124 protein-coding genes, 1 pseudogene, 1 riboswitch and 2 other annotated features (2 of these 128 cut by a window edge) are annotated in these 115,096 nt (G+C 43.3%); of the genes and pseudogenes, 37 read left to right on the forward strand and 88 right to left on the reverse strand.

Annotated elements, in window-relative coordinates:
- From ABXS78_RS16900 to ABXS78_RS16915, 4 genes are all read right to left on the reverse strand, one after another.
- Positions 1-622, reverse strand: partial view of a gluconate:H+ symporter gene (locus tag ABXS78_RS16900; RefSeq protein WP_366248200.1) — the 5' end (the start) only. The gene continues 725 nt to the left of window position 1, outside the view; the window shows 622 of its 1,347 coding nt (coding positions 1-622); its start codon is at positions 620-622; the stop codon falls past the left edge of the window.
- A 98-nt stretch (positions 623-720) separates the two neighbouring features.
- Positions 721-1,731: a 4-hydroxythreonine-4-phosphate dehydrogenase PdxA gene (gene pdxA / locus ABXS78_RS16905; protein ID WP_366248201.1), complete on the reverse strand. Its 1,011-nt coding sequence runs from the start codon at positions 1,729-1,731 to the stop codon at positions 721-723.
- Positions 1,732-1,744: 13 nt separating this feature from the next.
- A complete protein-coding gene (locus ABXS78_RS16910) occupies positions 1,745-3,031 on the reverse strand; it encodes a four-carbon acid sugar kinase family protein (protein WP_366248202.1) in 1,287 nt (428 codons plus the stop codon).
- Positions 3,031-3,798 carry a DeoR/GlpR family DNA-binding transcription regulator gene (locus tag ABXS78_RS16915; protein ID WP_366248203.1) on the reverse strand — a complete coding sequence of 256 codons (768 nt, stop codon included), beginning with the start codon at positions 3,796-3,798 and terminating at the stop codon, positions 3,031-3,033. The genes ABXS78_RS16910 and ABXS78_RS16915 overlap by 1 nt, the downstream gene beginning before the upstream one ends.
- Positions 3,799-4,339: 541 nt before the next feature.
- On the opposite strand from ABXS78_RS16915, the gene ABXS78_RS16920 reads away from it, so the two are divergent.
- Together ABXS78_RS16920 and ABXS78_RS16925 are read left to right on the forward strand one after the other, a co-directional pair.
- Positions 4,340-4,861 carry a sigma-70 family RNA polymerase sigma factor gene (locus tag ABXS78_RS16920; RefSeq protein ID WP_366249971.1) on the forward strand — a complete coding sequence of 174 codons (522 nt, stop codon included), beginning with the start codon at positions 4,340-4,342 and terminating at the stop codon, positions 4,859-4,861.
- 1 nt (position 4,862) lies between these two features.
- Positions 4,863-6,239 carry a DUF4179 domain-containing protein gene (locus tag ABXS78_RS16925; protein WP_366248205.1) on the forward strand — a complete coding sequence of 459 codons (1,377 nt, stop codon included), beginning with the start codon at positions 4,863-4,865 and terminating at the stop codon, positions 6,237-6,239.
- A 656-nt stretch (positions 6,240-6,895) separates the two neighbouring features.
- On the opposite strand, the gene ABXS78_RS16930 is transcribed toward ABXS78_RS16925, so the two are convergent.
- Entirely contained in the window at positions 6,896-8,227 is a 1,332-nt protein-coding gene (locus ABXS78_RS16930; protein ID WP_366248206.1) for a hemolysin family protein, read from the reverse strand.
- 433 nt (positions 8,228-8,660) lie between these two features.
- Between ABXS78_RS16930 and ABXS78_RS16935 the strand changes: the two genes are divergently transcribed.
- Positions 8,661-9,719, forward strand: a complete 1,059-nt coding sequence (locus tag ABXS78_RS16935; RefSeq protein ID WP_366248207.1) for a tartrate dehydrogenase — start codon at positions 8,661-8,663, stop codon at positions 9,717-9,719.
- Positions 9,720-9,981: 262 nt separating this feature from the next.
- Here the strand turns inward: ABXS78_RS16935 and ABXS78_RS16940 are convergent, their stop codons facing one another.
- Both ABXS78_RS16940 and ABXS78_RS16945 read right to left on the reverse strand, forming a co-directional pair.
- Positions 9,982-10,662, reverse strand: coding sequence for a response regulator transcription factor (locus ABXS78_RS16940; RefSeq protein WP_366248208.1), 681 nt, complete (start codon positions 10,660-10,662; stop codon positions 9,982-9,984).
- Positions 10,663-11,202: 540 nt separating this feature from the next.
- Positions 11,203-12,249 carry an NAD(P)/FAD-dependent oxidoreductase gene (locus tag ABXS78_RS16945; protein WP_366248209.1) on the reverse strand — a complete coding sequence of 349 codons (1,047 nt, stop codon included), beginning with the start codon at positions 12,247-12,249 and terminating at the stop codon, positions 11,203-11,205.
- A gap of 207 nt (positions 12,250-12,456) precedes the next feature.
- On the opposite strand from ABXS78_RS16945, the gene ABXS78_RS16950 reads away from it, so the two are divergent.
- From ABXS78_RS16950 to ABXS78_RS16960, 3 genes are read left to right on the forward strand one after another with little or no spacing between them, the layout of a single operon-like run.
- On the forward strand, positions 12,457-13,380 hold the full coding sequence (locus ABXS78_RS16950) for an iron-hydroxamate ABC transporter substrate-binding protein (RefSeq protein WP_366248210.1): 924 nt from the start codon (positions 12,457-12,459) through the stop codon (positions 13,378-13,380).
- Between the two features lie 41 nt (positions 13,381-13,421).
- Positions 13,422-14,417: an iron ABC transporter permease gene (locus ABXS78_RS16955; protein ID WP_366248211.1), complete on the forward strand. Its 996-nt coding sequence runs from the start codon at positions 13,422-13,424 to the stop codon at positions 14,415-14,417.
- Entirely contained in the window at positions 14,414-15,418 is a 1,005-nt protein-coding gene (locus ABXS78_RS16960; RefSeq protein WP_366248212.1) for an iron ABC transporter permease, read from the forward strand. The genes ABXS78_RS16955 and ABXS78_RS16960 overlap by 4 nt, the downstream gene beginning before the upstream one ends.
- A 29-nt stretch (positions 15,419-15,447) precedes the next feature.
- Here ABXS78_RS16960 and ABXS78_RS16965 read toward each other — a convergent pair whose 3' ends face one another.
- The 3 genes from ABXS78_RS16965 to ABXS78_RS16975 are packed head-to-tail and all read right to left on the reverse strand — an operon-like array spanning position 15,448 to position 16,667.
- The gene (locus tag ABXS78_RS16965) at positions 15,448-15,798 is read right to left on the reverse strand and encodes a multidrug efflux SMR transporter (RefSeq protein WP_366248213.1); all 351 of its coding nucleotides are present in this window, start codon (positions 15,796-15,798) and stop codon (positions 15,448-15,450) included.
- A 13-nt stretch (positions 15,799-15,811) separates the two neighbouring features.
- Positions 15,812-16,132: a multidrug efflux SMR transporter gene (locus tag ABXS78_RS16970; RefSeq protein ID WP_366249972.1), complete on the reverse strand. Its 321-nt coding sequence runs from the start codon at positions 16,130-16,132 to the stop codon at positions 15,812-15,814.
- Positions 16,128-16,667, reverse strand: a complete 540-nt coding sequence (locus ABXS78_RS16975; RefSeq protein WP_366248214.1) for a TetR/AcrR family transcriptional regulator — start codon at positions 16,665-16,667, stop codon at positions 16,128-16,130. The genes ABXS78_RS16970 and ABXS78_RS16975 overlap by 5 nt, the downstream gene beginning before the upstream one ends.
- A gap of 286 nt (positions 16,668-16,953) precedes the next feature.
- Between ABXS78_RS16975 and ABXS78_RS16980 the strand changes: the two genes are divergently transcribed.
- From ABXS78_RS16980 to licT, 3 genes are all read left to right on the forward strand, one after another.
- Complete coding sequence (locus tag ABXS78_RS16980; RefSeq protein ID WP_366248215.1) at positions 16,954-17,157, forward strand: spore coat protein; 204 nt, start codon at positions 16,954-16,956, stop codon at positions 17,155-17,157.
- Between the two features lie 13 nt (positions 17,158-17,170).
- Positions 17,171-17,620, forward strand: a complete 450-nt coding sequence (locus tag ABXS78_RS16985; protein WP_366248216.1) for a spore coat protein — start codon at positions 17,171-17,173, stop codon at positions 17,618-17,620.
- A gap of 158 nt (positions 17,621-17,778) precedes the next feature.
- Positions 17,779-18,624 (forward strand): BglG family transcription antiterminator LicT, encoded by an 846-nt coding sequence (gene licT, locus ABXS78_RS16990; RefSeq protein ID WP_366248217.1) that lies wholly within the window; start codon positions 17,779-17,781, stop codon positions 18,622-18,624.
- Positions 18,625-18,659: 35 nt separating this feature from the next.
- Here the strand turns inward: licT and ABXS78_RS16995 are convergent, their stop codons facing one another.
- The 4 genes from ABXS78_RS16995 to ABXS78_RS17010 form a co-directional block, all read right to left on the reverse strand.
- Positions 18,660-19,697, reverse strand: coding sequence for a ribonucleotide-diphosphate reductase subunit beta (locus ABXS78_RS16995; protein WP_038562910.1), 1,038 nt, complete (start codon positions 19,695-19,697; stop codon positions 18,660-18,662).
- Positions 19,685-20,134: a flavodoxin gene (locus ABXS78_RS17000; RefSeq protein WP_366249973.1), complete on the reverse strand. Its 450-nt coding sequence runs from the start codon at positions 20,132-20,134 to the stop codon at positions 19,685-19,687. The genes ABXS78_RS16995 and ABXS78_RS17000 overlap by 13 nt, the downstream gene beginning before the upstream one ends.
- Before the next feature lie 325 nt (positions 20,135-20,459).
- The gene (locus ABXS78_RS17005) at positions 20,460-21,728 is read right to left on the reverse strand and encodes a DUF5068 domain-containing protein (RefSeq protein WP_366248218.1); all 1,269 of its coding nucleotides are present in this window, start codon (positions 21,726-21,728) and stop codon (positions 20,460-20,462) included.
- 352 nt (positions 21,729-22,080) lie between these two features.
- On the reverse strand, positions 22,081-22,509 hold the full coding sequence (locus ABXS78_RS17010) for an NUDIX hydrolase (protein WP_366248219.1): 429 nt from the start codon (positions 22,507-22,509) through the stop codon (positions 22,081-22,083).
- 119 nt (positions 22,510-22,628) lie between these two features.
- Here ABXS78_RS17010 and ABXS78_RS17015 point away from each other — a divergent pair, with 119 nt between their 5' ends.
- Positions 22,629-23,837 carry an MFS transporter gene (locus tag ABXS78_RS17015; protein ID WP_366248220.1) on the forward strand — a complete coding sequence of 403 codons (1,209 nt, stop codon included), beginning with the start codon at positions 22,629-22,631 and terminating at the stop codon, positions 23,835-23,837.
- Between the two features lie 27 nt (positions 23,838-23,864).
- Positions 23,865-24,311 carry a helix-turn-helix domain-containing protein gene (locus tag ABXS78_RS17020; RefSeq protein WP_366248221.1) on the forward strand — a complete coding sequence of 149 codons (447 nt, stop codon included), beginning with the start codon at positions 23,865-23,867 and terminating at the stop codon, positions 24,309-24,311.
- Between the two features lie 153 nt (positions 24,312-24,464).
- Here ABXS78_RS17020 and kdpDN read toward each other — a convergent pair whose 3' ends face one another.
- Genes kdpDN through kdpF form a run of 5 tightly spaced genes read right to left on the reverse strand, consistent with a single transcriptional unit; the run spans position 24,465 to position 29,989 of the window.
- On the reverse strand, positions 24,465-25,589 hold the full coding sequence (gene kdpDN / locus ABXS78_RS17025; protein WP_366248222.1) for a KdpD-like non-kinase potassium sensor: 1,125 nt from the start codon (positions 25,587-25,589) through the stop codon (positions 24,465-24,467).
- Entirely contained in the window at positions 25,586-26,158 is a 573-nt protein-coding gene (gene kdpC, locus ABXS78_RS17030; RefSeq protein WP_366248223.1) for a potassium-transporting ATPase subunit KdpC, read from the reverse strand. The genes kdpDN and kdpC overlap by 4 nt, the downstream gene beginning before the upstream one ends.
- A 13-nt stretch (positions 26,159-26,171) precedes the next feature.
- Entirely contained in the window at positions 26,172-28,226 is a 2,055-nt protein-coding gene (kdpB, locus tag ABXS78_RS17035; RefSeq protein WP_366248224.1) for a potassium-transporting ATPase subunit KdpB, read from the reverse strand.
- 14 nt (positions 28,227-28,240) lie between these two features.
- Positions 28,241-29,890, reverse strand: coding sequence for a potassium-transporting ATPase subunit KdpA (kdpA, locus tag ABXS78_RS17040; RefSeq protein WP_366248225.1), 1,650 nt, complete (start codon positions 29,888-29,890; stop codon positions 28,241-28,243).
- A gap of 15 nt (positions 29,891-29,905) precedes the next feature.
- On the reverse strand, positions 29,906-29,989 hold the full coding sequence (kdpF, locus tag ABXS78_RS17045; protein ID WP_141234116.1) for a K(+)-transporting ATPase subunit F: 84 nt from the start codon (positions 29,987-29,989) through the stop codon (positions 29,906-29,908).
- A gap of 226 nt (positions 29,990-30,215) precedes the next feature.
- Positions 30,216-30,360, reverse strand: a riboswitch (cyclic di-AMP (ydaO/yuaA leader).
- Between the two features lie 354 nt (positions 30,361-30,714).
- On the opposite strand from kdpF, the gene ABXS78_RS17050 reads away from it, so the two are divergent.
- Entirely contained in the window at positions 30,715-31,047 is a 333-nt protein-coding gene (locus ABXS78_RS17050) for a PadR family transcriptional regulator (RefSeq protein WP_366248226.1), read from the forward strand.
- A 1-nt stretch (position 31,048) separates the two neighbouring features.
- Positions 31,049-31,387: a DUF1048 domain-containing protein gene (locus tag ABXS78_RS17055; RefSeq protein ID WP_366248227.1), complete on the forward strand. Its 339-nt coding sequence runs from the start codon at positions 31,049-31,051 to the stop codon at positions 31,385-31,387.
- A 589-nt stretch (positions 31,388-31,976) separates the two neighbouring features.
- On the opposite strand, the gene ABXS78_RS17060 is transcribed toward ABXS78_RS17055, so the two are convergent.
- Complete coding sequence (locus tag ABXS78_RS17060; RefSeq protein WP_366248228.1) at positions 31,977-32,819, reverse strand: SDR family NAD(P)-dependent oxidoreductase; 843 nt, start codon at positions 32,817-32,819, stop codon at positions 31,977-31,979.
- Between the two features lie 133 nt (positions 32,820-32,952).
- Here ABXS78_RS17060 and ABXS78_RS17065 point away from each other — a divergent pair, with 133 nt between their 5' ends.
- Positions 32,953-33,318: a MerR family transcriptional regulator gene (locus ABXS78_RS17065; protein WP_095221816.1), complete on the forward strand. Its 366-nt coding sequence runs from the start codon at positions 32,953-32,955 to the stop codon at positions 33,316-33,318.
- A 90-nt stretch (positions 33,319-33,408) separates the two neighbouring features.
- Positions 33,409-34,458: a hypothetical protein gene (locus ABXS78_RS17070; protein WP_366248229.1), complete on the forward strand. Its 1,050-nt coding sequence runs from the start codon at positions 33,409-33,411 to the stop codon at positions 34,456-34,458.
- Positions 34,459-34,590: 132 nt separating this feature from the next.
- Here ABXS78_RS17070 and ABXS78_RS17075 read toward each other — a convergent pair whose 3' ends face one another.
- Together ABXS78_RS17075 and ABXS78_RS17080 are read right to left on the reverse strand one after the other, a co-directional pair.
- On the reverse strand, positions 34,591-34,815 hold the full coding sequence (locus tag ABXS78_RS17075) for a hypothetical protein (RefSeq protein WP_366248230.1): 225 nt from the start codon (positions 34,813-34,815) through the stop codon (positions 34,591-34,593).
- A gap of 56 nt (positions 34,816-34,871) precedes the next feature.
- Complete coding sequence (locus ABXS78_RS17080; RefSeq protein WP_366248231.1) at positions 34,872-35,531, reverse strand: bifunctional 4-hydroxy-2-oxoglutarate aldolase/2-dehydro-3-deoxy-phosphogluconate aldolase; 660 nt, start codon at positions 35,529-35,531, stop codon at positions 34,872-34,874.
- A 97-nt stretch (positions 35,532-35,628) separates the two neighbouring features.
- Here ABXS78_RS17080 and ABXS78_RS17085 point away from each other — a divergent pair, with 97 nt between their 5' ends.
- The gene (locus ABXS78_RS17085) at positions 35,629-36,390 is read left to right on the forward strand and encodes an IclR family transcriptional regulator (protein WP_366248232.1); all 762 of its coding nucleotides are present in this window, start codon (positions 35,629-35,631) and stop codon (positions 36,388-36,390) included.
- A 35-nt stretch (positions 36,391-36,425) separates the two neighbouring features.
- Here ABXS78_RS17085 and ABXS78_RS17090 read toward each other — a convergent pair whose 3' ends face one another.
- From ABXS78_RS17090 to kduI, 4 genes are all read right to left on the reverse strand, one after another.
- Positions 36,426-37,376 (reverse strand): sugar kinase, encoded by a 951-nt coding sequence (locus tag ABXS78_RS17090; protein ID WP_366248233.1) that lies wholly within the window; start codon positions 37,374-37,376, stop codon positions 36,426-36,428.
- Between the two features lie 57 nt (positions 37,377-37,433).
- Positions 37,434-38,444, reverse strand: a complete 1,011-nt coding sequence (gene kdgT / locus ABXS78_RS17095) for a 2-keto-3-deoxygluconate transporter (RefSeq protein WP_366248234.1) — start codon at positions 38,442-38,444, stop codon at positions 37,434-37,436.
- Positions 38,445-38,658: 214 nt separating this feature from the next.
- Positions 38,659-39,435 (reverse strand): 2-dehydro-3-deoxy-D-gluconate 5-dehydrogenase KduD, encoded by a 777-nt coding sequence (kduD, locus tag ABXS78_RS17100; RefSeq protein ID WP_366248235.1) that lies wholly within the window; start codon positions 39,433-39,435, stop codon positions 38,659-38,661.
- Positions 39,436-39,447: 12 nt separating this feature from the next.
- Entirely contained in the window at positions 39,448-40,278 is an 831-nt protein-coding gene (gene kduI, locus ABXS78_RS17105) for a 5-dehydro-4-deoxy-D-glucuronate isomerase (protein WP_366248236.1), read from the reverse strand.
- Between the two features lie 316 nt (positions 40,279-40,594).
- On the opposite strand from kduI, the gene ABXS78_RS17110 reads away from it, so the two are divergent.
- The 3 genes from ABXS78_RS17110 to ABXS78_RS17120 all read left to right on the forward strand — a co-directional run bounded on the left by ABXS78_RS17110 (position 40,595) and on the right by ABXS78_RS17120 (position 44,333).
- Positions 40,595-42,259 (forward strand): sensor histidine kinase, encoded by a 1,665-nt coding sequence (locus ABXS78_RS17110; RefSeq protein WP_366248237.1) that lies wholly within the window; start codon positions 40,595-40,597, stop codon positions 42,257-42,259.
- Positions 42,256-42,993: a LytTR family DNA-binding domain-containing protein gene (locus ABXS78_RS17115; protein ID WP_366248238.1), complete on the forward strand. Its 738-nt coding sequence runs from the start codon at positions 42,256-42,258 to the stop codon at positions 42,991-42,993. Before ABXS78_RS17110 ends, ABXS78_RS17115 begins: the two co-directional genes overlap by 4 nt.
- Before the next feature lie 110 nt (positions 42,994-43,103).
- Positions 43,104-44,333 carry an OFA family MFS transporter gene (locus ABXS78_RS17120; protein ID WP_366248239.1) on the forward strand — a complete coding sequence of 410 codons (1,230 nt, stop codon included), beginning with the start codon at positions 43,104-43,106 and terminating at the stop codon, positions 44,331-44,333.
- A gap of 35 nt (positions 44,334-44,368) precedes the next feature.
- On the opposite strand, the gene ABXS78_RS17125 is transcribed toward ABXS78_RS17120, so the two are convergent.
- Complete coding sequence (locus ABXS78_RS17125; RefSeq protein WP_366248240.1) at positions 44,369-44,920, reverse strand: GNAT family protein; 552 nt, start codon at positions 44,918-44,920, stop codon at positions 44,369-44,371.
- Positions 44,921-44,978: 58 nt separating this feature from the next.
- Positions 44,979-46,175 (reverse strand): AGE family epimerase/isomerase, encoded by a 1,197-nt coding sequence (locus ABXS78_RS17130; RefSeq protein WP_366248241.1) that lies wholly within the window; start codon positions 46,173-46,175, stop codon positions 44,979-44,981.
- Positions 46,176-46,430: 255 nt separating this feature from the next.
- On the opposite strand from ABXS78_RS17130, the gene ABXS78_RS17135 reads away from it, so the two are divergent.
- Complete coding sequence (locus tag ABXS78_RS17135; protein WP_366248242.1) at positions 46,431-47,597, forward strand: cation:proton antiporter; 1,167 nt, start codon at positions 46,431-46,433, stop codon at positions 47,595-47,597.
- 22 nt (positions 47,598-47,619) lie between these two features.
- Here ABXS78_RS17135 and ABXS78_RS17140 read toward each other — a convergent pair whose 3' ends face one another.
- The 10 genes from ABXS78_RS17140 to ABXS78_RS17185 all read right to left on the reverse strand — a co-directional run bounded on the left by ABXS78_RS17140 (position 47,620) and on the right by ABXS78_RS17185 (position 54,264).
- Positions 47,620-47,952 (reverse strand): CHY zinc finger protein, encoded by a 333-nt coding sequence (locus ABXS78_RS17140; RefSeq protein WP_366248243.1) that lies wholly within the window; start codon positions 47,950-47,952, stop codon positions 47,620-47,622.
- Position 47,953: 1 nt separating this feature from the next.
- Entirely contained in the window at positions 47,954-48,481 is a 528-nt protein-coding gene (gene lepB, locus ABXS78_RS17145) for a signal peptidase I (RefSeq protein WP_366248244.1), read from the reverse strand.
- A 112-nt stretch (positions 48,482-48,593) separates the two neighbouring features.
- Positions 48,594-49,079, reverse strand: coding sequence for a YbaK/EbsC family protein (locus tag ABXS78_RS17150; protein WP_366248246.1), 486 nt, complete (start codon positions 49,077-49,079; stop codon positions 48,594-48,596).
- Between the two features lie 75 nt (positions 49,080-49,154).
- The gene (locus tag ABXS78_RS17155) at positions 49,155-49,733 is read right to left on the reverse strand and encodes an AAA family ATPase (protein ID WP_366248247.1); all 579 of its coding nucleotides are present in this window, start codon (positions 49,731-49,733) and stop codon (positions 49,155-49,157) included.
- The gene (locus ABXS78_RS17160) at positions 49,730-50,083 is read right to left on the reverse strand and encodes a VOC family protein (RefSeq protein WP_366248248.1); all 354 of its coding nucleotides are present in this window, start codon (positions 50,081-50,083) and stop codon (positions 49,730-49,732) included. Before ABXS78_RS17160 ends, ABXS78_RS17155 begins: the two co-directional genes overlap by 4 nt.
- A gap of 95 nt (positions 50,084-50,178) precedes the next feature.
- Positions 50,179-50,757: a hypothetical protein gene (locus tag ABXS78_RS17165; protein WP_366248249.1), complete on the reverse strand. Its 579-nt coding sequence runs from the start codon at positions 50,755-50,757 to the stop codon at positions 50,179-50,181.
- A 1-nt stretch (position 50,758) separates the two neighbouring features.
- The gene (locus ABXS78_RS17170; RefSeq protein ID WP_366248250.1) at positions 50,759-51,646 is read right to left on the reverse strand and encodes an AraC family transcriptional regulator; all 888 of its coding nucleotides are present in this window, start codon (positions 51,644-51,646) and stop codon (positions 50,759-50,761) included.
- 239 nt (positions 51,647-51,885) lie between these two features.
- A complete protein-coding gene (locus ABXS78_RS17175; RefSeq protein ID WP_366248252.1) occupies positions 51,886-52,470 on the reverse strand; it encodes a TIGR00730 family Rossman fold protein in 585 nt (194 codons plus the stop codon).
- 12 nt (positions 52,471-52,482) lie between these two features.
- Complete coding sequence (locus ABXS78_RS17180) at positions 52,483-53,568, reverse strand: DNA alkylation repair protein (protein ID WP_366248253.1); 1,086 nt, start codon at positions 53,566-53,568, stop codon at positions 52,483-52,485.
- 69 nt (positions 53,569-53,637) lie between these two features.
- The gene (locus tag ABXS78_RS17185) at positions 53,638-54,264 is read right to left on the reverse strand and encodes a LysE family translocator (protein WP_366248254.1); all 627 of its coding nucleotides are present in this window, start codon (positions 54,262-54,264) and stop codon (positions 53,638-53,640) included.
- Between the two features lie 74 nt (positions 54,265-54,338).
- Here ABXS78_RS17185 and ABXS78_RS17190 point away from each other — a divergent pair, with 74 nt between their 5' ends.
- Positions 54,339-54,848, forward strand: a complete 510-nt coding sequence (locus tag ABXS78_RS17190; RefSeq protein ID WP_366248255.1) for a GNAT family N-acetyltransferase — start codon at positions 54,339-54,341, stop codon at positions 54,846-54,848.
- Positions 54,849-54,921: 73 nt separating this feature from the next.
- Positions 54,922-55,380 (forward strand): YrvL family regulatory protein, encoded by a 459-nt coding sequence (locus tag ABXS78_RS17195; protein WP_366249974.1) that lies wholly within the window; start codon positions 54,922-54,924, stop codon positions 55,378-55,380.
- A 22-nt stretch (positions 55,381-55,402) separates the two neighbouring features.
- Here ABXS78_RS17195 and ABXS78_RS17200 read toward each other — a convergent pair whose 3' ends face one another.
- The 9 genes and pseudogenes from ABXS78_RS17200 to ABXS78_RS17240 all read right to left on the reverse strand — a co-directional run bounded on the left by ABXS78_RS17200 (position 55,403) and on the right by ABXS78_RS17240 (position 62,104).
- Positions 55,403-55,522 carry a YjcZ family sporulation protein gene (locus ABXS78_RS17200; RefSeq protein ID WP_084160736.1) on the reverse strand — a complete coding sequence of 40 codons (120 nt, stop codon included), beginning with the start codon at positions 55,520-55,522 and terminating at the stop codon, positions 55,403-55,405.
- A gap of 183 nt (positions 55,523-55,705) precedes the next feature.
- Positions 55,706-55,885, reverse strand: a pseudogene (locus ABXS78_RS17205) (glucose starvation-inducible protein B); the annotation flags it as partial.
- Between the two features lie 235 nt (positions 55,886-56,120).
- Positions 56,121-58,394, reverse strand: coding sequence for a DUF5689 domain-containing protein (locus ABXS78_RS17210; protein ID WP_366248257.1), 2,274 nt, complete (start codon positions 58,392-58,394; stop codon positions 56,121-56,123).
- Between the two features lie 193 nt (positions 58,395-58,587).
- Entirely contained in the window at positions 58,588-59,997 is a 1,410-nt protein-coding gene (locus ABXS78_RS17215) for a DUF1565 domain-containing protein (RefSeq protein ID WP_366248258.1), read from the reverse strand.
- 112 nt (positions 59,998-60,109) lie between these two features.
- Positions 60,110-60,505 (reverse strand): thiol-disulfide oxidoreductase DCC family protein, encoded by a 396-nt coding sequence (locus ABXS78_RS17220; protein ID WP_366248259.1) that lies wholly within the window; start codon positions 60,503-60,505, stop codon positions 60,110-60,112.
- A 16-nt stretch (positions 60,506-60,521) separates the two neighbouring features.
- Positions 60,522-60,884, reverse strand: coding sequence for a hypothetical protein (locus ABXS78_RS17225; protein ID WP_366248260.1), 363 nt, complete (start codon positions 60,882-60,884; stop codon positions 60,522-60,524).
- A 12-nt stretch (positions 60,885-60,896) separates the two neighbouring features.
- Complete coding sequence (locus tag ABXS78_RS17230; RefSeq protein WP_366248261.1) at positions 60,897-61,289, reverse strand: hypothetical protein; 393 nt, start codon at positions 61,287-61,289, stop codon at positions 60,897-60,899.
- Positions 61,286-61,855 (reverse strand): AAA family ATPase, encoded by a 570-nt coding sequence (locus tag ABXS78_RS17235; protein WP_366248262.1) that lies wholly within the window; start codon positions 61,853-61,855, stop codon positions 61,286-61,288. The genes ABXS78_RS17230 and ABXS78_RS17235 overlap by 4 nt, the downstream gene beginning before the upstream one ends.
- 114 nt (positions 61,856-61,969) lie before the next feature.
- Complete coding sequence (locus ABXS78_RS17240) at positions 61,970-62,104, reverse strand: hypothetical protein (RefSeq protein ID WP_286160680.1); 135 nt, start codon at positions 62,102-62,104, stop codon at positions 61,970-61,972.
- A gap of 167 nt (positions 62,105-62,271) precedes the next feature.
- Between ABXS78_RS17240 and ABXS78_RS17245 the strand changes: the two genes are divergently transcribed.
- On the forward strand, positions 62,272-63,204 hold the full coding sequence (locus ABXS78_RS17245) for an LCP family protein (protein ID WP_366248263.1): 933 nt from the start codon (positions 62,272-62,274) through the stop codon (positions 63,202-63,204).
- Between the two features lie 33 nt (positions 63,205-63,237).
- Here ABXS78_RS17245 and ABXS78_RS17250 read toward each other — a convergent pair whose 3' ends face one another.
- Positions 63,238-63,930 (reverse strand): YoaK family protein, encoded by a 693-nt coding sequence (locus tag ABXS78_RS17250; RefSeq protein WP_366248264.1) that lies wholly within the window; start codon positions 63,928-63,930, stop codon positions 63,238-63,240.
- 55 nt (positions 63,931-63,985) lie between these two features.
- Here ABXS78_RS17250 and ABXS78_RS17255 point away from each other — a divergent pair, with 55 nt between their 5' ends.
- Genes ABXS78_RS17255 through ABXS78_RS17265 form a run of 3 tightly spaced genes read left to right on the forward strand, consistent with a single transcriptional unit; the run spans position 63,986 to position 66,082 of the window.
- Positions 63,986-64,585, forward strand: a complete 600-nt coding sequence (locus ABXS78_RS17255; RefSeq protein ID WP_366248265.1) for a helix-turn-helix domain-containing protein — start codon at positions 63,986-63,988, stop codon at positions 64,583-64,585.
- A 14-nt stretch (positions 64,586-64,599) separates the two neighbouring features.
- On the forward strand, positions 64,600-65,244 hold the full coding sequence (locus tag ABXS78_RS17260) for a DedA family protein (RefSeq protein ID WP_366248266.1): 645 nt from the start codon (positions 64,600-64,602) through the stop codon (positions 65,242-65,244).
- Positions 65,237-66,082: an undecaprenyl-diphosphate phosphatase gene (locus ABXS78_RS17265; RefSeq protein WP_366248267.1), complete on the forward strand. Its 846-nt coding sequence runs from the start codon at positions 65,237-65,239 to the stop codon at positions 66,080-66,082. The genes ABXS78_RS17260 and ABXS78_RS17265 overlap by 8 nt, the downstream gene beginning before the upstream one ends.
- 51 nt (positions 66,083-66,133) lie before the next feature.
- On the opposite strand, the gene ABXS78_RS17270 is transcribed toward ABXS78_RS17265, so the two are convergent.
- From ABXS78_RS17270 to ABXS78_RS17280, 3 genes are all read right to left on the reverse strand, one after another.
- Complete coding sequence (locus ABXS78_RS17270; RefSeq protein WP_366248268.1) at positions 66,134-67,402, reverse strand: ATP-binding protein; 1,269 nt, start codon at positions 67,400-67,402, stop codon at positions 66,134-66,136.
- Positions 67,403-67,481: 79 nt separating this feature from the next.
- Entirely contained in the window at positions 67,482-68,228 is a 747-nt protein-coding gene (locus ABXS78_RS17275) for an SDR family oxidoreductase (protein ID WP_366248269.1), read from the reverse strand.
- A 470-nt stretch (positions 68,229-68,698) separates the two neighbouring features.
- On the reverse strand, positions 68,699-69,649 hold the full coding sequence (locus ABXS78_RS17280; RefSeq protein ID WP_366249975.1) for an ABC transporter substrate-binding protein: 951 nt from the start codon (positions 69,647-69,649) through the stop codon (positions 68,699-68,701).
- A 136-nt stretch (positions 69,650-69,785) separates the two neighbouring features.
- On the opposite strand from ABXS78_RS17280, the gene ABXS78_RS17285 reads away from it, so the two are divergent.
- Positions 69,786-70,787, forward strand: coding sequence for an iron ABC transporter permease (locus ABXS78_RS17285; protein WP_366248270.1), 1,002 nt, complete (start codon positions 69,786-69,788; stop codon positions 70,785-70,787).
- Positions 70,784-71,791, forward strand: coding sequence for an iron ABC transporter permease (locus ABXS78_RS17290; protein WP_366248271.1), 1,008 nt, complete (start codon positions 70,784-70,786; stop codon positions 71,789-71,791). The genes ABXS78_RS17285 and ABXS78_RS17290 overlap by 4 nt, the downstream gene beginning before the upstream one ends.
- A gap of 96 nt (positions 71,792-71,887) precedes the next feature.
- Here ABXS78_RS17290 and ABXS78_RS17295 read toward each other — a convergent pair whose 3' ends face one another.
- Both ABXS78_RS17295 and ABXS78_RS17300 read right to left on the reverse strand, forming a co-directional pair.
- Positions 71,888-72,403 (reverse strand): GNAT family N-acetyltransferase, encoded by a 516-nt coding sequence (locus ABXS78_RS17295; RefSeq protein WP_366248272.1) that lies wholly within the window; start codon positions 72,401-72,403, stop codon positions 71,888-71,890.
- Between the two features lie 13 nt (positions 72,404-72,416).
- Positions 72,417-73,115, reverse strand: a complete 699-nt coding sequence (locus ABXS78_RS17300; RefSeq protein WP_366248273.1) for a nucleotidyltransferase domain-containing protein — start codon at positions 73,113-73,115, stop codon at positions 72,417-72,419.
- Between the two features lie 63 nt (positions 73,116-73,178).
- Positions 73,179-73,394, forward strand: a binding site (T-box leader).
- Between the two features lie 299 nt (positions 73,395-73,693).
- Here ABXS78_RS17300 and thrS point away from each other — a divergent pair.
- The gene (gene thrS, locus ABXS78_RS17305) at positions 73,694-74,887 is read left to right on the forward strand and encodes a threonine--tRNA ligase (protein ID WP_366248274.1); all 1,194 of its coding nucleotides are present in this window, start codon (positions 73,694-73,696) and stop codon (positions 74,885-74,887) included.
- Positions 74,888-74,917: 30 nt separating this feature from the next.
- On the opposite strand, the gene ABXS78_RS17310 is transcribed toward thrS, so the two are convergent.
- From ABXS78_RS17310 to ABXS78_RS17360, 11 genes are all read right to left on the reverse strand, one after another.
- Complete coding sequence (locus tag ABXS78_RS17310; protein WP_366248275.1) at positions 74,918-75,679, reverse strand: dipeptide/oligopeptide/nickel ABC transporter ATP-binding protein; 762 nt, start codon at positions 75,677-75,679, stop codon at positions 74,918-74,920.
- Positions 75,676-76,464, reverse strand: coding sequence for an ABC transporter ATP-binding protein (locus ABXS78_RS17315; protein WP_366248276.1), 789 nt, complete (start codon positions 76,462-76,464; stop codon positions 75,676-75,678). Before ABXS78_RS17315 ends, ABXS78_RS17310 begins: the two co-directional genes overlap by 4 nt.
- Positions 76,461-77,303 carry a nickel transporter permease gene (gene nikC / locus ABXS78_RS17320; RefSeq protein ID WP_366248277.1) on the reverse strand — a complete coding sequence of 281 codons (843 nt, stop codon included), beginning with the start codon at positions 77,301-77,303 and terminating at the stop codon, positions 76,461-76,463. The genes ABXS78_RS17315 and nikC overlap by 4 nt, the downstream gene beginning before the upstream one ends.
- On the reverse strand, positions 77,300-78,247 hold the full coding sequence (gene nikB, locus ABXS78_RS17325; protein ID WP_366248278.1) for a nickel ABC transporter permease: 948 nt from the start codon (positions 78,245-78,247) through the stop codon (positions 77,300-77,302). The genes nikC and nikB overlap by 4 nt, the downstream gene beginning before the upstream one ends.
- Positions 78,247-79,776, reverse strand: a complete 1,530-nt coding sequence (gene nikA, locus ABXS78_RS17330; RefSeq protein ID WP_366248280.1) for a nickel ABC transporter substrate-binding protein — start codon at positions 79,774-79,776, stop codon at positions 78,247-78,249. Before nikA ends, nikB begins: the two co-directional genes overlap by 1 nt.
- 123 nt (positions 79,777-79,899) lie before the next feature.
- Entirely contained in the window at positions 79,900-80,445 is a 546-nt protein-coding gene (locus tag ABXS78_RS17335) for a YdhK family protein (protein ID WP_366248281.1), read from the reverse strand.
- A 118-nt stretch (positions 80,446-80,563) separates the two neighbouring features.
- The gene (locus ABXS78_RS17340) at positions 80,564-82,471 is read right to left on the reverse strand and encodes an FtsX-like permease family protein (RefSeq protein ID WP_366248282.1); all 1,908 of its coding nucleotides are present in this window, start codon (positions 82,469-82,471) and stop codon (positions 80,564-80,566) included.
- 45 nt (positions 82,472-82,516) lie between these two features.
- On the reverse strand, positions 82,517-84,460 hold the full coding sequence (locus tag ABXS78_RS17345; RefSeq protein WP_366248283.1) for an ABC transporter permease: 1,944 nt from the start codon (positions 84,458-84,460) through the stop codon (positions 82,517-82,519).
- Positions 84,450-85,211 (reverse strand): ABC transporter ATP-binding protein, encoded by a 762-nt coding sequence (locus ABXS78_RS17350; protein WP_366248284.1) that lies wholly within the window; start codon positions 85,209-85,211, stop codon positions 84,450-84,452. The genes ABXS78_RS17345 and ABXS78_RS17350 overlap by 11 nt, the downstream gene beginning before the upstream one ends.
- Positions 85,212-85,316: 105 nt before the next feature.
- Positions 85,317-86,318 carry a sensor histidine kinase gene (locus ABXS78_RS17355; RefSeq protein ID WP_366248286.1) on the reverse strand — a complete coding sequence of 334 codons (1,002 nt, stop codon included), beginning with the start codon at positions 86,316-86,318 and terminating at the stop codon, positions 85,317-85,319.
- Positions 86,315-87,004 carry a response regulator transcription factor gene (locus tag ABXS78_RS17360; RefSeq protein ID WP_366248287.1) on the reverse strand — a complete coding sequence of 230 codons (690 nt, stop codon included), beginning with the start codon at positions 87,002-87,004 and terminating at the stop codon, positions 86,315-86,317. Before ABXS78_RS17360 ends, ABXS78_RS17355 begins: the two co-directional genes overlap by 4 nt.
- A 135-nt stretch (positions 87,005-87,139) precedes the next feature.
- Here ABXS78_RS17360 and ABXS78_RS17365 point away from each other — a divergent pair, with 135 nt between their 5' ends.
- Positions 87,140-87,655, forward strand: a complete 516-nt coding sequence (locus ABXS78_RS17365; protein ID WP_366248288.1) for a hypothetical protein — start codon at positions 87,140-87,142, stop codon at positions 87,653-87,655.
- 33 nt (positions 87,656-87,688) lie between these two features.
- On the opposite strand, the gene ABXS78_RS17370 is transcribed toward ABXS78_RS17365, so the two are convergent.
- From ABXS78_RS17370 to lacG, 4 genes are all read right to left on the reverse strand, one after another.
- Entirely contained in the window at positions 87,689-89,326 is a 1,638-nt protein-coding gene (locus tag ABXS78_RS17370; RefSeq protein ID WP_366248289.1) for a glycosyl hydrolase 53 family protein, read from the reverse strand.
- 16 nt (positions 89,327-89,342) lie between these two features.
- Positions 89,343-91,046 (reverse strand): PTS lactose transporter subunit IIBC, encoded by a 1,704-nt coding sequence (locus ABXS78_RS17375; protein ID WP_366248290.1) that lies wholly within the window; start codon positions 91,044-91,046, stop codon positions 89,343-89,345.
- Between the two features lie 15 nt (positions 91,047-91,061).
- Positions 91,062-91,376, reverse strand: coding sequence for a PTS lactose/cellobiose transporter subunit IIA (locus ABXS78_RS17380; RefSeq protein ID WP_038562755.1), 315 nt, complete (start codon positions 91,374-91,376; stop codon positions 91,062-91,064).
- Positions 91,377-91,451: 75 nt separating this feature from the next.
- Positions 91,452-92,852: a 6-phospho-beta-galactosidase gene (gene lacG, locus ABXS78_RS17385; protein WP_366248291.1), complete on the reverse strand. Its 1,401-nt coding sequence runs from the start codon at positions 92,850-92,852 to the stop codon at positions 91,452-91,454.
- Positions 92,853-93,078: 226 nt separating this feature from the next.
- On the opposite strand from lacG, the gene ABXS78_RS17390 reads away from it, so the two are divergent.
- Together ABXS78_RS17390 and ABXS78_RS17395 are read left to right on the forward strand one after the other, a co-directional pair.
- Entirely contained in the window at positions 93,079-93,852 is a 774-nt protein-coding gene (locus tag ABXS78_RS17390; protein ID WP_366248292.1) for a DeoR/GlpR family DNA-binding transcription regulator, read from the forward strand.
- Positions 93,853-93,854: 2 nt separating this feature from the next.
- Entirely contained in the window at positions 93,855-94,532 is a 678-nt protein-coding gene (locus ABXS78_RS17395; RefSeq protein ID WP_366248293.1) for an HAD family phosphatase, read from the forward strand.
- Between the two features lie 38 nt (positions 94,533-94,570).
- Here ABXS78_RS17395 and ABXS78_RS17400 read toward each other — a convergent pair whose 3' ends face one another.
- Positions 94,571-95,167 carry a flavin reductase family protein gene (locus tag ABXS78_RS17400; RefSeq protein ID WP_095221928.1) on the reverse strand — a complete coding sequence of 199 codons (597 nt, stop codon included), beginning with the start codon at positions 95,165-95,167 and terminating at the stop codon, positions 94,571-94,573.
- An 80-nt stretch (positions 95,168-95,247) separates the two neighbouring features.
- On the opposite strand from ABXS78_RS17400, the gene ABXS78_RS17405 reads away from it, so the two are divergent.
- On the forward strand, positions 95,248-95,979 hold the full coding sequence (locus ABXS78_RS17405; RefSeq protein WP_366248294.1) for a winged helix-turn-helix domain-containing protein: 732 nt from the start codon (positions 95,248-95,250) through the stop codon (positions 95,977-95,979).
- A gap of 146 nt (positions 95,980-96,125) precedes the next feature.
- Here the strand turns inward: ABXS78_RS17405 and ABXS78_RS17410 are convergent, their stop codons facing one another.
- Entirely contained in the window at positions 96,126-96,218 is a 93-nt protein-coding gene (locus ABXS78_RS17410; RefSeq protein WP_245609660.1) for a putative holin-like toxin, read from the reverse strand.
- A 251-nt stretch (positions 96,219-96,469) separates the two neighbouring features.
- On the opposite strand from ABXS78_RS17410, the gene ABXS78_RS17415 reads away from it, so the two are divergent.
- Together ABXS78_RS17415 and ABXS78_RS17420 are read left to right on the forward strand one after the other, a co-directional pair.
- The gene (locus tag ABXS78_RS17415) at positions 96,470-97,138 is read left to right on the forward strand and encodes a DUF975 family protein (protein WP_366248295.1); all 669 of its coding nucleotides are present in this window, start codon (positions 96,470-96,472) and stop codon (positions 97,136-97,138) included.
- A 21-nt stretch (positions 97,139-97,159) separates the two neighbouring features.
- Positions 97,160-97,753, forward strand: coding sequence for a C39 family peptidase (locus ABXS78_RS17420; RefSeq protein WP_366248296.1), 594 nt, complete (start codon positions 97,160-97,162; stop codon positions 97,751-97,753).
- 24 nt (positions 97,754-97,777) lie between these two features.
- Here the strand turns inward: ABXS78_RS17420 and pbp4b are convergent, their stop codons facing one another.
- The 5 genes from pbp4b to ABXS78_RS17445 form a co-directional block, all read right to left on the reverse strand.
- Positions 97,778-99,070 carry a penicillin binding protein PBP4B gene (gene pbp4b, locus ABXS78_RS17425; protein ID WP_366249976.1) on the reverse strand — a complete coding sequence of 431 codons (1,293 nt, stop codon included), beginning with the start codon at positions 99,068-99,070 and terminating at the stop codon, positions 97,778-97,780.
- Positions 99,071-99,229: 159 nt separating this feature from the next.
- Entirely contained in the window at positions 99,230-99,697 is a 468-nt protein-coding gene (locus ABXS78_RS17430; protein ID WP_366248297.1) for a hypothetical protein, read from the reverse strand.
- 1 nt (position 99,698) lies between these two features.
- Entirely contained in the window at positions 99,699-99,893 is a 195-nt protein-coding gene (locus ABXS78_RS17435; protein ID WP_366248298.1) for a helix-turn-helix transcriptional regulator, read from the reverse strand.
- Positions 99,894-99,994: 101 nt separating this feature from the next.
- Positions 99,995-100,744 carry a hypothetical protein gene (locus ABXS78_RS17440; RefSeq protein ID WP_366248300.1) on the reverse strand — a complete coding sequence of 250 codons (750 nt, stop codon included), beginning with the start codon at positions 100,742-100,744 and terminating at the stop codon, positions 99,995-99,997.
- On the reverse strand, positions 100,741-101,070 hold the full coding sequence (locus ABXS78_RS17445; RefSeq protein WP_366248301.1) for a PadR family transcriptional regulator: 330 nt from the start codon (positions 101,068-101,070) through the stop codon (positions 100,741-100,743). The genes ABXS78_RS17440 and ABXS78_RS17445 overlap by 4 nt, the downstream gene beginning before the upstream one ends.
- A 192-nt stretch (positions 101,071-101,262) precedes the next feature.
- Between ABXS78_RS17445 and ABXS78_RS17450 the strand changes: the two genes are divergently transcribed.
- Complete coding sequence (locus ABXS78_RS17450) at positions 101,263-101,913, forward strand: DUF975 family protein (protein ID WP_366248302.1); 651 nt, start codon at positions 101,263-101,265, stop codon at positions 101,911-101,913.
- 20 nt (positions 101,914-101,933) lie between these two features.
- On the opposite strand, the gene ABXS78_RS17455 is transcribed toward ABXS78_RS17450, so the two are convergent.
- The 9 genes from ABXS78_RS17455 to ABXS78_RS17495 all read right to left on the reverse strand — a co-directional run bounded on the left by ABXS78_RS17455 (position 101,934) and on the right by ABXS78_RS17495 (position 109,993).
- Positions 101,934-102,896 (reverse strand): Gfo/Idh/MocA family oxidoreductase, encoded by a 963-nt coding sequence (locus ABXS78_RS17455; RefSeq protein WP_366248303.1) that lies wholly within the window; start codon positions 102,894-102,896, stop codon positions 101,934-101,936.
- A gap of 85 nt (positions 102,897-102,981) precedes the next feature.
- Complete coding sequence (locus tag ABXS78_RS17460) at positions 102,982-103,635, reverse strand: DUF3298 and DUF4163 domain-containing protein (protein ID WP_366248304.1); 654 nt, start codon at positions 103,633-103,635, stop codon at positions 102,982-102,984.
- Between the two features lie 487 nt (positions 103,636-104,122).
- Positions 104,123-104,587, reverse strand: coding sequence for an ASCH domain-containing protein (locus tag ABXS78_RS17465; RefSeq protein WP_366248305.1), 465 nt, complete (start codon positions 104,585-104,587; stop codon positions 104,123-104,125).
- Between the two features lie 103 nt (positions 104,588-104,690).
- Positions 104,691-105,308, reverse strand: a complete 618-nt coding sequence (locus ABXS78_RS17470; RefSeq protein ID WP_366248306.1) for an ATP-binding cassette domain-containing protein — start codon at positions 105,306-105,308, stop codon at positions 104,691-104,693.
- Between the two features lie 2 nt (positions 105,309-105,310).
- Positions 105,311-107,461, reverse strand: coding sequence for a DUF1430 domain-containing protein (locus tag ABXS78_RS17475; RefSeq protein ID WP_366248307.1), 2,151 nt, complete (start codon positions 107,459-107,461; stop codon positions 105,311-105,313).
- A gap of 61 nt (positions 107,462-107,522) precedes the next feature.
- The gene (locus ABXS78_RS17480) at positions 107,523-107,936 is read right to left on the reverse strand and encodes a hypothetical protein (RefSeq protein WP_366248308.1); all 414 of its coding nucleotides are present in this window, start codon (positions 107,934-107,936) and stop codon (positions 107,523-107,525) included.
- Between the two features lie 195 nt (positions 107,937-108,131).
- A complete protein-coding gene (locus ABXS78_RS17485) occupies positions 108,132-108,920 on the reverse strand; it encodes a protein phosphatase 2C domain-containing protein (protein WP_366248309.1) in 789 nt (262 codons plus the stop codon).
- Complete coding sequence (locus tag ABXS78_RS17490; protein ID WP_366248310.1) at positions 108,907-109,365, reverse strand: HIT family protein; 459 nt, start codon at positions 109,363-109,365, stop codon at positions 108,907-108,909. The genes ABXS78_RS17485 and ABXS78_RS17490 overlap by 14 nt, the downstream gene beginning before the upstream one ends.
- 38 nt (positions 109,366-109,403) lie before the next feature.
- Positions 109,404-109,606: a binding site (T-box leader), on the reverse strand.
- Positions 109,607-109,993, reverse strand: coding sequence for a PH domain-containing protein (locus ABXS78_RS17495; protein WP_095221958.1), 387 nt, complete (start codon positions 109,991-109,993; stop codon positions 109,607-109,609). It lies immediately after the preceding feature.
- A gap of 333 nt (positions 109,994-110,326) precedes the next feature.
- Here ABXS78_RS17495 and ABXS78_RS17500 point away from each other — a divergent pair, with 333 nt between their 5' ends.
- Positions 110,327-110,998 carry a hypothetical protein gene (locus ABXS78_RS17500; RefSeq protein ID WP_366248311.1) on the forward strand — a complete coding sequence of 224 codons (672 nt, stop codon included), beginning with the start codon at positions 110,327-110,329 and terminating at the stop codon, positions 110,996-110,998.
- 42 nt (positions 110,999-111,040) lie between these two features.
- Here ABXS78_RS17500 and ABXS78_RS17505 read toward each other — a convergent pair whose 3' ends face one another.
- From ABXS78_RS17505 to proB, 4 genes are all read right to left on the reverse strand, one after another.
- On the reverse strand, positions 111,041-111,682 hold the full coding sequence (locus ABXS78_RS17505; RefSeq protein WP_366248313.1) for a FusB/FusC family EF-G-binding protein: 642 nt from the start codon (positions 111,680-111,682) through the stop codon (positions 111,041-111,043).
- A gap of 71 nt (positions 111,683-111,753) precedes the next feature.
- Complete coding sequence (locus ABXS78_RS17510; RefSeq protein WP_366248314.1) at positions 111,754-112,500, reverse strand: alpha/beta hydrolase-fold protein; 747 nt, start codon at positions 112,498-112,500, stop codon at positions 111,754-111,756.
- A gap of 247 nt (positions 112,501-112,747) precedes the next feature.
- Complete coding sequence (locus ABXS78_RS17515) at positions 112,748-114,010, reverse strand: glutamate-5-semialdehyde dehydrogenase (RefSeq protein ID WP_366248315.1); 1,263 nt, start codon at positions 114,008-114,010, stop codon at positions 112,748-112,750.
- A 16-nt stretch (positions 114,011-114,026) separates the two neighbouring features.
- Positions 114,027-115,096, reverse strand: the 3' portion of a protein-coding gene (proB, locus tag ABXS78_RS17520; RefSeq protein WP_366248316.1) for a glutamate 5-kinase. The gene runs 70 nt beyond the window's last position; the window shows 1,070 of its 1,140 coding nt (coding positions 71-1,140); the start codon falls outside the window, past its right edge — the gene reads right to left on this strand; the stop codon is at positions 114,027-114,029.

Below are 115,096 nucleotides of genomic sequence, written 5' to 3' on the forward strand. Positions count from 1 at the left end.
CACGTGTCCAAGCAGTTGGAACGATTTTTTTAGCAAGCTTCGGATACAGGATACCCGCAAGGATAACCGTAGGAATTGCAACAATGATACCATAAATCAACATAAGTCCAATATTTGCACCATATTCGGCTGCTACTGCAGTCGGACCTGGGTGCGGCGGCAGGAATGCGTGTGTTGCAAGTGCCGCTGTTACCATCGGCAAACCAAGATGCACGATCGATACTTTCAATTCTTTTGCGATCGAGAAGATGATCGGAATAAGCAAAACGATTGTTACTTCAAGGAACAATGCAATACCAACGATGAATGAAGCAAATAGAACAGCCCACTGAATACGTTTTTCGCCGAATTTATCAATAAGCGTAGTCGCAATTCGGTTGGCACCGCCAGCGTCTGCAATCAAACGTCCTAGCATAGCACCCATACCGAATATCAGCGCTATATGACCGAGTGTGCCGCCTAAACCGCTTTCAATTGAGCCAACTACTTCTGACATCGGCATTCCTAGCAGCAATGCGACGATAAAGGAAACAATGATCAAGGAAACGAATGTGTTCAGTTTAAGTCCCATAATCATGATAAGCAATAATAGTACACCTAAAGCTATGATCAGTAATGGCATGATGATTTCCCCCAAATCTCTTTGTAAGTGTTTACATTGTTGTCCGTCAGAAAGGAAGGACTTCTACATCCTTCCAATCTTCCGGTATGTTGTTTTGCTTAAAGCGTCGTACGAGTAAAGTTTGGTGCATATTGCGCTGCAACTTTGATACATTCTTCCATGCTGATACTTTCCGCAATGTTCTTGCCCGCAATATCAAATGCTGTACCGTGGTCGACGGATGTACGCAAGAACGGCAGGCCATTCGTGATGGAAACAGTACGGTGGAAGTCTGTCATCTTCGCTGCGATATGACCTTGGTCATGATACAAGGAAAGAACTGCATCATATTTGCCGTTTAGTGCTTGGAAGAAGACAGAGTCAGCAGGAACAGGTCCGACTGCATCGATACCATCTTTAACAGCAAGCTCGATACCTGGTTTGATTTGTTCTACTTCCTCCCAGCCGAACAAGCCGCCTTCACCGCTATGCGGGTTCAAGCCTGCCACTGCAAAGCGGCGATTTTCCACACCTAGACGCTGAAGTGCTTTGTCACAGCGAATCAAGTAATCTTGTACTCTTTCTTTTGTCATCTGTGCAATAGCATCTTTTAAAGAAAGGTGACGTGTAAGGAAGAAGATACGCATACCGTTTACTTCGAACATTGTTAGCGGATCATCAGAACCTGCTAGGTCCTCCAGCATTTCTGTATGTCCGATGTAAGGAACTTTCGCTGCTTTCAAGGACTCTTTGTTGATTGGAGTTGTCGCAAGTGCTTGCACTTGACCATCCATCGCAAGCTCAACAGATTTCTTGATATATTCGAAAGCGCCTTGGCCCCCCTGAGCCGAAACTTGGCCGTATTCTAGTGCTTCGATATCAATGTTGTCCAGATTGATTACGTCGACTGTACCCAACTCGTATTTTCCTTCTGTCGGGGAAGATACTTCGTTTACTTCCAGGTTCGCCTCAACGATTTCAATCGCTTTTTTGATGACTGCTGTATCACCAATCACAAGTGGTTTACATACATCGTATATTTCCTGCTTTGTTAGTGACTTCATTGTAATCTCCGGCCCGATACCTGCTGGATCTCCCATTGGAATTGCGATAATTGCTCTTTCTGTCATTGTTTATTCCTCCTTAAAATTTAGCTTCCAAATATTTCACGCTTGTATAAATTGCTTTCGTTCCACCTGCCGTGCCGCCTTTAGTTACGATTGGAATACCATCCAGGTATCCTCCCATAAACTTTCCATAAGCGATTAGCGGCAGAATCTCATCCAACAGCTGAATTCCTTCTGCTCTGCTTATCGAGCATAGTGAAGCGGTTACATCTCCTCCGCTAGAGAAACAGCCTCCGATTTCAAACTCACTCTCCTGGACAACTACCCGTGTTATCTTGCCGAGACCGTCTGCGATACGTTTCGCTAACGCATCCTGACTCACGCCCTGCTGTGCTCCGAGCGTTTTCAAATCAAGGATCTCAGCACCTGGTGCATCAGTCGTGATCAACAGAATATCCTGCTTCTCCATCTCCTGCTTTGCCAGAGCAATTACACGATCTACCTCTTCATCCCAGACACCATCCACTGTCGCCAGCTTTTTGGAATCCACATAAATTGGTCGGAGATTCGTCTTATCCTTCAGGTATTGCAGCTGTTTCGAGCTATTCGAAGTAACACTTCCAACTGTGACAATAATTTTCTTATCCTTCATTCGCTTCCGGCTGAATGCTCGAGCGAATGCTGCTGTCAGCGGACCAGGATCAGCCGGCACCATTTGATAGGATTCAAGCTCTGCCATAGCTCCTGCTACCGCATCAATGTCTTCATTCGTGATGACATCCGGAACAATGACTCTGGCACCCGCGTCGATTGCTTCCTGCATCTTGTTCTCGATCGCTTGCTTACCTGCAAGGATTGTCTCAAGTCCGATGCTTGCTACTGTAAATTTACTCTGTTTTTCTACCAGTTTAGGGACATGTGATTCCGTTACTGGTTTAACTGGATCCTTACCTACATCTGACAATTGAACAGGTACACCGTGAACGAGCAAGTACCCGCCAGAAACAATTCTTCCAGAATCCGGGTAAGCCGGTACGACAACAGCGACTGCCTGTGTTCCCAGTTCATCGAGCAGTGTATCCAGCTCAACGCCGATATTACCGCGCACTGTACTGTCAATCCGCTTGCAGACGATATCCGTTTCCCACTTCTTCAGGTTGTCCGCAACCGTTTTCACACGACGGTGTGCGACCTCCTCTTTCACATACCGGCTATCGGTATCGACAATCACACCGTTAATCTGGTCTGAGGAAGGGAGATGGTCGTAGAAGACCATCGTCGCAACGTTATATCCAAGCTTCGTCAGCTTAACACCAGTTCCATTTCCACCAGTTAGATCATCTGCAATAACACCAATCTTCATCAGGCTTCCTCCTCTGCTGCTACGACCTCCAAAAGCTCCGGTAATTCTCTCGGATGATAAGCCTTTATACCGCTATCCGAAATGACACCGGATAATACTTCCAAGTCACAAACTTTCGCCAGCGCCTTCTGATCAAGCTTGCTCGAATCTGCAACCAGCCAAGTCGCCTGAGCTGATTCGACCATCAGTTTCTTAATGGAAGCCTTCTCAAAAGTAGGCGCCGTCACACCAACTTGCAGGTGAACTGCATGGGCACCTAGGAAAAACAGATCTACATGCAGGTTACGCAAAGTCTGCTCTGTGAGCGGACCGAATAGCGCCCCGATATTATTCTGCATCTCTCCGCCAGTCAGAATCACTTTGACCTCACTGTCCATCAGCTCAGCCGCAATCTTGATATCATTCGTTACGACAGTCAAATTCTGCTTCTGCTTTAGCAGCTTTGCGATTTCAAGTGTCGTTGTTCCTGAATCAAGGAGGATTGTAAAGTGTTCCTGTACAAGCTCAACAGCCCGTTTGGCAATCTGACGTTTTTCATCAGCATGCTTACCTTCTTTTGTCTGGAATGACGACTCCATCACCAGCGGCTTATTAAGGATAGCACCGCCCAGCGTCCGGATGATCTGCTCCTGTTCCTCCAAATAGTTCAAATCTCTTCGGATTGTCATAGCAGATACATTCAACTCTGCTGCCAATGCATCGATATCTATCTTTTCATTCTTATTTAATTGTTCTAAAATCACATTTCTACGTTCATTTGGCTGCATTTTGTATCACCTTTGTTAATCATGAACATCTTATGTGTTCATGATATGCTTATTTATGTTAAAAGTCAACATTACTTTGTTATTTATTTTCAATATTGTTATCGTTAGTGTTAATCATTAACATATTATTAATTCCTGTAAAACTGCAGAGTAAATTGTAAAGTAATAACTATACCACTCTTACAGCTCTTTTCTTCTGCTGCACCTTTCAATACAAAAAACAATTCATCTATTAAGGATGAGTATGTATAGATATTTGGACGATGAGGATTTGTATTCATATAGAAGATATGTAATCACTATGGTTTGGACATCTGCAGAGAAAGTCGATTTAAAGAAGACACACAACTTTCTGGACTGTAAGGCAAAGATAAATCAGATGACAATCAAAACGGCCTGTTTATCCCAGGGAACCGGCGCGCTCTTATATCTTATTATTTTAAAAAAACAATAAAAAAGTGAACATATTAATACGCTGTATTCTCTAATTAGTGTGAAAGGAGGTAAGGTAGTGAAAACAGCAGTTTTTAAAGAAATACAAATGGAGAGAAAAATGGACTTAGCACTTTTAGCAAAAAATGGTGATAAAGAAGCATTTTCATCACTGATCCAAGAAAACAAGCGGAATTTATATCGTGTGGCAAAAGGGATATTACACCATGAAGCCGATGTCGAAGACGCCATTCAGATGACTATCTTAAAGGCTTATGAAAATATAGGCAAATTAAGAGTGGCCGATTACTTCAAAACCTGGATCATTCGAATACTTATTAACGAATGTAAGAGTATGTTAAGGAAAAGATATAGAACGGTTTATTTAGATAATACCAGTCAGGAAATAGCTTCTTTTGAAGATACGTATGAAAATCTTGAATTACAAGAAGCTCTCTATTCTCTGAAAGAAAAACTACGGATTGTTACCGTACTCTTTTATTATGAAGATCTATCAACAAAAGAAATTGCTAAATTATTATCTATACCTGAAGGAACTGTTCGCTCCAGATTATCAAAAGCAAGGACACTCTTACAAAAAAAATTAAATGAATATAGAAAGGAGCAGTAATATGACAAACAAATTTGACGAAAGTTTCAAAGATAAGATAAAGGAAAATCATAATACTATACCAGAACGTCTCCAAGCTAAAATTGACGATACTTTGGCAATCTTACCTGATAAAAATCTCCGCAGAAAAAGAAAGAAGACAGCTATTACATGGTCAGTTGCTGCTGCTATTCTTGCCATTTCCTTGATGAGTGTTCAATTGAATCCATCATTGGCAAGCAGTATAGGAGTTCCTAATATACTTATAGATAAGCTTTCATTAGGTGATGCGGAGAAAGTATCCAATGAAGCTAACGTTATACAAGAAAGTAATGGGGTGAAAATATCCATTACTAATGCAATATTTGATGGCTATTACCTATTGGTTTCCTATCATGCTGAAAGTGATCAGCCTTTCTCTGAAACACCTAGCCTCTTCCCTGAAGAGGCGAAAATTACTTATGATGGTTTTGAATCAACCATTTCTCCTTCAAATGAAGTAGGTGAGTTTTTAGATAAAAACAAGAAAGCTTATGATGGCATAGTGATTTTCCCGCTAAACAAAGAGGCATTCACTGTTAGTGATACAGATGAAGCAAAGTTAGACCCTGATATCTTAGTAAAAGGAAACCAGATTGATATCTCAGAATTACCGAAAAAATTTAAATTAGATATGAAAGCAACAGCTCTAGGCTTTAAAGAGGACAAAAAGCTGAAAGGAGAATGGCAGTTTTCCCTTCAAGTGGACACGAAGAAAGCAGCTAATAATAGCAAGACAGTGGAAGTAAATAAAGATCTGCCTGCATTAGGTACAGATGTAAAGGTAGAGAAAATAGTAATAACCCCTATCAGAATTCACTTGCAAGGTGTACAGCACGAAAACGCCGGCATTATTGATTTTCTGATTGAAGACAACGATGGAGAAGCAAAGCATTGGCTGAATGGATCAGTCGGAGTCGGTGAAAATGGTTCTGAAAGAATGTTAGGCAGCTTTGAAAACCTTAATCCTCTAATGAAGACTTTAAAAGTTGTACCGTATAAACTAGATATGAGTGTCGAATTGACAGCAGAAAATTCTACTCTATTCCAGCCAAATGGAGAAACGAAACTCCCCATAAGTAAAGATGAGTATATTACCATTTCAAACGTAGAGGTGAAAGATGGTAAAACATATATTTCCTATCACGCTGATGTTCCAGTAAATGAATATTTGCCTTTTGTCATTAAAGATAAAAACGGAGCAGATCATATACGGATTTTAGATGAAAGTATTGGTTCTCGGGCCAATACAGATGCAGTAGTAGTACTAGAAGGAAACCTTTTAGATGAAGATTATACTATCTATAGTCCAAATACGTATTACTTTGATGAAGCATTTACGGTAGATCTGAATCAATAGCGGATAAAGCTGAGGGAGACAGACTCAAGCTAGATGAAATACAAATAAAAAAACATATTAGGCTGTCATACTACCCGATTATTTTGGTATATGATAGCCTAAAAGTGAATTTACCATTTGTTAGAGGAGTTCATCATTGCTACTTTACTAGGCAATCTATTTATCGTAGAAGTTTTATTAAACAATTTCGGACTTACAACATTTTTGCTTTCGTACATCCAGCCATCTTCTTTATAAGTGCACTGCTGCTTTTCCTGCCGATTTACAGCTTGTTGAAACTTATCGAGATCGGACTGTTCTTAATGCTCGGGAAGGTTACACTCGGTGCTTTACGCTGGCATCTGCAGCTTCTATTCCGCTGCCAGGTTCAGGCCTTCTAGATAATCGGACACTTGAGTGTCTTCAAACTGTTTTTTGGAGGAACCAAAGTCAGCTAAGATCCATTTGCTCCTTCTCCTCCTGCTCCGATTACAAATGAATGGTTCTCGTTTATGGGAAACTATTACGACTCCTTTCTTACCGGGACAACCTGGCTACTATGGACGCCACTTCTAGCTATCATTGTGACAATCATCTCTTTTCGATTACTGATCAATGGATTGCAAAAGTATTTTCAGCAGCAAAAAACGCCGCCCCTTCATTAGGGCGGCGTTTTTTCAATTGGAAATGCTTTCTTCCAGCTGTTCGACCTGGGTTTGCTTGCGCATTTCCACTTCAACGATCTGATGGTTCAGTGTCTCCGTTATCTCCCACTCATATCCATGAGCTTCTATGACGCGATGCTCCTCGATACTTCTAAGATTGGTGAGCATCCAGCCGCCGATTGTATCGACTTCTGCCTCGTTAATGAAACGAATGTTAAATTGCTCTTCGATTTCCTCGAGCAGGACACGGCCATTCAAACGGTACTTATTTTCAGATACCTCTTGGATGTCCGGTTTTTCATTTTCATCGAATTCGTCACGTATTTCCCCGACGATTTCTTCAAGCATATCCTCCATCGTCACGATACCAGCAGTTCCGCCGTACTCATCGACTACTAGCGCGATATGAACACGTTTCTTCTGCATGGTCAGCAGTGTATCATTCAGACTTGTTCCTTCATGCACCGTCGGGATTGGGTGAATGAAAGCATCTAATTTCTTGTCTTCTTTCGAGGTGAAATCAGTCAGCATTTCTTTGACGTTTACAAAACCATAAATCCGGTCTTTATCACCGTCTTCTGTGACTGGATAACGTGTATACTGATGCTCCACCATTATTCCCTGGATTTCTTGGCGTGTCATTGTATCAGAAATCGCGACAACCTGTGTCCTCGGAACAAGGATATCCTTGACGACGCGATCGTTGAATGTGAAGATGTTTTCCATATAATCCAGCTCAGTTTTGTTGATTTCACCGCTCTGGAAGCTTTGTGCCATAATAATCTTCAGTTCCTCTTCGGAGTGGGCCTGTTCATGCGCAACCTGCTTAACACCGAACATGCGCAGGAATACGCGTGCAGATCCATTCAGTGTGTAGATAAAAGGTGCCATCAGCTTACCGAACCAGTACAGCGGACGCGCCAGAATGAGCGTCATCTTCTCTGTATATTGGATTGCTAATGTTTTCGGAGCCAGCTCACCGATAACGACGTGCAGGAAAGTCACGACCGCAAAGGCGATAGCAAATGAAAGAATTGTAGAAAGAGATTCTGAAAAACCGAAGTAATCGAATACTGGGTGTAATATCTTCTCTACAGTCGGTTCACCTAATGCACCAAGTACCAATGCAGTAACAGTGATTCCAAGCTGACAAGCAGATAAGTAGTAATCGAGATTATGGACTAGCTTCTTGACGACTAAGGCGTTCTTGTTTCCTTCTTCGATGAGCTGCTCGACTCGTGACATACGTACCTTTACGACCGAGAACTCGGCACCGACGAAGAATGCCGTCAGAATGATGAACAAGGCTACTAAAGCTAGATTAAGTACTAATAATGGGTCCAAATTTTCCCCCTAAACAGGGGTTCACCTCCGTATGATGTTGTTTTTCTATATTGGTGTCTTTTTCCGCAGCGGCAATATATTCAGCACCTTCACCTTCCCAAGGGAATCGCCTCCTTTCAATTTTGAAAAAAAAGCCCCCATCTCGTTACCGGGATGGAGGCCTTTTTCTCCGCTCTTGTATACTAACTTATCGAAATTATAAGGTATATATGCTGTATTTTCAAATAAATCACCGTGAATTATTTTCGAATTTTATTTCACTCAGCTATAATAATAGTAACCGCTATCATTATAGAAGGACTGGATATCCTTTACGAAAAGCTGATCCATGTAAAAGCTGCACTCCTTTGGATTACTTTATCTCTGTCTCATAAAGTAAATATCATGAAGAAAAGCGGGAAACTATCATAGAAGCCAAACAAGGAGGGGACGTATGAAGAAATTAAAGATAGCAAGCTTACCAGGAGATGGAGTAGGAAAAGAAGTAGTTCCAGCAGCGCAGACAGTTTTGAAAGCGATTTCCGAAGTGCATGGCGGTCTGCAGTTCGAATTCGACGAGTATCCGTGGAGCTGCGAATATTATCTGGAGCACAATCAAATGATGCCAGACGATGCATTGGATCGCCTGCAGGATGCAGATGCTATTTTTCTCGGTGCTGTTGGGAACCAGGAGCTAGTTCCAGATCATATTTCCTTGTGGGGTATGCTGATCAAGATACGGCGAGAATTTGAACAGGTCATCAATATCCGGCCTGCCAAACTATTGAAGGGTATTACCTCACCACTTACCAACCCGAAGGACTTCGATTTATTAGTTGTACGGGAGAATAGTGAAGGCGAATACAGCGAAGTGGGCGGCCGGATTTTTCGTGGTGTAGACGAAGTGGCAATTCAAAATGCGATTTTCTCAAGACGTGGCACAGAAAGAGCGATGCGCTATGCTTTTGAGCTTGCCGCAAAGCGCCGTAAGCATGTAACTAGTGCAACAAAGTCAAATGGAATTGTGCATTCTATGCCATTTTGGGATGAAGTCTTTCAAACTGTGAAAAGTGATTATCCGGATATCAGTACAGAAAGTCAGCACATTGACGCCCTCGCTGCCTTCTTTGTCACGCAGCCGCAGCGCTTCGATGTTATTGTTGCAAGCAATCTATTTGGTGATGTTCTTACCGATATCGGCGCCGCCATCATGGGAAGCATTGGTATTGCTCCTGCTGCCAATATCAATGTGAATGGTAAGTATCCTTCTATGTTCGAGCCCGTCCATGGTTCTGCTCCGGACATCGTCGGTAAAGGCATCGCCAATCCGATCGGACAAATTTGGACAGCGAAGCTAATGCTAGATCATTTTGGTGAAGAAGAGCTCGGCATTAATCTGCTGGATATCATTGAGGATGTGACAGCAGCTGGCATTCTGACGCCTGATTTGGGCGGGAAGTATGGTACGGCGGATGTAACTGAAGCCATTATAGAAAGGGTAAATAAACTATGACAACTAATTAAAAAAATATCGTTTGCGCTGTCAGTTTTCCAAACGCTTAGCAGGGAACAGCTTATGCCATCGCCGTGCTGTTCTCGTAGGAGAAGCTTCACTTTGCACAAAAAAGTTGTTGGTATTTTCGAGTCTCCGTGTTCTGCCTATGCTAGTGCAAATAATATTAAAAACAAAACCCGAAAGAAGCAAATTTTTAATGACGATTTGCCTCGTTCGGGTTTTTATCTAAGCTGAAATACGTTTGTCCCAGCCTCTTTATTCAGCTCATTACTTTCAGTTTGTTATCATCTTTTTCAATCATTAAGCGCCCTAGAAAATAGTATACGTCGATTCGGGAGTATAAACCTATTTTCTTATATAATTTGCTCACATAATCCCGTATCGTTTTGGCGCTCAGCTTCAGCGCATCAGCCATTTCCTTGTTCCTGTATCCTTTATAAATAAGGTAGACAAGATCTGATTCCCTGGCAGTCAGGTGAATTGCCTGTTCCTTCAATCGCTGCAATAGTTCCTTCTTCTCTTCTGAAATAAATTCTTCTAATAGTAATTTTGCTAGTTTACCTGAAAGAATCATTTCCTCTTTGAAGATATTGCGCATGCTCTCAACAAAAAAGCTAGGATCTGATTCGTATAAAAGGAAGCCATCCACTCCAATGTGAATTCCTCTCAACAGAATATTTTTATCACTTTCAGGCAGAATGAATATTATTTTTAGAGCAGGATATTTTTGCTTGAGCCACTCAATCGTTATGAACCCTCCTAAACCTAGGATGAAGGTATTGACCAGAAGAATATCAGGAGTACTTTCTTGGATTGCATTCACTATACCCACCTTATCGCTGAAATTCCCTACTACCTTCATATTCGGTTCTGAACTCAAAATTGCTTGAATTCCTGCACCAAAAATTCCATTATTGTCAAACATCAATATATTTAGCACGTTGGACAACCTTTCGTGTGATAGATTCTGCTCCTCTATTCATTGTAAAGAAACACCCTATACAAAATCTGTACATCATGTGTATAGCAGGGGCATTTTGCCGATTCCAACGAAATTTAAAAGAGAGTACAGAACTTTCATTCTGTACTCCTTTTATGTGCGCCTATCTTCTAACTAAAAAAAACCAAACATGTACCCTGTACGCACTGTTTGGGCTTTCTAGCTGCAATGTATAGACGTGCTGTCCTGCTATTACTTTTCATTTTCAAATTTGTTTATAAACGACTAATTCTGACGCGCGCTCATCATAAGATATCTAGTTAATACAGCTTAGAAGATGCCATATTTCTTCTCCTTCTCTAGGAAACTGATACTGAAAAAACTAGTTAGGACAAACCCAGAGCAGATTTACAGAAAATATAGATTAGCGTAAAGGAATGTATAATAAAGGTAGAATCACTCTTGGATCTGTTCCATTTCTCAAACTTCAGTGTATTAATATTAAATTCCCCACACAAAAAAAGAGCGCAATATGCGCTCTTATACCAATTTTCTTGCCAGCTCACGATTACGCTGCTTGAACAATACATTATGAGAGGAAACCATCCCCCAGCTGTCAGCAGCAGGCTCGATATACTGTTTCGCTTTATTGACAGCATTCGCTGCATCATGGAAGCAGCCGGCAATCAAGGTGACCTTGCCATCATGCTTCAGGATATCTCCTGCAGCAAACAGACCAGGTACAGAGGATTCCCCGCTCGGCGTTCCAGCGATATAGTAATTATCCAATAGCTCAATATCCACTTCACTGTTTTGAATCAAATCCATATCCCGTTCGTAGCCGTGATTGACAATTACCTCATCAATTGGCAAGAAAGTAGTTTCGTTCGTTTCATGATTCGTCAATTCCACGCGTTCAATATGCTGCTGGTTCGGACATGCCACGAGCTTCGTGATTGATGTACAAAGGAAACACTTGGCGCCACTGCACATCAAACGCTCAACTGATGCTTCATGACCCTTCAGTGCCTCATTACGATATGTAACGTATACCTTTTTCGCAATCGGCTCCAGCTCATTTGCCCAATCGACAGCAGAGTTTCCGCCGCCGGAGATGATGACAGTCTTATCCTTGAATCGCTGCATGTCTTTCACTGTATAATTAAGATTTGCTACCTCGAATCTCTCACAGCCTTCGATCGATAGCTTTTGCGGATTAAGTATACCGCCGCCGACTGCTACGATGATTGTTTTCGAATAGTGAACTGTACCACTTGCCGCATGGAGCTCAAAGATACCGTCATCGTTTCGTTTGATACTTATTACCTTCTCGTTCAATACCACTTCCGGATCGAAGGTGAGCGCCTGCTCGGTCAGCTGGTCAATTAGCTTGCCTGCCGGAAGCGGCGGTAATCCGCCCACGTCCCAAATCATCTTTTCCGGATAAACATGCAGTTTACCGCCCAAATAGGGCTGAAACTCGATGATTTTCGTCTTCATTTGCCGTAATCCACTATAGAAAGCGGAATATAATCCCGCTGGACCTCCACCAATGATGGTAACATCATACAGCAATTCTTCCTGCACACTGATTCCTCCTTTAATCCGATAGTGATAATCATTCTCATTCAAATATAACGGAATAAATTCTCAAAATCAATGTTGACATCTAAATTTTCTGCCTTTATTATGTAATCAAGCGAGATTGATAATCATTCTCATCGTATAACCCTGGTGCCCTGTCCCCCTAACAGGGCACTCCCCCCATAAAAAATATGAGGAGTGACATACATAATGAAAAAGTTATTCCCGGTCTTATTTATCTTAGTGCTTGTATTAGCTGCTTGCGGCAGCAATAATTCTTCTAGTTCTGGTGAGAAAGCGACCTCATCCGGTAATGGGAACGACACATTCACATACGAATCGGAAGATGGCCCAGTAGAGGTACCCGCTCATCCGAAACGCGTCGTGGTCCTTTCCTCTTACGTTGGTGATTTAATCGATTTAGATGTGCCAATTGTCGGAGCAGATGCCTGGTCGATGCAGAATCCACGCTTTAAAGATGCCTTGAAGGATGCTGAAGAAGTGACAGAGGATGATTTGGAGAAAATCATCGAGCTCAAACCGGACTTAATTATTGGGTTAACCAGTTTAAAAAATCTAGATAAACTAAAAGAGATTGCCCCTACAGTGACTTTTACTTACGGTAAATTGAATTATCTTGATCAGCATGTGGAAATCGGTAAACTGGTCAATAAAGAAGATGAAGCACAGTCTTGGGTCGATGACTTTACAAAACGCGCAGCGGAAGCTGGTGAACAGATTAAGGAGAAAATCGGACCTGATGCAACAGTCTCTGTTGTCGAGAACTTTGATAAACAGCTCTACGTATATGGTGATAACTGGGGCCGCGGAACAGAAGTACTTTACCAGGCAATGGGCTTGAATATGCCGGAAAAAGTAAAAGAGGACGCATTGGAGGCCGGTTACTTCGCTTTATCAACGGAAGTATTACCGGATTACATGGGCGACTACGTGATCTTCAGTAAATTCGATGATACCGATACATCTGTCGAGGATTCGGAGACTTTCCAGAACACTACTGCTGCGAAAAACAATCATGTATACGAAGTCGATGGAAATGCCTTCTACTTTAACGATTCCAATACACTGGATTACCAGTTAGACTTTATTAAAGAGAGCTTCCTAGGGAAATAGGAAGCTCTTTCCCTTATCTTACATAGAAAGATGCGTGCCTGATGAAGAACATACCATTTACTCTGAAACTTATAGTTGGAATCATGCTTTCCCTTACAGCATTCGCTGTGGCTTTATCATTCGGGGCTGCTGATATATCCTTCCGGGATGTGTGGGGTGCAATATTCACCAGTCAACATAATGCAGACATATTAATAATCCGTGAAAATCGTCTGCCGCGGGAAGTCGGAGCTTTCTTTGTCGGAGCTGCTTTAGCTGTGGCGGGTGCCATCATGCAGGGTATGACACGTAATCCGCTGGCAGATCCGGGACTGCTCGGTTTAACAGCTGGAGCCAATGCCGCGCTGGCAGCTGCTATGGCGTTCATCCCCCAAGCAAATTATATTGTTATTATTATTGCCTGCTTCATCGGAGCAGCTGTCGGTGCCGGACTAGTATTCGGGATTGGATCGCTTCGTCTTGGCGGTCTTTCCCCAGTGAAGGTCGTCTTGGCTGGGGCTGCTGTATCCGCCTTGTTATATGCGATATCCGAAGCAATCGGTTTAAGCTTCAAGCTGTCCAAACAAGTTTCCGCTTGGACAGCCGGCGGTCTAGTCGGTGTTAACTGGACGCAGTTACAGCTCGTTATTCCAATCATACTGGCAGGAATCATCTTGTCGTTATTTCTTTCGCATCAGCTAACACTGCTCAGCTTAAGTGATGAAGTAGCTGTTGGCCTTGGTCAGAAAACTTTTGCAATCAAAGCATTATTATTCCTTGTAACTATCCTTTTGGCAGGAGCATCAGTTGCATTGGTCGGTAACATGACATTCATCGGTCTGATGATTCCTCATATTGTCCGTTTTTTTGCGGGTACGGATTATCGTTATATACTGCCGTTATCCTTTTTTGCCGGAGGAACTTTCATGCTGCTCGCTGATACAGCTGCCCGGACGATCAATGCACCATATGAAACACCGCTTGTGGCCATCGTGGCTGCGCTCGGTTTGCCATTCTTCTTATTCATCGTCCACCGGGGAGGTCGCGCTTACTCATGAAAACAGCAAAGAAAAGCAAACAGGCTATCCTGATGATTTCTCTGGCTGCGTTGATCCTTGTTACAATCGTCATCGGAATGGGGCTTGGTCCTGCCTCGCTATCTTATAATCGATTACTGCCGACATTATTTGGCAATGGGACTTTTCCTGAATCATTCGTTCTGTTTGATATCCGGCTTCCTCGTATTACAGTTACACTACTAGCTGGAATGGCATTGGCCCTGTCTGGTACAATCCTCCAAGGAATCACGAGAAATGATCTGACAGATCCTGGAATCATCGGTATTAATTCCGGTGCCGGATTGGGTATTGCGGTATTTTTCCTATTCATGCCGATCGATGCAGGAAGCTTTGCATATGCCTTGCCGCTTGTAGGATTTGGTAGTGCACTTGTGACAGCCATGCTGATTTATCTTTTTTCCTACAGCAAACAGCACGGCCTCCAGCCGGTCCGGCTTGTATTAGTCGGTGTCGGTTTTTCCATGGCTTTATCCGGTATGATGATCGTCCTGATATCTTCTGCTGACAGGGAAAAGGTAGATTTCATCGCAAAATGGCTCGCGGGAAATATCTGGGGCACGGACTGGCCATTCGTCCTTGCCCTGCTGCCGTGGATCCTTATCATTCTGCCGCTTACGCTTTACATGGCAAATCGGCTCAATGTGCTGGCTCTGAGTGAAGAAGTCGGAGTTGGGATAGGTGTTCAGCTGAATCGCGATCGTATCATTCTTATGATTGCAGCGGTAGCAATTGCTGCGGCAGCTGTGTCGGTTGCTGGTGGCATCAGTTTTGTTGGTCTGATGGCACCGCATATCGCACGAGCGCTTGTTGGTGCCAGACATCAGTACGTGCTCCCTGTCGCTTCCTTGATCGGCGGCTGGCTCTTGCTGCTGGCAGATACGATTGGACGGAATATAGCGACGGTGGATGGGCTGCCCGCTGGTATTGTTGTCGCCTTTATAGGCGCACCCTATTTCCTTTATCTTCTGCTGAAAAAATAAGAGGTACTGCAAACGCAGTACCTCTTTTCTTATTGGACTGAAGCCTCTTTCTCTTTTGATTCCTTATGCTGCGTGTTCAATAACACCAAGCCGACAATCACTAATGCCAAGCCGACAAACTTCATCCAGGAAGCCGATTCTCCAAATACTGTGATACCGATCATAGCTGTAAGAGCCGTTCCAGCTCCAGACCAAGTCGCGTAAGCAGTAGATAGTGACATGGACTTCAGTGTGAAAGATAAGAATAGAAATGCACCTAGATATCCGATTACGACGATAATCGACGGAAGCAAGACAGAAAACCCATCCGATACTTTCAGCATGGATGAAGCGATTGTTTCCAATATAATTGCTGCAGCAAGAAATAGACCTGCTTTCATTTAGCATCTTCCTTTACTTGGATAAATTCATCAATACAAGACCAACTAGCAGTATGGCGATGCCTAGTGCACCTTTTTTGTTAATCTTCTCTTTGAAAAGCAATACACCGATCACAACAGTCAAAATGGTACCAACACCACTCCATGTCGCATAAACAACCCCCAGCGGGAGGGACTGCAATGTGATGGATAATGCGTAGAAGCTGATTCCATATCCCACGACAATACCAATCACTGGCAGCAGACGTTTGAATCCATCTGAGAATTTCAGCATTGTAGAACTGAAAACTTCAAATAGGATGGAAACAGCCAAAAATAAATAAGACATGTTAATCCCCCTTTTCTTTATCTATACGTGCCAGCAATTTGTATAATAAGTCAGCAGCAAAAGAGGATGTACTTGTTGTACCTGCCATCTCATTGAACCAAAGCCCATCACAAACATAGCGGATTACAGCAGCTTCTTCCCACTCCAATCCATCTTGATCAAATTGCTGCTGCCATCTCGCATAGCCTTCTTTCCAGATTTCCATGACTTCCGGATGGTCACTGAAAATAGATATAAGTGCACTGCTGCGATGTGTGCCTCCTTTTTCGATATCTTCAATTGTCGCTAATGCATATGCCCTTGCATACGCACCTCTGCCGTTTGACTGTTCATTTAAATAGCGAGCAATAGCTTCTTCAAACTCCCTGATTGCTGCTACATTAAGCTCCTGAAATAATGCTTCCTTTGTACGGTAATGATAAAGCAAGCCGCCCTTGCTTATATCTGCACGATTGGCTATTTTCTCGAGTGTGACATTGCTGACGCCCTCTTCCAAGATGAGCTCCGCCGCAGCATTCAGGATTTTATCTTGTGTTTTCACTCCATCACTCCTAACCGTCCAGACGGTACAGTTAAAAAATAACATTCCCATTGGCATTTCGCAATACAAAAGATTATTATGCAGCTGTCTCTCCAATAAAACCACTCCTAAACCTATTAACGGCACCTGTCCATTTTTCTATAAACAAGACGTTTATCTATTAAAAATAGGGACATCTATTCCATTTATAAAATAAATAGGTTTTTCACAACCGTAATTTACCCACTACAATATTGTCTTTTCTCATAATCTACACTATACGAAAAAACAAAAAGGAGGCTAGCTCATGGATGAGCATTTCAAAAAAAGATTCACTGAGATTGCTAGAAGCAATCCTAAAGGATCTGTTATGGATTTAATGCTATCAAGCGTTCTAGCTAAACATGGGGTATCAGACAATGCTTTACGGAACATTTCTCCAGAAAGACGTCGTCAAATCAAAAAGATTACCAATGAGCTTCAGGCAGAACTAAAACGAATACTAGATTAAGGAGGTGATATAGATGAGTAACGTTTGGCATCCAGATAGAAACCAAAAATGGAGCGCTCTTGATCCAAGAACAGCAGGTAACTTTTCAGACCCAGAATTGAATCAATCAGGCAGACAAAAATCCGAAACAGAGCAATATTCCAAAGAAAGTATCTATGTTATCGATTCCGCAGATATAGAGGTAACAACAACTGACACACAAGCCGCGCTTACAATACAAGCAGCTCTTCAAGCAGCTATCGCTGTTGTGCTGCAACTCTCTATTGCTGATAGCAGCAAAGCTGATGAAATTGCACAGGAGCTTTTCCAAAAAGCTACTATTAAACAGAAAAATGTTCAGAAGACCTTTGTTAAGAATTCCCGCAATGTCAGAGTGACAACTACCGATACTGACTTAGCTGTAAACGTTCAATTGCTGCTTCAAGTTCTATTGGCTCTATTGGTGAGAATAGATATCCTATAAAATCATAGGAGCCGGGCTTTCATGCCCGGCTTCTTTCTATTAGATTAACCCTCACCTATTCGTCATAGGATATACAGATAATTCGCATTGTAATCGTTATCAATTTCCTATACTATAGACCTAGATAGTTTATCCTTTCTAAGGAATAGGTGATCCTGATGCAGATCAAGCAAGTGTTGAATAATAACGTCATCACCGTCTTGGACGAGCAGGAACATGAGCTTGTCATCATGGGACGGGGTATTGCCTTTGGCCGTAAAGCGGGCGATATAGTGGACGAATCCAAGATAGAAAAGACTTTCAAACTCGATGATAAGGAAATGAATAAGCGACTGATGGAACTCTTAAGTGAGATTCCCCTTTCTTTCGTCGAAGTGTCCGAAGAGATCATCCGATATGCCAAGCAAAACACCAGTAAAAAAATACATGACAATATCTATGTTAGTCTGACTGATCATATCTACTATGCAGTAGAAAGGTTCCAGCAAGGTATCGATATAAAGAATGCACTGCTTTGGGAAACAAAACGGTTTTATCCGGATGAATACCGGATAGGACAGCATGCCCTTTCAATCATTGCGGAGAAGGTCGGCATCATTCTGCCGGAGGATGAAGCAGGTTTTATTGCCCTGCATATCGTCAATGCCCAAATGAACGAAGATATGCCAGTGATGATTAACATTACGAAGTTCATACAGGATGTCCTTCATATTGTAAAATTTCATTTTGGCATAGAATATGACGAAGAATCCTTGGCTTACTATCGATTCGTTACCCATCTTAAATTCTTCGCTCAGCGGATTTTGAACCATCGTAAACAAAAAGAAGAAGACAATAATCTTTTTGATATGGTAAAGACAAATTACAGTAAAGCTTTTGCATGTGCGCAGAAGGTGCAGTCCTATATCCAGAAGATGTACCAGGAGCAGCTTACGAATGAAGACTTGCTTTACCTGACAATCCATATTCACCGGATTGTACAGAAAAAAGAGGAACACAGCTAGAGCCAGCCTTTACCCGGCTGGCTCTTTTGCTGTTCTTATAGATCATCGAAACCGTTCAGATCACTCGTTTTCGTGTACTGACGGGATTTTTGTTCGAAGAAGTCAGATTTTGTTCCATTGAAGTTATCCGTGTAAGCACGGATCCATTTCATCGGGTTCTTTTCGTAGCCTTCGTAAATTTCGCTTAGTCCTAGCATACGAAGCATTTTATTTGCACGATATTTTACGTAGCCTTCCATATCATCCAAGTTGATACCATCGATACCATCCAATACATAACGGCTCCATCGTGTTTCTTGCTCAACAGAATGGCGGAATTGATCATATACCCATTCAATGAACTCATCATTATTGTATTCTGGATTCTCCGCTAATGTAGCGCGGAACAACTCACTGATAAAACGACCATGATGCAGTTCATCACGGTTGATATAGGAAATCATCGTGGATGTTCCGACCATTTTCTGGTTACGCGCTAAGTTATAGAAGAAGGCAAATCCGCTGTAGAAGAATAACCCTTCCAAAAGCGTAGAGTACACCATTGCTTTAAGCACTGTCTCAATCGTTGGGTTTTGTGCGAATTCGTTGTAAACAGCAGCTATTCTTTCGTTCCGTTCGAGCAAAACTTTGTCCGTACGCCCTTCGTTAAAGGAAGCTATTTGGTTATCATAATTTGTTACAGACGCAAGTACATACGTATAGCTATGGTTATGCTCACTTTCCTGGTCAGCAATTGTCGCTAAAATCGATTTGACGCTTGGGTCTGTCGAATAAGCAGCTATTTTGGAGGCGATATCTGTTTGCGGACCATCCAATGTAGCCAGCAAACCGATAATTTTCAGGAATGCTGTACGCTCCTGATCTGATAGATTTGCAAATTGCTTCGTATCTGCCACCATATTCACTTCATTGGCAGTCCAGAACAAACCGCGGATTGTTTTGCGCAGTTCATAAAAATGCGGGTATGCAACGTTATCCCAATGCAGGATTCCGCTTGCATCTCCGTTAAATAATGCAGTAGATTTATTTGGATTCGTCGGCTCCAGAACGGTAGCCTTCATCAATTTAGACATTCCAATACTCCTCTCGTCCATTCCAATACTTCTTCTTCCTGGGATCCTCTTGGCGATTGCTCTATTTTGAGCGGAGCAAGCGGCGAATGATAGAATTTCGCCAGCTTATCAGCTGCCATGCAAAACATATCATCACCGCCAAACTGCGTATCACCAGTGCCAAACACGAACACATTCTCAGGCTTATATCCGACATCCGCCACAAAATCCTTCACATCGAATGGGGTATCACCTGATCCCCATGTATACGTACCAATAAGCATCGCATCATAATCTGGCACATGCGGAAACGGCTCATTGCCAGTCACGCAATAAAGCGTCACGTCCTGCTGCTTATGTGTCAGCTCTTGTGCGATCAGCTCGGCAACTTCCTTTGTATTTCCGCTGACGGAAGCATATGCGATGAGCAAGGTTTTTGTTTGGCGGGATTTGGGCATCGTTGCTGATCCTCTTTCAGAAAGTCCCATCGTATCAGTCCAATCTGTCCATAATTCTATCATATTCCGGGCCGCTTCGATACTGTAAGCTATTCCCTTAGCCATAGAAAGAAAACTATATATAGATTTTATCATTTAATATTAACATACATATAGTGCCTACTCTAATATAATTTGTGAACATATTATTTACAGGCAAATCTAGTATTGGTTTAAAAGTAGCTCTAATCGTTATATCCCAAGCATCAAAAAAAAACCGACTGGCAAGTGCCAGTCGATTTTTCACACAATTTCAAGCGGCTATTACTACGAATAAAAGCAGAATTTATTTAAGTTTGAATTCAGCTTTCTTTCCTTTGGAAATGTCCTCTGAATTTTCATCATACAAAGGTCCAAGCTCGATATCGAATGCTTTATCTTTCCATATCTTGTCGTACTGCTCCTTATCAAGTACATATACCTGTAGCAATTCACCTGATTCACCCGCTGCAATGCTTTGCTGGTACTCATAAGGGGATAGCATACGTTCACTCATTTGGTACTGTGACCCATCGTTTACATAAAGATTGGATGCGATGTTATCCAACCCGATATTATCTGATCCTTTGTTATCAACATTGAATTTAACAGTCAACAGGACAACACCATTTTGGAAATTCTCAAAGCGAGGTGCTTCGTATTCATTTGGTGTAAAATCAGTGAATTGGTAGCCATCCAATGTAATGGTAGAATCACCAAGCTCCTGACTCTGCCCGATGCCTTCCTTCTCCTCGATCATTGTTTTTTCACCCATGTTATCCACCGAAATTCCATCCTGATAAAAAGCTGCATTTGCTTCTGTTTGTTTTGCGCCTTCTTCACTCAAATTAACAGTGAATTGACCTTTGGTTCCAAGAGTTGTACTTAAATCATCCGGATCAGTCGTTGGTGCAGGAACTTCTATAGTAGCAGATCCGGATTCCATTGCTGCTTTAAGTTCAGTTTCACCCATTGGATAAGCATAAGTACCGGTTATGGTTTCTCCTGCTTTAATCTCGTATTTGTTATCAGGATTTAGCTTTGTCGCTAGTTGACCTTCTTCCGGGATAATATCTTTGTAGTTATTATAATCTTTAACGGCACCTGTAAAACTCATATACATAAATGGTGTATAGTGGAGATCTTTGTCTGTGTCATTCTTAACTGTATATTGAGCAAGAATGACGCCTCCGTTTGTTTCATCATTGAAAGGAATACTATAGTCTGTATGGAAGTCCTTTAAACCAACTAGGGAGTAAGAATCAAGGGAGACTGTCACACCTTCCATTTCATGTGTTTGTGGCTCGGTAGCTTCAAAAAAGACAGTTGTTTCCTCTGCATCTGTAGTCGTTTTCATATAATCAATTAGTTCGGCGAAATCGGCAGAGCCGGAATCAGCTTCTCCTTTATCTGCAGCTGCAGCTGTATCCTCTGCTTTTACTTCATCTTCTTGGCTAGCTGCTTCAGATGCAGCTGGTTTTTCTTCTGTGCTGGCTTTTTTACTGTCACTTCCGCAACCACTAATTATAATTACAGAAAGTATCGCGCCAAAGAGCAGCATTAATTTCTTATTCAAGTTTTCATCCTCCATTCAGAACTTATGATAATAAGCGTAACATGTTCTAGAATCTGGCAATATCGGCATTTAGTAGTAAATTTTGCCTTATAACTCCCTCCATTTCCAGAACACCTTATATATTGCAGTATAAAGTACCTAAATCGCTCTATAATGCCTCATATCAGTGTTTTTTTAACCCAGCACATTGATAAACTACATTCTTTTGAAAAAAAAGAAGACCGTGTATACGATCTCCTTTTCCATTATTAAATACAAAAGCTAAACCAACTTCCTCCAAACTATACGTCCTATCCCGCTGCATTCATTACCTGTCATCCATATTGCAATTGAATTATCCTAGTACCTCTTCCTAAGTCGGAACAATAACCCCTTCATCCACATAAGGAACACCGTTACCAAGTAAGCTCTCAATTCCCCCAGGATGGTATGTCATCACTTCATCCACTTCGGCATAAGACTTCCACACAGCTTCGGCTATTTTTTCTGTATCCTGAATCTGAATTTCTCCACCAATCTGTCTAGCTTTAAACGTCACAAAGGTAGCATGTTCATTGATAGCTTGTAATTTTGCCTCATTCACTGCAAGGATAGTTGTTACTTCTACATCCAAGCCTGTTTCTTCCTTTGCTTCCCGTACTGCAGCTTCGGCAAGTGATTCGCCTAATTCGACTAAGCCGCCTGGTAATGTCCAACTGCCATTCTTTTTGTTATGTACCATAAGAATTTGCTGTGTCTCTTCATTATGAATCAATGCGTAAGCTACTCGTACTTCTTTCATTTTCATACCTCCTCTGTTCTCTGTCTCCAGTGTATACCAAATAGACATTTCCCTGTTGACAACAATAAAAGAAACTCATATAGTTTAGTTTAGTTAACTTAATTTATGAGGTGCTTACGATGAAGGCTTTATTTAAAAACAAACAATTCAGCTGTCTTCTTACATCTGAACTCTTCACGGTTTTGAGTTTCTCCATGTATATGATTACTGTGTCCTGGTATGTTGTTGATGTACTGCATCATCCTCAGTACCTCGGCCTTGTAATGGCGGCCGCTTCAATACCGCGTATGATCACGATGATAATTGGCGGTGTGCTTGCCGACCGCGTTCAGAAATCAAAAATTTTATTCAGTACTCAATTGCTAAAGGGAGTTTTACTAGGTATCCTGCTTTGGAGTGTAATAGATGATTCCTTAACTTTAGCTCTGCTCCTGATTGTGTCCTTTTTCATCGGCTGTTTGGATGGTTTTTTCTTCCCTGCTCTCTCGTCTTTAATCCCGAGCATTGTTTCCCAGAAAGAACTGCAGCCGGCCAATACACTTATTCATAGTTCCCAAGAACTGCTTTATTTAATTGGTCCAGTTGCTGCTGGCGCTATATTGCATTATTACAATTTCAGTGCTACCTTTGCTGTCAGTATTGCAGCCACTGTAATAGGTGCATGTTTTGTCTATCCGTCCTTTATTAAGGATGCAAAGCCGGATAAAAACAAAGAAAAAACTTCTTTTATTACAGAATTTAAAGAAGGCTATCGTTACCTGCGATCCTCTTCTATCTATGTATCTGCAATCAGCATCATAATCATTGTGAATTTCTTTGTTTTTGGGCCAATGTTTCTCAGCTTACCTATTTTGGCTGAAGAACTCGGCGGCAGTGCCTTGGATCTTAGCTTTTTAGAGGCTGGTTTCTCTGTCGGCTCTCTTGCAGCGACTATCTTCCTGCTTTTCTTCACACTAAAAAAGAATCGCGGAAGACTGATTCTTTTATTCCTGATTGCCACTGTTTTAGCTCTTGCCGTCTTCAGTCAAATCCCAAGTTTATATTTGCTGATTCCGGTTGCAGCAATGATTGGATTTTTCGGTTTTATCACGTACATTCCGACAGATGTCATCATTCAGGAGAAAACAGATCCTGCCATGATGGGAAGGGTCATGAGTATCGTGTTCTTGGCCTCCACAGCATTCGATCCTATCTCTCAAACCCTTTTCAGCTCCTTAATGAGCGTCGGTTTCTCTGCACGTATTTTGCTTGCTGCATTCGCCGGTACTGGATTACTTATGGCAGCCCTGCTATTTGCAAAAGCTAAAAAATGGCGTAATATGCAATAAAGAAGCTGTTTGGAAGGAACGATGCACATGAGCCGTTCGTATAAGGAAATCATCCGAAGAATGAATGAAGCGTATGAGGAGTTTGGTATTCTTATCTCTCAGGAAACAAAGAAACTTGATGAGCTGGATTTAACAGTTCAGCAGGAATATATGCTGTCTTATATCGAGAGAAGAGATAAACAAACTACAGCCAATGATATTGCAGCAGATTTCGGCATCTCCAAAAGCGCTGTCAGCCAAGTGCTTTCAAAATTGGAGAAAAGGGATATGATTACAAAGCAAGCCAATCCCACAAATAAGCGGGAATTCTTTTTGGCTCTCGGCAACAAAGGCCGGGAGTATATGGATAGTCTCAAGCAGTTAGACGAACTACTTATAGATAAATATTATTCCAAGATTGACATTGATGAATTGCATCAAATGACAGAAACCATGGTGCGAATCAATAACGTCATAAGGGAACAGAAAAAATAGAGGTGCCTGCTGGCACCTCTTTTTATTAGCTTAGACGGATAATGGTAAGAGATGCTCCTGTAGAATCGCCGCCATTCAGCACGGCTGTGCCCGCTCCAATCTCTAAAACGAAACCCAAGAAAGCATAGAAAAGATACTGCTTCTCTATGCTTTCTAACGAATAGGCTGCTGGTCGGCAACAATATGAATATCAATATTGCAGGTCTGTCGCATGATCGTATTAACTATAGATCCTTTCCAAACTTCTTCCCAGCGCGTACGTGCGGACTGTCCTAATAGTATTTGAGTAATAAAATATTTTTTAGCTTCCAAGACAATCGCATTTGCTGCTCGCTTACTGGAAGTATGCAGGAGGAAATGCGCATCAAATGTTGAGCAAAGCTGCCTGATATAATCCACCTTCTCTTTTTCAGCTACCGCATCCCGGGTTACATGCAGAATAAAAAGTTCTGCATTCAAACGATTCGCCATTCGATATCCGCGGCGTATCAGCCTTTCTGCGGTATCGACATGCTGTACGCAAATAAGTATCTTTTCATGTACACCCAGAGGCCCCCGGTAATCTGCTCCGTTTTGACGTTCCAGTTTCTCATCCACCTCATCCGCAATTTCCCGAAGAGCTAGTTCACGCAAAGCAGCAAGGTTGGTTAGCTGAAAATAATTCTGCAAGCTCTTTTGAATTCGATGGGCGGGATAGATTTTCCCTTCCCGCAACCGCTTCTGCAAGGTTTCAGGTGTTGCATCAATTAACTGAATTTCGTCTGCCTGCTGTACGAACAAGTCTGGCACACGTTCATTTACCCGCACTCCTGTTATCGTCTGGACAATGTCATGCACACTTTCAAGATGCTGTATATTGACGGCAGCAAGTACATCAATGCCTGCATCCAACAGTTCCATAACATCCTGATATCTCTTGGCGTGCTTGGAGCCAGGAATATTCGTATGCGCCAATTCATCCACTAAAACAACTTTTGGAGCACGCTGTAGAATTCCTTCTACATTAAGTTCAAAAAACGGGCGGTCTTTATAATGAATTTCCAACAAGGGAACTTGTTCCAGATCTCCTAACTGGGCATTTGTTTCCGGCCTTCCATGCGTTTCAATAACACCAATAACAACAGCTATACCTTCCTTTTTCATCTGCTGGGCATCTGTCAGCATCTTATAGGTTTTACCGACGCCCGGAGCAGCACCGATATATAACTTCAGACGGCCTCTCCCTTGTACAGATGCGTCTGCTAAAAATGCAGCCGCTTTATCATTTGTTTCCATCATTTCAATGCCTGCAAATCCATATTCAACTGCAGTACATTTACAGCGGGTGCACCGAGCAGCTCTTCTGCCCGTGATGTGCGGTGCTGTTCAATCAACTTGTATAGCTCCTCTTCATGAATACCGCTCGCTTCAGCTATTCTCGGCACCTGAAATTCTGCTGCTTCTACCGAGATATGCGGATCCAAGCCAGAACCGGAATTCGTCACTAAATCCAGCGGTACAGGACCGCCGTCTGGATTAGCCGTTTGCTGATCATTTATCGTTTCTTCTGTCCGGGAAATCAATTCTGGATTAGAAGGAGCATAGTTCGGTGTTCCGGATCCTGCGGCATCATTATCTATACTCGACACCCTTCCCTGGAATAGTGCAGGGTCAGTAAACGTTTGCCCAATCAGCTCCGAACCAATCACGGTGCCGTTCTCATCTTCTACCAAGCTGCCATCAGCATGATAAGGGAAGAATAGCTGTCCGATTCCCGTTACAGCCAAAGGGTAAAGTACACTGCACAAAACCAGGCATACTAATGCAAGCCGCAGTACAGGAACGATATTGGATACATGTTTATTCATATTCATTTGCCTCCTATAGAAACAGACTTAACAGCATATCAATAGCTTTTATTCCTATAAACGGGACGACAACACCGCCAAGTCCATATACGAATATATTTTTTCTCAGCAGCTTATCCGCAGAAACAGGCTTATACGCCACACCTTTTACCGCCAGCGGTACTAGCGCAGGGATGATCAAACCATTGAATAAAAGTGCAGATAGAATTGCTGTTGTCGGCGACTCCAGCTGCATGATATTCAAGACATTCATCTCCGGTATGCCGAGCATGAACAGAGCCGGAATGATTGCAAAGTACTTAGCTACATCATTGGCAATACTGAAAGTAGTAAGTGCCCCTCTCGTCATCAGCAGCTGTTTTCCGATAGCAACAACCTCAATTATTTTTGTCGGATCAGAATCCAGATCGATCATATTCGCCGCTTCCTTCGCAGCTGTCGTTCCGCTATTCATCGCAAGCCCGACATCAGCTTGAGCTAGTGCAGGTGCGTCATTCGTACCATCTCCGGTCATTGCAACAAGTTTACCTTGTGCCTGTTCTCGTTTGATTACCTCGATCTTATCCTCCGGCGTGCTTTCTGCGATAAAATCATCAACTCCAGCTTCTTTCGCAATGGTCGCTGCGGTAAGCGGATTGTCTCCGGTACACATAATTGTCTTGATTCCCATCTTCCGCAGCTCATCGAAGCGTTCCCTCATTCCTGGTTTCACGGTATCTTTTAGATAAATCAACCCGAGAAGCTCCGTATCTACCGCCACCGCTAAAGGGGTACCTCCCATTTTCGCGATATGATCAGATTTTTCCTGTAAACCCACCGGAACCTTACCGCCACGTTCCAGCACCCAATCTTTGACTGCCCCTACCGCACCTTTTCGATAGCTGCCGCCGTCAGCCAAGTCCATGCCGCTCATTCTTGTTTGTGCTTGGAAAGGCACGAATACTGCTTCTTCCCATTTCTTTTGATCCATTGCAATGCCCTGTTCTTCGGCCAAACTGAGCACTGATCGGCCTTCCGGTGTTTCATCTTTCCAGGATGTGATGACTGCTGCTTGCATCAAAGCATTTCTTGATACAGATTCTACAGGTATGAAATCAGCGGCCATGCGATTTCCGAAAGTTATCGTACCGGTCTTATCCAAAATGATTGTATCAATATCACCTGCTGCTTCCACAGCTCGGCCAGACATCGCCAAAACATTGAATCGTGTCACCCGGTCCATACCCGCAATTCCGATTGCACTCAGCAAACCGCCAATCGTAGTCGGGATAAGGCAGACAAGCAGCGCAACAAGCATGCCTGTATCAATTGAGAAGCCAATATAGTTTGTAAAAAAAGGCAATGTGATGACGACGAGCATGAAAATGATCGTTAAGCTAATCAACACCGTGTTTAAAGCTATTTCATTAGGTGTCTTCTTACGGTCTGCTCCTTCTACAAGCGCAATCATCCGATCCAGGAAGCTTTCTCCTGGCTGACTGGTGATTTCAATCGTAAGCTCATCACTGACGACAGTTGTACCGCCTGTGACGGAGCTGAAATCTCCTCCAGCTTCCTTTAGAACCGGAGCTGACTCCCCGGTAATTGCCGATTCATCAACACTTGCCATACCAGCAATAATCGTACCGTCTCCAGGGATGACCTCTCCTTCCTTAACGAGTACAACATCGCCTTTTCGAAGATCAGCCGATGAGATGATTTCCTCTTTTCCTCGGAGGATACGCCTGGCAGCCGTATCCTGTTTTGTTTGTTTCAGCGTATTCGCTTGCGCCTTCCCTCTTCCTTCGGCCACCGCTTCCGCTATATTCGCGAACAGCACTGTCATCAGCAGAATCACTGAAACGCTCCAGTAAAAACCGCTGCCCATTGTCTGGGAAGGGGCGCCAGGAAAAACCGCGAGTAATAACGTAACTATAAATCCAAGTTCAACAATGAAAAGGATAGGATTCCGAACCATATAAGTCGGATGCAGCTTCACTACAGCATCCACACAAGCTTCCTTCAAGATTTTCTTTGAAAATAAACGATTGGAGGGAATCTCTTCTTTCCCTGCAGTATGTGCTAGCATAACAAGTCACTCTCCTATAAAGTTACGTATTCTGCAATCGGACCAAGAACCAGTACAGGCAGGAAGGTCAATGCACCTACTAAGAAGAAGGTGGCGACTAATAAACCTGCAAATAGAGGACTGCCGATCCGCAAACTGCCCTTACTCTCTTGAACAGCAGTTTTCCTCGCCAGTGATGCTGCGACAGCAATCAGCGTGATGATGGAAATATAGCGTCCCAGGAACATTATGATGCCTGTAAGGACATTCCAGAATGTAGTTGCATCCCCCAGTCCTTCAAATCCTGAACCATTATTAGCAGCTGATGATGCAATCTCGTACAGTACTTGCGTCAAACCATGATACCCGGGGTTTGATATTGCTCCGTTACCTGCTGGAAAATACATTGCAATTGCTGTACCAATAAGGATAAGTATCGGCTGGACCAGCAGCGTGATAGCCAGCAGCTTCATTTCAGCTCCCTCAAGCTTTTTACCAAGAAGGGCAGGTGTGCGCCCTACCATCAGGCCAGCAATGAAGACGGCAATCATCACATAAAGAATGACATTCATGAAGCCAGTACCTACACCGCCAAAAACTGTATTCAAAAGCATATTTCCGAGCGCAAGCATCCCTGTGAGAGGGCTGAGTGTATCATGCATCGTGTTGACTGCACCGGTTTCTGCAGCGGTTGTGACAATGGCATAAAATACACTTCCGATAACTCCAAAGCGGGTTTCCTTCCCTTCCATCATCGCTCCTTGAAGCATTGGATTACCTTCCATCTCGAAAGCGATACCTGCCGCAAGCATGACAAGGAATACAGTTGCCATTGCACCGAAAAGCATTACTCCTTGTTTCGGCTTTCCTGCCAGCTTTCCATATGTAAAAGGCAAGGAAGCAGGCAGCAAAAGCATTAGCCAGCATTGCAGCACGTTCGTATACGCATTTGGATTCTCAAATGGATGAGCAGAGTTTACCCCGAAGAATCCACCGCCATTATTCCCGAGCTCCTTAATGGATAGGAATGCACCGATCGGTCCGCGCAGAATGGTTTGTTCCGCACCTGTCATCGTAGTCGCATGCACAGCTCCTGAAAATGTCTGCGGCATTCCGAGTGCAACGAATACAATTGCTGTGATAAAGGAAATCGGCAAAAGTACGCGTACCAACGCTCTGACGAAATCCTCGAAGAAATTCCCGATTGGCTTACTGCCAAGCAATCGGATGAACCCAATTGCTACCGCAAGCGCTGTAGCAGGGGCTGCGAACATCATGAACAAGATGGCTGTGGCCTGTGAAAATAGCGATAGACCTGATTCTCCGCTATAATGCTGCAAGTTTGTGTTTGTGATAAAACTTACAGCAGTATTAAAAGCTAAAGCTGGATCCATTCCTGAAATATCGAGCGGATTCAGCGGTAAAACGCCCTGAAGGCGGAACACTGCATAGACAAACAGCAGCAATACCATATTTAGCAAGAGCATAGATAGCACGTATTGTTTCCACGTCTGCTTGTGGTTTTTTATGCCTGAAATGCGGAATAAGATGTTTTCCAGCGGCAGGAAAAACCGGTCAATCCTTGATTCTGAGAATGCAGCAGCCATATATAAACCCATAGGCTTTAAAGAGAACCAAATTAAAACAAGTACAATGGCCAAGACTATTACCGAAACGATCATCATGTGAACCTTCCTTCGTTAAAATTTTTCCGGATAAAACAAGGCGTAGATCAGATAACCGATGATTCCTATACCTAATACAAGCAAGCCAATCTGAACCATTAACGTGTCCCTTCTTTCTCGGCAATCTGAGCGCCAGCTGCCAGTAACACAGCCATGCCTCCGAAAAGCAATAAACTCAATCCAATGTAAAGTAGATCCATACTGATCCTCCTCGGTTCTTTCATATTTACACCCTAAAAAAGTGCATAAAAAAGAAGTCACAGAAGAGGGCCCTCTTCTGTGACTTCTGGGCATAACGAAATAAACGTGTGCCTATCACATTTTTTGGCTTCCTCTCGAACGCTTACGAAGTTAGCTGACGGATTCGGGCCAGAGAGTAGCCCTACTCTTTTCAGAGATTCACCCCATGTAACAATTGTTACGGTTGGTTCCCCCGCTTCCTGGATTCAGGAATTAAGCGATTACGAATGCTATGCAATTTTGTTTGGTTACACTTGGAAGATGAACCTTATTCTACGCCCGTTATAAGGGTTAGTAAAACGATGAAAAATTTGAATAGGCTCTGTTTTTAATAAGAAAACAGTCAAATAAGCTAAAGAATACGACGATTTTTCATATTCTCTTTTAAAATCGTCATTTATCTAATGATTACGATGTTTCTCGGAAATTAAAATAAATTTATATGATTAAAATCTTGACACAACAAACGCTACCCTGTAATACTATATACCAGTAGTAAGTAACACCGAATACCAGCATCACAGAATACATTGCTATATGGTGCGAAAAGTAAAAATATAAATAACTCAAACGGAGGGGCAATATTGGAAAATATCACAGAAATGTTGAAAGGGGTGCTTGAGGGTTGTGTGCTTGAGATCATCAGCCGCGGTGAAACTTATGGTTATGAAATTACGCAACAACTGCGAGAGCTTGGCTTTACTGATGTAGTAGAAGGCACAGTTTATACGATCACCATGCGTCTAGAGAAAAACAAATTAGTGGATACAGAGAAAAAACCATCTACTATCGGACCGCCGAGAAAGTTTTACAAGCTCAATACATCAGGTCAAGAGCAACTTGAGCGTTTTTGGGAAAAGTGGGAATTCGTTTCAAGCAAAATTAACGAACTTAAAACAAATCAAAAGGAGAAATGATATGAGTATTATAAAAAAGATTATCGGTGATTTGGATGACAAGCGAGAATGGAAGGCAATGGAGAAGCGTGCGAGTGCACTTCCAAGCGAATACCGAAACGCTTACAATGCTATCAAAAAATATATGTGGACCTCTAGTGGTCTATCCGAGTGGAAGGACATCAGCCGTATCTTCGGAGGCATTCTCGACCTCTTTGAGGAAGGTGCAATGGAAGGCAAAAAAGTAACCGATCTCACTGGTGAAGACGTGGCCGATTTCTGTGATGAACTAGTGAAGGACGCGACAACTTGGCAAGACAAGTATCGCACATCGTTGAACGAAACGATTAAACGTGGCTAACGGAATCTTTGGAAATTTAGGAGACTAGCTGAACCATCTGTTCCCTTAAACTAAAGCTCAAGGTATCGGTGTTGTGATAGCCCTCCTAAATTGGACTATCACAACACCGCTTTGTTCCCACTGCACTATGAAACTTCCTGTAGAAATCAGCTAATTATATCCCTTAGTCAAAAAACCAACAGCGTCATCGACTCCCTGCTCTCTTTTCCAATCGCTGACTTAGTAATAAAGAGGCTGGGACAAAAGTGTTTTAGCCAGATAAAAAAACGAACTATATTGTAAATCTTCCTAAGAGAATTTACATAAGTTCGGTCATTTTGATTAGTTATCCATCCTAGCGTAGGCAGAACACGGAGACTCCTACGGAAACAGCACGAGCTGAAGACCCCGCAGTAGTAAACTTTCCACGAGGAGGCTGAGGCCGTGTCCGTGGAAAGCGGGGTGTTTTGCCGAAGCGGCGCTCAAGGATAACATTCGGTTTAAAGCAATGGGAATTTAGTTATATCCCAGCCTCCTTATTACCGTGGCAATCATCCGCCGATTGGATACAACTTACCACCAAAAAATAAGGTTCCTAATCGGATCCCTTTTACAAAGAGATAAACTCTCTTTCATAAACAGTTCGTACTTGGAAAAGAACTTGGGAAGCATGCTGTTTGAACTTGTACTCGGTTGGCTCCCCTTTCGAAAAATACAACCCAGCCTCGTCCGGTGATCTTTCTAATCCTGCGAACAATCTTCCTGCTCCTACACTTGGATGAGGGCCTAAGAAGCGGATGAAGGGCTGAATAAGCAGCGGTAAGCCTCCGTTTCGGCCTTTTCGCATCGTGTTGTTATTCCCTGGATCAACACTGATAATCGTAACGCCTTCTTTCATCAGTTCTGGAGCTAGAGCGTGTGTCCATAGGGTAATGGCTAGCTTCGTTGATGAATACGGGCCGGTAAGCTTCTGAAACTTCTTCGGTCTTGCCAATTCCTCAGGTTCAAATGTTTTCCTGAATCTGAATGCATCTGAACTCGTCTGTATAACCATACCTGGCGAACCTTTTTTCAATAGCTCTAATAGCTCCATTGTGATAATGTATGGGACTACGGTCTGCACTTCGTAATGAAGCTCACGCCCTTGCGGTGAAAATAGCAGCTCCGGAAAACTGCCCCCGGCATTATTGAAAAGCGCATCGAGCTTCGGCTCCTTTTCCTTTATTTGTTCCAAAGCAGGCTTGAGTTTCGTGAAATCTGATAAATCAGTGCGATAGATCCTAATTATCCTCTGACGGATCTTCTGCTGCAGCTTAAGTTCTTCTTCCGGGAATGCGGAACGATTTAATGCGACAACCTCCCAATCGTTTTCAATCAGTTTCTTTGTCAGCTCCAAACCTATACCGCTGTTTGCTCCTGTAACAAGTGCTATTTTTTTCTTTCCTTCTGTCATTTCTTTCTCCTCCATTCGTGAATGGCTGTAGTATATAAAATGGAGTTCACTCCAGGTCAATACAGAATTATTTTCTTGACCTGGAGTGAACTCTAGGTTTTACAATAGGGTTATTAAAGAAGGAGGCGGACGTATGTATACGATTAAACAAGCAAGTGCGCTTTCCGGTTTAAGTATTGATACAATTCGTTTTTATGAGAAAGCTGGATTACTACCTGCAATTAACCGGCTGCCAAATGGACATCGCTCTTTTTTGCCGACAGATATTGAACGGATGAAAATAATCATCTGTATGAAAAAAGCCGGATTTACCTTAGAAGAATTGAAATCTTACCTTGATATTGCCGAAACAGGCAATATGCATGAACATCCTGATGTAATGGCAAGCATGCTGCAACATAAGGAAAAACTTAAAAATCAGATGGTACAAATACAGACTGTTTTGGACTTTATCGATCAAAAAATATCGGAGGGATCATGGCTTGAGAGGAAAGCATAACCACAGTTAGGCTTCTGTTATGCAAGACTATAATGCTTGGTATGTTTGATGCTTCTTCCGTCTATACTGCTTGCTAGTGAGGTGGTTAGGATGGATACAAGACCAAATCTATTATATTCGATGCTGGATGGCTATAAGCCCATTCGCAATTTGCTAGGATTAGGTGATCCCAGCGTGCAGAAGATAGATGACCAGTGGTGGATGTTTTTTGGCGGATTCCAGCGCAACTTCAAAAACAACCTGTTCAGCGCCAGTCTTCCAAAAGGAGCACCATTGACGACAGCTAATGCCTGGAGGATTTCGACTTATCCAGGAAAGCCCAACAAAGCGAAGCCTTTGCTGCCTCAGCCGAAGGAAGCAGCCTGGGATCGGTACGGACTGCACGAGCCCTGTTATGTTGAAGGAGAAGTGAATGGCGCGCCTGTCAGGCGTATTTACTATACCGGCAGAAGTGCCAGTAATGTTCTTGGAAATGAATCTCCCTATTCGATCGGCTGTCTGGAAATGAGGCATGGAAGATGGTTTCGTCACCCAAAACCAGTAATGGTCGGCACTGTAAGGAATGATAGTGTGCTTGCACCCAAGGTAATTTTTGATGAAGGTAAATGGAAGATGTGGTTTGCGGCTACACCACACGAGCCTGGTAAAGGAGATATCCCAATGCACGAGGTGTATGCCGCCGAAAGTGAAAACGGCCTTGATACTTGGACAAAGCCACGTCTGTTTTTTACTCGGGAGGAAGCATTTACGCATGCGAGACCGAAGCGAATTCATAATATGTACTACTTACTTGTCAGCCGCTGCGGCAATGCCTTCGGAGAAGACACTTATAAACCACAGGATCTCTGGTTACTCAAAAGTAAGACAGCAAGCTTCACAAGAGCTGATTGGTCGGAGGAGCCGAAGCTGCTCATTAAAGCGGACATCGGTGATTCCTGGTACCAGAATGGCATATTCGGGTCCTGTCTTTGTGTTGGGGATGATGGGGAGCTGGTCGTCTTCTTCTCCGCTATCAATAAATCCATTTATTGGCTCAATGAAGCGGGTGACCGGCTTAAAAGAGGAAAGAAACCTCCATTTCCTGCACCATTTTATTTTACGGTCGGTAATATGCGGGTCAACGAAACAATAGCAAAATAAGAAGGAATGCATCTTCTGCACTCCTTCTTATTCATTTTCCCCTACCAAATCTATCTCCGTTATCAATAGAACCAGGGCTGGCGTAAGGATAATATGCAGTCATATTTCCTGTCGACCTTGTCATATCTATTGCTATGTTTTTCTTTCTCTGCTTGTCAAATTACGAACCAATCCAGGACCCCTTTTCAAACTTTCCACACCCGCCATACTGCAGATTGAAGCAATAATCACCCCTGCATCGAATAGCTTTGCAGTCATATAAAATCCTGTACCTGCAGCAATATCAATCACGACAAATGAGTAAATAGCCGTGGCTTTCACAACAATGATTACGATTTCCCGCTTTTTTGCTGTCATGAATCAAGCCCCCTTCCTCCGTGTTCAGTTTATGAGAGGAGCAGCTTGACCCATGTTCAAATATTCACACGATCTGATTGTGCTTCCTTTACCTTTTGGATATACTGCTGTGCAATAAGTGTAATTTTTTCATAGTCTCCGGTACTGGCAGGGGCAACAAGATTGCCGCCGACCCCAACAGCTACTGCCCCATTCTTCAGCCAATCACCTACATTCTCCAAGTCTACTCCTCCTGTTGGCATGATATTTGCCTGCGGAAGAGGCGCTTTGATAGCTTTGATAAAACTTGGACCGAAAGCACTTCCCGGGAAGAGCTTGATAATATCAGCTCCTGCTTCCATCGCCTGCTTTATCTCCCCGATCGTCATACAACCCGGCAAGTAGGGAATTTGATAAAGATTACATAGCTTGGCAGTTTCAGCATCAAAAGTTGGACTCACTATGAAACTGGCGCCTTCAAGTATGGCTAGACGGGCTGTCGTACTATCCAGTACCGTGCCTGCCCCTATGATCACATCTGTGTTTTCCGTATATTGAGCAGAAAGCTGTTTAATCACTTGATCAGCGTCCTTGACAGTAAATGTCACTTCGATTGCTGTCAATCCACCCTCTATACAAGCATCGGAAATTTGGATTGCCTGCTCTGGCGAATCGGCACGGACTACAGCAACAATAGCTTGTTCGTTAATCTTAGCTAATACTTCTGCTTTTCTCATTTAACTATCCCTCCATATGTGTACTGAATTTACAAACTCCAACCGTTCCCGTATCATAGAAGTAAGCAATGAATGCAATAGAAACGGAGTAATATCTATGTCTAATGTGCAATCACTCGAACGTGCCTTGACTCTTTTGAATACGCTTTCCGATTATCCCGAAGGACTGTCGATTGCGAAGCTGACCAAGCTGGTAGACTTATCGAAGAGTACGACGCATCGGCTTCTGGCAACACTTGTGGATATGAATTATGTTGCTAAGGACCCGGAATCAGACAAGTATAAGGTCGGTTTACAAACACTTTATGTTGCTCGCAGTGTCTTGAATAATAACAACATCGCCAATGTGGCAAAACCTTATTTGAAACAGCTGTGTGCAGATGTCAATGAGACTGTCCACCTTTGCATCGAGGATAAAGGTGAGATTGTCTACATCGATAAACTCGAAAGCAATCAGACGATACGCATGTATTCGCGTATCGGCAACAGAGCGCCCATGTACTGTACGGCTGTAGGAAAAATACTTTTATCAGGTATGGCTGCAGATCGTATAGAAGAAATAGCTGATTCCACGACTTTCATGCCGCGCACGCCACGTACGATCACGTCGCCGGAAGAGCTGCGCACCGAAGTGGACAAAGTCCGACAACAGGGGTATGCGCTTGACAATATCGAAAATGAAGAAGGCATTCGGTGTATCGCTGCTCCGATTTACAGTCATGAACATCGGATCGTGGCGAGCTTCAGCATCTCAGGACCAAGCAATCGCGTAACGATGGATAGAGTAAACAACGAATTGATAACTAAAATGAAGGCCTGCAGCTTGGAGATATCTCATGCACTAGGCTATTCTGGATAGAGGAGAAGACCTTCCAAGCGGAAGGTCTTCCTTTTTTACCCAATCGGCTCTCGTTTCATGAAAAGTGAAAGTTCTTCACGGTTCGGCAAGCCATCATTATCTCCAGGTGACATGACGGCAAGCGCACCGATGGCCGCTCCCCTTGCAATGCTGTCAGGCAGCTCCAGCCCTTCCAGCAATCCACTCACGACACCGACCGCAAAGCCATCTCCTGCACCAACTGTATCGACCACTTCTTTAACCGGGAATCCTTCTGTATAAAATTGCGTACCATCCATGCGACTTGTAAATGCTCCTTCTGCTCCCAGCTTCAGCACAACAGTCGGCACACCAGCCTCATGATAATATGCAGCAATATCGAGCACATCTGTTTTGCCGGTAAGTTGTCTTCCTTCAGCTACACCAGGGAAGATAATATCCGCTTGGCTGGCAAGCTCATTGATAACCTGCGCCATCTCCTGCTTATCAGGCCACAGCCCCAGCCGAAGGTTCGGATCGAATGATACTTGAAGTCCATTTTCCTTGGCTTCCTTCATCATCTGAAAAACCAATTCCCGGCAGCTTTCAGACAAAGCGGGAGGAATGCCTGTCAAATGGAGATGATCATAATCCGCCCATTTGATTTTCTTGATCAGCTTTTTATCCATATGGGAGGCTGCGGAGTTCTTCCGTGCCGAAAACACTTCCGGATCTCCGCTTTTCACTTTCTGTTTCCATTGCATTCCTGTCACGAATGCAGGTTCATAGCTGACATACGTTGTATCTATCTTATTTTTTTGTAAAAATTTATGGATGTTTCGACCGAATGGATCCAAACCCAGCTGCGTGACATACGTCACTTGATGGCCAAGTCGCGCCATTCCGATAGAGAAATTCACTTCTGCTCCTGCAATAAAACGGGAAAAGCGTTCGGCATCATCCAGCAGTCCTTCTTGTTCCGCAACAAACAGTGCCATCGGTTCCCCGATTGTTAAAATCCTGCTCATCTGTCAACGTCTCCTTTATGCAAAGAGAGACATACTGTATATGCCTCTCCGGTGGTTTTATACAGTATTTGAGTTGATATTGTTCGGGTCGATATTTGTGTCGTCTGTATTCTGCTTTTCCTTCTTCTTCATATGCTGTGCCCAAAAAGCTGTCAGAATCGGGACGAGAATCGACGTAACTACAACAGATGCTGCAACAAGTGCAGTAGCTGCTTCTGCAATCGGCATGAATTCCGGAATCATTGTGGCAATGATCATTGGGTTGGCAACTGCCGCACCAGCAGTACTGGATGCTGCGATACCAGCAGTTCCATTTCCGCCTCCGATATATTTATCCGCAATCATGAGCGGTATACCAGTAACGACGATAACAAGCACACCAAGGATGATACCTGCAAGACCTGTCTCCAAGATGACACCTAAATCAATTGAGTTACCCAGCGCGAAACCGAAGAACGGAATCATAGTTTGTGTTGCTCTGCTGAAGAAGGCACGAAGATCGCCATCCAAGTTACCTAGCAGGAATCCAACTAGAAACGGTAGTACTGCTCCAACGAATACTTGTGGTTCAAACGCTGCAAGACCAGTAGAACCAAGTATGATCATCGTCATGAGCGGGCCGGATTCCAAGGACATAAGGACAAATGCTCCAGCTTCCTCTTTTGATCCGTATTGCTGCATGATCGATGCATACAATCCGCCATTCGTCATATCCATGGCAGCAACGAGTGTCAGAACGGAAAAGCCGGCAAAAAGACCAGTCTGTATGCCGCCTTCAGGCAGGAACTGCGCTGCAATAATAGCTACAACCCATGCAACAGCAATCTTCGTGATAACGAGTGTGCCGGATTTGCGCAAAATCGTACCCGTGGATTTCAGCTGGATGCCTGCACCCATACAGAAGAACCAAACAGCCAGAATCGGAATAGTGCCTGTCATGAGTCCGCCAGTAAAGGATCCGAAGTACTCCGCCGAACTCGGCGCGAAGGTATTGATGATTGCCCCTAAAAATAACGGTACGAGCATGAGCCCACCAGGAATTCTCTCCATCGTTTTCATTATTTTCATTTTGCATTCCTTACCTTTCCTTATAGGTAATCGAGCAAAAGAAATTGAGATGTTTGAATCACTTTACGTGATATGCTATTTTTATAGTGATCGCCCAGATCATTGGAATGAGAGGGTGGCACACACAAAGATTCTCCAGATCTTTGGTCACCTTCCCAGTCCTCTCAATATCTCTTTCCCGTCAAACAACTCCGACGCAATTCTTCCAACCTGCTTATCTTGCGAGCCAGCCTCCGTCAACAGCCAGAACATGGCCATTCATATAGTCAGATGCACGACTTGCCAGGAATACAACTACACCCATCAAATCAGACGGATCTGCCCAGCGGCCGCTCGGAATCCGGGACAAAATCTCTGCGTTACGTTTTTCATCGGCACGGATCGGTGCAGTATTGGCAGTCGCCACATACCCCGGTGCAATCGCATTCGTTTGGATATTATAAGCGCCCAGCTCGTTGGCAAAGGCTTTCGTCAATCCTGCAACAGCATGCTTGCTTGCCGTATATGACGGTACGAATTTGCCGCCTTGGAACGACAGCATCGATGCGACATTGATGATTTTTCCGCCGCCTTGTTCTGCCATCACCTTAGCCGCTTCCTGCCCTAACAAATAGACAGCATGCAGATTAACGTCCATGACCTTATCCCAGTCTTCTTCCTTGTACTCAAGCAAAGGTGTCCGGATAATTGTACCAGCGTTATTTACGAGAATATCAACCTTTCCGAAGACCTCCACACAACTCGTCACAACCTGCTTCACTTTTTCTCTATCTGTCAGATCAGCCTGATGAAAATGTGCCCTGCCACCAGCTTCTTCAATCAATGCTTTCGTTTCCTCCCAATCATCCCGGTGTGTCACGACGAAGACATCAGCCCCTGCCTTTGCCAGAGCGACTGCATAGCCCTGACCCAGTCCCTTGCTGCCGCCTGTCACAATTGCAACCTTGCCAGTCAAATCGAAATAACTCATGGAAAAGTCCGTCAAACTCATCTTTATCCCCCTTTAGCGAAGCTCATCCATCGACACTTGATCCATGTCGGTGTACGTCTTGTTTTCTCCAGCCATTGCCCAAATGAATGCATAGTTGCTTGTTGCGCTTCCGCAATGGATGGACCAAGGCGGAGAAATGACTGCTTGTTCATTTTTCATGACAAGATGACGTGTTTCTTGCGGTTCCCCCATCAAATGGAACATACGTGCATCTTCATCCAAATCGATATACAGGTACGCTTCCATCCGGCGGTTATGAGTATGTGTCGGCATGCTATTCCAGACACTGCCGCTTTCCAAAATCGTGATACCCATGGCAATTTGACAGCTTTGAATACCTTCCAAATGAATGATGCGGCGGATCACGCGTTCATTCGCACTTTCCTTAGCACCCATCGCATCTCCCGGAACATCTTGGAATGAGACGTGCTTGGTCGGATAAGTGGTATGTGCAGGTGCAGAAAACAGATAATACTTAGCTGGATCTGTTTCATCATTGCTGGTAAACAGTAATTCCTGATTGCCTTTGCCAATATAAATGCAATCCTTGTTCGCCATTTCGTATGATTCTCCATCAACTGATATTTTTCCATTTCCGCCGATATTGAAAATCCCGACTTCCCGTCGTTCCAGGAAGTAATCCGCTTTGATTTCGTCATAGCCCTCTAAAGCAACCGAGCTGCCGGCTGGCTGAATACCTCCGATGATCGTCCGGTCCTCCATGCTGTATACAAGCTTGATTTCTCCAGGTACAAAAAGTTCCTCAACTAAGTAATGATTGCGTAATTCCTCGGTTGTGAATGTTTTTGCATGGTCTGGGTGAGTCGCGTATCGCAGTTCCATTTCTATCATCTCCTTACTTTTTTCAGTAGCTCCCGCTTCCATTGAAACCCCTTACATTTATATTAAGAAGTAAAGACATCAGAATCTGATGTCCTCAACACCGTTCCACATTGTGGAACGGTGTTTCATTATATTAATTATAGCGCTTTCATTTTAATAAATCCAGCCTAATTATACAATATGACATATTATTTCCATTCTGTCAGTTTAATCAAATGAATCTATCATTTGACAACCTAATCATTACAGCATCCATTCCCTTCCAGTCCAAATTTCTGATAAACTGGTAGTAATACAGATGAAAGGGATTACAACTATGCATTCAACCTTGGAAATGATCATATCGATATTCGAGCGTGCTGCCTTGCTGCTGATTATCCTTTTTTTCCTGACGAAAATTAAAGGGTTTAAGGAAATACTCCAAAAAGAAGATCACTCGGTCCGGGAACTCAGTGTGCTGACTGTCGTCTTTTGCAGTTTTGCTATATTCGGGACATATTCAGGAATTGAAGTGGAAGGTAGCCTCGTCAATATAAGGACAGTGGCTATCTTTTCTGGCGGTATTTTATTCGGACCGTGGGTCGGCATCATTACGGGGATCGTATCAGGATTGCACCGTTATTTGATCGATATTGATGGTATCACTTCCTTACCTTGCTTGATCACTAGTGTGACTGCAGGTTTTGCCTCCGGTTTTATCAATAAAAAAGTCAAAAAGCATCGTTGGTGGTATGTCGGTATCGGTGCAGGTATTCTGAGCCAGGTATTGACCATGCTGCTGATCATTGCACTCGGGGAGCCAAGGTCTCAAGGTATCTCTATCGTAGAACAAATAGCAGTTCCGATGATGATTGGAGAAATCAGCATCGGTTTACTCATCCTGCTCGTCCATAATATCGAGGGAGAAAAGAAACAAATTGCCGCCGCTCAGGCTAAGCTTGCATTGGATATTGCCAACAAGACACTACCGTATTTCCGGTCCATCACACCCGCTTCCTTGCAGCGTATCTGCCAAATCATCAAAGAAGAGATTGATGCGGATGCTGTGGCCATAACGGATACCAAAACAGTGGTTGCTTATTACGGACTCGGAGCGGAGCGCTATCAGGATACAACGTCGATTGTAAGCGAAATGACGAAGCAGGCAATCAATAGCGGCGAAATTGTCATCCGGAATGAAGTTGATGATCATCATCTGCCGCAGATGCACTGTTTGCTCATCGTTCCTTTCCAGGAAGGCGACGAGGTGACAGGTGCTTTAAAGATATATTATGAAAAGGAAAACCGGATAACAGACTCTTTACAGACGCTTGGAATTGGGTTGGCACAGATCATTTCAAATCTGATGGAGATTTCCCGAATTGAGCAGATCAAAGAAACAGCTAATAAGGCTGAGCTCAAGGCTCTGCAATCAAAGATCAATCCGCATTTCCTCTTTAACTCGCTGAATGCGATCGCATCAACAACGAGGCGCGATCCGAACCGGGCTCGTGAGCTGATCCATAATCTATCTGGCTACTTGCGTTATAACCTGGAGCTTCATGATGAAATGATAGCTATAGAAGAGGAGCTGAAGCAGGTGCGCGATTATGTGGAAATCGAGAAATCCCGCTTCGGTGACAAGCTCCAGATTGTGTATGATATTGATCCGGTACAGATAAAGGTTCCTAGTCTGCTGCTGCAGCCTTTGGTAGAGAATGCTATCCATCATGGCGTTCGCAAACGAAAATGGCAAGGTGCGGTCTATCTCTCTGTCAAAGCACGGGAGAATGATATCCGCATCAGTATACGAGACACAGGAGTTGGGATCGACCCAGAGATTGTTGAGAAACTATATAAGGATGAAGCAAGTGTGAAAAATATCGGACTAGCCAACGTGCATCAGCGGGTCCGTTTAATCTATGGAAAAGGTCTGACTATCAATCAGCTTGATCCCGGTACGGAGATTTACTTTGATATACCAGTGAAGGAAGGGAAATGAACATGTCATTACGGGCAATCATTGCGGAAGATGAATTACCGGCACAGGAGGAGCTGCAGTATTTGATTGAGACTTATAGCTCTATTGAAGTAACAAACTGCTTCGATGATGGATTGGATGTACTGAAATATTTTCAGGAGCACACCACAGATGTATTGTTCCTCGATATTAATCTGCCGTCGTTGGATGGCATGATGCTGGCGGGGAGCCTGGCTCAGTTCAAGCATAAACCGACCATCGTATTTACAACTGCCTATAAAGAACATGCAGCTAAGGCATTTGAGCTTGAAGCATTCGACTATATATTAAAGCCATACAGCGAGGAACGTGTTGCGGCAATGCTTAAGAAACTAGAATCACAGAAAGCATCGGCAGATACAGAGCGAGTAGAATCAGCAGAGACACCAGCGCGGCTGAATGTTTGGAAGGACGAGAAGATCTATGTAATCAATTTAAAGGAAATTGCCTTCGCCGAGGCCGACGAGAAGCAGACAACTGTGCACACAAAGGATGCGGTTTATACTTACCCTGGTTCTATCAGTACTTTCGAGCAGCAGCTTCCAACAGATATGTTCTTCCGCTGTCATCGTTCTTATATCGTAAATACAGAAAAAATACATGAGATTCTGCCTTGGTTCCATAATACGTATCTTGTGAAAATGAAAGGACTTAATGAGCAGATTCCAGTGAGCCGCAGTAAAGCAAAAGAGTTCAGACAGATTATGCGCCTTTAAGGACCATTCATTCCTCAAATAGAGCAACTCAAGAGAAAACGCTTTCAGATACATCTGCGGCGGATATGATAAAACTATCAAAACAACGTAGATGAAATGAGGGACTTCTCATGAAAACAGGAACGAATCGCTGGCTGATTGTACTTGGTACAATCATAACCCAAATTGGTCTAGGTACTATTTATACATGGAGTCTATTTAACCAGCCATTGGCTGAAGCATATGGGTGGAGCACCTCTTCTGTAGCTATCACGTTCTCGATTACGAGCTTTGCACTTGCAGTAGCCACTCTTTTCGGCGGAAAGCTGCAGGATAAACTCGGCATCAAGAAACTGGTCATCTTTGCCGGAATCCTGCTCGGTGCCGGGCTGATATTAAGCTCTCTAGCTACATCACTATGGCTCATCTATCTATTAGCAGGCGTTGTTGTCGGCTTCGCCAACGGTATTGCTTATATTACTACACTATCGAACGTCATTAAATGGTTCCCGGAAAAGAAAGGTCTGATATCTGGTATATCAGTAGGGGCATTCGGAACAGGAAGCTTAGTCTTCAAATATATTAACCAAGCACTGCTTTCATCAGCTGGTGTACAAGGTACATTCTTAATCTGGGGAATAGCAGCACTTATCTTAATCTGCGGAGGAGCCTTCTTCCTTAAGGATGCTATCCTTCCACAGGAAACAACTACTGGGGCAGCAACCAAGAACTTCAGTACCAAGGAAATGCTTCATACGAAACAAGCATATATTCTGTTCATCATCTTCCTGACAGCCTGCATGAGCGGCTTGTATTTAATCGGGATCGTTAAAGATGCCGGCATGGAACTCGCGGGTCTTTCTGCTGCAACAGCAGCGAACGCCGTAGCTGTCGTTGCTATCTGTAATACGACTGGCAGAGTCGTACTAGGTGCCCTGTCCGATAAGGTGGAAAGGTTGTACTTGGTTGCTGCAGGACTTCTTGTCACTGCGGGAGCTGTCGCAGTACTAAGCATGGTAGAACTATCAACAACATTGTTCTTCATCTGTGTGGCGGCAATTGCTTTCTTCTTCGGCGGTAACATTACAGTCTTCCCGACTATCGTCGCTGATTATTTTGGATTGAAAAACCAAAGCAAAAACTATGGTGTCATTTATCAGGGGTTTGGTATCGGAGCTTTAGGAGGCTCATTCATTGCGTCACTGCTTGGCGGATTCCAGCCAACATTCGTAGCTATCGCAGTACTTTGTGTCATTTCATTCTTCCTTGCGGTAACGGTCCGCAGTCCGCAGCAGCCAGCTGCTGCTAAGAAGAATAATGAACGCCGGCATTCACGCCCAGTCCCATCCCAGCAGCATTAAATGACTAACCCAGGAGCAGACATAGCTCCTGGGTTTTAGTTTGTGCGCGGATCAGTCGCCAGTATAGAGTATTTATAATGATCCTCGAACTTGCCGTCAATACGAAGCAGGTCGCGTTCCAAGCCTTCTCGTTGGAACCCGCATTTCTCCAGTACCGCAACCGACCCTAGATTTCGCGGCATTACCCCGGCTTCAACCCTGTGGAATTTTGCATCTCCGAAAGCAAAATCCAATACAAGCTGTACAGCTTCTGTCATATAGCCTTTTCCATTATGTGCTTCATCCAGCGAATAACCGATCATGCATTTTTCTGCTGTAGTCCGCTCAATAAAGAATAAAGAAGCAGTGCCAATCAAAACATTATCCTGTTTCAGGAATATTCCGAATTCATAGCGTTTATCATCCTGCCAATCCTTCTTTGCCGCTTCAATATTCTTTTTGTATTTCTCCAGTGTATAGTCCGAATCACTGCGTTCTACCGGTGAGATAGACTCAAAAAGTTCTCTGTTGCGCAGGTTCAGATCAAGAAGCTCACTGGCATGCTTTTTCTCTAATGGTTTGATTTGCAATCTTTCACTTTCATACATACAAATCCGCTCCCTTCCTTTTCATTATAACAATAAGAAAGAGGATCTGCGCAAAGCGCTACAGATCCTCTCCACGGTAGGTCGCTATCAGGTAGCTTGCACTAATCGGATGATAATCCGTTTTCGGGGAAGGGCTTTTAACCTTGTCCTCGACTTTATTATCGGCTGTGAGCCATTGATACCAGGCTCCATGTAGCGAATCGATGAAATGTTCCTGTACATATCGGAAAAGTTCCTCATAATGCTCACTATATACATCATTCCCTGTCTGACCATGCAGCAATGCTGAGGCCGCCAGCGTTTCTGCTAAAACCCAATAAGACTTTCCTTTATCGATCAACTCTTTATCCGGGCTCATTACAAAGAATATACCGCCTTTTTCTTGATCATGGTAATGATTCCAGCCAGTTTGATAAAGCTCTTCTGCACGTTCAAGCAACCAGCTGTCCTGCTTGTGAATATACAGCCAAGCAAGGAGCTTGCTCCATTCAAATTGGTGACCTCCAACGAATCCATAGGCGCGAAATTCATCTCTTGTCTCGCCGTGATTGAATTGTTCATCCTTCATCCAAGCCTCATCGTAGTTTTCCCATATAAGGCCGTTACTTTGAGCAGCAAGTTTATTAGTTATTTGGTCTGCAATACTTAAAGCCTGATCCAGGTATCTTTGCTGACCCGTTGTTGCATATGCAGTAATTGCTGACTCACATATGTGCATATTGCAATTTTGTCCGCGGTATTCCAAAAAGCTGGACCAATCTTGTGACGCTTCATCTTTATACAGTTTTACGGATGGCTCATAGAACCTTTCTTCCAGCACTTGATAGACATCAGCAAGCAGTTCCTCTGCTCCCTCTATATCTGCTTCCACCGCAGCAACCGCGGCCCGAAAGATGAATGCATGTCCATATGTCAGCTTCTTATCATCTGTCACACTTCCATCCTGCATCTCTGTAAAATAACCGCCATACTCTTTATCCCTTAGTTTCTCCTGGAAAAAGGTTATGCCATGCTCTGCTGCCTCTTTGTATTCTGTTTGTCCTGTAAGTTTGAAGCCGACACTGAAATTATACAAGTGACGCGCCTGACCAACGATATGTTTGGTTCTATCCTCTGTGAGCGTGCCATCCATATAAAAGTCCTCGTTATACCCTCCGTATGTGCCGTCTATTGCCTCAGGATAATAGAATGCAAGTGTCTCTTCAATATGCTGATAGAGCCCTTGTCTTGTATGAAAATCAAATGTATTTTTCATGACTGTCACTCCTTTGCATAGGTTACGTCACCTGTTTTCCCTTTTCTTCCAGCAGCAAACAGTTGAAAAGTGCTTGTTTTGGTTCTATATCTACTTTATAATAAGTAACTATAAATTAATTACATATGCATTTTCCGGAGGAGCCTGCCACCCCAGGCTCCTCTGTGTCCTTTTTAGGCATATCCACAGTGAAAACTGGCGGATATGCCTTTTTTGCGGCCGGAACTGCATAAATACATTACAAAGGAGTAAGATATGGAATTCATTTTGCACTTAGCTTTAATTTTGTTGTTCACGAAAATTGCTGGTCAGCTAGCCCTAAAGATTGGGCAGCCATCTGTGCTGGGGGAACTGCTTGCTGGTGTCCTCCTTGGTCCTGCAGTACTCGGCTGGATACAACAAACTTCCTTCATCCATGAATTCTCCGAAATCGGTGTACTTGTCCTCATGTTCATCGCCGGACTGGAAACAGATTTGGAACAGCTGAAAGCAAACTGGAAATCCGCATTTACCGTTGCTGTTCTCGGTGTCCTTTTCCCGTTCATCGGTGGTTACAGCCTTGCACTTGCATTTGGGATGAGTCAGGGACATGCACTTTTTCTAGCTTTGCTATTCTGTGCGACGAGTGTCAGCATTTCTGTCCAGGCATTAAAGGAAATGAACAAGCTGAATTCAAGGGAAGGTACGACAATCCTTGGAGCTGCAGTCGTTGACGATATCCTCGTCGTTGTCTTGCTTGCTGTGCTTATGAGTGTGCTAGGCACAGGCGAATCAGTCAGTCTTGGTGCATTAATCGGGAAGAAAGTACTCTTCTTCGGGGTTATCATCGTCGCTTGCATTTGGCTGATTCCGCTAGTCATGAAACTGTTTGCCCGTCTCCAAGTAAGTGAAGCAATCGTCTCAGGCGGCATCATCCTAGCACTTGTGTTCAGCTACTTTGCTGAGTACATGGGTGTCGCAGGCATTATCGGGGCATTTGCAGCTGGGATTGCCATTTCCCAAACCAAGCATAAAGAAGTCATTGAGCACAAATTAGAGCCAATAGCTTACGGAGTATTCGTTCCGGTTTTCTTTGTCAGCATAGGCTTGAACATCAGCTTTGAAGGGGTCGGATCACAGCTTCTGTTCATTGTGCTTATCAGCATTATGGCCATTGTGACGAAGCTTCTAGGCGGTGCGCTGGGCGCAAGGCTGACAGGCTTCAATGGCAGATCCTCCTTGGCAGTCGGAACTGGTATGGTTTCAAGAGGCGAAGTTGCCTTGATCATTGCCGGTACTGGCTTAAGCTCCGGTTTACTTGATCCGGAATATTACACAAGTATTATCATAATGGTTATTGTGACAACACTTGTAACGCCGTCCATGCTGAAATTTATCTTCTCCAAAACAGGAGATACCTCACAGCAGCGGTCTGTATCTTAAAACAAACGAAAGAGACTGTCAGTCAACGACAGTCTCTTTCTATTCGCTCAAAATATAGATGATAATGCAGCTGACAACCAGGGTTGAATGCTGCATCACATGCCGGACAATGGTCTGTATCCATATACTGATCGATACGGAGCGTAGTTTTACACACACCGCATAGTATTGCTTTTTCCTCGAATTGATCTTTCGGCCAGACTACGGCCTCATGACCGGCTGTTTCTTCATGGCATTGGTGACAAGGGTAAAATTGATTACAGCAGGCAAACTTAATTGCTATGACATCCAATGGAGAGTGATAATGAACGCACCTTGTCTCCGCATCTACTGTCTTTCCATGTACATGACACATATTAATTTCCTATGTGGAAATCAGAAAATGGATAGAAGGTCATCTTCACTTCTCCGATTACTTCTTTCTCTGAAATAAAACCGAACATGCGGCTGTCTTTACTGTTTGTACGGTTATCACCCATGACAAACACTTTACCTTCAGGTACCTTTTCCTCGCCGGTCAATTCCTTCAGTTTGAAATCACCAGTAACCATATCATCCGGCAAATAAGATTGATCCTGCGCTTCACCGTTCACATACAGCACATTATTTATAACCTCAATTGTATCCCCAGGCAGACCGATAACCCGCTTGATATAGTGGGCATCCGCATCGGGTGCGTTGAACACCACAATATCATTTCGCTCTATTTTCGAAACCTTGCTGACAATGACATGATCGCTATCCTGGTATGTCGGGAGCATTGACTCTCCATGCACCGTTGACGGTGTAAACAGGAAATATCGGCAGCCAAAAGCAATAATGACTGCAATCCCGATTGCTCGCAACCAAGAAAATATCTCTTTTTTTGTATTATTTTCTGACATAATTCTTTCTCCTAACCTATCTTTTTGTGAAGTATAGGGTACATGCTAAGTTTAGCAGTGTCAGAGATAGAAGCAAAGCGGAACCCCTTGTATGCAACAGCCATTACTTTCGTTAGCTATTGTCAGCCCAGCTCTTGCAAACATCTACCCATTCTTTTCCCTTGCCGTATTCGGCAAGTTCTTCACAAGTCAGCTCTATTGCCGAGTTACTGCTGCCACAGGCCGGAAAAACCGTAGAAAAACGTTTTAACGAGATGTCCATATAAACAGGCAAATCATTTATCAATCCAAACGGGCAAACCCCTCCGACAGCATGTCCTGTTTGTTCTAACGTTTCATCAGCAGAAAGCATCCGCGCCTTTAACCCGAATAGTTCTTTAAACTTTTTATTATCGATTTTTGCATCACCTGCAGCAACAATCAGCACAGATTCCCCATCTTCCCTGCCTCTGAAAGCTAACGTCTTCGCGATGCGTGCAGGCTCCACTTCGAGTGCAGCAGCAGCTAGATCTACAGTGGCACTAGATAAGTCGAGCTCTATGATATCTTTGCTTCGATTGTAATTCGCTAAATAATCTTTTACGTTTTCGATACTCATTTTATGTACCACCTTTTTTGAGGCATTATCGTATATGCATAGTTGGGCGCATATCTTTTGGGACAGCCATAAACTCTATCTCCACCTTGAGGTTAATCGTGGCCAATGTGCCTTCCACCTGGAACGGTGATCCTTTTGCAGATGAAGACCTGTTTGGCTGCCGATTGCTTCGACTACCTCAGCTATCGACATATTATCTGTAACCAGCTTATTTTCGAAGATTGGGTTCGAGAGACCTTGTACGCACCGTGGTATCTGCTGCACAGCCCAGGAAATCTGCTTGTTGCCCCGTTTGGCAAGGCGTACACGTAAGGTCTCCTCAGAAGCAGTTAATACGAGATGATAGGTTTGGTGCCCTTCCAATCGCAAATTTCCAATGATCTCTTTGTAGTAAGTCGGGTCTGTGATTGTCATTGGAACAATAATGACATCTTCCGTATTTGCAGCCATATAAGCCAGATGCTCATATACGATGGAACGCCAGAGCTCATGCTCCTGGAATTCCGGTTTCTGCATCGATTTCGGTATATGCTTCCTTATGTAAAAACCTGCTTCTTCAGGGTCATAGATGAATGCATTCGGCAGCCGATGCCGTAAAGCTATCGCTGTTTGTGTCTTTCCTGCACCGAATGCTCCATTAATCCAAATAATCATGTACGCCGTTCACACACCATGACGATATTGCCATCAGGATCCTCGAAATTGAAGAAAGCGACTGCTTCATCTTTCTCTAGTTCCCGGACAATCGTGCCTCCTTGTTCTCTGACCTTTTTATATGCCAGTCCAACATCTGTCGTCTCAAGCATGAAGGCAGGACGGATACCCGATGCATTATTCCGGTTATCATCGATAACGAGTCCTCTTCCATCAGCTGTTTCCATAAACTGCACCGGTCCCGATGTTGGTTGCGGTTGGGGCTTACCTAAAAGATTTGCATACCAATTTGCCGCCTTATTCACATCTTTTACATGCACAAACACACTGCCAAACTGGAAATCTGACACACCGCAACACTTCCCCTTTTTGAATATTTTACCATAAGGAGTGAACTGGTAATATAGGCAATAGGTTAGAAGAGAACATAAAAAGGACAAGCATATTAGGTATGCTGTCCTTTTAGACGGTACGTTGCTTGTTCATCTGTGTAATCCAAGTTAGGTATGACTACTGTCAGCACAAAGAACAGCAGGCTTATTCCGATGCTTATTAGAATTGGTAACTCTATCGCCGCTTTCCATAGGTCTACACCCAACTGCAGAAGCACATGATAAAGGATGCTGAAAATAAAAATATAGCTGTATCTTAGAATTCGCCCCTCAATTCTAATCCATATGACAGCCAAAGGAAGCAGGAACGCAGCAAGTCCAAGTGATACGCCGGCTAGTTGAACAGATACCTCTAATGACAATTCGTTGGATAGAATATGATACTGCCTTGCTACGTGCAGCAAGCCGGGAAATAGAGCCAGCCATGCTCCGCTCAACAAAATACAATTACACAGGAGTCTCATGTAAGCTGCTATTCCTTGTACCGGCCGATGAATAACCTTGCGTGTAAACATTTCTGAAATCACGAGTAACAGTGGAATAGGAAGCCATATGAAAAGCACCTCATCAGGCACACCTTGCCCCCAATACAAAACGAAAAGCTGAATGATATTTATCAGTATATCAAGCATATCAACTCAGTTCCTCCTCAAATGCCAGATTGACTGGCTCATCCTGCAGAGTATATGTCATATCTATATTCGTAGTCGGAACAGATTCATCCACTTTCTCAAATCGAAACCCATCTGCCCAAACCTTTCCTTTTCCGGATAAGATAACTCCAAAAGAAATGATGGCACTATTCTCCGGTACATCAAGCACAATACGATACCGAGTCCAATTTGTCGTTCCCAGGATTGGGCGGTTGCTCATGTTATCGAATTGGACAATATCATCAGATGTATTGTCTACTCGCATCCACATGCTGGCAAAGCTTTGTACATCTTCTGTCTTGATGAAGCAAGTCAGCTGCAGCCTTTTGCTTATATAGTTTGCTGCTTTGAATTGCTGCATCATCGTGGCAAATTCCTCCGCTCCCATGACCGTTTTCGATTTCAGATAACCTGATGCTTTCCCTTGATGTACATGTTTATAGTCAATCCCCATTTCATAATTGTGAGGATCGGAACCGCTTAGTATCCACCCTCGTACTTGTTTATCCTCCATCTTTTCCTCCTTCTGATGCAGAGCAGCTCGCATCATACGTCTGTATTTTCCTGGTGGAAGGCCGTAATGCTTTTTGAAAGCCCTGGTAAATGACTCTTGAGATTCAAAGTGAAACATGAATGCGATATCGAGTATTCCTAATTCAGTATGCAGCAGCGCAGCTGACGCTCCAGCCAGCCTCCTTCGGCGGATATAATCTGTGAACGACAATCCAACGGAAGACTGGAATAATCGATGAAAATGGAATTTGGAGAATCCGGCTTCACTTGCAACTTGGTCGGCCGTAAGAGGTTCATGTAAATTGTTTTCGATAAAAGAAATAGCTCTTTGTACAGTCGTTTCATTCCCCTGCACTTGCTCACCTCCTTAGTTAAAGCTTAACTTAAAAATATATTGCGCTTTTGATAATTTTTGCTGAGTTGTAAAAATATCCCGATATAACTAACAGCAAGCACTGGGGACGCGATGTCCAAGTAGCTGTGACACACGAAGGAGAAAAAGTGAAAGGTATATATTGTTATGGGAACTGCCGTCTCAATGGACTTATGCTTAATCGGAGGAAGAATTTTTGGTAAATAAAAAAGCAGACGCTATCACGTCTGCTCTGGTCGCCTGATATAGGTTTTTACTTCCGGTGCTTCATATTGACGGAACTTCTCCAGAAGACTTGCAGGCTCCGTATCTGAGATTGTCATTGTCCTGTATTTTTCATGCATGAACTGCTCATCTGCCATATGATCAAATAAGCTTACCAGCAGATCATAATAGCCCGCCACGTTCAAAATACCGATCGGTTTCTTATGGAGTCCGAGCTGCGCCCATGTGAAGATTTCAAAAAACTCTTCAAGCGTACCAGGTCCTCCAGGAAGTGCGATGAAGCCGTCTGCCAGCTCTGCCATTTTCGCTTTTCGTTCATGCATAGAAGAAACGACGATCAGCTCAGATACATGTGAGTGAGCGATTTCCCGCTTCTCCAGGAACTCAGGCATCACACCGATCACTGGACCGCCTGCTTGCATGGCTCCATTCGCTACTGCGCCCATCAATCCTACACTTGCCCCGCCATATACAAGTGTCAAACCTTGGGCTGCCAGTGTCTTCCCTAACTCTTTAGCCGCGGCGATGTATGCTGGCGAAGCGCCAACGCTAGAGCCGCAGAATACTGCAATGCGTTTCATCTTTCCACTCCTTTACTTGATCAGTTCCAGATTTGTATGAGCTACTTCCACCCCATTGGCAAGCAGTACAATACGGTGTATACCCGGATAATGAACCCTGGTGGTCAAGTCTTTCCAATTGTGGACTCGTTCTTTTGCGATACTCTCTCCCGCTGTGAATATCCGATCCGACAGGAGAAATTTTTTTCGGGAAATCCCGCGCTTTTTTATGAAGTCTATTGCATACTCTATACGCAGTTTCGCCTGCTTCTTCACATTAAAAGAATATGTCATCGTCACTGCATCACCGATGTTTATGCTATGACGATCCGTAACTATCCTGGCGTCAGCTAGCATTTCAGCCGCTTCCTCATAACCGAATAAAGCCATTACCTCTGGTTCCCCGCTTCGCAGCAGTGTACGACAGCCATGCCGGATGATCCAGTCCGTCTCTGATGAAAAACAGCTCCAGCGTTTCGCCGTCAAAATAACTTGTTTTGGATTATCCTTGGCAATATCATTCAAATTATTGGCAACACTTTTCCGTACATACAAAGAGGCGTCTGCTTTCAATAATTCCAGAACTTCAAATATAGGACTTGGATCTTCTTTGAACTGACGAATTGCCTGCCCCCATGGCAGCCTCGGACGGCAGCCTTCACTTGCCAGACGCCGCACATGATGATCATCAGATTGCGCCCATTCCACCATTCGTTTCATAATCCGATCAGGGGCCCTGATAAGAAACGGCCTGATGGCAAATTCTGCAGTCGAACGTTTTGTGAATTGCTCCAATGCTTTCAGCGATATTTCTTCATGCTCTGGTTCCACCCCGAAGACCTCGACAAAGTCTGGAAAAAACAAATAAGGAAACCCCTCACACTGGTCCTGAATAGCAAGCAGAATACCTAATGCTTCTGGATAATTCTCCGGAAGAAAGGAACCGAGTACCATGCTGATCCGGCGTATTCGACCTTTTAATTCGAGTTCTTCCCATTTAGCATCCATCACTGCATCAACGAACTTTCTTTTATCGAAATTATGATGAGCTTGTTTCACCTTGGAAGCGAAACCTTTCAGAAAATCCTCCGTATACATTGCTTTCAAGGGTTCTGCCACAACTACCGCCTCCAGGAATTTATATCTATATTCTACAGGAAAAAAGCGGTAAACTACAAATAGCCCTCGTCAGAGGATACTTTTTAAAAATTGGGTGAAGAAAAGGATAGCAAAATAACTTAGAACTAATCCCGCTCCAATGGAAACCCATTTGACAAATGTTTCGTTTACGACCCTTCTTGTACCTGCGACGATACTCATCAGACCGATATCATGCACTTGGATACCTGCCAGAATACCGAGTCCAGCGACAATGAAGGAAAGCTCGTTTCCTTCTGAAAAGCTGCTTGATAAAAAGGTACCAAAAACGCTTATCCAAAACACGAGGTTACTAGGTGAAATTGCTACAAGCAGTCCGTTTTTGTAAGAGGATAGCAGTTTTTTTGTCGATTTCTCACCGTTGATCATAATCTGCTTGTCCGCATTTTTGATACTGTCATAGGCAATATACAACAAGAAGAGAGCACCAAGCAGCCACATGCCTGTCTGAATTGCAGGGGTTGCCAAAATCGGGGCAAGACCAAGAAAAAGAGCGACCATCAACAGAAAATCAACCGTCATACCGCCTATTCCCACCATCCAGCCGTGTACAAAACCATTCTTTAAGCCTTGTTTGGTCATCTCAATCGTAACTGTACCAACCGGGAGAGCGATAGACAGCCCTAAAAGCACATTTGTCAGAAACAAAGATAACAAGAGTATCACCGCCTATCACAATATACTAAATATACATAATATTGTTTAATCATACAATGAGAGGAGCATACAGATTGTCCAAACAAGAACAAATTCATCTGCGTCCCATATCCGTTTCCGATGCGCCGACCTTATTTCAATTCTGGTCCGATCCGGATGTGACTGCTTTTATGAATATCAACCCAATGCAGTCTGTAGAACAGGCAGAAGAGATGATTTTATACCTGACGCAGCTGGAACATGCTGGTCGCTATACAATCGTTCTGGAAGATGACACAATCGTTGGTACTTGCGGATTCAACTACATTGATGCCGAGAATCAACGCGGAGAAATTGGCTATGAAATAGGAAAGGAATATTGGAGAAAAGGTTATATGAGCCAAGCATTGCAAGCTTTAATCGAGGAAGGCTTCCATACGTTAAAGTTGAACCGAATTGAAGCAAAGGTGGAGCCGGGTAATGCACCTTCGCGTCGCCTGCTCAAAAAAGCCGGCTTTCATGAAGAAGGTATTCTACGTCAATATGAAAAATTGAATGGTGTTTTCCTGGATATGGTCATGTACAGCCTGCTTCACTCTGACTAATCATCTATATGAAACTTTTAAATAGATTATTCGTATGAAGTGTCAGAGATTGCATGAGGTGATAGCAGTGACAATGTGGCAGCGCAAAGGTAAAAGAAACAGAGAATCCAAGATTTCGGTAACAATAATCTTAACCATACTAGTTGGATTTTCCCTCGCTTTTGTAGCCGCCCTCTACTATTTTGGTTTTCTTGGTGCCTTCAGCATCCTTGGTGTTGCTTATGAATCACCCAAGCATTTGGCCGTATTCGTCGGTGTATATCTTGTTCTAAGTATTTTCGGTGAGTTATTTGCAAAAGCTTTCTATTATATTCTCACTAAGAAGCATAAGACACAGACCTTATATGAGTTTATGATTGCTTTTTCTTTGAATTTTTTAATGAATTGGATTGCAATCTCCATTGTGAATGGCTTATATGAACCTGTACATTTAGTATGGTATACGGAGATTGTTGTCACAGCTTTCATTGCCCTGACAGAGGTAACCTTGGCTCATGAAAAGAAAAAAAGAAGAAGAAACCGCGGTACATAACCGCGGTTTCTTTTCCTATTGATTAGTAACCGTAGCCGCCTCCAACGTAAGAAGCACCGATGATGATTAACAAAATGAAAAGTACTACTAGAAGCGCGAAACCGCTGCCGTATCCTTTTCCGCCGCCGTAACTTTCAGACATGATATCCCTCCTTTTTGACTCAAGTCATTCTATGTATGTTCCCTTGGATGCGTACCGGTTATCATGGAATAAACAGCCCAATAAACAATAAAAAAAATCGCTCCCGAATCAATGATTTCGGAAGCGATCACATTTGTCTTTTCATTTGTTCACACTGCTTTCTTAATTACTGCTGTTTTTATAGGAATTTCCGCCCTTAGAGCCGATCTCCTGAAAATGCTTCTTATCATGGGCGTCTGCGTTAGCATTACCGCCTTTAGTACCAATCTCTCTATAGAAATCTTTATCATGGTTATTGGATGTTGCTTGTCCGCCTTTTCTGCCCGCTTCTTCATTACTCATTTTGTTATTGTTCTGTGTCATGATAGTCTCCTCCTCCAGATATGCGTCTCTTTCACATTAGTTTAACGAAGCGCAGCCACGCTTAATAAATGTATTCCCGATAAACGGTTACTTAAACAAAATCAGATACAGAGTCAGAAGGAGGCGTTCAGGGTTTTATCATGCCTTAGATTGTGATTAACAAACAGCCAAAACAGGAGGTTATGAAGAGGAATGAAAAAGGAAGCAGGGATGACTCCCCTGCTTCTCCATATTTTTATGCAGCACATTTCCAGCTTTTATCGTGACCTTTGCCTTTCCCATTTCCTTTGTCTGCACCTTTATGTTTTCCATTATCGGTTTTACATGAAACCGGCTCTTCCGCTTGAGCTGACTTGACGATATTATCCGTTGCAACAGGTTTTAGCTGATACGTATCATTGAAGATAGATGAAATACCTGTAATATCAACTTTTTCTCCTTCTTGGAACTGTGAAGTGAAGGCGTCATGATTCAATCCAATTCGATTGTCTACTCGCACACGCGTCACGTTTCCATCTGCTGCTTCTGCATCAAACTCAAACGTCCCATATGTGCCGACCGCTTCGATATTCTGGATTGTCACTTCACTGAGTTTAACAAGCTGCCCTTGGTTCGTGTCATCAACCACAGAAACAGACTTAGGTGCTGGTACCTCTGCTTGGCCAATAATTTCGGACTTGATGATATCCGTTACTTCCACTTCCCCGTTATAGGTAGTTTTTACAGCGCTGATTTGGACAAGGTCCCCTGCTTTAAAGCTGTCACTGTCTTGAAAAACATAAATACCGGCAGTGTCGTCTTGTACATAGAAACCTTTCCCGCCAAAGCTGCCCGGGGTTGACGTTACAACGCCCTCTATCGTAACGACCTCTCCATCCTGTACATCGCGCGCTTCCTCAATAGCTACCTGCTGCGGAAGCTCCACCTCGTCTTCCGGCAGGGGTTCTGTTTCAACGTTTCCGACCTGTACAGACTTAGTCAGAAGATTGCTGCCATCCTTGCGAAGTCGCAAGCTTGCAGTACCATCCGCAGTCGACGGATTCAATTGGGCAGGTACATCTGCTACAGCTCTTCCTGTCGCATCTGCAGTGACGGAGAAACTGCTGCTATATCCATAGCTGCTCGGCCAAGACCCGGTCGTATTGAACTTCCCGATTTGCTGTCCACCCGGTAAGTAAGCACCTAGCTGCAAACCAGTCAGTGTTTCACCCGGCTCCAGATCTTCCACCACAACTCGCACGGTGAATTCCTGCTGAGTTGGTAATGTAGCAGGCGTCACAACATCGTACGTTGGATTGGATGCTACTTCATCAGATCCGTAGGAACCAGCAGCAAACGTGCTCGGATCATACCAGCGATATCCGGCTGGCGGATTAGACCATGGTTCTGCTTGTGTTTCAGTAGTTTGCTCTGGATTTTCATTGATTGTAGCTGTTTCAAGCAGGGGAGTCTCCTCACTCAAAGAAATAGATGTTTCCTCAAAGCTTGAATAGCTTTCCTTTTCACTCAACCACTCCATAACATTAAGCAGATACTGCCCGTTATTACCTTCTCCTGTAAAGCCATCATACGTACGTTTCGTTCTGCCGCTGTCCTCGCGAAGATACTTAGGTGTAGCATCTTCTACAGGCGATGAGTCGCCAATGAATGCAGCTTTACCTTGCTCGACTTTGGATATTGCCGCAAAAGCACCTTCATCAATTCCACCGCCAGCGTAAACTCCCTGGTCGACAGCATTCGGCCAAGCTGGAATATTTTCCGGGAAATAAATTAAGCCTTTGGATTTCGTTGGGTCGAGAATTGTCAATGTAGCTCCTGCGTGTGATTCAACGACTTCAATACCTTCTGTAATCCCAAAGGAATCAGATGGCTCGACCACAGTCTGTCCAGATTCAATATCTCCTACAGCATTGAATCGGAAGCGGATGCCGAAATTATCTCCAAGCCAGTCGGAGCTCTCTACACCTTGCATTCGATCAGAATTTGCTTCATCAGCCGACATACCTTTAGCTGGATCTTCAAAAGCTCCTCGGCGATAACCATTAAAGATTTCTCCAGAGTCCCAGCGGTTGTAGTTGCGATCGGCATTATAATGATCTCCGATGAAGAAGATACTACCGCCCTCCTGCGTGTAGCGCAGCATCGCATCCTGCTCTGATGTCTTGAAAGGGATGTTCGGTTCCGGAATGACGAAAACATCGTACGCACTAATATCCTCATACGTGATAGCGGATGTTTTTCGTAATTCCTTCACGTAGTAGCCTTCCTCAGCCAAGGCATTACCAAAATCAGAAAAAGCACCATCAATAACCCAGTCTGCGGCACCAGCAGTCTGTCCATGTGTATTATCAAATAAGACCTTTTTCCCGTTCGCCTCCCCCTTTGGCTGTATTTCCGGTGCAGGGTCAGCTGCAGTTTCAGCTTGACTTTGTACTGCATAACCGAAGACTGTAAAAGGAATAAGCAAAACAGCCAATACGAAGAACTTCCAATCCATCGCTCTTTTCACGAGCAGATTCCTCCCTTAATTTAATAGATAAAGCATAGCAAATACTCGTCTACATTTGTATTCGTTTACAAAAATGCTACAAAGATAAGAGAATATTTACGCAGCTGTAATCCTATTATGTAAAAGGAAGATTTATTATCATCCCACAACCTTCATACAAAAAAACCTGCATGCTCAGCATGCAGGTTTTTTTTCAGTCTATGACTGCTTGTGCTGTGGTTCCTTCTTTCAGGGTGAAATCCTTACTGGAGGCGTCCATGTAATGCACTTCTATATAAGCCGAATCCTCTTCTTGTCCGGTTGCTTCCTTAAAACTGGCAAAATCGCTATATTCTTGCTGTCTCCACACCCAGCTGTTTTCTTTGTCTTTATCGTATACATTTCTAGTCATAGAAGTATTGCTGTTTGTTTGGAAGTCATTTGCGATAAATAGACCATTCTTGCCGGCTGTGAACACATTATATGAGATTTCATTGCCGCTAATATCATGCTGCAGAAGCAGCTGACCGCCATAAAGGTCTTTTGTGTCATTTCTGAAAAGCACGTTATAGGTGATAGACGAATTTTTAGTTCCGCCTCGCTCCTCATCATAGCCTCCAATTGAAATGCCTGTATAGTTATTTTCATATACTTCGTTTTCAGTAATTTCAATGTTATCAGCGTACTGTCCTTTATGCTCAGAAGTTGCCTCAATACCTAGATCATTTCGGAAAACTGTATTCGCTTTTATTTTGATATTCTTAGCACCATCTACATAAATGCCGCCTGCAGAGTAATCTTCTCCATATGCTGGATTGCCATAAGAAGAGTTATCATGCACTACATTGCCCTGAACTGTTCCGTTCCTTACATAATCTGCATCAGGGTCTTCCGATGTACCCTCATATCCAATCAGATCAATTCCGATATTGTTGTTATGGCGAACGGTATTGCCTGTTACAGCAAATCCATCAATATTACCGTTCAGCACAACTGCTTCACTAAGACCAAGGGTTAATTCCTCTACAATATTATCCATAACCCGTATTTGTTCCATTTTGCCGGTTCCATATACTGCAATACCGTGGGCATTGCCTTCATCTGAAGCGTTCCCTATATGGTGGATATGATTTTGAATGATAGTAATATGAGAGCTATTGCCCGTTATGAGGATACCCATCACAGCAAAGTCAGGAGAATCTACATTCAAATCCTGAATGGTTAGTCCTTGTATTGTGATGTATTCGTTGTCATCAACATTCACAACTGCTGTATCTTCTTCCATTACCTTTTCTTTTCCGCTGATGACCACTTCTTCATCTTCAAAATTCCGAATGATAACTGGTGCCTCTTCCGCTCCGCTATGGACTGATTCAAATCCATCCGTATAAGTTCCTCCACGAATATAAACGGTTGTACCTGCGGTGGCTTGATCCACAGCTGCCTGTATCGTACGAAGGGGCTTTTCTTTCGTTCCTTCATTCTCATCGTTGCCATCAGTAGCAACGAATAGCTGTTTGGGAGCGGTTACTGCTTCCACTTCCTTCTTGTTGTTCGACGCAATCGAATAGATGCCCGCGCCAATCAAGCACAGTACGATTGCGACCAGGATCGTTATTCTCATTAGCTGACTCTTTTCTATGCAAAATTTGCCGTTCTTGGCTACTGCTAGTATGATACCGTTCATTAGGCAATTTGTATAGGAGCCCTGCTCAATCTTCACAATATCTTTATTCTCACAAAAATCGCTCTTTTAATTCGGGTGATGGCAGCATGCATTGATCTTGTTTGCCGAACCAGCGGTAACGATTTTTAGCCACATATCGGTAAACCATATCTCGAATTGGCCGCGGTATGATAAGAGCTGCAGCAGCCAATTTCCATACACCATCCAGATTTCGAGCGATACGCAAAATCGCACTGGATTGCATATACACCTTGCCATTTTCCACAAGTATGATGCTGTCTACGTTATCCGGGATTTGCTTAGTCTCTTTCAGCTGTCCGCCAAAATCGCTTTGGAGGGAGGCGAAATTGAAGTAAGCAGCTTTGTCATGTTTTATGATAAATTGGACACTGCTATTACATAAGTTGCAAACACCATCAAAAAGAATGATTGCCTTGCTATCCATTCTATCCCTCCTTCTGTTATTCACTCACTCTATTATGAAGCATCAATTCATTTTCACTAGTAAGATATGTCGTCTTATAGACTTCCTGCCGGTCCAAATTCTTTTCCATCAATGTTACATAATATGTTTCCTTTTCCCCCGGAACGTTTTCAATAACCGTTTCTCTCGTGAAACGCTCTCCGAATAGCTCCCACCGCTCTACTTTACCTGTTTCTGCAGGGAATCCTCCGTTTTCTTCCTGACCATGCCGCTGGGTAACGAATTTAACTGCTTCTCTGGCAGAATAACCTGGATCGATGTCTCCCATCTCATCAATTGGAGGCGGTGCCGATTGCACCTGACCGATAAGGAAAACCGTCAAGTAAGCTAGGATTGGCACATACAGCACCAGTCATCCGATACGCGCCTTTTTCGTTATATATATTAGACCGAGTTCAATCAAAGCGAACAGTATCGCCAAAAATGCACCTAGACCAGCAGCAAACAGAAAAGCAGCAGAACTTTGAGAAGAAAGACTCAAGACTGCAAACGGCAGTCCCCCTAATCCATGCAGTGCAATATAAAGTCCTATCTTCCCCGGATCAACTGGTTTTACTTTCCTGCTGATCAGCCAGGAAATGCAGATGCCATAAATAAAAATAAAAGGACTCATATACATAGCGAAGATAAGTGCTCCTCCAATGCTTATGTCCTGATCCATCTGTAAAAAGCCGTTTAAACCGACACATAAAGAAAACATACTAACAAGTAAAAAGCCTGCCCCAAATTTATGCCCGATGTTCATTGCATATCCTCTAAACCAAGATGCTGAATGATCACCTCTGCTGTCTCAGAAGCCGAAAGATCATCGGTTTGAAGCCGTACATAATTTGTTTCCTTGATTTCTCCCTCTCTTGATTGAAGGCGGCTTGTTTCCATCGTGCGTAGAAGATCCGCTTTCGAAAAGGCAATATTCCTTTTTGTCGGCTTATGCTCCAAACGGTTCTCGGTTACGTTACGTTTTAATCTGATATCGACATCTGCTTGCAATTCGACGAAATAGACTGTTATACGCTGCTGTTTAAAGATTGCACACATTCTATCAACCGTTTCCCAATCTTCCTGACTTGAAAAATCCCATACAAAAGTGAATATAAAACCCGGAAGATTTGTCTTAGCTACTGATTGGAATATTTCTTCTCTAAAAAGCGTGGATAGACGCCACATTTCCTCACTAAATCCGAAGAAAGGTACTAGCAAATCAATTGTCATATGATTGTGCAGTAATCGATATCCCATCCGTTTCTCAAGCTCTTGCCCGACTGTCATTTTCCCGACAGCCTGCGGTCCAAATAATAAGATGACTTCCACAAAACCACCCCTTTTCCTTTAAGTGTATCAATAATAAAGTAAGATTTGTAAATTTTTGTATAGATGAAAGATGCATGGAAAAAACCGCAGAGCACGCAGCCCTGCGGTTTCGCCTTAGAAGAATAGTTTGATAAATTTATGAGCAGCATCCAGTAGTTGATTGCAGGCTGTAGGGATGACAGTGAAGAGTGCGAGCAGAAGAGCCAGATTATCTTTTGGCTGTTTTGGATTGGTTGGGGAATCCTTCATGGCAGACATTCCTCCCTTCAAAATCTCATCGGGCAGGTCTGTTGCTGGGAAGTAAAGTCCGATAACTGTTACGATACAGTTAGTATCCCTCACGTGCTGATAATTATGTATGTTGTTGACAAAATGTCAACAACAGCGTATTTTTTAATGGTTAGGGGGATACGCAAATGGAAAAACAACGGCATACAAGACGTAAGAAGAAGCGACGAATAGGCAGGTATATCCTACTCATCCTCCTTGTGCTCCTAATTGGGGCTGGTTCCTTCCTTTTCCTTACTGCAAAAGATGTAAAGCAGACGGTGGACGGTATACAGAAGGAATCTGCAGCTATTGATGATGGCGTAACATCGGAAAAAGTGAAGAACAAAGAGCGCATCAATATCCTGCTGCTTGGTGTTGATGAACGTGATGGTGATGCAGGACGCTCTGATGCGCTTTTGATGATGTCCTTGGATCCTGCTTCAGAATCAATGGATTTAATCAGTATCCCACGGGATACGCGTACAGAAATTGTCGGTCACGGTACAGTAGATAAGATCAATCACGCCTACGCATTTGGCGGAGTGGATATGTCCATTAATACGGTTGAAAACCTTTTTGATACGGATATTGATTATTTCGTGGAGATAAATATGGAAGGATTATCCGATCTGGTTGATGCTGTTGGCGGAATAACTGTACAGAATGAATTAGACTGGTATGATGAAGGATTCTATAAGAAGGACTATCATTATAAAAAAGGCGAAATCACGCTGGATGGTCCGCAGGCTCTTGGTTATGCAAGAATGAGACATTTGGATCCGGAAGGTGATTTCGGGAGGAATGCCCGTCAGCGCCAAGTGATCGAAGCTGTGATCAATAAAGGAGCAAGCATTAAATCGGTTAACAAAATTGACGACCTACTTAAAGTGATGGGCAATAATGTACAGACCAATCTTAATCTTTCTTCCATGCAGCACTTGTTTACAGATTACCGGAATGTCCGGCAGTCTGTCCAAGAGCATGAGATGAAAGGACAAGGTACAACCATTGATGGTATTTACTATCTGCTCATCCCTGATGAAGAGATTCAAACCATACATGATAGCATCAGCAAATAAAGCGATCCACAACGGATCGCTTTTTTCTATTAGTCACGCAATAGAATTTTTCTTCTGTAATAAAAATGCGGCAAATAACAAAATCACGGCAACCCATAGACTGTGAAGACCAATTATTCGTTCACTAAAGCTGCCGAGTGCGGCACCGAGCAGATAGAGGAGAATTGCTGCTCCTCTAAGATAAGTATCAACCATGGATTGTGACCTACGAGTAACCCAGTCTGCGATTCCTTCAACAAAGGCAGCCAGCGTGCTAGTCAACACCGTGGAGGAAACCCCAGCGACCTTCATATTCCTGCCAGCAATGGTCTGCATCCCCATAGCTGCACTTAAAGACACCAATAACACAATAGACCAGATAGAGGAAGCCGGTACGAAGAGTACGCACAATGCAATGGTTGTCAGCCACACAAACTCGGCAAACACGATTCTTCTTGGCTCTCCTTTTTCTTTTCCAACTATTTTAGTTGCTAAGATTCCTATGACAAATCCAAGTAAAGCAAATAATGCGTTATTTATTACGACCTGCCTTGCATCTCCCAAACCAATTCCAAGGAGAACGATATTCCCTGTCATATTCGCAGTAAACACATGTGCTAATCCGATATATCCCAATACATCGACAAGTCCTGAAACGACACATAGAATCAAAACTGCCACTTGAAAATTTCTATGCTGCACTTCCATCCCTTCTTTCTCTTTCATTTCTACCTCATTGATTGACAAATTGTCAACACTCTTGTACCTTTAACAGGTGATTGAACAAAGGAGGCATCTTTTCATGCAAATGAATGACAAGCTAATCACATTATTGAAGCATAAAACCAAAGAAAAAGGTTTATCGATGCGTGCTTTAAGCAGGCAAACTGGCATCGATCCAGCAATTGTATCCAAGATCATGAATGGAAAACGCAATGCAACGGTAAATCATTTACATAAATTGAGCGAATCATTGGATGTGCCCCTTGAAGAATTAATGACTGCAGCCGGCTTTATTGAATCCGTACCGATTGATGGGCAGCAGCATCTACTAGCTCTTTGTCAGCAAGCTGATCCAGATTTCAGTCAGGGACGCGTAGAAAAACAGCTTGCTTCATACGAGGAAGTCGCACTGACTGAAGGCGGAAAACAAATTATTGACGAGAAATTCGAAGAGAAGCTTAATGCAGTTGGAAGTGTCGGCAAGCTTGTCCAAGACTTGAAGCAGATGTACGTCAAATTTCAGACCGGCGCGGGATCTAAACGTGAATTGATCATTCTCGGAGCAGCATTGTTATATTTCATCAATCCAATTGATGCGCTTCCTGATTATATTTTTCCTTTTGGATATCTGGATGATACCTTGGCAGTGCATTCCGCTATGCAGGCTACCAATAAATAAAAGGAGAAACGCTTGTGGAATCTTGGATGACTGACCTAATGGAAACCTACGGATACCCTGCCATTCTTTTTTTGATGGCTTTTGAGAATATCTTTCCGCCAATTCCTTCCGAAATCATACTTCTATTCGGGGGCTTTCTCGCTGCCACTACCAGCTTAAGTCCCGTAGGTGTAATTTTGTCCGCAACTGTTGGGGCTATGCTCGGAAGCGTTATATTGTATTGGGTCGGAAAGCTTTTCGATCTGGAACGGCTCGAGGTTTGGGTGGAACGCTGGGGTCGATATTTGAAATTAAAAAGCTCCCATTTACATAAAGCAGATAGCTGGTTTGATAAATATGGCGTATGGACAGTATTCCTATGCCGATTCATCCCTGTCGTACGAAGTCTCATATCGATTCCGGCAGGTATGGCGAATATGCATTTCGGCTTGTTTCTTCTCTATTCTACTTTTGGCACGTTAATTTGGAACGCTGTCATGGTCATGCTTGGTGTATGGCTTGGCGCATCGTGGGAAAGTGTAGAAACATACCTTGGTTATTATCAATACGGCGTTCTTGCTTTAGCACTACTTGTTTTAGCAGGTGCTGGAATCTGGTTCCTGCGAAAGCTCCGGAAGAAGAATACAATTCAAACAGTAAGGAAGAAAACAAATGTATGAAATTATTGTAGGGCTCATCATGGGCTTAGTGGAAGGGTTGACGGAGTTTGCTCCTGTCTCCTCCACCGGGCATATGATTATCGTTGACGATTTATGGCTGAATATTGATCAGCTTTTCAATAAGGAAGTTAGCATCACATTCATGGTCGTGATTCAGCTAGGTTCCATACTGGCTGCCGTGATTGTGTTCAAGGACCGATTCATGGACATACTCGGAATAAGAAAACTGGAGGGAAAGACGGAACAGCTTCCAGGCAAGCAAGGTAGATTCAGCCTGGGGATTGTCATTACAGGTCTTATCCCGGCAGCAGTGCTCGGTTTCTTCGTGCAGGATATGGTGGACAACTATCTGTTTTCAATTATCACAGTGATTGCAGCACTCATTGCAGGTGCTATCCTCATGTTATTTGCAGACCGCCACACCAAAAAACATTCACCTACAGTAGAATCTTTGGATGAACTAACGTATAAAAAGGCGTTCTTGATTGGCCTCTTCCAATGTATCGCTCTTTGGCCTGGGTTTTCCCGTTCTGGCTCGACCATTTCAGGCGGTGTCCTATTAGGACTGAATCACCGTGTAGCGTCTGACTTCACCTTTATCATGGCAGTTCCTGTTATGGCAGGTGCAAGTGCACTTACGCTTATGAAGCACTTGGATGCTTTCACTCCTGATGTCATTCCGTTCTTTGTTGCTGGATTTATCAGTGCGTTTGTTTTTGCACTGCTTGCAATACGGACTTTCCTAAAAATAATATCCAAGTACAAGCTTGTTCCATTTGCTATTTACCGCATTGTACTTGCTGCTGTTTTGCTGGTTGTCGTACTTGCAGCAAGCTGAAGAATTCATTGAAAAAGGCGATCTGATTAAAACCAGATCGCCTTTTCCCTTTTAGCGGAATCCTAGTTCATCCTGCTGTTCTTCCCACCATTTCCCAGACTTGCTTTTCTTGTATTCCCGCTTCATATTCTTAATGATGTCTTTAGCGGAAACCTCATCTCCTTGATGTTTAGCTGCTGCCAGGAAAACAAAGAGTTCCTTGAGCTGTGCAAACGAGAAACCTTCTGTCTTATCAACCACTTTATCCACTTCTTCTTGATTCAATAGATTCAGGAAGCCAACTTTCTCAACATACTGGCTGCGCAAGGATGCATCCGGCAAAGTGATTTCATAGCCGCGATCAAATCTTCCTGCACGATTAATCAAGCCAGGATCGATTTCTTCCGGATAGTTGGTTGTTCCAATCAAGAAGATACCTTCCTTGGAAGTTGCTCCGTCCAATGTATTCAAGAAGTAGGAACGCACTTCATCCGGCATAGAGTCGATATCCTCGATGACCAGTACCATTGGTGCCAGTCGTGTAGCAGAACTGAATACTTCCTCTATCGATTCACTGGATGTATGCTCCGTAATCTGCCAGTAAGCCACAGGTGCTGCAACCGTATTGGCAATCGACTTCACAAGTGTTGTTTTTCCGTTTCCTGGCGGTCCATATAATAGGATCCCACGGCGATACGGAATATCATAGGTTGTGAAAAAGGATCGATCTTCTGTAAAGAATTGATCCAGCATGCCATAAATTTCTTTTTTTACAGAATCATTGAGCACGACATCTTCGCGCTTCACCGTATTTGTGACTTGCTGCTGTTCCTGTGTGACACCCTCGCCATTATCCTTGAAGACAAGAACTTCATCTCTGCTTTTCTTCCAGACTCTATCTCGAAGCGTTTGCAGGAAGGAGGTGATATTTTCTTTTCCTGTAGCCAGCACACATTGCAAATACACGATGCTGGCATCACTGAAATACGGGATTCTCGCAAAAGCAACACCAGCAGCAGGATATGCATACAACTGGTTATTCAACGCGCGGTATACCTTATAAACTGGCACCTGTGCTTCTTCATCGTATTCAAATGTATAGCTTTCCAGCCGCTCAAAAAGCTGAGCAACATGCTCGATTTCCGGATTTTCTTTTCGGATATCTTCTTCTACGATAGTCCATAATTCAAAATGAACATCGTCTGTATTATACACAGCGTAAAATTCACCATACTTTTCCTGGAGTTCCTCTTGCATGCTTTTCATTAATCCCGCAAATGCAGGGTATCCAGGCATCTCTTTTCCTGTTTCCTTAACTGTTTCTTCATACAAGTAACGCAATCAGTTTCCCCCTCGTACTTACTTCCCTTTCATCTTAACTGATAGCATGAACCATTAATAGATTTTTCTTCCATAAATGTCATCTGCGAAGGAAACCGCCTTCTGAATGAAGCTCCTGTCCCGTCACCCAGTAGCCATCTTCTCCGACTAGGAAACTGATAAGTCTCGCTGCATCATCCGGCTCTCCGATTCTCCCCATTGGAAATTGAGGAAGCAGGTGCTGTCTTATATCGTCTGTCATCCATGTACTGTCTGTCGGACCTGGATTGACTGCATTGACATTGATTCCAACCTGCGCCAAATCAGCAGCAAGAGATTGAGAGAATGCCGTAATGGCACCCTTGGTAGCAATGTATGCCAGTTCGTCAGGCATAGGCCCTTGGCTCTGACCAGAAGTGAGGTTTACGATACTTCCTTTGTCGGCTGGCCGATGCTTTTTGAAAAGTTTTGCGAATTCTGCGCAAAGCAGGAAGACACTTCTCATATTCACAGCATAATGACGATCAAGCTGAACCCTATCAAGTTCCTCATAGCTGCCATTCTGTGAAAAAGCAGCACAATTGATTAATATAGCCGGAACTCCTAGCTGCTGCTGTACTTCTTGCAGAATAGTTTCGGCTGTCTCCGGTTGTTCTAGATCTGCTTCCATACCAAAGCTTTTGACTCCGGCTTCTTTCAACTCGCTCCTAAGCTGTTCAGGCCAAGTCTCACCTGCCCGCCAATATGTAAAAAAGATATCCACCCCTTGTTCTGCTAGCCGGCGGCATACTGCCGTACCAATGGAGCGGGGATACGAAACTCCAGTTACTATTGCTATCTTAGTCATCTATAAGAACCTCCTGTTATTACTATCTCTTAACATCATTCGTTTACACTGAAAGGAAATCCTACTTACAAGGAAATATCACTTTGAAAATGCTTTGTTTTTTACCGTTTACAGTGTAGTCATTACGATACTGATTTACAGCTGGCTTCTTTATAAAGCTATTTCCGTATCTGCATTTAATCATAACGATATGTGGGTATCAATCATTGTTCCTCTTTTTGTGATCGGCTGGATTAACACCAGAGAAAAAGGTTTTCAGCGTACGATTTCTTTCTCCTGACAGCCTCGATCTGTACAGCTTTGGATATTTACTTCCATACATACCAAAGTATCTTTATTTGATCAGCAAAAAAGCAGGAGTGATCCTCCTGCTCTATACTTATTCTCCTTAAATTTATCTGCATTCAATAAACAATTTATTTCATTACAAAAAAAACTTCTCCCCCATTTTCACAGGGAAAAAGTTTTTCTTACTTCACTAAGCTCTCAACTGCATCGTCCACAATTTGCTCGTTCGCAATCGGGCCAGTGTACAGCCAGCTTGTTTCTTTATCATATTTATAGACATTGCCGTCTTTGATAGCTGGTACATTTGCAAGTAATGGATCATCCAGGATTTCAGATCCATCACCTTCATCACTATTGATCAAGAAGAGGTGGTCAACATCCATTTCAGCCAATTGCTCAAGAGAAACTGGGTTCCAGTTTGCTGTTGCACCTTTGGAAATTTCCTTAACGCCTTCTGGCACTGTAAGACCTAGATCACCGTAAAGTACCGCACCGCTTGATAGGTTCTCACTTACGATGTAAAGCTGTCCGCCGACAAGCCAGATAGCAGCCGCAGATTCATCGCCAATTGCAGATTGGATTTGTTCTTTTGCATCTGCTGCTTTTGCATCATAATCATCAAGCACCTTTTGTGCTTCATCCTCTTTACCGAAGATTTCTCCGACTGTTTGCAGTTCTTTACGCCAGTCGCCGTTCTCTTCCGTACCCATTACATAAGTAGGGGCAATTTTATTGTACTGCTCGTACTTATCGCCTTCTACCAAGGAAGCAGAATCCATGATGATTAAGTCTGGTTTAAAGCTTGCTACTGCCTCAAAAGGAAGTGTGGAATCAATTGTTGGTACATCCTTCAAGCTATCCTGTAAGTAACCTTGTGGATCGCCATTATTTACAGACCATTGCGCTACTGGTGTAATATCAAGTGCTACAAGGTTATCCTCCAAATAGGAAGCAAGTACATTTTTAGGATTTGCAGGAATCTCGACCTCATGGCCCATTGCGTCCGTAACTGTACGTGTTTCACTGCTCTCTTTATCGGAGGAATTATTTTCAGCATTGTCACTTGAATCGTTATTGCCGCAACCTGTTATAATGAATACAACACTGGCGAAGACTGCCAGCAGTAAAAACATACTCTTTCTTTTGAACAAGGGACTCACCTCTTGGTTTATGTTATAATCTCATATTAGATGATAACAATTCTCATTATCAATTACAAGCATCATTTCATTCATTTGGTATACATAGAGCGCAGAAAGCGGGATAACGATGCAAGCACGAAAACTAATTGGCACAATCATACTTATCGCAGGTATCGCCCTGCTGATTCTTTCTATAGGACTATCAATCGTATTCGGTGTCGCGGATATCTCACTGGGCACTGTCTGGAATAGTATTTTCCATTATGATGCTGCAAATACATCCCATCAAATCATTCATCGGCTTCGAATGCCTCGTACTGTAGCGGCAGTTCTGATTGGCGCAATGCTTGCTGCTTCCGGAGCGATCATGCAAGGGATGACTCGCAACCCGCTTGCTTCTCCGCAAATCATGGGCGTAACTTCCGGTGCGACTTTCATGATCGCGATTGCACTTGTCTTCCTTCCTGGTATTTCCAACGTAAACCTGCTTTTATTCTCATTTCTTGGTGCAGGACTTGGCCTTGGACTTGTCTTCGGAATTGGCCTGTTGGCAAGAACCGGATTGACACCAGTGAAGCTGGCATTAGCAGGGACTGCTATCACTGCTTTACTTGGAGCCTTCTCCAACGCCATGGCAATTCATTTTGATGTTGCCAGGGACTTGAGCTTCTGGTACGCGGGGGGTGTCGCGAATGTGCAATGGGATACGGTAAAGCTGTTATTCCCAGCTGCTGCGGTCGGCTTCGTACTGGCATTGTTCATCAGCGGATCGGTTACGACCCTAAGTCTCGGAGAAGATGTGGCGACCGGCCTTGGTTTAAAGACCGGTCTGGTGAAAGCAGCCGGAGTACTGGTTGTGCTGATTTTAACAGGAGCTGCCATTTCAGTCGGCGGTACAATCGGTTTTGTCGGATTGGTTATTCCACATATCACACGGTTCCTCGTCGGACCGGATTATCGCTGGATCATTCCATGTTCGGCTGTGTTGGGCGGTCTTTTACTTAACTTTGCCGATATTGCATCACGTATGATCAATCCACCTTTCGAAACACCTGTTGGCGCTCTCACGGCTTTGATCGGCGTGCCATTCTTTATTTATCTAGCTCGCCGGGAGGGTAAGAACATATGATACACCCTGCGAAAAAAACTAATCTGGTGGCAATCGGAATAATTACTGCTATTCTTATTGTATTTTTCATCAGCTTGAATACCGGAACAATCCCTATCGGACCGGCAGATGTTGTAAAGACTTTGCTTGGTACCGGGGATGGCTCATTTGATGTAATCTTATTCGATTTCCGTCTGCCGCGCATGGTAATTGCGCTATTGATAGGAATCGGAATGGGTATTGCAGGTGCGATTCTGCAGGGTGTATCCCAGAATGGACTTGCTGACCCAGGTATCTTAGGAATCAATGCAGGGGCAGGTTTTGCTGTCGTCCTTTATATTTTCTTCCTGCAGGATAAGCTGGCTGGTACCGGCAGCCTGCAAGTATTCATCATGCCACTATTCGCATTCGCTGGGGCGTTCCTCGCAGCATGCCTTATTTACGCATTAGCTTGGAAAAAAGGTGTTACGCCAGTCCGTCTAATTCTTGTCGGTATTGGGATAAACGCTGCCTTCGGCGGTCTGATCATCGTCTTCCAGCTTATGATGGAACCGAAGGATTTCACGCAGGCGACAATCTGGCTGAACGGCAGCATCTGGCAGACGAGCTGGAATTATGTCCTTGCACTCTTGCCTTGGATTATACTGCTCGTCCCATATGCAATTTATAAAGCAAAAGCATTAAACGTTTTGACACTAGGCGACCAAATCGCTGTCGGTGTCGGGGCTCCGGTGCAAAAAGAGCGCACAATCCTGCTGCTCCTTGCTGTTGCACTGGCGGGAGCTTGCGTAGCCGCTGGAGGAGCAATTACCTTCCTCGGACTTGTCGCACCGCACTTGGCAAGGCGTATCGTTGGACCGAATCACAAGCATCTGCTTCCGATTTGCGCACTGATCGGAGCTCTCATTATGCTTGTAGCCGATACTTTATCGCGAACGATTCTGGCGCCATCTGAAATTCCAATTGGTTTGGTAGTTTCGGCGATTGGCGCACCTTATTTTATCTACTTGTTGATTAAAGAATGAACCCTCGCTAATGAGAGGGTTCATTTGCTTACTATACTAAATATCAGTTCGTAGGATCTCCGGGTTAGATGGTACCATCCAAATCAAAAATGAAATTCATTTGCTCTCCTCCAAAATCAAAGCCATATGTATCTCTGAAATATATGTATCTCCTATTTTCAATGCATGCTTTTCTACGCCAAATTGCCGGAAACCAGCTTGTTCGTAAACATGCTTGGCAACCGGATTTGTCGCAGCTACGACAAGGTTTACCTTTTCAATTCCTTCCCGTTCTTTTGCCACTTGGATCATATGCGCTATCAGCTTTTTTCCGTACCCTTTTCCTCTTGTTTCAGGAGCTAGATAAACTGCTACTAAATCTGCACGGTGGCGGAGCTTTACAGGCTTTTCATATCTTAATGTTGCATTGCCGGCGAGATTCCGATCCAGAAATATCCCATACGTCTCAGCATCCGGACTCTCAAAATTTCCCCTTATCCGTTCTATTGGATTTTCCTGTTTCACTGCATCCTCATAGGAGGTGCCAAATGCATCCGGATGTGCCTGCAAGGCTTGTAGTCTTAGTTCCCAGTAAGCTTCTGCATCAGCTGCTGTCAATTTTCTTATTTTCATAGATTTTTCCCCCTCAACCCAAGTAATATCCTTCGAATAGGCGTCCACCGTACGGCTCCAAGCAATCATCTGCCAGCTGTACAATAGCTTGCTTATCATGTTGCTTATAAAATGCTTCTAAGCTTTGTTCAAATTGAATTGCAAGATCTGAGTCCATGCTCTTCAATTCCCGGAACATCCATTTACCTGAACCAATCCAATGCCGGCTGGTGCGAAGCGTAAATATCGCCAGATCATTGACGATTGCATTAACCAGGAAATACGCTTCCCCGCCTACCTCTTTATCAAGGAAATCATCAATTAGATTCGTAATCATATACCGATTATGATCGATTTTTTGTTTGTCCCAAGGCGAAGGTCCAGCAGCAAATATAATGCTTGCTTCGGATTTCATTTTGGTAACAACTGGCGCTTCTTTCAGTACAATCGCTTCACTCACCATCCTTGGCATGGAAGGGATTCCTCGTTCTGCGTCACTGGCAAAGAAATTCTTGTAGGCCTCTCCTGTGTAAACAAACACCTCTATCGGCCACCCATCAAAATGCAAAGATTCTCTGTACGCCCTATTTTCTCCCGCATACAGAATAATGATATCCAGGTCAGAAGTGGCTGTTGCTTCCCCTCTGGCACAGCTTCCTGCCAGCATTGCTCCTGTGCAGTCCGGATGGTGGATTTCGATGAATCTTTTGGCAGTATCTTTTGGGTCTCTCAAAAAAAATCCCTCATTTTCATTTGACGTCTATATCCAGTATCTGTATAATGAGCATACAACAAAACAGAAGCGTTGATAAGGACAAGATGCACACGCCTCTATCTTTCAGAGAGCGAAGGAATTGCTGGAACCTTCGCAGATAAGCATATGCATTACCGCCTTGGAGCTATTACGGGGAAACACAAGTATCCGTAATCGGGAAGACCGTTATCGTATTTTGAAGCATCAGCTATATGCTGATGGAATTAGGGTGGAACCACGACCGCAATCGTCCCTTTAGAGAGATGAGTGCGGTCTTTTTGTTTACAATTTTATATCTTAAAAAGCAATGCGAAGGACATGATTCAGATCATCCTTCTCCTGACAGAAAGCAGGGTCACCGGCTGAGAGCCCTGCAGGAGAACGATTTGGATTACCACCTTCAAGCTATAGCGGGGAACTAGCAGTATCCGCTATCGGGAAATCCGTTATCACGAATGAAGCGCCAGTATTGGCGAAATTTTGGGTGGAACCACGACCACAATCGTCCCGATCACGGGAGGATTGTGGTCTTTTTTATATCTAAAGGAGGAATTATCATGAATAAACAAGCAGAAGCAGAAAAACGAAACCATCGCAAACTCGGACAGCAACTCGAGCTTTTCCTAAGCATGGAGGAAGCACCTGGCATGCCTTTCTTCTTGCCAAAGGGAATGGTATTGCGCAATAAATTGGAGGAGCTGTGGAAAGAAAAACATGCCCAAGCTGGATATGATGAAATCAAAACTCCAATCATGATGAAGCAGCAGCTCTGGGAGCAGTCCGGTCACTGGGATCATTATCACGAAAACATGTATTTCTCAGAAGTGGATGATCAGCGCTATGCTATTAAACCAATGAGCTGTCCGGGCGCCGTACTGATTTACAACAGCAAGCTCCGCAGCTATCGCGATCTTCCAATGCGTTATGCAGAATTAGGGCTTGTTCACCGGCACGAACTGTCTGGTTCCCTGAATGGATTGCTGCGTGTTCGGTCATTCACACAGGATGATGCGCATCTGTTCGTCCGTGAAGATCAGATTGAACAAGAAGTGGAAAAAGTACTGCAGCTGATCGATGACTTTTACAGTCTATTTGGCTTTTCTTATGAAGTAGAGCTATCCACTCGCCCAGAAGACTTCATGGGTTCACCCGCTGTTTGGGATAAGGCGGAGGCAGCATTGGAGAATGTTTTGAAACGCCAAGGTATTGTGTATAAAGTAAACGCTGGAGACGGTGCATTTTATGGCCCGAAAATCGATTTTCATATTCTCGACAGCCTTGGGCGCAGCTGGCAATGCGGGACTGTTCAGCTTGATTTCCAGATGCCGGAGAAATTCGATTGCAGCTATGTGGATCAAGAAAACAGCCGCAGACAGCCGATTATGATTCACCGGGCTATCTACGGATCAATCGAGCGCTTTATGGCCATTCTCATCGAGCATTACGCAGGAGACTTCCCATTCTGGTTGGCACCTGTTCAAGCAAGTGTTCTCCCGATAAGTGATGCACATGCGGATTATGCTCATGCAGTTTGTGCGGAATTGCGTAAGGGGGGGTACCGTGTATCAGTGGATGATCGTTCAGAAAAGATCGGATTGAAGATACGAGAGGGATCGCAGCAAAAAGTGCCTTATCTGCTTATTGTAGGCGATAATGAAATGCAAAATAAGACAGTTGCTGTCCGGAAACGCCCGGAAGGCAATCTTGGGGAAATGCCTTTGTTGGATCTTATGAAACAGTTTGAGGGATAAGAAAAAAGCGGGTGCTCTTGGAGCATCCGCTTAAAATATACGAATCAATTCTTTCGTGTAAGCATGACGGCTATTATCGTAAATTTCTTCCTTCTGAAATATATCAAGCAGTTCCCCATCTTTCATGACAGCGATGCGCTGACACAGCTGATAAACTGCGGCTAAATCATGTGAAATGAACAGATAGGACATGCCTAATGTCTTTTGCAGGGAAGCAAGCAGCTCGAGAATGGCTCCTTGGGAAAGCACATCAAGACTTGCTGTCGGTTCATCCAGGACAATGAGTTTTGGCTCGATACTGATGGCGCGCGCAATGGTAACGCGCTGCTTTTGCCCGCCGCTCAGCTCATGCGGATAACGGTCGCCAAGTTCTTCCGGCAGTTCAACTGCTTCAAGCAGTTGTTCTACAAAACTTTGTTTTGAATGGAATGTAAAATGCTCCAGTTGGAGTTCCTGCTGAAACTGCATGTAAGGATCAAGCAAAGAATCCTTGATTTTCAGCTTTGGATTCAATGCAGCTGTTGGATTTTGAAAGACTGTCTGAACGTTTCGGCGATAGTCTCGAAGCTCCTTGCGATTTGCATTGGCTAGCGGTGTACCATCAAAACTGATGGATCCATCATCAATCTTTTCGACACCTAGCAGGCAGCGAGCCAGTGTACTTTTGCCGCAGCCGCTTTCGCCTACCAACCCCAAGCTCTCCCCTTGATGTATGGAAAGAGACAAATCATTCACAGCCAGCTTACCGGGATTATAGCTCTTCTTCAGATTACTTATTTCCATAACAGTCATGATTTGCTTACCTCCTTGATACGCATTGGAAGCGTAGGTGCAGCATGGATCAGCTGTTTGGTATACGCATGTTCCGGCTGATGGATGAGCTTTTGTTTTGATCCAGCTTCAATGATTTTCCCATCTTTCATAACAGCAATTTTATCTGCATAACGAGCAACATGCCGCCAATCATGGGTGATGAAAAGAATCGCACAGCCCTTTTTTTGCTGGAGCTCTTGAAGCAGTGAAAGAATTCGATGCGCAGATACACTATCAAGTGCAGTTGTTGCTTCATCTGCAATCAAAATATCAGGTTCTAAAAGAAGTGCAAGTGCTATAGATGCACGCTGCAGCTGGCCTCCGCTCAGCTGAAATGGGTATCTCTTAATAAAAGCTGCATCCAGACCAACCGATTCAAATGCTTCATTTATCATATTTTTACGCTTTTTCTTTTCTTGCACTCCATGTGTTAGCAAATACTCTTCCATATGCTGCTGAATCGTCAGAAAGGGGGTAAAAGAACCGTTATAGTCTTGGAAAATGTAACTGATCGCCTTTCCTCGCAATTGGTTCATTTCTGTTTTTGGGCGTTCAAGGATATTGCTGCCTTGGTAAATTACACTGCCAGAGGCTCTTAGATTAGGTCCAAGCAACTGGCCGATTGCTTGTGACAGCATCGTTTTCCCGCTGCCACTTTGACCTACGAGGGCAAACCACTCTCCTTTATCGATAGTTAGACTGACATGATCCACAATCGTTTTCTCACCATGTGATACGGTTAGATCTTTAATCGATAAAATCATGGCTGCACCTCCTTTTTCACATCGAATTTATCTCGTAAATAGTCACCAAGGATATTTGCCACCAACACTACCACCACTATTGCAAGTCCAGGATATATCATCATTTCCGGGTTCGCTTGGAAATAAGGTCTGGACTCGTTCAGCATAGCGCCCCACTCTGGCGTCGGAGGCTGTGCTCCGAGTCCGATATAGGAAAGCGAGGAGATCAGCAAGATGATCTTACCAAAATCTAAACTGGCTAAAACGAGTACGTTCCCAATAATATGTGGCATCAGATGTTTGCGCATAATTGTAAATGTGGAAAGACCATTAATTCGGGCAATGGTGATGTAGTCTTTTTGCACTTCTGTCAGCACTGTACTGCGCACCATCCTGGCATAGTTGACCCACTTCACGAGAACAATTGCAAAAAGCAAATTTCCAATACCGGGCCCCAGCAAACCGCTAAGTACAATGGCTATCACTGTATCCGGAAAGGCAAGGAAGCCATCGGCAATTCGCATGAATAGGCGATCAACCCAACCTCCCTTTAATCCAGCAAGCAAACCGAATGGAACACCAATGATGACTGCTGCTGCCAAAGCAATCACACTGTAGCCGACAGTCAGGCGGAAGCCGAGTAAGAGCCTCGTAAGTACATCACGCCCTAAATGGTCAGTTCCCATCGGATGTTCCCAGGACGGTGACGCCAGTCGGTTCCCAACATCTGTCATATTAGCATCGTGCTTCAAATAAAGAAACGTATATGCCACTGCCGATAACAACAGAAGCAATAGCGCACTAATCAGCCAGACTCTGGCTTTCTTTATTCTTTTCGGGGAAAGAGCCATAACACTCATCTAGCTGATGTTCCTTTCTTTAGACGAAGTTCAGGATTTACATATCGATAAGATAGATCCACTAATGTATTCACGACAAACACGATAGCCGCCATCAGAACAATATAGCCTTGAATCAGCGGGTAATCACGTTGACGTATAGAGTCAACGACTAGCTTTCCTACACCGGGGTAAGCGAATAATACTTCCACCACGACAACGCCTCCAATCAAGCTGCCCAGACTGACACCGAATACTGTGATGACAGGCGGCAAACTGTATCGGAAAGCATGTGAGAAGAAGATGCGACTTTCTGAAATACCTCGTGCTCTCGCCGCGCGGACAAACTCCTGCCCTAAGGAGTCTAACAGACTGGAACGAAGCAGCCGCACGTAAACACCTGCAATAGCAAGTCCTAATGTCACTGATGGCAGGATAAGGGATAACAAACTGTCACGTCCCATTGTTGGGAACCAGCTAAGCCTCACAGCGAACATATCTATCAAGATAAGTCCGAGCCAGAAACTAGGAACAGCTGCTCCGATAATGGAAAAATATCTGCTGATATGGTCAATCCAGCTATCCTTATATAGAGCTGACAGCGAGCCTAACGGAATAGCAACCAAGAGCATAACGATCAAGGAACCGATCGTCAGCTCCAGTGTAGCTGGAAGTCCCGTCAGCAGCATCTCTGCAACCGGCTGACTAGTTATATATGAATTTCCAAAATCAAGTTGAATAAACTCCAACAGCCACTTTCCATATTGAACAAGCAAAGGATCGTTGAAGCCCATATCTTCCCTAAGTGCTTCTACTTGCTCTTGGCTTACATTCAGCTCATCCACATTCAGGATTGTGAGCGCTGGATCTCCTGGTGCAAGGCGAAGGAAAAGAAAACTGAAGAAGGTGACAAATAAAATGAATAGCACAACCTCCAGCAGCCGTCTCCCGATAATACGAAACATCACTTCACATCCAATTGATTTGTAATCATATAATACTCACTTCTTGTTGTTACCCAGTTCTTTACTTTTGTTTCATCATAAGCTACGAGCGTGTCTGGATAAATCACAAACGAATTGATTTGGTTTTCATCCACATAGTTAGCAGCAGCTTCCGCTAGTTCTGCACGCTTGTCTGTATCAACTGTTACATTTAATTCATCGATGATTTTCGTCAGCTCTGGTTCATCTGCCCCGCTGAAATTCAAAGCTCCATCTGGATGATACGTCGCATTCAAGTAGTACCCTGCATCCCCACGAGGTGCTGTCAGATTACTGTATGTGGCCAGATCCCAATCCCGATTTGCTGCCATATATTCTTCCGGAATCTCGATTTGACGCAGTTCTACTTCAATACCAAGTTTCTTCGCATCAGATTGGAATATTTGAGCAATCAATGGAAGATCAGCCCTGGCAGAGTATGTCAGCATTGTGAGCTCAAGAGGTTCCCCGTCTTTCTGCATCTTGCCATCCACTAGCGAATAGCCAGCCTTCTCCAGATAGTCCTTTGCCACATCTTCTCCTGTTTCATGGTCACTATAGCTTGGTGCGAATGGCAGGGAATCGGGGAATGGGCCTTTAGCCGGCTGTGCATACCCAAGCAATACAGAATCAGCGATTTCATCTCGATTAATCAAGGCGTCTAATGCCTTACGAACATTTACATCCTTTAGTTCTTCCCGCTCCATATTCATCGTCATCTGGTGAACGCGGAAGGTCTCTGTCGATTCAACCTTAATGCCATCCTTTGCTTCCAAGCTCTCGATGCTTTCTGTTTCTGGACGAAATACAACATCCGCATCACCCGATTCTAATGCTAAGGAGCGTGCATTCGCATCTTCATTGAAGGAGAACGTCACAGAATCCAGCTTTGCTTTTTCATCCCAATAATCCTCGTTCCGAACCAGCTCCAATTTGCTGCCTGGTGTGAAGGATTCCAGTTTGAAAGGGCCTGTCCCAATCGGATTATTTACAAAGTCTCCTGCTTCCACATCAATGATGGATACGTTGGGGTTTACAAGTTCTGAAACGAATTCCGGAAATGCCTGTGTATTCGTAACCTGCAATGTCCTGTCATCTATTGCTTCGATAGTATCAATTTTCAATGCATTTTGGATGGCTACGTTATCCTTTAAAGATCTCTCCAATGATGCTTTTACCGCAGCTGCATCCATCGGTTCTCCGTTTTGGAATTTGATACCTTCACGAAGCTTGATTGTCCATTCTCTACCTTCGTTTGTACCTTCCCAGCTCTCTGCAAGCCACGGTTCAATCTTCAGTGTTTCTTCATTCAATCGAACCAACGTTTCTGTCATACCTGCACGCAAAGGTACGTAGCTGGAGTCTACATTCGGATCCAAGGAATTCGTCGCGAAATTATAAACGAAGGTCAGATGCTTTTTATCACCCTCCGAATCTGCATTATTCGTACAAGCTGCAAGCAGTACTATCAATCCTGCTACTCCTAAAACCTTCATCCATAATTTCTTCATCCTGTTTCCTCCTCTAAATCTATATGTATGAGATAATTTCGTAATCATTACGTTTTGTATGTTATCGTAATGATTACTATTTGTAAAGATAAATTTCCATAAAAAAATAGCCCCGCTATGGAGCTATTCTTTTAATGGTGACAATTCTTCTTCCGTCAGCCACTTATGGTTTTTCACTTCTTCCCCTGTTGCTGTCGAAGTGTAGTCGACCATATATACTGTTGTATCCTCTACTTTTTCCACAATCGCAGTTGCGCCCTTCATCCCTTCCATATGGTCAGCCTCAAGCGTAGCCTCGATTCCCGGTTCTAGCGGATGCTCATTCGCCTCCTTCAGCTCTTCCTGGATCACCCAGCGATGGTGATCCACGTGCTTGCCGCCATCCGTTGGTGTATATGTAATTTCATATGCATATGTATCAAATGCACCGACAATGGTCGCTTCGGCACCTTGCATCCCTTCCATATGGTCAGCCTGGATAATCACTTTGCTGCCTAGCTGAAATTTAGGATCATCTGCTTCCTCCAGGCCCTCTGGCAATTTTCCGGATTCATCATGCTGCATATGTTTCATTTCCTCGGCACCTTGGCTATCTTGTGTTTGCATTTCATCATTGCCGCATGCACTTAACATGAACACTGCCAAAAGCAGAATCATTAGTATCCTCATTTGATTCTCCTCCTTTTCTAGCATTAGTATGTATCATACTCTCCTACCCCTATACCCTTCCATCTTTATCGTTAACATAAGAATGCTGACACACAAAAAGGACAGTCTGTTGACTGTCCTAGAGGGTTTTTGCTATAACCTGTTTGTAATACATCACAGATAGAGCACCAAATATGGAATATAGCAGCGTATAAACAACCATAACAGCCAGCATAGGAATCCATAAGGATGAGCCGAACCAAAACCAACCGGATTGCACAGCAAAATAGCTATGAGACAAGCCAATCAGTAATGGGATACCGAAGTTGAACAGCTGTTTATGTACGATACCTTTTCTTAAATCCTTTTTGGTATAGCCTATCTTACGGAGAATAGTGTAGGTTTGCTGTTCACTGTCACCTTCATCCATCTGCTTGATATACAATATGCTCCCGGAAGTGATGAGAAATGCAAGTCCAAGGAAGCCGACAATGAATAAATACAGACCCATTTGCATCTTCTGCTGATCCGCTGCCAGCTCTTTAGAAACAGCGTTGTCTTCAAATTGCTGCTCCTGGAATAATTGAGCAGCAACCTCTTTGTCCTTATCATCCTGCACAACTAGTTTAAAGAAGGATTGAGATTTGATAGAAGGAAGGTCTTCCAGCTCCCTATAATCCGCTTCATCCAAAACGCCTATCGGAGCACCATACGAAAGAAATGAAGGTACTTGATACATGTCATGGATAGCTACTAACTCAAGAGTACGGTCAGCTTCTCCTAAAAACCTTACCTCTCCAGGCTGGAATTTCATCGAGCGCTTTAACCGATCACTCTGACCCGTTAGTACCATCTGTCCATCCGATACATCAACATCTGCTTGAGTATCTGGTATAACTAAGAATTGCTGTTCTGATGTAATACCTGCGCCTTCGGCAAGTATATCCGTCAAATCTGCACGCAGCTCCAGTGTTGACGTTTCCTTTGTCTGTTCCTGTATACCTGACACTTTAAGTACGTGTTCAAAATCAGCGGCGTCTTCCTTTGCCAGAAAGACAAAATCTGCTTTGGCAGTCAGCGCATCCCCATCTTTGCCTACAGAATAATACGTAATATATGCCAGCGACAGAAAGCCGATTGCCAATGCCGATAATGTGGTAATGACCGTAAGCAAAAATGCATTCGTTCGCATTCGGAACATGATGGTACTTAAAGAAAGTACTTGCTTGATAGAAAGATATCCGCCCTTACGTTTACGAAACAGCATCAGCAGGAACGTAACGGAACCCTTAAAGAATAGGTATGTACCGGCAATACAGGATGTCAATATGATCATCATTAGCATCATCATCTTGTTTGTAGCATCAAAGTCACCGCTGAAAAGTCTTGTAGACAAATAATAGCCGAATAAAATAAAGAGTATACCTGCTATGCCAATTATCATCTGCCACCAAGTAACACGTTTCCCTGCTGTTTCAGACATTTCACGTACAAGGAAAAGAGAAAGCAAGGTTTGTCTTTTTATCTGGAAAGCCATCATGATCATCAATAGCAGATAGAGTAAAGAGAATACGATGATGGTCCACTTTAGAGCAGAAGCGGAAAAATTCAGTTCTGTAATATTTTGAAGCCCTGTCATTTTGTAGAGAATCATAGTGAGTAATTTGGATCCCAAATAACCCGTGAAGACCCCTATAATTAAACTACTCAAATATAGAATCGCATTTTCTACAGCAAGCATAAAAGCTATCCGATGTTTTGTCATTCCCACTAACTGGTACAAACCGATTTCCTTTGATCTGCGTTTAATTAAGAGCCTATTGGTGTAGATAAGAAAAACAGCTACAATCCACAATAACATCATGGAAGCTACCTTTATAGCTGCACTAACTTTCATGGAATCTTCGATTGAGCCCATAGAAGCATCAAACTGCAATGTCAAAAATGCGAAATACAATCCGACACTGAATACAAGAGCAAAAAAATAAAGTCCATAGTGGCGTATATTGCGTTTTGTATTACGATAGATCAATTGGTAGATTGACATATTACTTGCCTCCAAGTAATAAGGGCTGCCGAGCAGCCCCATAATTTAAAGCGATTGTTTGATTACCTTGTTATAGTGGACTACCGAAAGAATGCCGAAGATTGAATACAATAGTGTATAGATGACCATCACGACTATCATCGGTGTCAGCATGACTGAGCCAAACAGGAACCAGCCAGATTGGACAGCAAAGTAGCTGTGCAAAAGTCCGATGACGAGCGGAATTCCGAAGTTGAATAGCTGCTTGTGCTGGATACCGCGGCGAAGATCGGTTGTTGTGAATCCAAGCTTGCGGAGGATCGTGTAATTCGGTTTCTCACTTTCTGCTTCATCCATCTGCTTGAAGTAGAGGATACAGCCGGACGTAATCAGGAAAGTCAGACCAAGGAAGCCGACGATGAATAGCGTTAAACCAATTGTTGATTTCTGATCTTCGAGTATATCGATTCTAGATTCACTGTTATCCTTTGCTTCTAAATCCAAACCGTTGAATATATCATTTGCCTTTTGCAGCTGATCATTATTTTCGATTGTATAGCCGAAATACCAATGATAGCCTTGATTCAAATCTGGATTAATATCCTGCTTCAATTCCTGGAACAAAGCATCATCGACAATCATTGTCGGCAAGCCGCCCATGGTGTAATAGTTGGAAATTGGATATTCGTCCTCAAGCCCCGTGTATTGCAGTGTCGTTTCGGTCTCTTTCCCATGGACAACAACATCGCCTTCGTCTTTTAGAGACATGAAACGCTGCAGCAGCTCATTATATCCGGTTAGTTTCAATTCATCTGGAGCTACATCCAAACCCGCTGCCTTCTCGCTTATGACAGCTGTATCCATCATAGACGCATTAAAGTTCAGCTCCAGCTCTGTTTGCAGAATGTCGTCTATATTGAGTTGTACTGTGTACACTTCGGCTTTATCTTCCGTATAAGCAATCTTGTTGTCTTCCATAGCCTGACGAAAGGCTTCAGCATCGCTCTCTGTCAGCAAGGAGAAATCTTCTCCTCCTGTATAGTTATAAGCCGTTTCTTCAGCAGAATAAAAGGTAATATAACTTAGGGAGAGCAACCCAATCGCCAGCGCAGATACAGTGGTGATGATGGTAAGCAGCATCGCATTGGACTTCATGCGGAACATGATGGATGAAAGGGACAACACTTCTTTGATATTCAAGTAGCCGCCTTTTTGCTTCCTAATAAGGCTTACCAGGAACGCGACAGATCCTTTATAGAACAAGTAAGTACCAAGAATGACACAGAACAAGATAAAGAACATAGCTCCGAACAATTCCACCATGGAGGAGAAATCACCATCAAACAGCTTGCCCGAGACAACGTATCCCACCGCAATCAGTGCAATCCCTAAAATTCCGATGATAACTTGGAAAACAGACAGCTTCCTTGCTGTCATTTCTGTTTTTGATTTCACGTGAAACAATGATAGGATCGTCTGGCGTTTGATAAAGAGTATGTTCATCAGCATGATAAGTACGTAAATACAAAGGAATACTAGCAGCGTTTGAAGTAATGCTCTTGATGAAAAGGACAGTGATGCGATTCCTTCGACACCTGTAACTTTAAACAAGATCATGATTAAAAGCTTGGAACCGGCAAATCCCAATAGGATACCAATTAAGAGACTGCCAAAATAAAGAATGGCATTTTCTGCACTTAACAATCTGAAAATCTTATTTTTCGTCATACCAATCAACTGAAACAGACCGATTTCCTTGCTGCGCTGTTTGATAAAAATCGTATTTGCATAAAGTAAGAATACTGCAACGATAAAGATAAGAAGCACCGAAGCGGTGGCTATACCTGCTCCGCCTTTTACAGAACCTTCTATAGAATCCATCGACTTGTCATACTGCAGCGTCACAAATGCAAAATATAGACCAGCACTGAAAATCAAAGCAAATACATAAAGATAATAGTTACGCAGGTTTTTCTTCAGATTACGGAGTATCAGACTATTAATGCTCATTTTGCACCCCGCTGAGCACACCTTGTGTGGACATGATGTCTTTGAAGAAAGCTTGGCGCTCTTGCTGGCCCTTGTTCAGCTGTGTATAAATCTGACCGTCTTTGATGAAGATGACGCGGCTGCAATAGCTGGCTGCTGCTGGATCGTGGGTTACCATGACAATGGTTGCTTTTCGATTTGCATTCAATGAACTAAGCTTGTTTAACAAATCAGATGCTGATTTTGAATCCAGTGCACCTGTCGGTTCATCTGCGAAGATGATGCTTGGTTCATGGATGAATGCACGCGCAGCAGATGTCCGTTGCTTTTGCCCTCCGGAAATCTCGCTTGGATATTTATTTTGCAGTTCCAAGATACCGAGTTGATTAGCTACTTCCTCAAATTTGCGATCCGCCTCTTTTTTGGGCACTTTTTTGATAGATAAAGGAAGCAGTATGTTCTCCTTCACTGTCAGCGTATCAAGCAAGTTATAGTCCTGGAATACGAAGCCAAGATGGTTCTTGCGAAATTCAGCCAACTGCTTCTCTTTCATGTTTGTGATTTCGTTGTTTTGGATCAGGATAGTTCCGCCGCTCGCACGGTCGATGGAAGAAAGCACGTTCAGCAACGTTGTTTTACCAGATCCGGAAGAACCCATGATGCCAACGAACTCCCCCTCCTCGATACTAAGGTCGACACCTCGCAGCACTTCCTGTTTATTGAATTTATTTCCGTAATTCTTCTGGACTCTTGTCGCTTCTAGAATTCCCATTGTTTCGCACCTCTTTGTCTGATTTGTTACCTCAAGTATACGGATGCGCCAGAATATGCTCCTGCTTTTCAGCTAACAAACGAACAAAAGCGTGTGACAATCCTGTCACACGCCAGTCATGCCGACCATATCATTTCGTTTTGGGAAAGTGAGTGTAAAGCATGTACCCTTCCCAAGCTCGGAATTTACATCCACTTTAATTTTCAGCGGTATCGCCGCCTTCTTGGTCAAATAAAGCCCCATACCGGTGGCAGCTTTATTATGCTGGATAGTGGACGTGAAGCCCTGATCAAATATACGCGGCAAGTCTTTTGCATCAATCCCTATACCATGATCCTGAATACGGATCTGTACATGACCGTCGATTTTTTCACTAGAAATATGAATATCACTGTTCTCACTGTACTTTACTGCATTAGACAATAGCTGGCGCAGGATGAATGTGAGCCATTTCGTATCGCTCAACACTACTTCTGTCTGCAAATCCATTTCGAATCCGATTCCCTTCTGCATACACCAAGAACGCAAGGAACGGATTTCCTGACTGATGACAGTATGTAACTCAATTTCCTCTATATATAAGTCATTCTCAATGAATGTGATACGTTTCTGATGGATTTGTGTGTCCAGCAGCATATGTACACGCAGCCATTCATAGGTCAGCTGCTGCTTCAGAGTATCATCCTCAATGCGCTCAATGATCAGCTGCATAGCTGTCAGCGGTGTCTTTACTTCATGAATCCAGGAAAGAAGTTCATCCTTCTCCCGCTCTAACGACTCCCGGCGATCAGAAGATGTTCGATTCAGGAAATTGACCTGCTCTTGGAGACTTTCATGAACGATATATTCGTATGGCCGATCTGGTTCCGGCAATGTCGAAGCGTCCAGACTCTTCTCCCAATCATTCAAACTACGATAAAAACGCGTTTCCCGGTGATAACGGAAAAAAAAGAATACGACTAGCAGCAGCCAAAACAGCAAAAGTACGTAGAGGATGGAATCAAATGGAATCGTCGTATCCACATACGCCACTAATAGCAGTAAACAAGAGAGCAGGAAGAACATACCTATCCAGCTTGCCTTATCCCGAAGATACTTTCGGATCATGGCTGGTCTACCTCCAACGCACAGTACCCTTGTCCTACTTTCGTTTCAATCTGCTGACCAAGCCCGATATCGTCTAGCTTCTTCCGCAGTCTATTCACATTGACAGTCAATGTATTATCACTAATGAAACGCTCATCATCCCAAAGACTTGTTATCAATTTCTCCCGAGAGACAATCTTGTTTTTCTGTTCTACCAAAAGCTTCAGGATGTACATTTCATTCTTCGTCAATTCTACTTTGCCCGTCTCATTCTCTACTTCATTTTTCTCATAATCAACTGTCGCACCATTCCACGTTTTCAATGTAACGTTATCAGTATTGTAGTTATAAACACGCCGAAGAATAGCTTGTATCTTCGCTATCAGCACTTCAAAATGGAACGGCTTTTGAACAAAATCATCTCCGCCCAACTGCATCGCCATGACCATATCCATTGGATGATCCCGGGAAGACAGGAAGATGATCGGAACATTGGAATGTGCCCGTATCATCCGACACCAATGGAACCCGTCGAAGCTTGGGAGCTGTATATCGATCAGAACAAGCTCCGGCTGCACGGAAGAGAATCCTTCCATCACCTTTCCAAAGTCTTCTATCCCGTGCACTTCATAAGACCATTGCGTCAATCGCGTCTTGATTTCTTCGAACAGACTTTTGTCATCCTCGATTAATAATATCTTAAACACGCTCGTCACCTCATTTATCTTCCATAAAATTGTAACGAATACTCACCGTTTTTACTAGCATCTCAGGGTAAAGATTGTTTCTATATCAGGCTTATGCTAGAGTTTTCTCATATAGATAAAGCGAGGTCCTGCACGATGTTCGATCCTACTGTATTCGATAATTTGAAAGTGGCTTTTGAGAATCAGCTTTATGATTTGGATAACTTAGACAAGGATATTACCATTGTATCCCGTCATGACCGCATGGAGATGGCTACAATGTCGCGAGAATTCCGCCTCGGTTTCACTTTGCGGGAAAATGCGGAAGTGACCGCTGAAATATGTCTGGAGGCTTCGCTGCGTGATTTGGCAGATGAGATTTTGGAAGAGCCAGAAAAGAATCCTGGATGCACGTTGCGACTCTTCTTTTATATGACCGTTGAGGAGCCGGAAATGGAATGTCCTGTAATTGAATCGATCCTGACTCAGATTTGGACACCACCAAGCAGACCGGAACAAACCTTGCAATATACGTACGATAAACAGCAGACGCATTACCAAAATACAGTCGAGGTGCGTTTTGATCGGAAAGTGAACGAAAATCAGATGGAGGATCTTCCGAATTTGATTGATCATATTCTGGACTCTCTCGAAGCACTTACAACAGAATAAGAAAAGCCCGCAGTATAGCTGCGGGCTATTTTCTTATTTTTTCTGAAGCTTTATATGATCGACATTCAGCCAAGCGTTTGCTTGGGCTTTGTTGTAAATGCCGATCTCTATTTTACCGTCTGTAACTTTGACATTATCAAGCGTTACTTTTGTCCAATCTGCAGCAGCGCCGGGTATTGTCTGTTTCACCTGTGTACTTCCATTTTTTGCATATATCTCAGAAGTTGTATGTGTACCGCCAGACTTTACCCAAGCAGATAGTTTATACGTACCATTCGGCAAACCAGTCAGCTGCTGGTAGACAGAAGCTTCATATGCTTTTGCATCCCAGAACGATAACTTGTAATTCCCATCAAGTGCATCAGCTTCTGTTTTGACAGCTGTGCTTGTTGTTCCAGAAGCAGTCCATTTTGTCCAATCCGCCGGAGTTCCAAAGGATCCGCCTGATTCAAAGCTGGGATTCTTCGCATAATTCGTCTGTGCGCCCGCATTTGGAGTACCAAAAATCTTCACAGTATCCAATGCATTTCCATTGAAATCAAAGATTGCTTGGTTATCCCACTCATTACCCGGTTCATCTGTAACGCCAAGATAATTCATACCGGCGGTCGTTGCCCAGGATACTTTTCCATTATTCCATAGCGGCTCCCAGTAGAAGAATCCGGTTCCCTTCTTATTCGGCACCTGCTGGATAGATGTTACCAAATCCTGCATGAAGTTATGTTGTCCTTTTGGAGTTGCTGCATAACCAGCAGTTGCAGCTTCTTCCTGACCAAATGCATTTTCCTTTGCATCAGCGTTACCCGTCGTATGGCCATAGGCCGTTTCAACAACAATGACTTCTTTTCCATAACGCTTGGATATATTGTTCATATTTGTTTCCAAGTCATCCAGTGTACCGTGCCAATAAGGATAATAAGAAACACCAATTGTATCGTATTCCACATTGCGGGCTGTAATTTCGTCGAACCACCATTTAAAGGTTTCATAATTACCGCCCTCTGCCAAATGCAGCATCAAAGCAGTATCTTTCGGCTCTGTATCCCTCACCGCTTTGATACCGGACTTGAGGAAAGCTGCCAGCCTGTCGAATTCACCGCCGCCTTCCCCCCAGCTCTTGCCATGAGGCCACAGCATGCCGCTATTTAATTCATTTCCTATCTGAACCATATCTGGGTAGACATTTTGTTTCTTCATCTCGGCAAGTACGCTGAACGTATAATCATATACCTTCGTGTTTAACTGTTCGAAGGATAATCCCTGCCAGCTTTTCGGCAGATTTTGCTTGCCAGGATCAACCCAAAAATCGCTGTAATGGAAATCAAGCAATACCTTCATACCTTTTGCTTTAGCGCGCTTGGCCAAATCGATTGTCGTTTTCAAATCATTTGTACCTGCACCATACGTATTGCCAGCAGCATCTCTCGGATCGTTCCAAATGCGCAGTCGGACATAGTTAGCTCCGTTATCCTTCAAGATTTGCAAGGGATCCTTCTGCATTCCGTTCTCATAATACTTCGCTCCAGCCTTCTCCATATCCGCCAACGTGGATATATCTGCACCTCGGATGAAGGAGCTGTCATAGCCAGCTGCCTCAGCCGGCTGAACTCCTGCAAATGCACCCGCGAAACTTAACAGTAAAACAAACAGCAATATGAAATTTTTTTTCAAAGGTTTCTCCTCCTGTTTATTTAAGCTGATTGATAATATAATCCACCGCTTTCTTTGGATCACGTGTCAAACTGATATATTCTGCGCCTTTTGTTGCAGCTAATTTAATACCGAGACGATCAGTATCTTCTTTTATATCTTCAAAATACGATCCTACCTGAGGTGCCAGGATGACCATATCGTAGTCTTGCATGATTTCATAATGCGAGCCGTACGCTCCAGCAGACGCAGAGATCGGTACGCTGAATTGTTCGGCTCCTTCCGTTAAAGCATTTGCTAGCATGGCACTTGTACCTGCACCAGCACAAAGGACGAGGACGTTTGTTGGTTTTAGTTCATTCGAAACAGATTCTCTTTGTTCCAATTCTACTGATGCTTGCGTTGCTGCAATGCCGCTTACCGCGGAAGCCATTGCTGGCTGCGTTCTTGCCGCAGCTGCTTCCAGCTGCGCGTTGCGCGCTTCCTGCATGACGAGCTCTTTGTCGTAGACTTTACAGAACGGCAGATAAATCAAGAAGTCAACTACGATTAAGGTCAACACTAGCACGAACGACCATAATCCCATTCCAGTTCCCAGTACAAGACCAATCGGTGCTGGTGTGGCCCAAGGCAGAACATACATGAAACTATTCATGCCGATGACATCAACGAAAAATTTAAAAATACAAACGTTGATCATCGGTGTCAGCAAGAATGGAATAAAGAAATACGGATTCAGGATGATCGGTGCTGAGAATAGTAATGGCTCGTTAACCGCAAAACTGACTGGTATGAAGGACGCCTTACCAACTGCCTTCAGCTGCTTCGACTTTGCCAAGAGCATGAAGATGAATGGCACTACAAGTGTGGCTCCTGTACCGCCCATCGTACCTACAAAGTTACCAAGACCTACTGTTAAGACATTGGTTGCCTGCTCCCCTGCATTATACAGCTGCAGATTGGCTTCTACATTGACATAAATGATGGCTGCAATGGCAGGTTCCACGATAGACGGTCCATGTACACCGACAAACCAGAAGAATGCCATCATACCCCAGATGATCATGATCCCTAGATAGCCATCGGCCGCAGTGAATAATGGGGAAAGCAGTTTGACTAATGCTTCCGCGAATGGCACATTCAACGAAGTACGAACTATTAAGTCGATAATGACCATACCAAGGACAGAGAATGCGAACGGGAAAATATCCTTGAATGTCTGGGAGATCGTTCCTGGCACTTCCTTTGGCATTTTGATCGTGATATTTTTCAATACACAGAAACGATAGACATTAACCGTTATGAAAGCGGATACAAATGATGCCAGTAAACCTTTGGTTCCCATGTATTCAGCAGAGAATCCGCCGTCAATCTGCGAAACGCTCAACAGCATGAACCCAACAATGGATGCAAGCATTGCTGATGTTGAGTTGATAACTTTATTCTTTGGCATTTTCCGGTTCACTGATTCACTTAGACTTCTGGCTGTAGTAGCGGAAACCAGCAAGCCTACCACACCCATGGAATAGTTATATACTTTCCACAGCCATGTCGAAACACTTTCCGGCCAGGCAAATCCCAGTACTTCAGGCAAAGCTGCCAGAAGGATGAAAATACTTGCGAACAGAATTGCAGGCATTGCCGTCAGGAAACCATCACGAACTGCCCCAAGGTAAATATTTCGGGAAATCTTCTCGAAGAACGGTTTCCCTTTCTCAATTTGTCCAATAATCCCTTTCATCCTACTTCCTCCTCTTTAACTCGTTTTGCGGTAGAGCTCGACGAAGTCCTGTACAAGCTCCCGAAGAAGCAATGTTGTCATCAGATGATCCTGACCATGGATGAAGATGAAACCGATATCCATATCCTTGCCGGCTGCCTCATCTGCCAGTATCTGTGTTTGTGCATTGTGAGCCATTTTTAGGTTTTCATCCGCATTCTTAAGCTCTTCCTCTACATTCTCGAAGTTACCTGTCCGCACTTCCCGCAGCAATTTCATGAGCGAGCTGCGCGCATCCCCGGCATATGCAACAATCTCAAAACCTAGCATTTGCAATGATTCTTTAGTCATAATAACCCTCCTAAAATGCTTGCTTTCATATTATTTTTGGAAAAGCACGGCGAGCAGGACCCACCGTGCAGAAGATCAACTAATTGTCTTTGTCTCACTAAGACGCTTGTACCAGTAAGCAGAAGCCTTCGGATAACGCTTTTGTGTTTCGAAATCGACATAGAATAATCCATAGCGTTTGTTATACCCATTTGTCCAAGAAAACAGATCCATCAAGGACCAGAGGAAGTAACCTTTCACATTCACCCCATCATCTATCGCCTTGCCGATCGCTTCCAGATAGACTTTCAGATAGTCGATCCGAGCCTCGTCCATAATGACACCATCCTCGAACTCATCTTTGTAGCCCATTCCATTTTCCGTGATATAAATTTTGTTGTAATGAGGATAATCCTCTTTTATACGGACAAGGATGTCATACATACCTTCCGGATAGATCAGCCAATCCCAATCCGTGCGCTTCAGCCCTTCTTTGTAAATCCGTTCGCCAATTCCTTTTACTTTGTATACAGAAGTCCCTTTGTCTCCTGTTCCATTGTGATGAATCTGCGTTTCGCCATCATAGGCTTTGACGAAGTGGCACTGGTAATGGTTGATTCCAAGATAATCATTTCGGCGGGATGCCTTCTTCATAATTTCGAAATCTTCCTCTAGGAATTCAAAGGTTGCTCCATTCACTTCAGCAATTTCTTCGAGCGCCTGCATCGTCTTATCTGAATAGTATCCGAGATATGTAGCATCCAAAAGGAAGCGGACGGAAAGCGCATCATCCAAGAAAGCCGCATGCTGATCTTCCGGCGAGTCTGTTGCTGGATATTTTGTTTCTAAAGAATGCACGACCCCAATCTCACCAGGGTAATTGTTGTCCTTGAATAAGTTAACCGTCCGTGCATGAGCAACCATCATATTATGCAAGCATTGTATGATCATCGAAAAATCACTCTTCACTGAAGGAGGGAATGTCCCTAGCAAGTACTGATTTGTCGCAACTGGATAAATTTCATTGAAAGTGCTCCAGTAGTGAACTTCATGGAATTCCTTGAAACAGAACGCCGCATAGTCGACGAAGGCGTCCAAGTTGTCTCGATTCAAGAAATCTCCTTTATCGAACAGTGTCTTCGGTGTGTCGAAGTGATGTAAGGTGACGAAGGCTGTGATATTCCGCTTTTGACACTCTGCGAAAAGATTATGGTAGAAATCAACGCCTTCTTGATTCACTTCTCCAGTTCCATCCGGGAAGATTCTTGTCCAAGCAATGGAAATACGGATACCATTTACACCGAATTTCTCACAAAGTCTGATGTCCTCTGGGTATTGATGATAAAAGTCACTGGCAGGATCGGGACTGAACCGACCTTGCTTCTCCAGGAACTCATCCCAGGCTACCGGCCCCTTACCGCCTTCCTTCGTCGCGCCCTCTGCTTGATAGGCTGCTGTTGCTCCTCCAAATATGAAATCCTCAGGCAACTTATACATAATCGGATTCCTCCTTCAAAATGTTTGTTTAAGTAGTGGTATATTGTTTGTTTTTGTTATCTTTCGTTCATTGTAAACGGATACAATCAACCTGTCAACGATGTATTTTCTAAAATTAGGCAAATTACAGTGCAATACAAACATCTTATTGTTTGTATTTGTTTATTTATATTGACTGTATAAACTTGCATATGATAAGTTATGTTTAAAGTTTTGAGGTGAAAATATGTTGAAAAGAGAGCGTTTATTGAAAATAGTGGACATCGTCAACAAACAGGGAATCATAACAGTCAACGATATCATCCACGAATTGAACGTTTCAGATATGACAATCCGCAGAGATTTGGATGAATTAGAGAAGGCAGGTAAGCTTGTAAGGATACATGGCGGGGCACAAAGTATCACCCATGCAATGGATCAGGAGTTGTCCCACGTGGAAAAGCTAGATGTCCAGGTAGAGGAAAAAACACAGATTGCTGCACTAGCTGCTTCGGTCGTAAGCGATCGAGATACGGTTTTTCTTGGGCCAGGAACGACGATTGAACTGCTTGCCCGCCACTTACTTCATAAGAAAATCAGAATTATCACGAACAGCTATCCGGTATTCGAAATCCTAACCCAAAGCGACACAGCCGAGATTATGTTGATTGGCGGGGATTTTCGGAAGAATACCGGTACTTTCGTCGGACCGCTTGTAAATAGCAGCCTGCAAAAGCTCAATTTCACGAAAGCTTTCATCAGTGCAAACGGAGTTCATAATGAAGAGATATCTACCTACAGCATTGAAGAGGGTGAGGCTCATCAGATTGCGCTGAACAATTCCCGCAGCAAATACTTGCTTGTCGATCACACGAAATTCAATAGGGAAGATTTCTATGTATTCTACAACCTGCATGATATGGATTATTTGCTGACGGATGATAAGATACGTACTGACGTTCAGGCACATTACGAGCAATATGTAGAGATGCAATTACATAAAAGGCATAAGGAGGAATAGAAATGAAGGGTGTCATTTTCGATTTCAACGGCACTATGTTTTTGGATTCCCATTTACATGAGCAGGCTTGGTTCCATATGATTCGCAAATATGCTGCAGCAACCATAACAGATAAAGAAATTTTTACAAATATTCACGGTCGAACGAACAGCGAAATTTTAGGACATTTCATCAATAAAGAGCTCACAAAGGAAGATATCCAGAAACTATCCGATGAAAAGGAAAGTCTTTACCGAGAGCTATGTTTGCAAAATGAGAAAGATCTTGTACTGACTAAGGGCTTGGCGGAGGCTTTGGATCACCTGAAAGCACAGGATCTTCCTCGTACAATAGCGACAGCCACAGTGAAAGAAAATGTTTCCTTCTACTTCGATGTATTCAACCTGAACAGGTGGTTCGATTTCGAAACTGTTACTTTCGATGATGGCAGTTTCCCGGGAAAACCCGCTCCTGATATCTTCCTGATAGCAGCGAAAAAGCTAGGTCTCCAGCCAAACGAGTGCCTTGTAATCGAGGACGCCTTTTCAGGTCTTACTGCCGCGAAAAAAGCTGGAATCGGTACAGTTATTGCAATCGATCCTTTTGGTAAAAATCGTGATATCTTTGAACAGAACAAGCTTGGTTCTGGTGGCATTATTCAGGATTTTACAAATTTCCAAGAACTATTACTCGTTAAATAAAAGAACCCCCTCATCTAACTGACGAGGGGGTTCTTCCATCATGCTCGTGCTGTCTTGCCTAATTCTTCCCCAAGGCCAAAGTAATGACGGAAGTTGTAAATGAGCGGACTCCACTTACTCGGATCTATATGCTTACCCTCTTTTATAATGCCTTCCTGTGCATGGATGGCTGCAGCTTCCAGCTCTATAATCGCTATACTTTCCATATAATCTGGTTCTCTAATATGTCGTACTTCTGCTTCAATCTGCAGCGGGCATTCCGCAATAGCCTCTGCACTCACAACCGAGGAGGCTTTTCTCGTCAAACCAGCAGTGTGGAATTTATCTTTTACGTAGACGTATCCATACGCTGCTTTATCTGAAGGAACGGTCTCTTTACCGGTGCAAGCAGCAAGCCTTTCAACGTGCTGCCATAAATCAGGACTAGGAATATTCAGCACACATTCTCCTCTTCGCTGCAGATTCTCATACGCCTTTCCCGTTGTACCAAGGCCGATAACAAGAAAATGATCCAATGCCCAGGAAGAGGAAATTGGACTGATATTCGTCGTTCCATCCTCATTCACTGTCGTTAGCAGGACAACAGGGTTGCCATAATATAAAATTTTAGGATTAATTGTTTTGGTTTCCATCATCTTGCTTCTCTCCTTTCCATCTTTAGCTTAAAATAAAAATATTACGAGCGTCATCGAAATATGGATGTCAGGAAAGGAGAATGACTTTGCATCCTCAACATGTTGCAGCTGCTGCTAGCCTGCTTAGTGAACCGTCCCGAAGTATCATGCTCACTTACATGCTTGACGGCCGATTCCATACTTCAGGTGAACTGGCCCGTGCTGCCGGTATCACGCCGCAAACAGCCAGTTTTCACCTGAAAAAGCTAGAAGAAGCCGGTTTCCTTGGTCAGACCAAGCAGGGCCGCCACCGTTATTACGGACTAAAAGATCCTGCCATTGCAAAAGTAATCGAATCTCTGCTGACGATCACCCCGACAGCTCAAGTTTCCTCCTTAAAGCAGGCAACAGAAGACCAAGCTATCCGCTACGCAAGGACTTGCTATGACCATTTAGCTGGCTCACTTGGCATACTGGTTGCGAACGCTCTAGTTGATAGCGGCTATGTAATTCAAGATTGCGATCAATTCAACCTGACGGCTAACGGAGAAATCTTCTTTTCAAGCTTTGGTATCGACGTGGAAACAGCCCGAAGAAAAAGACGTTCATTCAGTCATTGCTGCTTGGACTGGAGCGAGCGCAAGCATCATGTCGCTGGCGCATTAGGAAGTGCCATGCTGGAACGCTTTCTGGAATTGGACTGGCTAAGAAGAAAGCCTGAATCGCGAGCACTCCTGCTTACTGAGACAGGGAGAACTGGGTTTGCTGAGGTATTCGGTTTGGACATTTCAAGCATACATAAAACACATGACAACAAGGTTTATTTACGATAGAATGTGCATAAGATAATAACGAAAAAAAGACCGTCTGGTGCTGGTAACACCAAACGGTCAAGCAATAGCAAGGATTCCTCAAAGGAATCGACCCACAGAAGAGCGAAAAAATAACCTACCCATCATGAGCTGTCACTCAAGGGTGGTTATTTTTTTTGGTTTTTATCAGACATAATCGCAACAACCAGCGTACCGAAAGAAATCATCAGCGTCAGCGTCTCGAATACTGTCAGAGGCATCACCTCCCTCCCTGGAGGGATAAGTGAGCCGACCACCCTTGAGTCCTCTATGCTATTGTCTGTCCATTATATCAAAGTAGGTATCAGGCTACATCTGTCTTTGGGTGCATAAGTATATTCGCTCAATCACTCAATAGGCAGTTCTAACTATTTTGGAAATTTTAACCTCAACATCTCCATATCGAATTTCTAAATGATATGATAATACATGTTTTTCCAATATGGAGATAAAAACGTGGAGGTTTTGTTAGATGATCAGCAATCAAGACTTGAAGAAAAAAGCATTGGATGGACTGGCAAATAACTGGGGAAAAGGTGTTGGGTCTGGAATACTATTATACGTAATCATTATTTTTATAGCCTTGGTGTTAAATGTATTCATTCTCCTTCTAACTTATCCTAGAGAAGAAGATTTAGCTCTGCTAATTACTATGGGTATAGTATACATAATTTGTTATACATTCTTTATGCCATTGTTTGTCGGAACGAGCTGGATGTACCTTCATCTTGTTCGCAAGGAACATGCACCGTTCTCTTTGATGTTCACGACCTTTAGGTACTTCCCTAAGCTATTTACAACTGGATTACTGAAAATGATCTTAGTAGCTCTTTGGTCCCTTCTGCTTATCATTCCTGGTATTTTAAGATATTACAGCTATTCTCAAACTATTTATATCTTAAAAGACGAACCTGATCTCAGTGCGATGGAAGCCATAAATGAAAGTAAGCGCCGCATGGAAGGTAAAAGAGGGAAATTATTCCTGATGCAGTTAAGCTTCATCGGCTGGTATCTGTTAGGCAGTTTTACAACAATTAGTCACCTTTGGTCATATCCATATTATAAAACGACTCGCGCTGGCTTTTACGAATCGTATATTAAACGAGAAAACCTAATCAAAGCAGAGGTTCAAAGCCGCTGAGATACGATTTGGAGGATGCTTATGAAACTTTTGACTGTTCCTTATATCAAACAGCGACCTGAACTGCCTTCCGGATGCGAAGTAACGGCGTTGGCAATGGCTCTGTCTTATTATGGAGAAGCTGTCGATAAACTATCATTAGCCCGGGAAATGCCCTTTGATAACACATCGGTAGAACGCAATGAAGATGGCACGATCCGCATATGGGGCGATCCGGAGGATGGTTTTGTCGGCGACCCGTTCGATAATGGTATTACAATCAATCCTAATCCGCTGAAACAAGCAGCCGATACGTATCGGTCCGGCAGTTTGGCATTGTATGGAGAGACATTCGACGTAATTGAAACCCATGTGTCAAATGCATGCCCTGTATTAGTCTGGTTCACCATTCATCATGACATGCCCACTCCCCGCATCTGGCACACTCCGGCTGGGAAGGTTGTTCAAGCACCCCGACCGCTGCATTGCATCGTTGTCACCGGTACGGATGACGACTACGTTTATTTCCATGACTGTGAATCAACAGAAAAAAGCGGCGAACATATAAAAGTAGAGAAAGCCCACTTTATACGTGTTTATGATGCAATGGGTAGACGGGCTCTCGTTATCACATGAAAAGACACGGTCTATGACCGTGTCTTATTCCATCGCCTCATATATTGCCTGGACTACTGGTCCATAATCGCCTGTAGCATATTCGTCACCTGCAAACAGATTACTGTTTGCTGCCGGATCAAGCACAGGCGTGTGCTTCTTATTCGTCAGCAGCACAATCCCTAGGTCATATTCCGGGTCGAGGATCGTTACTGTACCAGTCCAGCCCGTATGCCCATAAGCTGCATCACTTGCTAACGAACCGAACATCCAATCCATGGTCCCCTCATCCCCGTTCCTGCGCCAGCCAAGTCCATACGTTTCATTTGTAGGAGAAGCTGCCGTAAACGCCTCGATCACATCTTCATCAAAAAATCCCTGTTTGCCATACCCTCCGCCGTTCAGCATGACTTGCAGCAAAACAGCCATATCGTTCGTCGTCGAGAAGAGTCCCGCGTGACCGGATATACCATCCATTGCATAATAGCTCTTCTCATCATGCACTTCTCCGATTATCGTTTCCGTCCTGATATTCGGGAAAGAGAAATACCCATCTCTTGTGTTACCGAGCCGTTCTGTCGCAGCCACATCTTTTACCTTCACACCATTTTCCAATGGATTGAACAATGTATTTTTCAAACGAAGCGGCTCATAAAAGGTTTCTTCTACATACTTATCCAGTCGTTCTCCTGTCACGCGTTCCACTATGGCACCAAGGAGCATATAATCAATGTCGCTATACAGATGGTTTGTTCTTGGTTCATATTGGAGCGGAACTTTTGGCAGAAGTTCGATTGTTCGCTCTCGATCCTGTGAGTAAAAAGCTCCTGCTCTATCGGGATTATGAAACTCGATACTCGCCGGGAAACCTGCCTGGTGCTGCAGCAGATCTTGTATTAGGATTGTATCCTTCCCTTTTATCGCTGCATTTGCCTCATCCTTGAATTCCGGAATGTAATCACTGACCTTATCCGTCAACCTGATTTCTCCCTCACTGACCAGATGCTGCAGTGCAAAGTTGGTGGCGTACATTTTCGTATTGGAAGCCAGATCGTATAACGTATCCTTTTTGACTTTCTTTGGATGCGTAAGCTCTTCCAGTCCGTCGTACACTTGGCGGTAGCCGTAACGAGAATCCTTCACAATCTTTCCGTCTTTTATAATGATCAATGATGCACCCGGGAACCCATTTTGAATATCAGTTTCAATTAATTCATCCACTTTCGCTAAACCTTCCTTAGAGAATCCCGCTTCTTCAGCTCTCTTCGCCTTTTCCAAAGTTGGGTACTCATTGATGTTTGCCAATGCTTCCGTAGGGACAAATAATAGCAAGAACATAAGTGAGAAAATAGTCAACTGCTGACCAATACGTATCATCCGCGCTCCTCCTTCGTCTTGTCTACTGTTTCCCTTAAGTAAAAACAAATTCCTTCCTCTGTCCAAAAAACACGAAAAAAGCACTGCGGGATGCAGTGCTTAGACAGGTAAATGATCTGGTTATTCAATCAGTTCTTTGTTTTTCTGATAGGACCTTTTTAGTGATACATAATTAGTTAGGAATAGCAGTAATGCTGCAATGAAGGTTACCATCAGACCTTCTATCAAAGGAACTGACATCATGCCAAAGATATAAAGTGACGAAATGCCCGCACACATAATAAGGAGAAATGACGTTGATTTAATTACGATTACTTTCCTCTCTCGTCGATAAGCTTTTTCAGTCATGATTTCAGCGAACTCCATACCAGACAGTATATAACGAATCCAGATGTAAGCTATTGTCCCGAACAGCATCCATAGTAATACAAGAACACTATCTATAGGGAATGGATCAAAGCGGGATATGACTAGTAAGACAATCATCACCACTAGCTGCAGAATAGCTGCTTCCGCAAAGTAAACAAGCATATTCCTCCGCTTATATTCATCATCCGGCAGCAAAAAACGAACCCAAGTTTTCTCCATTTCACCTTACCTCCCAAAATAGATCATCCAGAGTCTTACCTAACGCTTTTGCAATCGCAATACAAAGCTGTAGTGTTGGATTATACTCTCCTTTTTCGATCAAACCGATTGTCTGCCTGGTGACCCGCACTTGCCTGGCCAGCTGTTCCTGTGTCATTTTCTGTTCCATTCTTGTAAACTTTACTTTGTTTTTCATAAATAAGATTCTCCTATGTAATATAAACATTACATTTGCAAGGTATATATTACATGTAAATCATCTTCCAGTCAATATAAAAACGCATGCCACAGCATGCGTTAATTGTCTTTCTTATTTTGAATAAGTTGCCAGATTATCAGTGAAAGGGAGAAAACAATAATAATCGAGAGTATGATGATAAGCTTACTTTCCTCGGCTATATCAATATACCGCAATATTACCTGTGGAATATAGAGAACTGATGGTACGATGACGGAAATCCAGGCTTTCCAATATAGTGCTGCTGCAATAAAAACAAAGCAAGCTGCAATGATTACTACTGTATTCATAAGCGGACTGATTGTTATCGCTGGTGTCTCAATAAAAAGATCTGTTAACATTATTCCCATGAACATCACTGCAGGAGCTATTCCCATTAGGAGATATAATGTTATAGTTACTTTCTTTGATACTTTATTGGCAGCTGTAAAACGATACAAACTAAACAATAAGAAGATGGTAACAATAAATACGATAGGATTTCCAATTAGCGCTAGAAGCGAATAACTTCTGTCATCTGCTATCGCTTTATTCATAATGAGATATGCGAAGGCATTCAACATAATAAGCGGTACAAATATAAGCCAAAATCGTCCATCCTTCTCCACTTCTGCTTCTATTTCTCTCATATATGCTTTTGGAGATTTCCCGATGATATGCACGATACTCTTTCCGTTCTGCTCCGCTTCATACAAATGATCTTCAAGCTCTTCCAGTAACTCACTTACTTCTTCTTCCTTTTTATTGCTAGCGAATAAATAAATCCGTAAATTTTCGAGAAACGCCTGACTTTCCTTGGATAATGTCACGATTGATTCCTCCTCAGAATGTTATCTACACTGGACGAGACCGCCGCCCATCTTTCCTTGAATTCATCTAGTTCTTCCTGACCCTCTGCTGTTAATTGATAATATTTCCGCTTTGGTCCACCTGACGGCAGTACCTTACTCGTCGTCGAGACAAGACCTTCTTTCTTCATGCGGAGCAATAGTGGATAAATACTGCCCTCACTAACCATTGTGAAGCCATATGAAGCTAGTTTTTCTACCATCTCATATCCGTACGTTTCACGCTCAGCAATGATGGCAAGCAGACAACCTTCCAGGATGCCTTTTAATAATTGACTGGATGACAATATTCGCTTCCTCCTCAACTATATTGTTTTACAAGATAGTTGGACTAAAAAAGAACCCACTACTTTGTTTTGCAAGGTAGTTAAATATTAACATAACACAACTGCCAAATCAACCATACTTTCCCATAAATGTGTGGTATGCTCAATAAAAATATAACGTATACATATTAAAAAGGCCGGGGGACAACTTATATGATTACTAATCAAATTCTGAAGCAGGATGCTTTGGACAGCCTAAGGGGCAACTGGGGGAAAAGTGTACTTGCAGTCTTCCTCTTCTCCGTGATTTCATTTACCATAAAGTTAATATCAAACTCTTGGTTTGGCTTTTCTATTGTGGTTGAAGAAGAAATTACTATTAAGGAAGAGACGCTCCGTTTTGTAAGAGATACTCTATTAGATTATGTGTTGCTTATGCCACTTTTTGCAGGAACAACTTGGCTATTCCAAAGCTTCGTCCAAGGAGATCGGCCTACCTTCGGCTTCATCTTTTCACCTTTCAAACGTTTCTGGCGGTATATGCTGACAGGACTGATTCTAACTGTCCTGCTGACTTTTTGGACCCTATTGTTGGTTGTACCGGGCATCATCAAATATCTAAGTTATTCCCAGACACTATATATTTTGCGGGAGAATCCACATTATTCTATTTTCGAGGCTATTCGGGAAAGTAAAGAAAAAATGCGCGGCAATAAGGGCAGGTTATTTTTGTTACAGCTCAGCTTTATCGGTTGGGCCCTATTGACAATACTAACCTTAGGCATCGGTGCGTTTTGGCTGGAACCATACTTCCGGACCACTATGGCAAGCTTCTATGAATTAAAAATAAAGCAGGCATCCTGAGGATGCCTGCTTTTTATTTATCACTCAAAATCAAATTCTATTTCCCACTGTTTCCGAAGCTGATCCATAATCTTCATGACATCTCTCGTATACGGTAATGTTACATGTGGAACATCCTTCTCGATAAGTTCCTTCATTGCTCTTACTTCATACTGCAACGCCTTCTCCGTCTCCCCTGCTTCTATTGTTTCTGTTTTGCCTTGCTCTATATAACAAACGGTAGCCTGTTGGGCTCGGGAGAATTTCTCCATATCAATGAATCCTTTTGTACCCATGACTGTAGCACGTTCTGGTGATTCCACCATAAAGGATAAAGTGATTGTAGCAAGCTGCCCTTTTTTATTCTTCAGTATAATTCCAGCCTGCTGGTCCACACCTGTCTCATGCTTCGTAACCGTGCTGATGACTTCATTTGGCTCATCCTGGATAAACATGCGAACAAATGACAAGGCATAGACTCCGATATCGAGGAGTGCTCCGCCTGCTAAATCGGGGTTGAAGAAACGATTTTTGGGATTATTTTCTTTTATACTATTGAAGTTCACACTCAGCGTCTGGATATCCCCAATTTTACCAGCACCGATCAATTGATGTAGTTCTTTATAGATCGGCATATGATAAATTGTCATTGCTTCTGCCACAATCAGTTGCTTCTCTGCTGCCAACGTAGTGATTTCATCAAGTTGATTGCCGTTCACTGTAATCGCTTTCTCAGCCAGCACATGTTTTCCATGCTTTAAGGCTTCTATGATTGTTTCATAATGAAAGGCGTGCGGCGTCGCTATGTATACAACATCTACTTCAGAATCATCCAGCACACCCTGGAATCCTTCATAAACTCTAGGTATATCGAATTTATCTGCAAATGCCTTCCCCTTTTCTTTGTTTCTTGCACCAACAGCCAGGATGGATTCCCCTTCTTTCTGTAATGCTTCCGCAAAATGATGTGCAATCGAACCTGGTCCTAGAATTCCCCACTTCATTATTTGTTCTCCCCATTTCTCTATTTTATTAGTGTAGGTATACCCGAAAAAGCCATGGATGCAGCATACTTCCATGGCTTCTTTCTTAGCTGTATATTTTCTTAGGTATTTTGATTACTTGATTACCGGAGACATATGGTGCAATATCGTATTGCTGGAAGACAAGGGCTATTCCTTCATCTGTAAAAAAGAACGCCGTTTTTTCATTTAGGTGGATGTCCTCTTTTTTCAAATCTGGATAGAATATCTCTGGTCTCGCCTTAGCGTAGGTGAAAACATAGTGCTGAACTTTCTTTAGCTGACTTGGTGTCTGCAGTACATCCGTCAAATAGACGCGTTTCTTTTCTTTCAAGTCGTAATTAAAGGATTCTACCGCAGTAGAGCCGTGCGCTCCTCCAGTAAAGATATAACTGCTCATCAAGATACTGAGCTTACGATCCGTATTATATTTGACTTCAAAATCAGTCTGAAAATCCGGGTCATATTTATACTTTTTGCCAGCCTCTATATTTTCCTTACGAGCTAATGCAGCTTTCTCAATATATGCCTGGAAGTCTTTGTTGATCATTCTTGTAAGCTTCGGTGTTCCCGCATGTTTTACTTGCGGGTATTTCAATTCTTCGATGTCATCGTAATACTCTGTTTCCACAATTACATTCTTTGTCGGTTGTGCTTGCGATGGGTGTGTAAAAGCAGAAAAAGCAAGCAGAAACACCAATACAACTATCGCTTTTTTCATCAGGTTCCCTCCACTGTTTCATCTTGTTTACAGTGTGTGCAGGGTGCCAATTATTTATGAGCAATAGAAATAGCGATATTATATTTTTTACATTAGGTGTAATGAATATCAACGCAGTTTAAAAGTGGAGAGAAGTAATTCGCAAGTTAAATTATCCCTTCTTATAAGGCTAAAAGCTTATTTTGAGTAGATTTATAACGACCAGGCTGCATTTAAAGTAGTTTCTTCAATTTTTTTTCATTCTTTTAAAAGGAAAACCCTACTCACTATTACTCACCAAATTAACCAACTGTTTTAAACTTCCTTTTGGGCTTATATGAGTCCTGGTTATGAGTAAAACTTAACCTCTTAAGAAGACATTCTACATATGATTAAGATTTCCCCCTACAATGTCACAAGCATTATTCATAAAAAAGTCCATTGTCTGCTAGGTAGACAATGGACTTTTTTTACATCTTACATTCGGTTAGAAAAGATTTTACAGACTTCAAGCAATGAACCTAACTGCAAATTCTTCGCAAACTACAAGCATTTCTGGTGAGAACCTCCGTCCGATCTCTTCCATTTCCTTTGTAAAGAAAGGCTCATGGACTGAACGCCAATAAGAAAGTGAACGATCACCTTCTCCTTCCTTATAGGCAAATGCTGCATCAACATCCTTATACGATTTCACTTCTACCCGAACAATTTCGATCACGGCATGAGGGTTTCCTGCACTATCAAGAATGACACTATGGAGACCCGGCTCAGGAATTGGCTCATTCTCTAATTCATATAGCAGATGATTAGAGGAGGTTGCCGTTTTGATTCCTTGAACGACCAAATCGGCCAGTTCGTCAGCTAGAGCATTATTTCCGCCGAAGCTCCAGGCCGTATAAGTTAGCGGTGCATCAGGATTTCCTTTCGTATAAGCTTCGTAATATGCTTTCACTTTCTCGTTATGGTCTGTCACTTCCGATTGATTCTCCTCTACATTTGCAGATGATATTGATATTATATATCTGCTTTCTAGTTGGATACTTAATTATCGTATTCGCCTGGAAATAATTTGACTGCTAGATTTCAAGTTGAGCTGAAGAAGCTCTGGCAATTTCTAAATCATGTGTAACCATGATAATTGTCTTACCGGCTTTGTTCATATCCAACAGCAGCTGAAAGATAGCATCCCTGTTTTTAATATCGAGGTTTCCTGTTGGTTCATCAGCAAATATATACTTGCAGTCCCTCGCAATGACTCGTGCAAGTGCAACTCGTTGCTGCTGACCTCCGCTTAACGTATAGACACGCTTCTTTTCATAACCGGAAAGGCCGACTTTCGCTAGGATTTCCTGTATTATTCTTTTTTTATTGTTAATCTTTTTATAAGCAATGGCCAAAAGGATATTCTTCTCTACCGTTTCGTTGTTAATCAAGGAGTAATTCTGAAATAAATAACCAAACTCATTCCTGCGCAGCAGCATTGTCTGTTTCGCATTGGGATTCTTAATCCCGTCGTACTCTATATCACCGCTATCCGGCTTTTCCAGAAGACTCAATAGATTAATTAAAGTTGTTTTTCCCCTGCCGCTCTCTCCTGTAATGGATAGGAACTCGCCGCTTTTCACTGTTAAAGAAAAATCATCAAATATGGTTTTCTCTTTAAATTTTTTCTTTAGATGAGTAGCTTTGATCATCTCTATGCCTCTCTTCTAAGTTTAGTATGCATATTAGCGGTATAATATTTGCTTAAGCCGATCACTAGCAGAGCATCAATTATTATCCCTCCGAATACAATAATGATTAGGGACGGTAATGATACAAACAATATCCCTATTAAAAGAATGCAATAACTCAAAAATTGCAATATCAACAGCGTTCTGTTCGTTCTGAAATACGAATAGCCGTGAATATTCTTCAATAACACTTCCATCTTATAGTTATAGAAGTGACATATTGTGAAGTAAACACTAGTGGTGAATGTAGCGATATATAATAGAATGATCGCCAATAGTAATAAATAATTGTCTGTTTTCAACTCTTGTATTTCCTGCCCGTACTCGTCAAAGACCGAGATAACGGAATTAATTTGTGATGTAGCATCATGTTCGCCAGCGATCTCTTCTAATTTCTGAGTAGGTTCTGTTTGATCCGAATAAAAGAAATATGCCCGGGACAAGTAGCTCATGTAATAGGAAGCATCGAACTGCCCAGTATCTAATATGGCAATCGGATCTTTAATAAAGTAATCTCCTTCTCCTTTGTTAGCGGGGTTATACGTAAAGTATTCCTGGTTATCTCGTACATAGATGATATTTATACTTAAATCGTTCTTAGAGCTTTCGTCCAGTTCCTGACCTTTTGCTTCTCTATAAATGTTTCCAACTTCAACCTTCTGGAAATAGAAGTAGTCCAGGAAGTTCTGTTTAATTTCATCCTCTTTGTCTTTGAGAGCTGCAGGAACCAGCAAATTCGTGACAGAAGGGTCGGATACGATAGATCCTTCAATTTCTCCTGTCTCTGCACGTATCTTATTGAATTCCAAGTAGTTCTCATTTATAGTTATCGCTTTTCCATAAGGAGAAGTCGACGCATTCTGGTCATCTGTGTTCATTTCATATAAATAGCTTCCATTAGAGCTTATTTCATAGTTGCCTGCATCAATCAGAAAACCATCCAGTTCATTATTTAATTGATTATATACCTGCTTTAAGTTGTTATTCTGCCCACTTTCTATCGCTAGATCAACTTGTCCTGTGGAATACAATACCGTTTGGTACAAATTCTCTGTTTGATTCCATGTTTCGAGATTATTTTGGTACTCTTCCAGCGATTTCTTTGTTTGATCCAATTGCGACAGAGCGCCAACAGCTGCAATAAGAAATAAAATCTTCATTACATAACTGAGTGCCATCAACGTTTTATAAAGCCTCTTACCTTTCAAAGCCTCATATTCTTTCCCAAAGAAAAAGATTAAGCCTATAAGCAGGAACGTATAAAGAACTATTCCAACAAAGAGTACTACTGCCAATCCTGCGTACAGAAGCGTAAAGTCCACCAAATTCAGAATCTCTTTCTTCGTAACAATACGGAAGATCAGATATAGGATATAACTTGTTAAAACAGCCGCGACCAAAGGTGAAATAAGCTTTTTTACTAAGATAAAAGATATTCTGATATATGAGTAACCCATCACTTTATAAAGCATGATATGATCACTTCGGTTTATCAGGTAAAAGGAAATAACGCCAATCATAGAAAGAAGAATGATAAGCGGTGATATGAGAAAGGTCAGCGGCTGACTGATCACTACTGGGTCAATGCGTGCCTCTATCAGCTCAGAAGAAACGCCATCTTTTTGCAGCTGATCCAGCATGACAGATACGGAACCATCTTTATCATCTATGTAATAAATACCGCTTGCACTAGCCTGTTTCTGGTTATCTAAATTCCAGATGGATATAGCTATCGTACTTTCTCCAGAATGAAAAGATCCACTTTTATCATTGCTGGAATTATTAAGTCGATTCGTTATAAATTGTGCGGTGCCCTTATTGGGAAAATCACCGTCTATTGTATCAATACGGGACCCTAGTGAAGGATCAGTAGTGAATATTCTGATGGAATCCTGATTCACGAATACATATTTGGATATTTCCAAATCATATCGTTCTGCATATGATTCAAGTAAATCGTTAGGATTGCCCTCGTAATTAGTGAAATTCAATGCTGCCGCTGTTCTATCTTTATACAGTAAGTGATTAAACTTGTATTGCTCGAGTAAGTCATTCGTAACGTACAGGCTTATCAAAAGGAATAGAGAAGCTAAGAACCCTAAAATCGCTCTCACAATTTCACCTCATAAAATAATGCAAGAGTGATTACACCCTTGCATTATATCCTTGTATTTTTTACTTATAATCGTAGTAAGCCTTGTTTGTTCCCCAGAAACTCCAGTCCAAGTCAGCCTTGCTCCAAACATCTTGTGCTTTCCATCCTCCGTCATCGTGGTAGCCGGCACCATTAGTCACAGAGGCACGTCCTTCTTTTGTATAGTGCTTAAACTCAGAAACGACTCTGCCATCCCTTTTACCACGGATCCAGTACCCGCCAGATATTGCACCGGATTCTGCATTGATAGTGAATCCAGTTTGTGTGTCTTTCACATAGCTCTCTGTTACCCCTTGATCTGCTTTAATGACTTCAGAGTTGCCGTTCTCAGTGATTCCATTACTTGATGCTGAAACCCCACCAGAAATTCCACCTACAATCACACCTGCCAGCAGCACGCCTGTCAAACCTTTCTTGAACTTTGACACTTTCATCACCCCTTCATAAATTGTTAAATTATGTAATTACTAGGTGTGGTTTCATTATATAAGCATCTCGGCACAAAACAAGGTTTATCTCCCAAATATTTCAAAACGTTACTATTGTCTTTCTTTATATAACAGTTTTTTTCATTTCCCTTTAGAATTCAGCATTATATAACTAGTACCATTTGACCGGTGATTTCTATATCAAACCCGCTTGTTACTCGGCGTCAACCCTTCCTTCGTTACTTCTATCGTCCAGCATACAAAGGTACAGCTATCCCGCACAAAGTGTGATACCAAAACAGAGAGTAATTCCTGCACAAAAACACTGTCTTCCAATCTGCACAACATTTCATATAATGCTTGTCCATTAACATCCATCCTTGGGCATTCCAGCAGGCCATCCGTTGTCGCGAAAAGTCGATTCTTGCCTTTCCGCAACTGCCGCGTACCAGTTGTGTAAGTGGGAACCGGTAATGACCAGGCATTCTGCTGGCCGATCCATTCGTAAAAATGCCGGGTATTCTGTTCGTATTCACCCATTTCCGCTAATTCATTATGGAAGAGATAGAGGAGACAATCCCCTATTGATAACCACCAAATATACTCATCTTTTCGGAAGACAAAGAGACATGCAGTCTCTCCTTTAACTTTTCGACACGCTTCCAAGAAAGAAGGACGAGATAATTGATCTATGACGACTGCCGGTACTTGTCCAAATGCTGATGCTGCCTCGCAAGCTTTTCGTAACTCGGGCTCTGCCAGCAGAAAGGTTTCAGCAACTAACCTGCTACTATCTGCCGAATGATGCGCATCCATCAGCAGGACGAACTCCCAATTCTCTCCGGTGAACAACACTGCACCATCTTCGTTTTTCGTTTGACCGGCCTTGGTCATCCCGCCTAGTCTTCCCAACACAAGCCTCCCAAGTTTCTTCACATCGGTTTCATCCAGGAATGCATGTTGGTCACCTGTCCAGCTATACGTTTGCATGGAAATTCTCTTTCATAAAGCTCCGTAGTTTTGCTGAGACTTCCTTTATGTCCGACTCACCGCCAAAAGGAGCACCCGGCCAATCATAAACCTCCATCGGTCCCCAGTACCTTTCAGGAGTTCCGGCGTATCTGGGAATGATATGCATGTGAGCATGAGGCACAGAATTTCCGGAGACAAGTGTGTACACATGTTCTGCTTGCAGCGTTTCCTGTAATGCCTTGGCCGCTCGTTTCATTGCGATACCGAATGCTGCAGCCTCTTCCTCCGACATATCCCCGACTTGTGGGACATGGCGTTTCAAATTGAGCATGATATGACCAAGATAAGTTGGTTGTCCCTTTTTATCAATATGACTGATATAAATATAATCATCTTCAAAGATACAATCGCCGCTCACTTGCAAACGACCTGCATGCTTGTCACAGATAAAACAATTCTCCATAGTTCACTCCTCCTTATAAAAAAATGTCCATTATCTCCTAAAGAGACAATGGACATTGTGGTACCACTTTTTTCGGCGAGAAAGCAGCTCACCCTCAAAAGCTGATAACGGCTGCCAGCCGACCAGGCATTTCCTCCCGGGCACTCCCAGACGAGTTCGGATGCTTCCCTGACTGCCTTGCACCAACCAGCAGCTCTCTATGACAGTTCTCCACCCTACTGCTTCTGTTCCTTGCGTCTATCTATTCCAACAATTGCTTGCGATTGAACGTATTCCGGAACAAGAGATCCCGCTGATGATTGTTAACGAACATTCTGACGATATCACTTACACCCTTGAGATGGATCAGGCGATGACTGGTTACATATTTAATATCTCCATTGTTTAAATGGATAGACAATTCGCCTTCCCCGGTACCTTCTGTATAAAGGATATAATCGATGCTGTCATAGCTGGTCGTATCCAGATAAGCTGGTTTTATCAACGGTTTGTGCGTAAACAGGATTCGGTTCTGCGTGACGCCAAGGATGCCATTCCTCTCGTCGAGCTTACTTTGTACGTAGAGAAAAATCCGTTCATCTTCTTCTAGGTACATGGACAATTCCTTCAGATCTCTTTTTTGCCCCATTTTCCGCGTTCTCCTCACTTAATGTACTTGCTTCCAATCCTGATTCATACTTTCTAAATATATATCGCACTTCGGATTTTATGCAATAAAAAAATGCGGCAAATGCAACTCTTTTCTGTTTGTTATAAATCACCTATACTCTCCTACATTTTACCAGCCATTAGGAAGAAATGATACCTCTCATCTCCAATTTTTCCAGCCCTTCCTAGACTTTCTTCTAGGAGTTTAGGCTCTTTTCATTTCATTCCATATAGGGTTACGGTATGATATTTATGTCTTTATTTACTTATTTCTAGAAGACGATCTTGTTAAAAGAGAGGATGAAAGAAGTATATGAAACTGTTCCGTATTCCAGCTGCAGTACTGCTGATCGTGATCGCATTGACTTTATCCGCCTGCAGTAAGGACGAAAAAGCAGCAGATGAGCCAAAAACACCAGCAGCACAGGCAGCAGTTACAGAAGGAAACGAAGATACAGATGCATTGTCTGCCGATTTGACGGACACTGTGACAGCAGAAAACCCCTACTTCCCGGACCGCCTGACGAAAGATGCGGTTGCAGAGAAGGAAATGCTGGCTGAGCAGAACTTTGATCAGTCCGAAACTAATGACAGTCTGGAAGTGACCCTGAAAGGGATTCAATATACGAAACTGAAACCGGCAGATTCCTATGAGGAATCCTTCACCGGTTTCGAGGATCCGGAGAAAATCGTTGCGGCGACAGCGAAGCTGGAAGTGAAGAATGATGGAGAAAGTGCGGTTCCTTTGAAGGAAATGGGTGCTTTTCTTGAAACTCCAACATACCGGATCCTGAACCATAATGTTTTGGAAGCAGATTCTGGTGAGATCCAACCTGGCCAGACTTCGACCAAATATGTTGTCTTCCTCATGGATCAGGCAGATTACAAAGAAGAAGATTCCTTCTCCCTGCGTATCTCCAGTATCACTGACAAGGAAGAAGACTTGCTGGCTGCTGATTTGACATTTGATTTGCCCGAAGAATAAAAGAAGGAGCACACGCCTCAAGGCATGTGCTCCTTCTTTTGTTTATGATGCATGCAAATTAGCGATGAAGCTGTAGAACCGGTTGATATCTGTCAGGTTTCGATTGCACTTGGAGCTATCCCTGCAAACATAGTTCCCGCGTTTCACATACGTTCCTTGGCCGCGGCCAATAGGCTCTGCCATGAATAACCCTACACTCTCAAGCTTATTGCAGATGGTGCAAATCCCCGGCTGAGAGGATGGCGTGATCGTGCCGCGAGCGGCGATCATCCCACCTTCATGCGGAGCGACCATGTATTTTGCCTGCTGTCCCGAATCGTTCCACCCCAGATAGGATGTTTTCTCCCAATCAACTTCATCAAGTTTAGGTACATGCAAGTGCTTCACTTTCGGGAACAGCTTCCGAAGCTGCTGTTCTGTAACGACAGGAAATGGCTTAATGGATGGACGAAGCTGAGCCAAAAAGAGCTCTGCATCAATTTCATCCTGCACACCATGGATTCTTCCCAGCATTTCCGCTTCTTCCTCCGAAAGCTTCTCGAATCGGTTCATGATTTTCTCTTCAGCTAATGAGCGGAGTCCAAAAATAATGTCTATATCTTTGACAGCAGCTGAACTATTCACAAGCTGCTGCACCTGTTCTTTAATATTGTTGTACTGGTCATTCCGGATAAAGGCTTGCATGTGGACATCCCTCCGATTTAATCGCTTCCTATCATTTTAGCAGATATCGAGCTGGAAACAAAAAAACCGGTTCAGCTGAAGAAATAGCGAAATGCACGACTCAGCGTGGCAGGAACGACTGACGCATGATTTTCATCATCTGCGACGTAGTATGCAGTCTTTCCATCCATCACGCTCGGTAAACGATGATAGAGCGCCATTACATCTTCCACCATGAAGCCTTCCTTCTCCCCTACACCGATGAAGAGCTTGGAATCTTTAGCTTCGTTCAAAAAGGAATAAATATGCTTTTCATTCCACCAGATGGAAGGACTGATAGCCAGATAGCATTCGAAAGCTTCCGGTCGCTTGAACATGCTGTACAGCGCAAACAATCCACCCAAAGAATGACCGTACAGACATTGCTTATCCTGCTGAACATGATAGTTTTCCATGATTTTCGGCTGAAGCTCATCTATTAGCCAGTCCAGGAAAATTTCTGCCCCTCCATGCTTTCCAGTCGTTTTCCACTTCATCTTATCTGGATATGTATAAGCTGCTGCTGGAGGCGTAAAATCATAGAAACGTCGTTCTTTAATAACCGAACCTTCTGCATCTAGTGCTATCCCTACAACAATTGCCGGATCCACTCCAGTCTTGAGCATATTATGAGATTGATTACGTATGACATCAGCACCCAATCCAAAATAATAATTTCCATCCAGCATATAAATAACCGGATAACCTGCTTCTGATTGCGGGGGTTGATCTGGAATAAATAATTGCACACGATAATTTACCCCCGGCTCTTTTCCCGGAAGTACCCATTCCTCTGTCATGTTTTCAGCTCCTTTATTTGCTTTTTTCAAGCCTAGGCAAGTATAAAGATAGGTCGAAAGCGATTACATATTTAGTATTGATTATTAAAATCCACTATAACAAAACAAGGTGCTGATGCAAGAAATAAATGGAAACTAACTTCAAAAAGATTGCGCAGCTTGGTAACCTTCATAGTTAGTTTTTAGACTTATTCCATCTCGTCTTTCCTTATAACAAAAAAGCCCATCCATCAGGATGAGCTTATGGTTATCTAGTTTGGCCGTTGCCTTTCATAACGTACTTATACGTCGTTAATGCCGGTAATCCCATCGGTCCGCGAGCGTGAAGTTTTTGAGTGGAAATACCAATTTCAGCTCCGAATCCAAGAGCGTGGCCATCTGTAAAACGCGTCGATGCATTATGGTAAAGTGCTGCTGCGTCGACTGCTTGCATGAATTTACTTACCGCTTCTTCATCTTCAGAAATGATTGCCTCGGAATGCTTTGTACCATAACGGTCGATGTGCTCAATTGCTTCCTCTACTGAATCAACAACACGCACAGCAACATCAAGGCTAGAATATTCATTGGCCCAATCTGCTTCTGCCGCAGGTTTGCAGTCAGGCAAAAGCTGAACCGCTATGTCATCTCCATGTGTTTGAATGCCATTTTCCCTCAACGCTTGAACCAATGCATCCTTGTTTGTCTCGAGCCATTCCCGCTGAACAATCAACGTTTCCAATGCGTTACAAACTGCTGGACGATCCGTTTTGGCATTCAGGAAAGTGGAGATTGCCATATCAACTTGAGCAGTATTATCCACGTACATATGGCAGTTCCCTACACCTGTTTCCAAAACAGGTACAGTTGCAGAATCAACGACAGCCTGGATAAGCGATGCACCCCCACGAGGGATAAGAACATCGATGTGCTCCTTCATCGTAAAGAGCTTCGCCGTCTCCTTGCGATCAGTCGACTGGATAAGCTGCACTGCTTCCGCTGGAACTTTTGTCTGCTGGAGTGCATTTTTGATGACTTCTACTATTGCTGTATTCGTACGAATTGCAGATGAGCCGCCTTTCAAAACAATTGCATTGCCTGACTTAAGCGCCAAACCAGTCGCATCTGCTGTTACATTCGGACGAGCTTCATAGATCATACCGATGACGCCTAATGGCACCGTGATGCGGCTGACATGCAAGCCGTTTTCCAGTGTCCATTCGCTGACCACGTGATCAGTCGGATCCTCAAGATCAACTACTTCCTTCAATCCATTTGCAAAATCCTCGATACGTTCGCGGGTAAGCTTCAAACGATCAAGAAATGCGGCATCGAAACCTTTTTCTTCTCCTGCCTGCATATCTTCACCGTTAGCCTTCAGAATCACTTCATATTCCTTTTCCAAATGCTCTGCAACTGTAATCAACGCTTCATTTTTCTCAGCTGTTGTCAGGAGTGCAAGCTTCTTAGCTGCTGTTTTTGCTGCTATGGCTTGCTCCTCTACTGTTACTGCTTCTTTTATATGCTCCACGGTGCTCCTCCTTCTATCATCGAATTGGTACGGTATGCTCTAGTTCACAAACAAATGCTTCCTGATCGACTATCGTCTCTTCTATATTCCTTACCGGACTCGCTAATGCCTGCCAAAGTTCGGACGCAGCTTGATTCACGATGCCTAGACCGATCCGAGCTCCTGTTTCATCCAAAATGCGCACGACGTCACCTTGTTTGAAGTTTCCCTTGATGGCGCTGATATTATGAAATTCAACGGAATGTGGTGTCTGATCATTCATTTTCATGATGATTTCACCCACTGGTCCTGAATTGAAAGCAATCCACTGTTTCTTGCGATTCAGATAATCCGTATCCTGATCAGCTTCGAAGTATGTTCCTTCTGCTTCACCCAACACCGAGCGATAGATGATATCTTTTTCTGTTGCATCGCCAAGAAAACCTTTGATTCCAGATGCCATCGCAATCTTGAATGCATCCAGCTTGGACTTCATGCCGCCGGTTCCGACTGCACTGCCTGCATCCCCTGCGGCCGCCTCTATTTCCGGTGTGATGGCTTTCACCCGCTCAATGCGGGTTGCTTTCGGATTTTTGACTGGATTATCCGTATACAAACCATCAATGTCAGAAAGTACTGCTAGGAAATCCGCACCGACCAATCCGGCAACCTTTGCCGATAGTGTGTCATTATCTCCAAAGCGCAGTCTGTCGACTGTCACTGTATCGTTTTCGTTTATGATCGGGATGATGCCGCGATCAACCAAAACGTTTATTGTATTTCTAACATTATTATAACGGGTTTCGTCCGAGAAGTCGCCACGTGTAATCAAAATCTGCGATGCCACATAGCCATGGGACAAGAATAAATCCGAGTAGGCTTCCATCAGCAAGCCCTGTCCGATAGATGCAGCAGCTTGTTTTTCCGGCAATGATTTCGGTCTTTCCAGAAACCCTAGCTTGCGATAACCCGCTGCCACAGCGCCAGATGAAACAAGCAATACTTCATAGCCGTTGTCTTTCAGTTTCACGAGCTGCTCCACTAGTTTCTCAAGCTTCTTACGGCTGATTTCTCCATGCAGACTGGTCAATGAACTGCTTCCGATCT

The organism is Terribacillus aidingensis (assembly GCF_040703035.1).
Taxonomy (GTDB): Bacteria; Bacillota; Bacilli; order Bacillales; family Amphibacillaceae; genus Terribacillus.

Coding starts and splice junctions, on each gene's coding strand:
- pdxA (WP_366248201.1), bottom strand. CDS start 1,731: ATGACAGAAAGAGCAATTATCGCAATTCCAATGGGAGATCCAGCAGGT.
- ABXS78_RS16910 (WP_366248202.1), bottom strand. CDS start 3,031: ATGAAGATTGGTGTTATTGCAGATGATCTAACTGGTGGAAATGGAACT.
- ABXS78_RS16915 (WP_366248203.1), bottom strand. CDS start 3,798: ATGCAGCCAAATGAACGTAGAAATGTGATTTTAGAACAATTAAATAAG.
- ABXS78_RS16920 (WP_366249971.1), top strand. CDS start 4,340: ATGGAGAGAAAAATGGACTTAGCACTTTTAGCAAAAAATGGTGATAAA.
- ABXS78_RS16925 (WP_366248205.1), top strand. CDS start 4,863: ATGACAAACAAATTTGACGAAAGTTTCAAAGATAAGATAAAGGAAAAT.
- ABXS78_RS16935 (WP_366248207.1), top strand. CDS start 8,661: ATGAAGAAATTAAAGATAGCAAGCTTACCAGGAGATGGAGTAGGAAAA.
- ABXS78_RS16950 (WP_366248210.1), top strand. CDS start 12,457: ATGAAAAAGTTATTCCCGGTCTTATTTATCTTAGTGCTTGTATTAGCT.
- ABXS78_RS16955 (WP_366248211.1), top strand. CDS start 13,422: ATGAAGAACATACCATTTACTCTGAAACTTATAGTTGGAATCATGCTT.
- ABXS78_RS16960 (WP_366248212.1), top strand. CDS start 14,414: ATGAAAACAGCAAAGAAAAGCAAACAGGCTATCCTGATGATTTCTCTG.
- ABXS78_RS16965 (WP_366248213.1), bottom strand. CDS start 15,798: ATGAAAGCAGGTCTATTTCTTGCTGCAGCAATTATATTGGAAACAATC.
- ABXS78_RS16980 (WP_366248215.1), top strand. CDS start 16,954: ATGGATGAGCATTTCAAAAAAAGATTCACTGAGATTGCTAGAAGCAAT.
- ABXS78_RS16985 (WP_366248216.1), top strand. CDS start 17,171: ATGAGTAACGTTTGGCATCCAGATAGAAACCAAAAATGGAGCGCTCTT.
- licT (WP_366248217.1), top strand. CDS start 17,779: ATGCAGATCAAGCAAGTGTTGAATAATAACGTCATCACCGTCTTGGAC.
- ABXS78_RS16995 (WP_038562910.1), bottom strand. CDS start 19,697: ATGTCTAAATTGATGAAGGCTACCGTTCTGGAGCCGACGAATCCAAAT.
- ABXS78_RS17000 (WP_366249973.1), bottom strand. CDS start 20,134: ATGCCCAAATCCCGCCAAACAAAAACCTTGCTCATCGCATATGCTTCC.
- ABXS78_RS17010 (WP_366248219.1), bottom strand. CDS start 22,509: ATGAAAGAAGTACGAGTAGCTTACGCATTGATTCATAATGAAGAGACA.
- ABXS78_RS17015 (WP_366248220.1), top strand. CDS start 22,629: ATGAAGGCTTTATTTAAAAACAAACAATTCAGCTGTCTTCTTACATCT.
- ABXS78_RS17020 (WP_366248221.1), top strand. CDS start 23,865: ATGAGCCGTTCGTATAAGGAAATCATCCGAAGAATGAATGAAGCGTAT.
- kdpDN (WP_366248222.1), bottom strand. CDS start 25,589: ATGATGGAAACAAATGATAAAGCGGCTGCATTTTTAGCAGACGCATCT.
- kdpC (WP_366248223.1), bottom strand. CDS start 26,158: ATGAATAAACATGTATCCAATATCGTTCCTGTACTGCGGCTTGCATTA.
- kdpB (WP_366248224.1), bottom strand. CDS start 28,226: ATGCTAGCACATACTGCAGGGAAAGAAGAGATTCCCTCCAATCGTTTA.
- kdpA (WP_366248225.1), bottom strand. CDS start 29,890: ATGATGATCGTTTCGGTAATAGTCTTGGCCATTGTACTTGTTTTAATT.
- kdpF (WP_141234116.1), bottom strand. CDS start 29,989: ATGGTTCAGATTGGCTTGCTTGTATTAGGTATAGGAATCATCGGTTAT.
- ABXS78_RS17055 (WP_366248227.1), top strand. CDS start 31,049: ATGAGTATTATAAAAAAGATTATCGGTGATTTGGATGACAAGCGAGAA.
- ABXS78_RS17060 (WP_366248228.1), bottom strand. CDS start 32,819: ATGACAGAAGGAAAGAAAAAAATAGCACTTGTTACAGGAGCAAACAGC.
- ABXS78_RS17065 (WP_095221816.1), top strand. CDS start 32,953: ATGTATACGATTAAACAAGCAAGTGCGCTTTCCGGTTTAAGTATTGAT.
- ABXS78_RS17070 (WP_366248229.1), top strand. CDS start 33,409: ATGGATACAAGACCAAATCTATTATATTCGATGCTGGATGGCTATAAG.
- ABXS78_RS17075 (WP_366248230.1), bottom strand. CDS start 34,815: ATGACAGCAAAAAAGCGGGAAATCGTAATCATTGTTGTGAAAGCCACG.
- ABXS78_RS17080 (WP_366248231.1), bottom strand. CDS start 35,531: ATGAGAAAAGCAGAAGTATTAGCTAAGATTAACGAACAAGCTATTGTT.
- ABXS78_RS17085 (WP_366248232.1), top strand. CDS start 35,629: ATGTCTAATGTGCAATCACTCGAACGTGCCTTGACTCTTTTGAATACG.
- ABXS78_RS17090 (WP_366248233.1), bottom strand. CDS start 37,376: ATGAGCAGGATTTTAACAATCGGGGAACCGATGGCACTGTTTGTTGCG.
- kdgT (WP_366248234.1), bottom strand. CDS start 38,444: ATGAAAATAATGAAAACGATGGAGAGAATTCCTGGTGGGCTCATGCTC.
- kduD (WP_366248235.1), bottom strand. CDS start 39,435: ATGAGTTTGACGGACTTTTCCATGAGTTATTTCGATTTGACTGGCAAG.
- kduI (WP_366248236.1), bottom strand. CDS start 40,278: ATGGAACTGCGATACGCGACTCACCCAGACCATGCAAAAACATTCACA.
- ABXS78_RS17110 (WP_366248237.1), top strand. CDS start 40,595: ATGCATTCAACCTTGGAAATGATCATATCGATATTCGAGCGTGCTGCC.
- ABXS78_RS17115 (WP_366248238.1), top strand. CDS start 42,256: ATGAACATGTCATTACGGGCAATCATTGCGGAAGATGAATTACCGGCA.
- ABXS78_RS17120 (WP_366248239.1), top strand. CDS start 43,104: ATGAAAACAGGAACGAATCGCTGGCTGATTGTACTTGGTACAATCATA.
- ABXS78_RS17125 (WP_366248240.1), bottom strand. CDS start 44,920: ATGTATGAAAGTGAAAGATTGCAAATCAAACCATTAGAGAAAAAGCAT.
- ABXS78_RS17130 (WP_366248241.1), bottom strand. CDS start 46,175: ATGAAAAATACATTTGATTTTCATACAAGACAAGGGCTCTATCAGCAT.
- ABXS78_RS17135 (WP_366248242.1), top strand. CDS start 46,431: ATGGAATTCATTTTGCACTTAGCTTTAATTTTGTTGTTCACGAAAATT.
- ABXS78_RS17140 (WP_366248243.1), bottom strand. CDS start 47,952: ATGTGTCATGTACATGGAAAGACAGTAGATGCGGAGACAAGGTGCGTT.
- lepB (WP_366248244.1), bottom strand. CDS start 48,481: ATGTCAGAAAATAATACAAAAAAAGAGATATTTTCTTGGTTGCGAGCA.
- ABXS78_RS17150 (WP_366248246.1), bottom strand. CDS start 49,079: ATGAGTATCGAAAACGTAAAAGATTATTTAGCGAATTACAATCGAAGC.
- ABXS78_RS17155 (WP_366248247.1), bottom strand. CDS start 49,733: ATGATTATTTGGATTAATGGAGCATTCGGTGCAGGAAAGACACAAACA.
- ABXS78_RS17165 (WP_366248249.1), bottom strand. CDS start 50,757: ATGCTTGATATACTGATAAATATCATTCAGCTTTTCGTTTTGTATTGG.
- ABXS78_RS17175 (WP_366248252.1), bottom strand. CDS start 52,470: ATGAAACGCATTGCAGTATTCTGCGGCTCTAGCGTTGGCGCTTCGCCA.
- ABXS78_RS17195 (WP_366249974.1), top strand. CDS start 54,922: ATGTGGCAGCGCAAAGGTAAAAGAAACAGAGAATCCAAGATTTCGGTA.
- ABXS78_RS17200 (WP_084160736.1), bottom strand. CDS start 55,522: ATGTCTGAAAGTTACGGCGGCGGAAAAGGATACGGCAGCGGTTTCGCG.
- ABXS78_RS17215 (WP_366248258.1), bottom strand. CDS start 59,997: ATGAGAATAACGATCCTGGTCGCAATCGTACTGTGCTTGATTGGCGCG.
- ABXS78_RS17220 (WP_366248259.1), bottom strand. CDS start 60,505: ATGGATAGCAAGGCAATCATTCTTTTTGATGGTGTTTGCAACTTATGT.
- ABXS78_RS17230 (WP_366248261.1), bottom strand. CDS start 61,289: ATGAACATCGGGCATAAATTTGGGGCAGGCTTTTTACTTGTTAGTATG.
- ABXS78_RS17240 (WP_286160680.1), bottom strand. CDS start 62,104: ATGAAGGATTCCCCAACCAATCCAAAACAGCCAAAAGATAATCTGGCT.
- ABXS78_RS17245 (WP_366248263.1), top strand. CDS start 62,272: ATGGAAAAACAACGGCATACAAGACGTAAGAAGAAGCGACGAATAGGC.
- ABXS78_RS17255 (WP_366248265.1), top strand. CDS start 63,986: ATGCAAATGAATGACAAGCTAATCACATTATTGAAGCATAAAACCAAA.
- ABXS78_RS17265 (WP_366248267.1), top strand. CDS start 65,237: ATGTATGAAATTATTGTAGGGCTCATCATGGGCTTAGTGGAAGGGTTG.
- ABXS78_RS17275 (WP_366248269.1), bottom strand. CDS start 68,228: ATGACTAAGATAGCAATAGTAACTGGAGTTTCGTATCCCCGCTCCATT.
- ABXS78_RS17280 (WP_366249975.1), bottom strand. CDS start 69,649: ATGTTTTTACTGCTGGCAGTCTTCGCCAGTGTTGTATTCATTATAACA.
- ABXS78_RS17285 (WP_366248270.1), top strand. CDS start 69,786: ATGCAAGCACGAAAACTAATTGGCACAATCATACTTATCGCAGGTATC.
- ABXS78_RS17290 (WP_366248271.1), top strand. CDS start 70,784: ATGATACACCCTGCGAAAAAAACTAATCTGGTGGCAATCGGAATAATT.
- ABXS78_RS17295 (WP_366248272.1), bottom strand. CDS start 72,403: ATGAAAATAAGAAAATTGACAGCAGCTGATGCAGAAGCTTACTGGGAA.
- thrS (WP_366248274.1), top strand. CDS start 73,694: ATGAATAAACAAGCAGAAGCAGAAAAACGAAACCATCGCAAACTCGGA.
- ABXS78_RS17310 (WP_366248275.1), bottom strand. CDS start 75,679: ATGACTGTTATGGAAATAAGTAATCTGAAGAAGAGCTATAATCCCGGT.
- ABXS78_RS17315 (WP_366248276.1), bottom strand. CDS start 76,464: ATGATTTTATCGATTAAAGATCTAACCGTATCACATGGTGAGAAAACG.
- nikC (WP_366248277.1), bottom strand. CDS start 77,303: ATGAGTGTTATGGCTCTTTCCCCGAAAAGAATAAAGAAAGCCAGAGTC.
- nikB (WP_366248278.1), bottom strand. CDS start 78,247: ATGTTTCGTATTATCGGGAGACGGCTGCTGGAGGTTGTGCTATTCATT.
- nikA (WP_366248280.1), bottom strand. CDS start 79,776: ATGAAGAAATTATGGATGAAGGTTTTAGGAGTAGCAGGATTGATAGTA.
- ABXS78_RS17335 (WP_366248281.1), bottom strand. CDS start 80,445: ATGAGGATACTAATGATTCTGCTTTTGGCAGTGTTCATGTTAAGTGCA.
- ABXS78_RS17340 (WP_366248282.1), bottom strand. CDS start 82,471: ATGTCAATCTACCAATTGATCTATCGTAATACAAAACGCAATATACGC.
- ABXS78_RS17345 (WP_366248283.1), bottom strand. CDS start 84,460: ATGAGCATTAATAGTCTGATACTCCGTAATCTGAAGAAAAACCTGCGT.
- ABXS78_RS17350 (WP_366248284.1), bottom strand. CDS start 85,211: ATGGGAATTCTAGAAGCGACAAGAGTCCAGAAGAATTACGGAAATAAA.
- ABXS78_RS17355 (WP_366248286.1), bottom strand. CDS start 86,318: ATGATCCGAAAGTATCTTCGGGATAAGGCAAGCTGGATAGGTATGTTC.
- ABXS78_RS17365 (WP_366248288.1), top strand. CDS start 87,140: ATGTTCGATCCTACTGTATTCGATAATTTGAAAGTGGCTTTTGAGAAT.
- ABXS78_RS17375 (WP_366248290.1), bottom strand. CDS start 91,046: ATGAAAGGGATTATTGGACAAATTGAGAAAGGGAAACCGTTCTTCGAG.
- ABXS78_RS17380 (WP_038562755.1), bottom strand. CDS start 91,376: ATGACTAAAGAATCATTGCAAATGCTAGGTTTTGAGATTGTTGCATAT.
- lacG (WP_366248291.1), bottom strand. CDS start 92,852: ATGTATAAGTTGCCTGAGGATTTCATATTTGGAGGAGCAACAGCAGCC.
- ABXS78_RS17390 (WP_366248292.1), top strand. CDS start 93,079: ATGTTGAAAAGAGAGCGTTTATTGAAAATAGTGGACATCGTCAACAAA.
- ABXS78_RS17395 (WP_366248293.1), top strand. CDS start 93,855: ATGAAGGGTGTCATTTTCGATTTCAACGGCACTATGTTTTTGGATTCC.
- ABXS78_RS17400 (WP_095221928.1), bottom strand. CDS start 95,167: ATGATGGAAACCAAAACAATTAATCCTAAAATTTTATATTATGGCAAC.
- ABXS78_RS17405 (WP_366248294.1), top strand. CDS start 95,248: ATGACTTTGCATCCTCAACATGTTGCAGCTGCTGCTAGCCTGCTTAGT.
- ABXS78_RS17410 (WP_245609660.1), bottom strand. CDS start 96,218: ATGCCTCTGACAGTATTCGAGACGCTGACGCTGATGATTTCTTTCGGT.
- ABXS78_RS17415 (WP_366248295.1), top strand. CDS start 96,470: ATGATCAGCAATCAAGACTTGAAGAAAAAAGCATTGGATGGACTGGCA.
- ABXS78_RS17420 (WP_366248296.1), top strand. CDS start 97,160: ATGAAACTTTTGACTGTTCCTTATATCAAACAGCGACCTGAACTGCCT.
- pbp4b (WP_366249976.1), bottom strand. CDS start 99,070: ATGTTCTTGCTATTATTTGTCCCTACGGAAGCATTGGCAAACATCAAT.
- ABXS78_RS17430 (WP_366248297.1), bottom strand. CDS start 99,697: ATGGAGAAAACTTGGGTTCGTTTTTTGCTGCCGGATGATGAATATAAG.
- ABXS78_RS17435 (WP_366248298.1), bottom strand. CDS start 99,893: ATGAAAAACAAAGTAAAGTTTACAAGAATGGAACAGAAAATGACACAG.
- ABXS78_RS17450 (WP_366248302.1), top strand. CDS start 101,263: ATGATTACTAATCAAATTCTGAAGCAGGATGCTTTGGACAGCCTAAGG.
- ABXS78_RS17455 (WP_366248303.1), bottom strand. CDS start 102,896: ATGAAGTGGGGAATTCTAGGACCAGGTTCGATTGCACATCATTTTGCG.
- ABXS78_RS17460 (WP_366248304.1), bottom strand. CDS start 103,635: ATGAAAAAAGCGATAGTTGTATTGGTGTTTCTGCTTGCTTTTTCTGCT.
- ABXS78_RS17470 (WP_366248306.1), bottom strand. CDS start 105,308: ATGATCAAAGCTACTCATCTAAAGAAAAAATTTAAAGAGAAAACCATA.
- ABXS78_RS17480 (WP_366248308.1), bottom strand. CDS start 107,936: ATGAAAGTGTCAAAGTTCAAGAAAGGTTTGACAGGCGTGCTGCTGGCA.
- ABXS78_RS17485 (WP_366248309.1), bottom strand. CDS start 108,920: ATGCAAACGTATAGCTGGACAGGTGACCAACATGCATTCCTGGATGAA.
- ABXS78_RS17490 (WP_366248310.1), bottom strand. CDS start 109,365: ATGGAGAATTGTTTTATCTGTGACAAGCATGCAGGTCGTTTGCAAGTG.
- ABXS78_RS17495 (WP_095221958.1), bottom strand. CDS start 109,993: ATGGGGCAAAAAAGAGATCTGAAGGAATTGTCCATGTACCTAGAAGAA.
- ABXS78_RS17500 (WP_366248311.1), top strand. CDS start 110,327: ATGAAACTGTTCCGTATTCCAGCTGCAGTACTGCTGATCGTGATCGCA.
- ABXS78_RS17505 (WP_366248313.1), bottom strand. CDS start 111,682: ATGCAAGCCTTTATCCGGAATGACCAGTACAACAATATTAAAGAACAG.
- ABXS78_RS17510 (WP_366248314.1), bottom strand. CDS start 112,500: ATGACAGAGGAATGGGTACTTCCGGGAAAAGAGCCGGGGGTAAATTAT.